Origin of the sequence: Burkholderia stagnalis (genome assembly GCF_902830275.1) — a bacterium.
GTDB lineage: Bacteria > Pseudomonadota > Gammaproteobacteria > Burkholderiales > Burkholderiaceae > Burkholderia > Burkholderia stagnalis.
In genome coordinates this window covers 1-112,577 of record NZ_CADESW010000023.1, presented here as the reverse complement: position 1 = coordinate 112,577, position 112,577 = coordinate 1, and the positions used below count along the sequence as shown (strand labels likewise).

106 protein-coding genes, 1 tRNA gene and 1 pseudogene (1 of these 108 running past the window's edge) are annotated in these 112,577 nt (G+C 67.5%); 66 read left to right on the top strand and 42 right to left on the bottom strand.

The features are described from left to right. Both HWY45_RS30250 and HWY45_RS30245 read right to left on the bottom strand, forming a co-directional pair. Positions 1-607 carry the beginning of a YifB family Mg chelatase-like AAA ATPase gene (locus tag HWY45_RS30250; RefSeq protein ID WP_059885271.1) on the bottom strand. Its footprint begins 950 nt before the window's first position, so only the first 607 of its 1,557 coding nucleotides appear in the window; it begins with the start codon at positions 605-607; the stop codon falls past the left edge of the window. A gap of 227 nt (positions 608-834) precedes the next feature. Beyond that, positions 835-1,086, bottom strand: a complete 252-nt coding sequence (locus HWY45_RS30245) for an accessory factor UbiK family protein (RefSeq protein ID WP_006398174.1) — start codon at positions 1,084-1,086, stop codon at positions 835-837. 353 nt (positions 1,087-1,439) lie between these two features. Between HWY45_RS30245 and HWY45_RS30240 the strand changes: the two genes are divergently transcribed. The 7 genes from HWY45_RS30240 to ptsP (HWY45_RS30210) all read left to right on the top strand — a co-directional run bounded on the left by HWY45_RS30240 (position 1,440) and on the right by ptsP (HWY45_RS30210) (position 8,864). Continuing rightward, positions 1,440-1,778: a P-II family nitrogen regulator gene (locus HWY45_RS30240; RefSeq protein WP_006398175.1), complete on the top strand. Its 339-nt coding sequence runs from the start codon at positions 1,440-1,442 to the stop codon at positions 1,776-1,778. A 32-nt stretch (positions 1,779-1,810) separates the two neighbouring features. Then, the gene (locus HWY45_RS30235; protein WP_059885272.1) at positions 1,811-3,322 is read left to right on the top strand and encodes an ammonium transporter; all 1,512 of its coding nucleotides are present in this window, start codon (positions 1,811-1,813) and stop codon (positions 3,320-3,322) included. Between the two features lie 242 nt (positions 3,323-3,564). Beyond that, positions 3,565-4,854: a glutamate--cysteine ligase gene (gene gshA / locus HWY45_RS30230; RefSeq protein WP_059885274.1), complete on the top strand. Its 1,290-nt coding sequence runs from the start codon at positions 3,565-3,567 to the stop codon at positions 4,852-4,854. Positions 4,855-4,890: 36 nt separating this feature from the next. Then, the gene (gene gshB / locus HWY45_RS30225) at positions 4,891-5,856 is read left to right on the top strand and encodes a glutathione synthase (protein WP_059885276.1); all 966 of its coding nucleotides are present in this window, start codon (positions 4,891-4,893) and stop codon (positions 5,854-5,856) included. A gap of 225 nt (positions 5,857-6,081) precedes the next feature. Then, entirely contained in the window at positions 6,082-6,552 is a 471-nt protein-coding gene (locus tag HWY45_RS30220; protein WP_059566495.1) for a PTS sugar transporter subunit IIA, read from the top strand. A 70-nt stretch (positions 6,553-6,622) separates the two neighbouring features. Continuing rightward, on the top strand, positions 6,623-6,892 hold the full coding sequence (locus HWY45_RS30215; protein ID WP_059566496.1) for an HPr family phosphocarrier protein: 270 nt from the start codon (positions 6,623-6,625) through the stop codon (positions 6,890-6,892). Between the two features lie 202 nt (positions 6,893-7,094). Further along, positions 7,095-8,864, top strand: coding sequence for a phosphoenolpyruvate--protein phosphotransferase (ptsP, locus tag HWY45_RS30210; protein ID WP_059803462.1), 1,770 nt, complete (start codon positions 7,095-7,097; stop codon positions 8,862-8,864). A 50-nt stretch (positions 8,865-8,914) separates the two neighbouring features. Here the strand turns inward: ptsP (HWY45_RS30210) and HWY45_RS30205 are convergent, their stop codons facing one another. The 3 genes from HWY45_RS30205 to gpmA all read right to left on the bottom strand — a co-directional run bounded on the left by HWY45_RS30205 (position 8,915) and on the right by gpmA (position 12,262). Next, positions 8,915-9,667 (bottom strand): HesA/MoeB/ThiF family protein, encoded by a 753-nt coding sequence (locus HWY45_RS30205; RefSeq protein WP_059566497.1) that lies wholly within the window; start codon positions 9,665-9,667, stop codon positions 8,915-8,917. Positions 9,668-9,780: 113 nt separating this feature from the next. Beyond that, positions 9,781-11,316: a S41 family peptidase gene (locus HWY45_RS30200; RefSeq protein WP_059885278.1), complete on the bottom strand. Its 1,536-nt coding sequence runs from the start codon at positions 11,314-11,316 to the stop codon at positions 9,781-9,783. Between the two features lie 199 nt (positions 11,317-11,515). Beyond that, positions 11,516-12,262 (bottom strand): 2,3-diphosphoglycerate-dependent phosphoglycerate mutase, encoded by a 747-nt coding sequence (gene gpmA / locus HWY45_RS30195; RefSeq protein WP_059566499.1) that lies wholly within the window; start codon positions 12,260-12,262, stop codon positions 11,516-11,518. 136 nt (positions 12,263-12,398) lie between these two features. On the opposite strand from gpmA, the gene HWY45_RS30190 reads away from it, so the two are divergent. From HWY45_RS30190 to HWY45_RS30170, 5 genes are all read left to right on the top strand, one after another. After that, complete coding sequence (locus HWY45_RS30190) at positions 12,399-12,821, top strand: rhodanese-like domain-containing protein (RefSeq protein WP_059566500.1); 423 nt, start codon at positions 12,399-12,401, stop codon at positions 12,819-12,821. After that, positions 12,818-13,078: a glutaredoxin 3 gene (grxC, locus tag HWY45_RS30185; RefSeq protein ID WP_010090591.1), complete on the top strand. Its 261-nt coding sequence runs from the start codon at positions 12,818-12,820 to the stop codon at positions 13,076-13,078. Before HWY45_RS30190 ends, grxC begins: the two co-directional genes overlap by 4 nt. A gap of 100 nt (positions 13,079-13,178) precedes the next feature. Beyond that, positions 13,179-13,661: a protein-export chaperone SecB gene (gene secB / locus HWY45_RS30180; RefSeq protein WP_017334323.1), complete on the top strand. Its 483-nt coding sequence runs from the start codon at positions 13,179-13,181 to the stop codon at positions 13,659-13,661. 26 nt (positions 13,662-13,687) lie between these two features. Continuing rightward, entirely contained in the window at positions 13,688-14,686 is a 999-nt protein-coding gene (locus HWY45_RS30175) for an NAD(P)H-dependent glycerol-3-phosphate dehydrogenase (protein WP_059566501.1), read from the top strand. Positions 14,687-14,754: 68 nt separating this feature from the next. Continuing rightward, positions 14,755-15,279 (top strand): O-acetyl-ADP-ribose deacetylase, encoded by a 525-nt coding sequence (locus HWY45_RS30170; RefSeq protein WP_059803207.1) that lies wholly within the window; start codon positions 14,755-14,757, stop codon positions 15,277-15,279. A 17-nt stretch (positions 15,280-15,296) separates the two neighbouring features. On the opposite strand, the gene trmL is transcribed toward HWY45_RS30170, so the two are convergent. Together trmL and HWY45_RS30160 are read right to left on the bottom strand one after the other, a co-directional pair. Beyond that, positions 15,297-15,767, bottom strand: coding sequence for a tRNA (uridine(34)/cytosine(34)/5-carboxymethylaminomethyluridine(34)-2'-O)-methyltransferase TrmL (trmL, locus tag HWY45_RS30165; RefSeq protein ID WP_059566503.1), 471 nt, complete (start codon positions 15,765-15,767; stop codon positions 15,297-15,299). 55 nt (positions 15,768-15,822) lie between these two features. Next, a complete protein-coding gene (locus tag HWY45_RS30160; RefSeq protein ID WP_059885280.1) occupies positions 15,823-16,602 on the bottom strand; it encodes a ComF family protein in 780 nt (259 codons plus the stop codon). An 81-nt stretch (positions 16,603-16,683) separates the two neighbouring features. On the opposite strand from HWY45_RS30160, the gene HWY45_RS30155 reads away from it, so the two are divergent. The 8 genes from HWY45_RS30155 to HWY45_RS30120 all read left to right on the top strand — a co-directional run bounded on the left by HWY45_RS30155 (position 16,684) and on the right by HWY45_RS30120 (position 23,702). Further along, positions 16,684-17,649: a methyltransferase domain-containing protein gene (locus HWY45_RS30155; RefSeq protein ID WP_059566505.1), complete on the top strand. Its 966-nt coding sequence runs from the start codon at positions 16,684-16,686 to the stop codon at positions 17,647-17,649. A gap of 195 nt (positions 17,650-17,844) precedes the next feature. Then, on the top strand, positions 17,845-18,369 hold the full coding sequence (locus HWY45_RS30150) for a DUF2244 domain-containing protein (protein WP_059885282.1): 525 nt from the start codon (positions 17,845-17,847) through the stop codon (positions 18,367-18,369). Between the two features lie 49 nt (positions 18,370-18,418). After that, complete coding sequence (coxB, locus tag HWY45_RS30145; protein ID WP_059885284.1) at positions 18,419-19,999, top strand: cytochrome c oxidase subunit II; 1,581 nt, start codon at positions 18,419-18,421, stop codon at positions 19,997-19,999. A 43-nt stretch (positions 20,000-20,042) separates the two neighbouring features. Beyond that, entirely contained in the window at positions 20,043-21,650 is a 1,608-nt protein-coding gene (gene ctaD, locus HWY45_RS30140; protein ID WP_017334315.1) for a cytochrome c oxidase subunit I, read from the top strand. A gap of 72 nt (positions 21,651-21,722) precedes the next feature. After that, positions 21,723-21,863, top strand: a complete 141-nt coding sequence (locus HWY45_RS30135) for a cytochrome oxidase small assembly protein (RefSeq protein ID WP_017334314.1) — start codon at positions 21,723-21,725, stop codon at positions 21,861-21,863. Between the two features lie 23 nt (positions 21,864-21,886). Next, complete coding sequence (locus HWY45_RS30130; RefSeq protein ID WP_059566508.1) at positions 21,887-22,489, top strand: cytochrome c oxidase assembly protein; 603 nt, start codon at positions 21,887-21,889, stop codon at positions 22,487-22,489. Between the two features lie 16 nt (positions 22,490-22,505). Then, positions 22,506-22,706: a DUF2970 domain-containing protein gene (locus HWY45_RS30125; RefSeq protein ID WP_010090605.1), complete on the top strand. Its 201-nt coding sequence runs from the start codon at positions 22,506-22,508 to the stop codon at positions 22,704-22,706. A 138-nt stretch (positions 22,707-22,844) separates the two neighbouring features. After that, complete coding sequence (locus HWY45_RS30120; RefSeq protein WP_059566510.1) at positions 22,845-23,702, top strand: cytochrome c oxidase subunit 3; 858 nt, start codon at positions 22,845-22,847, stop codon at positions 23,700-23,702. 180 nt (positions 23,703-23,882) lie between these two features. Here HWY45_RS30120 and HWY45_RS30115 read toward each other — a convergent pair whose 3' ends face one another. Next, positions 23,883-24,092, bottom strand: a complete 210-nt coding sequence (locus HWY45_RS30115) for a twin transmembrane helix small protein (RefSeq protein ID WP_017334311.1) — start codon at positions 24,090-24,092, stop codon at positions 23,883-23,885. Positions 24,093-24,176: 84 nt separating this feature from the next. Here HWY45_RS30115 and HWY45_RS30110 point away from each other — a divergent pair, with 84 nt between their 5' ends. The 5 genes from HWY45_RS30110 to HWY45_RS30090 are packed head-to-tail and all read left to right on the top strand — an operon-like array spanning position 24,177 to position 28,256. Further along, complete coding sequence (locus tag HWY45_RS30110; protein ID WP_059885286.1) at positions 24,177-24,887, top strand: SURF1 family protein; 711 nt, start codon at positions 24,177-24,179, stop codon at positions 24,885-24,887. A gap of 60 nt (positions 24,888-24,947) precedes the next feature. After that, on the top strand, positions 24,948-25,574 hold the full coding sequence (locus tag HWY45_RS30105; protein WP_059803198.1) for an SCO family protein: 627 nt from the start codon (positions 24,948-24,950) through the stop codon (positions 25,572-25,574). Between the two features lie 22 nt (positions 25,575-25,596). Then, positions 25,597-26,709 (top strand): COX15/CtaA family protein, encoded by a 1,113-nt coding sequence (locus HWY45_RS30100; RefSeq protein ID WP_059885288.1) that lies wholly within the window; start codon positions 25,597-25,599, stop codon positions 26,707-26,709. Positions 26,710-26,717: 8 nt separating this feature from the next. Beyond that, positions 26,718-27,620, top strand: coding sequence for a heme o synthase (gene cyoE / locus HWY45_RS30095; protein WP_059566514.1), 903 nt, complete (start codon positions 26,718-26,720; stop codon positions 27,618-27,620). An 18-nt stretch (positions 27,621-27,638) separates the two neighbouring features. Next, positions 27,639-28,256: an SCO family protein gene (locus HWY45_RS30090; RefSeq protein ID WP_059803193.1), complete on the top strand. Its 618-nt coding sequence runs from the start codon at positions 27,639-27,641 to the stop codon at positions 28,254-28,256. Between the two features lie 73 nt (positions 28,257-28,329). Here HWY45_RS30090 and HWY45_RS30085 read toward each other — a convergent pair whose 3' ends face one another. Beyond that, on the bottom strand, positions 28,330-28,620 hold the full coding sequence (locus tag HWY45_RS30085; protein WP_059885290.1) for a YciI family protein: 291 nt from the start codon (positions 28,618-28,620) through the stop codon (positions 28,330-28,332). 206 nt (positions 28,621-28,826) lie between these two features. Here HWY45_RS30085 and HWY45_RS30080 point away from each other — a divergent pair, with 206 nt between their 5' ends. Next, the gene (locus HWY45_RS30080; RefSeq protein ID WP_059885292.1) at positions 28,827-30,434 is read left to right on the top strand and encodes a methyl-accepting chemotaxis protein; all 1,608 of its coding nucleotides are present in this window, start codon (positions 28,827-28,829) and stop codon (positions 30,432-30,434) included. Positions 30,435-30,731: 297 nt separating this feature from the next. Beyond that, positions 30,732-31,547 carry a MetQ/NlpA family ABC transporter substrate-binding protein gene (locus tag HWY45_RS30075; protein WP_059566518.1) on the top strand — a complete coding sequence of 272 codons (816 nt, stop codon included), beginning with the start codon at positions 30,732-30,734 and terminating at the stop codon, positions 31,545-31,547. Between the two features lie 81 nt (positions 31,548-31,628). On the opposite strand, the gene HWY45_RS30070 is transcribed toward HWY45_RS30075, so the two are convergent. After that, complete coding sequence (locus HWY45_RS30070; RefSeq protein ID WP_059803189.1) at positions 31,629-31,937, bottom strand: VF_A0006 family four-cysteine protein; 309 nt, start codon at positions 31,935-31,937, stop codon at positions 31,629-31,631. 331 nt (positions 31,938-32,268) lie between these two features. Between HWY45_RS30070 and HWY45_RS30065 the strand changes: the two genes are divergently transcribed. The 11 genes from HWY45_RS30065 (at position 32,269) to nagE (ending at position 48,275) form a co-directional block, all read left to right on the top strand. After that, a complete protein-coding gene (locus HWY45_RS30065; protein WP_059885294.1) occupies positions 32,269-33,234 on the top strand; it encodes an ABC transporter substrate-binding protein in 966 nt (321 codons plus the stop codon). A gap of 138 nt (positions 33,235-33,372) precedes the next feature. Continuing rightward, positions 33,373-34,269, top strand: a complete 897-nt coding sequence (locus HWY45_RS30060) for an ABC transporter permease (protein WP_059885297.1) — start codon at positions 33,373-33,375, stop codon at positions 34,267-34,269. 1 nt (position 34,270) lies between these two features. After that, positions 34,271-35,065 (top strand): ABC transporter ATP-binding protein, encoded by a 795-nt coding sequence (locus tag HWY45_RS30055; protein WP_059566522.1) that lies wholly within the window; start codon positions 34,271-34,273, stop codon positions 35,063-35,065. Positions 35,066-35,209: 144 nt separating this feature from the next. After that, complete coding sequence (gene imuA, locus HWY45_RS30050) at positions 35,210-35,917, top strand: translesion DNA synthesis-associated protein ImuA (RefSeq protein WP_059885299.1); 708 nt, start codon at positions 35,210-35,212, stop codon at positions 35,915-35,917. Continuing rightward, the gene (locus HWY45_RS30045) at positions 35,850-37,340 is read left to right on the top strand and encodes a Y-family DNA polymerase (protein WP_059885301.1); all 1,491 of its coding nucleotides are present in this window, start codon (positions 35,850-35,852) and stop codon (positions 37,338-37,340) included. Before imuA ends, HWY45_RS30045 begins: the two co-directional genes overlap by 68 nt. Before the next feature lie 6 nt (positions 37,341-37,346). Further along, positions 37,347-40,565 (top strand): error-prone DNA polymerase, encoded by a 3,219-nt coding sequence (locus tag HWY45_RS30040; RefSeq protein ID WP_059885303.1) that lies wholly within the window; start codon positions 37,347-37,349, stop codon positions 40,563-40,565. A gap of 308 nt (positions 40,566-40,873) precedes the next feature. Then, entirely contained in the window at positions 40,874-41,608 is a 735-nt protein-coding gene (locus HWY45_RS30035; protein WP_059885304.1) for a GntR family transcriptional regulator, read from the top strand. Between the two features lie 98 nt (positions 41,609-41,706). Then, entirely contained in the window at positions 41,707-42,810 is a 1,104-nt protein-coding gene (gene nagA / locus HWY45_RS30030; protein WP_059566527.1) for an N-acetylglucosamine-6-phosphate deacetylase, read from the top strand. Beyond that, positions 42,803-43,819: an SIS domain-containing protein gene (locus HWY45_RS30025; protein ID WP_059803172.1), complete on the top strand. Its 1,017-nt coding sequence runs from the start codon at positions 42,803-42,805 to the stop codon at positions 43,817-43,819. Before nagA ends, HWY45_RS30025 begins: the two co-directional genes overlap by 8 nt. A gap of 16 nt (positions 43,820-43,835) precedes the next feature. After that, entirely contained in the window at positions 43,836-46,418 is a 2,583-nt protein-coding gene (ptsP, locus tag HWY45_RS30020; RefSeq protein ID WP_059885306.1) for a phosphoenolpyruvate--protein phosphotransferase, read from the top strand. A gap of 93 nt (positions 46,419-46,511) precedes the next feature. Then, a complete protein-coding gene (gene nagE, locus HWY45_RS30015) occupies positions 46,512-48,275 on the top strand; it encodes an N-acetylglucosamine-specific PTS transporter subunit IIBC (RefSeq protein ID WP_059803168.1) in 1,764 nt (587 codons plus the stop codon). A 174-nt stretch (positions 48,276-48,449) separates the two neighbouring features. On the opposite strand, the gene HWY45_RS30010 is transcribed toward nagE, so the two are convergent. The 6 genes from HWY45_RS30010 to rpoH all read right to left on the bottom strand — a co-directional run bounded on the left by HWY45_RS30010 (position 48,450) and on the right by rpoH (position 55,885). Then, positions 48,450-50,945, bottom strand: a complete 2,496-nt coding sequence (locus tag HWY45_RS30010) for a family 20 glycosylhydrolase (protein WP_059566531.1) — start codon at positions 50,943-50,945, stop codon at positions 48,450-48,452. A gap of 511 nt (positions 50,946-51,456) precedes the next feature. Beyond that, positions 51,457-51,582: a cytochrome bd-I oxidase subunit CydX gene (gene cydX / locus HWY45_RS30005; protein ID WP_059885308.1), complete on the bottom strand. Its 126-nt coding sequence runs from the start codon at positions 51,580-51,582 to the stop codon at positions 51,457-51,459. Between the two features lie 54 nt (positions 51,583-51,636). Beyond that, positions 51,637-52,773 carry a cytochrome d ubiquinol oxidase subunit II gene (cydB, locus tag HWY45_RS30000; RefSeq protein ID WP_059885310.1) on the bottom strand — a complete coding sequence of 379 codons (1,137 nt, stop codon included), beginning with the start codon at positions 52,771-52,773 and terminating at the stop codon, positions 51,637-51,639. A 37-nt stretch (positions 52,774-52,810) separates the two neighbouring features. Further along, positions 52,811-54,391 carry a cytochrome ubiquinol oxidase subunit I gene (locus HWY45_RS29995; RefSeq protein ID WP_059803161.1) on the bottom strand — a complete coding sequence of 527 codons (1,581 nt, stop codon included), beginning with the start codon at positions 54,389-54,391 and terminating at the stop codon, positions 52,811-52,813. Next, positions 54,381-54,647: a cytochrome oxidase putative small subunit CydP gene (cydP, locus tag HWY45_RS29990; RefSeq protein ID WP_230942011.1), complete on the bottom strand. Its 267-nt coding sequence runs from the start codon at positions 54,645-54,647 to the stop codon at positions 54,381-54,383. Before cydP ends, HWY45_RS29995 begins: the two co-directional genes overlap by 11 nt. 302 nt (positions 54,648-54,949) lie before the next feature. Further along, positions 54,950-55,885, bottom strand: a complete 936-nt coding sequence (rpoH, locus tag HWY45_RS29985) for an RNA polymerase sigma factor RpoH (protein ID WP_059566535.1) — start codon at positions 55,883-55,885, stop codon at positions 54,950-54,952. A gap of 362 nt (positions 55,886-56,247) precedes the next feature. On the opposite strand from rpoH, the gene HWY45_RS29980 reads away from it, so the two are divergent. Further along, complete coding sequence (locus tag HWY45_RS29980) at positions 56,248-56,820, top strand: acyloxyacyl hydrolase (protein WP_059566536.1); 573 nt, start codon at positions 56,248-56,250, stop codon at positions 56,818-56,820. Between the two features lie 45 nt (positions 56,821-56,865). After that, complete coding sequence (locus HWY45_RS29975; protein ID WP_059566537.1) at positions 56,866-57,249, top strand: nuclear transport factor 2 family protein; 384 nt, start codon at positions 56,866-56,868, stop codon at positions 57,247-57,249. 141 nt (positions 57,250-57,390) lie between these two features. Here the strand turns inward: HWY45_RS29975 and leuA are convergent, their stop codons facing one another. Next, complete coding sequence (leuA, locus tag HWY45_RS29970; protein WP_059885312.1) at positions 57,391-59,037, bottom strand: 2-isopropylmalate synthase; 1,647 nt, start codon at positions 59,035-59,037, stop codon at positions 57,391-57,393. A gap of 410 nt (positions 59,038-59,447) precedes the next feature. Further along, positions 59,448-60,431, bottom strand: coding sequence for a DNA-binding protein YbiB (gene ybiB / locus HWY45_RS29965; protein ID WP_059885314.1), 984 nt, complete (start codon positions 60,429-60,431; stop codon positions 59,448-59,450). A gap of 217 nt (positions 60,432-60,648) precedes the next feature. Between ybiB and maiA the strand changes: the two genes are divergently transcribed. Then, the gene (maiA, locus tag HWY45_RS29960) at positions 60,649-61,293 is read left to right on the top strand and encodes a maleylacetoacetate isomerase (protein WP_059885316.1); all 645 of its coding nucleotides are present in this window, start codon (positions 60,649-60,651) and stop codon (positions 61,291-61,293) included. A 76-nt stretch (positions 61,294-61,369) separates the two neighbouring features. Here maiA and ftsY read toward each other — a convergent pair whose 3' ends face one another. Continuing rightward, on the bottom strand, positions 61,370-62,539 hold the full coding sequence (gene ftsY, locus HWY45_RS29955; RefSeq protein WP_059566541.1) for a signal recognition particle-docking protein FtsY: 1,170 nt from the start codon (positions 62,537-62,539) through the stop codon (positions 61,370-61,372). A 206-nt stretch (positions 62,540-62,745) separates the two neighbouring features. Here ftsY and rsmD point away from each other — a divergent pair, with 206 nt between their 5' ends. From rsmD to HWY45_RS29940, 3 genes are all read left to right on the top strand, one after another. Continuing rightward, positions 62,746-63,360, top strand: coding sequence for a 16S rRNA (guanine(966)-N(2))-methyltransferase RsmD (gene rsmD, locus HWY45_RS29950; RefSeq protein WP_059803152.1), 615 nt, complete (start codon positions 62,746-62,748; stop codon positions 63,358-63,360). 111 nt (positions 63,361-63,471) lie between these two features. Beyond that, positions 63,472-63,972, top strand: a complete 501-nt coding sequence (gene coaD, locus HWY45_RS29945; RefSeq protein WP_059566543.1) for a pantetheine-phosphate adenylyltransferase — start codon at positions 63,472-63,474, stop codon at positions 63,970-63,972. A 59-nt stretch (positions 63,973-64,031) separates the two neighbouring features. Continuing rightward, on the top strand, positions 64,032-64,298 hold the full coding sequence (locus HWY45_RS29940; RefSeq protein WP_026045197.1) for a YfhL family 4Fe-4S dicluster ferredoxin: 267 nt from the start codon (positions 64,032-64,034) through the stop codon (positions 64,296-64,298). Between the two features lie 49 nt (positions 64,299-64,347). On the opposite strand, the gene hisC is transcribed toward HWY45_RS29940, so the two are convergent. The 8 genes from hisC to HWY45_RS29900 form a co-directional block, all read right to left on the bottom strand. Beyond that, positions 64,348-65,415 (bottom strand): histidinol-phosphate transaminase, encoded by a 1,068-nt coding sequence (gene hisC / locus HWY45_RS29935; protein ID WP_059885318.1) that lies wholly within the window; start codon positions 65,413-65,415, stop codon positions 64,348-64,350. A 105-nt stretch (positions 65,416-65,520) separates the two neighbouring features. Then, positions 65,521-66,123 carry an aminoacyl-tRNA hydrolase gene (gene pth / locus HWY45_RS29930; protein ID WP_042586348.1) on the bottom strand — a complete coding sequence of 201 codons (603 nt, stop codon included), beginning with the start codon at positions 66,121-66,123 and terminating at the stop codon, positions 65,521-65,523. A gap of 107 nt (positions 66,124-66,230) precedes the next feature. Then, positions 66,231-66,836: a 50S ribosomal protein L25/general stress protein Ctc gene (locus HWY45_RS29925; protein ID WP_059566594.1), complete on the bottom strand. Its 606-nt coding sequence runs from the start codon at positions 66,834-66,836 to the stop codon at positions 66,231-66,233. Positions 66,837-66,993: 157 nt separating this feature from the next. Beyond that, a complete protein-coding gene (locus HWY45_RS29920; protein ID WP_059566595.1) occupies positions 66,994-67,950 on the bottom strand; it encodes a ribose-phosphate pyrophosphokinase in 957 nt (318 codons plus the stop codon). A gap of 45 nt (positions 67,951-67,995) precedes the next feature. Continuing rightward, positions 67,996-68,072, bottom strand: a tRNA-Gln gene (locus HWY45_RS29915). Between the two features lie 52 nt (positions 68,073-68,124). Continuing rightward, positions 68,125-69,006 (bottom strand): 4-(cytidine 5'-diphospho)-2-C-methyl-D-erythritol kinase, encoded by an 882-nt coding sequence (gene ispE, locus HWY45_RS29910; RefSeq protein WP_059885320.1) that lies wholly within the window; start codon positions 69,004-69,006, stop codon positions 68,125-68,127. Positions 69,007-69,037: 31 nt separating this feature from the next. Next, complete coding sequence (gene lolB, locus HWY45_RS29905) at positions 69,038-69,667, bottom strand: lipoprotein insertase outer membrane protein LolB (RefSeq protein WP_059566546.1); 630 nt, start codon at positions 69,665-69,667, stop codon at positions 69,038-69,040. Continuing rightward, positions 69,667-71,490 (bottom strand): tetratricopeptide repeat protein, encoded by a 1,824-nt coding sequence (locus tag HWY45_RS29900; RefSeq protein WP_059566547.1) that lies wholly within the window; start codon positions 71,488-71,490, stop codon positions 69,667-69,669. Before HWY45_RS29900 ends, lolB begins: the two co-directional genes overlap by 1 nt. Positions 71,491-71,578: 88 nt before the next feature. On the opposite strand from HWY45_RS29900, the gene mutM reads away from it, so the two are divergent. Both mutM and mutY read left to right on the top strand, forming a co-directional pair. Beyond that, positions 71,579-72,409 (top strand): bifunctional DNA-formamidopyrimidine glycosylase/DNA-(apurinic or apyrimidinic site) lyase, encoded by an 831-nt coding sequence (gene mutM / locus HWY45_RS29895; RefSeq protein ID WP_059885322.1) that lies wholly within the window; start codon positions 71,579-71,581, stop codon positions 72,407-72,409. A 25-nt stretch (positions 72,410-72,434) separates the two neighbouring features. Beyond that, positions 72,435-73,538 (top strand): A/G-specific adenine glycosylase, encoded by a 1,104-nt coding sequence (gene mutY, locus HWY45_RS29890; protein WP_059885324.1) that lies wholly within the window; start codon positions 72,435-72,437, stop codon positions 73,536-73,538. Positions 73,539-73,559: 21 nt separating this feature from the next. Here the strand turns inward: mutY and HWY45_RS29885 are convergent, their stop codons facing one another. The 11 genes from HWY45_RS29885 to kdsD all read right to left on the bottom strand — a co-directional run bounded on the left by HWY45_RS29885 (position 73,560) and on the right by kdsD (position 82,815). Continuing rightward, positions 73,560-74,198 carry an LON peptidase substrate-binding domain-containing protein gene (locus tag HWY45_RS29885; protein ID WP_059803140.1) on the bottom strand — a complete coding sequence of 213 codons (639 nt, stop codon included), beginning with the start codon at positions 74,196-74,198 and terminating at the stop codon, positions 73,560-73,562. A gap of 26 nt (positions 74,199-74,224) precedes the next feature. Beyond that, entirely contained in the window at positions 74,225-75,136 is a 912-nt protein-coding gene (gene rapZ, locus HWY45_RS29880) for an RNase adapter RapZ (RefSeq protein WP_059566551.1), read from the bottom strand. 75 nt (positions 75,137-75,211) lie between these two features. Then, positions 75,212-76,180: an HPr(Ser) kinase/phosphatase gene (gene hprK, locus HWY45_RS29875; RefSeq protein WP_010090664.1), complete on the bottom strand. Its 969-nt coding sequence runs from the start codon at positions 76,178-76,180 to the stop codon at positions 75,212-75,214. Between the two features lie 136 nt (positions 76,181-76,316). Continuing rightward, positions 76,317-76,829 (bottom strand): PTS sugar transporter subunit IIA, encoded by a 513-nt coding sequence (locus HWY45_RS29870; protein WP_059566552.1) that lies wholly within the window; start codon positions 76,827-76,829, stop codon positions 76,317-76,319. A gap of 218 nt (positions 76,830-77,047) precedes the next feature. Then, positions 77,048-77,416, bottom strand: a complete 369-nt coding sequence (gene hpf, locus HWY45_RS29865) for a ribosome hibernation-promoting factor, HPF/YfiA family (RefSeq protein ID WP_017334258.1) — start codon at positions 77,414-77,416, stop codon at positions 77,048-77,050. Between the two features lie 156 nt (positions 77,417-77,572). After that, positions 77,573-79,075, bottom strand: coding sequence for an RNA polymerase factor sigma-54 (locus HWY45_RS29860; protein ID WP_059885326.1), 1,503 nt, complete (start codon positions 79,073-79,075; stop codon positions 77,573-77,575). A 143-nt stretch (positions 79,076-79,218) separates the two neighbouring features. Beyond that, the gene (lptB, locus tag HWY45_RS29855; RefSeq protein WP_059566554.1) at positions 79,219-79,995 is read right to left on the bottom strand and encodes an LPS export ABC transporter ATP-binding protein; all 777 of its coding nucleotides are present in this window, start codon (positions 79,993-79,995) and stop codon (positions 79,219-79,221) included. Next, complete coding sequence (gene lptA, locus HWY45_RS29850) at positions 79,992-80,657, bottom strand: lipopolysaccharide transport periplasmic protein LptA (protein WP_059566555.1); 666 nt, start codon at positions 80,655-80,657, stop codon at positions 79,992-79,994. The genes lptB and lptA overlap by 4 nt, the downstream gene beginning before the upstream one ends. Positions 80,658-80,677: 20 nt before the next feature. Continuing rightward, positions 80,678-81,292: an LPS export ABC transporter periplasmic protein LptC gene (lptC, locus tag HWY45_RS29845; protein WP_059566556.1), complete on the bottom strand. Its 615-nt coding sequence runs from the start codon at positions 81,290-81,292 to the stop codon at positions 80,678-80,680. 3 nt (positions 81,293-81,295) lie between these two features. Then, entirely contained in the window at positions 81,296-81,832 is a 537-nt protein-coding gene (locus tag HWY45_RS29840) for a KdsC family phosphatase (protein ID WP_059566557.1), read from the bottom strand. Beyond that, on the bottom strand, positions 81,832-82,815 hold the full coding sequence (gene kdsD, locus HWY45_RS29835; RefSeq protein WP_059566558.1) for an arabinose 5-phosphate isomerase KdsD: 984 nt from the start codon (positions 82,813-82,815) through the stop codon (positions 81,832-81,834). The genes HWY45_RS29840 and kdsD overlap by 1 nt, the downstream gene beginning before the upstream one ends. A 126-nt stretch (positions 82,816-82,941) precedes the next feature. On the opposite strand from kdsD, the gene HWY45_RS29830 reads away from it, so the two are divergent. The 5 genes from HWY45_RS29830 to purU all read left to right on the top strand — a co-directional run bounded on the left by HWY45_RS29830 (position 82,942) and on the right by purU (position 88,040). Then, positions 82,942-84,948 carry a monovalent cation:proton antiporter family protein gene (locus HWY45_RS29830; protein WP_059803460.1) on the top strand — a complete coding sequence of 669 codons (2,007 nt, stop codon included), beginning with the start codon at positions 82,942-82,944 and terminating at the stop codon, positions 84,946-84,948. A 76-nt stretch (positions 84,949-85,024) separates the two neighbouring features. Continuing rightward, entirely contained in the window at positions 85,025-85,591 is a 567-nt protein-coding gene (locus HWY45_RS29825; RefSeq protein WP_059803130.1) for an adenine phosphoribosyltransferase, read from the top strand. 26 nt (positions 85,592-85,617) lie between these two features. After that, on the top strand, positions 85,618-86,232 hold the full coding sequence (locus HWY45_RS29820) for a LysE family translocator (RefSeq protein WP_017334249.1): 615 nt from the start codon (positions 85,618-85,620) through the stop codon (positions 86,230-86,232). An 11-nt stretch (positions 86,233-86,243) separates the two neighbouring features. Then, a complete protein-coding gene (locus HWY45_RS29815; protein WP_059566560.1) occupies positions 86,244-87,092 on the top strand; it encodes an NUDIX hydrolase in 849 nt (282 codons plus the stop codon). A 63-nt stretch (positions 87,093-87,155) separates the two neighbouring features. Beyond that, positions 87,156-88,040 (top strand): formyltetrahydrofolate deformylase, encoded by an 885-nt coding sequence (purU, locus tag HWY45_RS29810; protein ID WP_059566561.1) that lies wholly within the window; start codon positions 87,156-87,158, stop codon positions 88,038-88,040. A gap of 82 nt (positions 88,041-88,122) precedes the next feature. Here purU and HWY45_RS29805 read toward each other — a convergent pair whose 3' ends face one another. Continuing rightward, the gene (locus tag HWY45_RS29805) at positions 88,123-89,208 is read right to left on the bottom strand and encodes an AI-2E family transporter (protein WP_059566562.1); all 1,086 of its coding nucleotides are present in this window, start codon (positions 89,206-89,208) and stop codon (positions 88,123-88,125) included. Between the two features lie 259 nt (positions 89,209-89,467). Beyond that, entirely contained in the window at positions 89,468-92,353 is a 2,886-nt protein-coding gene (gene uvrA, locus HWY45_RS29800; protein ID WP_059566563.1) for an excinuclease ABC subunit UvrA, read from the bottom strand. Positions 92,354-92,614: 261 nt separating this feature from the next. Here uvrA and HWY45_RS29795 point away from each other — a divergent pair, with 261 nt between their 5' ends. From HWY45_RS29795 to HWY45_RS29760, 8 genes are all read left to right on the top strand, one after another. Next, on the top strand, positions 92,615-93,802 hold the full coding sequence (locus HWY45_RS29795) for an MFS transporter (RefSeq protein ID WP_059885328.1): 1,188 nt from the start codon (positions 92,615-92,617) through the stop codon (positions 93,800-93,802). Between the two features lie 101 nt (positions 93,803-93,903). Next, positions 93,904-94,461 carry a single-stranded DNA-binding protein gene (locus HWY45_RS29790; protein ID WP_059885330.1) on the top strand — a complete coding sequence of 186 codons (558 nt, stop codon included), beginning with the start codon at positions 93,904-93,906 and terminating at the stop codon, positions 94,459-94,461. Between the two features lie 322 nt (positions 94,462-94,783). Further along, on the top strand, positions 94,784-95,347 hold the full coding sequence (locus HWY45_RS29785; protein ID WP_059885333.1) for a glycosyltransferase: 564 nt from the start codon (positions 94,784-94,786) through the stop codon (positions 95,345-95,347). A 764-nt stretch (positions 95,348-96,111) separates the two neighbouring features. Then, positions 96,112-96,771 carry a response regulator gene (locus HWY45_RS29780; protein ID WP_059885335.1) on the top strand — a complete coding sequence of 220 codons (660 nt, stop codon included), beginning with the start codon at positions 96,112-96,114 and terminating at the stop codon, positions 96,769-96,771. Further along, on the top strand, positions 96,768-98,180 hold the full coding sequence (locus HWY45_RS29775) for a sensor histidine kinase (RefSeq protein WP_059885337.1): 1,413 nt from the start codon (positions 96,768-96,770) through the stop codon (positions 98,178-98,180). Before HWY45_RS29780 ends, HWY45_RS29775 begins: the two co-directional genes overlap by 4 nt. A gap of 73 nt (positions 98,181-98,253) precedes the next feature. Continuing rightward, positions 98,254-99,195, top strand: a complete 942-nt coding sequence (locus HWY45_RS29770) for a hypothetical protein (protein WP_124517994.1) — start codon at positions 98,254-98,256, stop codon at positions 99,193-99,195. 85 nt (positions 99,196-99,280) lie between these two features. Beyond that, the gene (locus HWY45_RS29765; protein WP_059885341.1) at positions 99,281-99,724 is read left to right on the top strand and encodes a hypothetical protein; all 444 of its coding nucleotides are present in this window, start codon (positions 99,281-99,283) and stop codon (positions 99,722-99,724) included. Between the two features lie 111 nt (positions 99,725-99,835). After that, the gene (locus HWY45_RS29760) at positions 99,836-100,624 is read left to right on the top strand and encodes a CPBP family intramembrane glutamic endopeptidase (protein WP_059885342.1); all 789 of its coding nucleotides are present in this window, start codon (positions 99,836-99,838) and stop codon (positions 100,622-100,624) included. Positions 100,625-100,682: 58 nt separating this feature from the next. Here the strand turns inward: HWY45_RS29760 and HWY45_RS29755 are convergent. Beyond that, positions 100,683-101,564, bottom strand: a pseudogene (locus HWY45_RS29755) (IS256 family transposase); the annotation flags it as partial. A 252-nt stretch (positions 101,565-101,816) separates the two neighbouring features. Next, entirely contained in the window at positions 101,817-105,005 is a 3,189-nt protein-coding gene (locus HWY45_RS29750) for an ATP-binding protein (protein WP_196481766.1), read from the bottom strand. A 303-nt stretch (positions 105,006-105,308) separates the two neighbouring features. Between HWY45_RS29750 and HWY45_RS29745 the strand changes: the two genes are divergently transcribed. From HWY45_RS29745 to HWY45_RS29715, 7 genes are all read left to right on the top strand, one after another. Continuing rightward, positions 105,309-107,291, top strand: a complete 1,983-nt coding sequence (locus HWY45_RS29745; protein WP_059960107.1) for an MAC/perforin domain-containing protein — start codon at positions 105,309-105,311, stop codon at positions 107,289-107,291. Positions 107,292-107,384: 93 nt separating this feature from the next. Continuing rightward, positions 107,385-108,245, top strand: coding sequence for a hypothetical protein (locus HWY45_RS29740; RefSeq protein ID WP_059885350.1), 861 nt, complete (start codon positions 107,385-107,387; stop codon positions 108,243-108,245). Positions 108,246-108,490: 245 nt separating this feature from the next. Continuing rightward, the gene (locus HWY45_RS29735; RefSeq protein ID WP_150999104.1) at positions 108,491-109,558 is read left to right on the top strand and encodes a hypothetical protein; all 1,068 of its coding nucleotides are present in this window, start codon (positions 108,491-108,493) and stop codon (positions 109,556-109,558) included. Positions 109,559-109,760: 202 nt separating this feature from the next. Further along, on the top strand, positions 109,761-110,207 hold the full coding sequence (locus HWY45_RS29730) for a hypothetical protein (protein WP_059885354.1): 447 nt from the start codon (positions 109,761-109,763) through the stop codon (positions 110,205-110,207). 164 nt (positions 110,208-110,371) lie between these two features. Continuing rightward, on the top strand, positions 110,372-111,136 hold the full coding sequence (locus tag HWY45_RS29725) for a ParA family protein (RefSeq protein WP_059566571.1): 765 nt from the start codon (positions 110,372-110,374) through the stop codon (positions 111,134-111,136). 517 nt (positions 111,137-111,653) lie between these two features. Beyond that, positions 111,654-112,229, top strand: a complete 576-nt coding sequence (gene phaP / locus HWY45_RS29720) for a TIGR01841 family phasin (RefSeq protein ID WP_059885356.1) — start codon at positions 111,654-111,656, stop codon at positions 112,227-112,229. Between the two features lie 223 nt (positions 112,230-112,452). Continuing rightward, the coding region (locus tag HWY45_RS29715) for a thiolase family protein (protein WP_457766427.1) at positions 112,453-112,577 on the top strand (125 nt) is incomplete at its 3' end.

Sequence of the window (112,577 nt, the reverse complement as noted above, 5' to 3'; positions counted from 1 at the left end):
CCGTCGCGGGCCGGCCATCGAGCGGCGGCGCGGCGACGGGCGCGAGCCGGCCGTCGGGCGCACCGGCCAGGTGCGCGCACAGCGCGGGCAGGTCGGCCGCACCGTACACGGTCACGCCCGGCACGAGCGCCGCCTCGGCGGCGCTGTCGAGCGGCAGGTACAGCTCCGGCTCACGGGGAGGCGCCGCCCGATCGGCGGGGGCCGCGCACCCGTCGCGCGCGACGCCGCAGGCCATCGCGAACGCGCCGCGCATCGGCCGCAGCGCGCCGGTGAGCGACAACTCGCCGGCGAATTCGCGGCCCAGCAGCGCGTCGGCCGGAATCTGGCCGTTCGCGGCGAGGATGCCGAGCGCGATCGGCAGGTCGAAGCGGCCCGATTCCTTCGGCAGGTCGGCGGGCGCGAGATTGACGGTGATGCGGCGCACGGGGAATTCGAAGCCGCAGTTCTGCAGCGCGGCGCGCACGCGCTCGCGGCTTTCACGGACTTCGAGATCGGGCAGGCCGACGATCGAGAACGACGGCAGGCCGTTGGCGAGATGGACTTCGACGGTGACGTCCGGCGCGCGGCCGGCCGCCGGTGCGCGGCTGCGCACCACGGCAAGCGACATGGCGAGGCTCCTGTAGGGCGGACGGGCATGCCTTGCGGCCGCCTGTCGCGGAAAAGGGAGAGATCGGTGCGCGCTTGCCGGCGTGGCGCGGATGAAAGAACGACGGGAACTACGTGGGCTGGCGCAGGCATCGCCGGGCCGCGGGAAGCGGCCCGCCGGTCGCGCCTGTGCCCGGTCGGGCCTGCAGGTCAGGCTTGTACGTCAGGCCTGCAGGTCTGGCTTGCAGGTCAGGCTTGCGAAGCGGCGAGCTTCTGCTCGAGCTCCGCGACGCGCTTTTCCAGTTCCTCGAGACGCACGCGGGTGCGGGCGAGCACCTGCGCCTGCGTGTCGAATTCCTCGCGGGTGACGAGATCGAGCTTCGAGAAGCCTTGCGACAGCATGGCCTTCACGTTGCGCTCGACATCCTTGGCCGGCGAGTTTTTCAGCAGATCGCTGACGCGCGACTGCAGGTCGTTGAAAACGTCGCTGGGTTGCTTCATGTGATTCCCCTTCATTGCACAAAAAATGTGCATCTTCAGTTGCATACGTGCCCGTGATGCACGTATGACCGGAAATGGTGCGCGCGGCGCGCGATTTCCGGGCACGGCGCCCGCACGGGTGAAAGTCCCCGCATTCCGGGGCGTGCGTGCACTCTAGCAACGATCCTCGCCCGGCGCCAGAGAACACGGCCCACGTTGGCCGTTCGGCCGGGCTTTCGCGTCTTTTCGCGGCCGAAGCGGGCCCCGCCGCGCGGTTTCGTGCGTGTCCGCAGCGGACTTGGCATGCGAGTTGCTGGAGAGTAGTCCGCCACACATCCAACCAATTCGACGGGACAACCCAGCGAGAGGACTTCATGAAACTCATTACCGCAATCATCAAGCCGTTCAAGCTCGATGAGACGCGCGAGGCGCTCTCGGCGCTCGGCGTCTCGGGCATCACGGTGACGGAGGTGAAAGGGTTCGGCCGCCAGAAGGGGCACACCGAGCTGTACCGGGGCGCCGAATACGTGGTCGATTTCCTGCCGAAGATGAAGATCGAGGCCGCCGTGTCCGACGATCTCGTCGACCAGGCGGTGGAGGCGATCGAACGGGCCGCGCGCACCGGCAAGATCGGCGACGGCAAGATCTTCGTCACGCCGATCGAGCAGGTGATCCGGATCCGCACCGGGGAGACAGGCGCAGACGCGCTGTAACACACAAGACGAGCGACAAGAGGAAACCCAAGATGCGCAAACTTCTGATGTCCCTGCTGATGGCCGGCTCGCTGATCGCGGCCGGTGTCGGCCCGGCGCTCGCGGATGACGCGGCGTCCGCCGCGGCTGCGTCCGCGCCTGCCGCAACGGCTGCCGACGCGTCGGCAGCCGCCGCCCCGGCCGCTTCGGCGCCGGCCGCGCCGGAGGCCGCGGCTTCCGCCGCAGCCGCCCCGGCATCGGGCGCCGCCGATGCATCGGCGGCCGCCGCCGCGTCGGCCCCGGCCGCGCCTGCCGCGCCCACCGCGCCGTTCTCCGTCGATTCGTCGAAGATCAGCGCCGGCGACACCGCGTGGATGCTCACGTCCACCGCGCTCGTGCTGTTCATGACGGTCCCGGGCCTCGCGCTGTTCTACGCGGGCATGGTCCGCAAGAAGAACGTGCTGGCCACCGTGATGCAGAGCTTCGCGATCACCGCGCTGATCACGGTGCTCTGGACGGTCGTCGGCTACAGCCTCGCGTTCACGCCGGGCAACGGCTTCATCGGCGGCCTGTCGCGCGTGTTCCTGCACGGGATGAACTACGTGAAGGGCGACAAGGCGACCACGCTGACCGTGAGCCACCTCGCGACGACGATTCCGGAATCGGTCTACTTCGTCTACCAGATGACGTTCGCGATCATCACGCCGGCGCTGATCTGCGGCGCGTTCGCCGACCGGATGAAGTTCTCGGCGATGCTGGTGTTCATGACGCTCTGGTCGCTGATCGTCTACGTGCCGGTCGCGCACATGGTCTGGGAACCGACCGGCTGGCTGTCGGCCGACGGCGTGCTCGACTTCGCGGGCGGCACCGTGGTGCACATCAACGCGGGCATCGCGGGCCTGATGTCGTGCCTCGTGCTCGGCAAGCGGGTCGGCTACGGCCGCGAATCGATGGCGCCGCACAACCTGGTGCTGACGATGATCGGCGGCTCGATGCTGTGGGTGGGCTGGTTCGGCTTCAACGCCGGCTCGGCGGTCGCGGCCGATGGCCGTGCCGGCTTCGCGATGCTGACGACGCAGGTCGCGACGGCCTGCGCGGCGCTCGGCTGGATGTTCGCGGAATGGATCGCGAAGGGCAAGCCGTCGGTGCTCGGCATCGTGTCGGGCGCGGTTGCGGGTCTCGTGGCGATCACGCCGGCTGCCGGCTTCGTCGGCGTCGCCGGTGCGCTGGTGATCGGCATCGCGGCGGGCGTGATCTGCTTCTGGTCGGCGACGTGGCTCAAGTCGAAGCTCGGCTACGACGATTCGCTCGATGCGTTCGGCGTGCACGGCGTGGGCGGCGTCCTGGGTGCGCTGCTGACCGGCGTGTTCGCGGTGAAGGACATCGGCGGGATGGACGGCAGCCTGCTGCTGCAGGCGAAGGGCGTCGCGATCACGCTGATCTACAGCGGCGTGCTGAGTTTCGTGCTGCTGAAGCTGATCGACCTGACGATGGGCCTGCGCGTGTCGGAAGAGGAAGAGCGCGAAGGCCTCGACGTGATCCTGCACGGCGAGCACGTGGAGTAAATCCGGACGATTTGCGGAGGGCGGCCGCGATGCCGCCCCCGCCACGAATGAGCGCAGCGACTTCGGCCCGCCTTCCCGGCGGGCTTTTTTTCTCCTGCGGCGGCGGACGGCAGCGGATAACCCTGCCCGCTATCAGGTCAATAGCCAGAAACTTCCTCCCAATCCTTGTGAATGCGGGAACAATCCCCAAATGGGCAAAGCAATTGCTCTACAATCTTCATTCTCCCGCTCGCGAGTGATTCATGGTTCCCCACCTCGTTACGGCGCTCAACGGTCCGCTGCTCGAACTCGAGCAGAAGATCCTCGACGCCACGCCTGCGATCGAACGCTGGTTCAGGCTCGAATGGCAGGAGCACACGCCGCCGTTCTGCTGTTCGGTCGACCTGCGTAACGCCGGCTTCAAGCTGGCGCCCGTCGACGCCAATCTGTTCCCGGGCGGCTTCAACAACCTGCCGCCCGAAGTGCTGCCGCTTGCCGTGCAGGCGGCGATGGCCGCGATCGAGAAGATCTGCCCGGACGCGAAGAACCTGCTCGTGATTCCCGAGCTGCCGACCCGCAACGCGTACTACCTGGAAAACGTCGCGCGCCTCGCGACGATCATGCGCCAGGCCGGCCTGAACGTGCGCTTCGGCTCGCTCGACCCGAGCATCTCCGACATCACGCCGATCACGCTGGCCGACGGCCAGAAGATCGTGCTCGAGCCGCTCGAGCGCTCGCAGCGCCGCCTCGGCCTGAAGAATTTCGATCCGTGCTCGATCCTGCTGAACAACGACCTGTCGGCCGGCATCCCGGCCGTGCTGGAAAACCTGCACGAGCAGTACCTGCTGCCGCCGCTGCACGCGGGCTGGGCCGTGCGCCGCAAGTCGACGCATTTCTCGTGCTACGACGACGTCGCGAAGAAGTTCGCGAAGATGGTCGGCGTCGATCCGTGGATGGTGAATCCGTACTTCGCGCACGTCGAGGGCGTCGACTGGCAGGGGCATGAAGGCGAGCAGGCGCTCGCCGACGCGATCGACGGCGTGCTGAAGAAGATCGCGCGCAAGTACCGCGAATACGGAATCAGCGAGAAGCCGTACGTCGTCGTGAAGGCCGACGCCGGCACCGCGGGGCGCGGCGTGATGACCGTGCACGACGCGGCCGAGATCGGCCGGATGACGAAGGCGGAGCGCGCGCAGATGGCCGAGTCGAAGGCCGGGCTCGCGGTGCGCGACGTGATCGTGCAGGAAGGCGTGTACACGTTCGAGCGGATCGGCGACGAGGTCGCGGAACCGGTCGTCTACATGATCGACCGCTACGTGGTCGGCGGCTTCTACCGCACGCACGGCGGCCGCGAACGCGACCAGAACCTGAACGCGCCGGGCATGCATTACGTGCCGCTCGGCTTCGAGCACACCGCGCTGCCGGATGCGGGCGCCAAGCCGGGCGCCGCGCCGCCGAACCGGTTCTACATGTACGGCGTCGTCGCGCGGCTGTCGCTGATCGCGTCGTCGATCGAGCTGGAAAAGACCGATCCGGAAGCCATCCAGGTGTAATGGCCGCCGCGCCGGCACCGCAACGACAGGACCCGCATGGACATTCTCTTTATCGCCGACCCGCTCGAGCGCTTCAAGATCTACAAGGATTCGACCTACGCGATGATGGCGGAAGCCGCGCGGCGCGGGCACGCGGTGTACGCGTGCGAGCCGCGCCATCTCGCGTGGACGGGTTCCGCCGTCGAGGCCGACGTGCAGCGCGTGACGCTGGTCGGCGATCCGGACGACCTGCATCGCGGGCCGTGGTACGAGGCGGGCGCGGTCGAGTCACGCCGCGTCGCGTCGTTCGGCGCGGTGCTGATGCGCAAGGATCCGCCGTTCGACATGGAGTACGTGACGTCGACGTGGCTGCTCGAGCTGGCCGAGCGCGCGGGCGCGCGCGTGTTCAACCGGGCGCAGTCGATCCGCGATCACTCGGAGAAGCTCGCGATCGGCGAATTTGCGCAGTTCGTCGCGCCGACGCTCGTCACCCGTGACGCGCAGCGCCTGCGCGCGTTCCACGCCGAGCACGGCGACGTGATCCTGAAGCCGCTCGACGGGATGGGCGGGATGGGCGTGTTCCGCGTGAAGCCGGACGGCATGAACCTGGGCTCGATCATCGAGATGCTGAGCCACGACGGCGCACGCACGGTGATGGCGCAGAAGTTCATCCCCGAGATCAAGGCGGGCGACAAGCGCATCCTGCTGATCGGCGGCGAGCCGGTGCCGTATTCGCTCGCGCGGATCCCGCAGGGCAACGAGGTGCGCGGCAATCTCGCCGCGGGCGGGCTCGGCGTCGCGCAGCCGCTCACCGCGCGCGACCGTGAGATCGCCGAGACGGTCGCGCCGGTGCTCGCGGCGCGCGGCCTGCTGCTGGTCGGCCTCGACGCGATCGGCGACTGGCTGACCGAGGTGAACGTCACGAGCCCGACCTGCTTCCGCGAAATCATGGAGCAGACCGGCTTCGACGTCGCCGCGATGTTCATCGACGCGCTGGAGCGCGCGGCCGCGCAGGCCGCGTGATGCGCGCAACCCCGGCGGCGGCCGCGCAGGCCCCCCGCCGCCGGGAAGTGTCGACCGGCCTGCTACAATGCCCGCTCGCCCGGCGCCGCGTTTGGACGCGCCGATGGCCTGGCGGCCGGGCGGAACTTGTTGCAAGGTTGAAATGAAACGACCCCCACGCTCGCTGTGTTCGCTGCGCCCGGCTCGGGCGGCCAGCCATCCCGGGGCGGCCTTGCGGAGGCTGACATGGCAGGGATTCTGATCATTGCGCACGCGCCGCTCGCCACCGCGCTGCGGGACTGCATCGCGCACATCTACGGCGGCGTGCCCGCGCGCATCGGCTGCATCGACGTGCACGCGGAAAACGATCCGGCCCAGGTGATGGCGTTCGCGCACGCCGAGCTCGCGCGGCTCAAGGAAGAGAACGGCGCGCTCGTGCTGACCGACATGTACGGCGCGACGCCCGCGAACATCGCCGGCCAGCTCGCGAAGGTCGCGAACGTGCGGGTGCTGGCGGGCGTCAACCTGCCGATGCTGGTGCGCGCGGTCTGCTACCGCACGATGCCGCTCGACAAGCTCGTCGACAAGGCGCTGTCCGGCGGCGCGAAGGGCGTCCACGAAGTCGCGGCGGGCACGCCGCCGCCGCCGTCCGAAGTCGGCTGCGGCCAGTGCGCGCCGATTCCGCCGGAGCCGTGCCCGCGCACCGAGCCGCATTGAGCGCACTGCGTTCCCCGTTTTAGACCCTTCGCCGGCGGGCGCCGCCGGCGGCCTCGACCGACCGAGAACCATGCTTCAACAAGAAACCACCATCGTCAATAAATTGGGGCTGCATGCGCGCGCATCGGCCAAGCTCACGCAACTGGCCGGCAATTTCCAGTCGGAAGTCTGGATGACGCGCAACGGGCGCAAGATCAACGCGAAAAGCATCATGGGCGTGATGATGCTCGCGGCAGGCATCGGCAGCACGGTCACGATCGAGACCGAAGGGCCGGACGAGACGGAGGCGATGGACGCGCTCCTGAAGCTGATCGCCGACAAGTTCGGCGAAGGGCAGTGACCCGCGACACGGAATCGTTGCCGTTTCCAGCGAAAATGCCGCGGATCCCGCGGCATTTTTTTCGCCGGCCGGATTGATGCGATCTGCGCAATGCTGCACTGCATGCAGTCAGCCGCGCGGTGTGGAATTTATAATCGCTATCCGGGGTCATAAGCGCATCGCAGCGGTGTGCCGCGGCTTTTCATGTACACAGGAGGTGCGCGTGTCCTTCACGCTGCATGGCATTCCCGTCTCACGTGGTATCGCAATCGGACGTGCGTATCTGATCGCGCCCGCGGCGCTCGACGTCGCGCATTACCTGATCGACGCGCATCAGATCGATGCCGAGGTCGAGCGCTTCCGCACGGCGCTCGAGGCGGTGCATCGCGAGCTCGAGGCGCTGCGCGCGGATCTCACCGACGACACCCCGAGCGAAGTGGGCGCGTTCATCGACGTGCACGCGATGATCCTGAGCGACGCGATGCTCGTGCAGGAGACCATCGACCTGATCCGCACGCGCCGCTACAACGTCGAGTGGGCGCTGACCGAGCAGCTCGACCTGCTCACGCGCCATTTCGACGACATCGAGGACGAATACCTGCGCGAGCGCAAGGCCGACATCGAGCAGGTGGTCGAGCGCGTGCTGAAGGCGCTCGCCGGTGCGCCGTCCGCCGCGCAGGCGCTCAACGGCGCCGCGAAGGGCACCGACGAGATGATCGTCGTCGCGCACGACATCGCGCCGGCCGACATGATGCAGTTCAAGACCCAGTCGTTCCAGGCGTTCGTCACCGATCTCGGCGGGCGCACCTCGCATACGGCGATCGTCGCGCGCAGCCTCGGCATTCCGGCGGCGGTCGGCGTGCAGCACGCGAGCGCGTTGATCCGCCAGGACGACCTGATCATCGTCGACGGCGACCAGGGCATCGTGATCGTCGATCCGGCGCCGATCGTCCTCGAGGAATATTCGTACCGGCAGTCCGAGAAGGCGCTGGAGCAACGCAAGCTGCAGCGTCTGAAGTTCTCGCCGACGCAAACGTTGTGCGGCACCAAGATCGACCTGTACGCGAACATCGAGCTGCCCGACGACGCGAAGGCGGCGGTCGAAGCGGGCGCGGTCGGCGTCGGGCTGTTCCGCTCCGAATTCCTGTTCATGCATCAGAAGGAGATGCCGGAGGAGGAAGAGCAGTTCGCCGCGTACAAGCGCGCGGTCGAGTGGATGAAGGGCATGCCGGTGACGATCCGCACGATCGACGTCGGCGCGGACAAGCCGCTCGAGGCGCTCGACGAAGGCTACGAAACCGCGCCGAACCCCGCGCTCGGGCTGCGCGCGATCCGCTGGAGCCTGTCCGAGCCGCAGATGTTCCTCACGCAGCTGCGCGCGATCCTGCGCGCATCCGCGTTCGGGCCGGTGAAGATCCTGATCCCGATGCTCGCGCACGCGCAGGAGATCGACCAGACCCTCGACCTGATCCGCGAGGCGAAGCACCAGCTCGACGACGCGGGGCTCGCCTACGATCCGAACGTGCGGGTCGGCGCGATGATCGAGATTCCGGCCGCGGCGATCGCGCTGCCGCTGTTCCTGAGGCGCGTCGATTTCCTGTCGATCGGCACCAACGACCTGATCCAGTACACGCTCGCGATCGACCGCGCGGACAACGCGGTCGCGCACCTGTACGATCCGCTGCATCCGGCGGTGCTGCACTTGATCGCATACACGCTGCGCGAGGCGAAGCGCGCGGGCGTGCCCGTGTCGGTGTGCGGGGAAATGGCGGGCGATCCGGCGCTCACGCGCCTGCTGCTCGGCATGGGGCTCACCGAGTTCTCGATGCATCCGAGCCAGCTGCTCGTCGTGAAGCAGGAGATCCTGCGTGCGCACCTGAAGGCGCTCGAGAAGCCGACCGCCGACGTGCTCGCGGCGTTCGAGCCCGAGGACGTGCAGTCGGCGCTCAAGCGCCTGTCGGCCGCCGAGCCGCGCGCGGACGCCGCCGCGTAAGCAGGTTTTGAATCAGGCACACGCCCGTGCGGGCGTGTGCATCGCGCCCGTCAGTGCGGGCCGCCGCACACGGGGCAGTCCGCCTGGCGCGCGATCTTCATCGTCGTCCATTCCATCCGCAGCGCATCGAGCATCATCAGCCGGCCGTTCAGCGTCGTGCCGATGCCGCCGATCACGCGCAGCGCCTCGGCCGCCTGCATCGCGCCGATGATGCCGACGATCGGCGCGAACACGCCCATCGTCGCGCACGCGACTTCCTCGAACGGCTGGTCTTCCGGAAACACGCACGCATAGCAGGGCGCGGCCGGGTCGCGGAAGTCGAAAGTGCTGATCTGGCCGTCGAAGCGCAGCGCCGCGCCGGACACGAGCGGCACGCGATGCGCGACGCACGCGCGGTTGATCGCGTGGCGGGTCGCGAAGTTGTCGGTGCAATCGAGCACGACGCTCGCCCGCGGCACGTGCGCGTCGAGCCACGCGTCGTCGACGCGCTCGGCCACCGCGTGCACGGTCACCTCGGGGTTGAGCTGCGCGAGCGTGTCGCGCCCCGATTCCACCTTCCTGCGCCCGACCGAGGCCGTCGCGTGCAGGATCTGCCGCTGCAGGTTCGTGAGATCGACCGTGTCCGCGTCGACGAGCGTGATCGTGCCGACGCCGGACGCCGCGAGATACATCGCCGCGGGCGAGCCGAGGCCGCCCGCGCCGACCACGATCGCATGCGCGTCGAGGAAGCGCTGCTGCGCTTCGATGCCGATCTCGTCGACGAGGATGTGGCGGGAGTAGCGGAGAAGTTGATCGTCGTTCATGAGCTGGGAGCGGGCGTGATGCGGTGCGAAGCGGTATCCGCCTATTTTAGGCGCGCATGAAAAACGGGCCATCGCGGTCTTCCCGCGATGGCCCGTCGGATGCCGGCCGGCGCTTACTGCGTGGCCGACGCGGGCTTCGGTGCGGCTGCCTTCGATGCCGGCGCGGCCTTCGCGGCCGACTTGCCGGTCGCGCTCTTGGTGCTTTCGGCGAGCAGCGACTTCGACTCCTGAACCGGCTTGCCCTCGAGCTTCGCGAGCGCCTGCTTCATCATGAAGTCTTCCGCGCTGCCGAACTCGATCGGCTTGCGCTCGCGGTCCTTCTGGCGCTGTTCCGGCGTCTTCTTGTCGTTCTGCTCCTCGAGGACGCGCAACTGGTCCATCCGGCGCTGTTCGCGCTCTTCCTGCTCCTTCTTCTCGTTCGGATCCTGCGTGTTCGCGAGGTGGTTCGTGTAGTCGACCTCGCGCGTCACGAGCACGTCGTCCGGATCGCCGTCCGCGTATTGATCGACCGGCACGTCCGGCGTGATGCCCTTGTTCTGGATCGAACGGCCGCTCGGCGTGTAGTAGTACGCGGTGGTCAGGCGCAGCGCGGTGTCGGCCGTCATCGGGCGGACCGTCTGCACCGAGCCCTTGCCGAACGTCGTCTTGCCCATGATCGTCGCGCGCTTCGCATCCTGCAGCGCGCCGGCGACGATTTCCGACGCGGACGCCGAATACGCATTCGTCAGCACGATGATCGGCACGGTCTTGAAGACCGGCGGCAGGCCCTTCAGCGGATCGCCGTCGAACGACGGCAGGCGATAGTTGTCGTAGGTGTCGCGGTAGACCTGCTTCGAATCCGGGATCTGGCCGTTGGTCGACACGACGACGGAATCCGGCGGCAGGAACGCGCCCGCGACGCCGACCGCGCTCTGCAGCAGGCCGCCGCCGTTGTTGCGCAGATCGAGAATCAGGCCCTTCACGTTCGGCTGCTGGCGCGCGATGTCCTGCAGCTTCGCGGCCAGGTCGGGCGTCGTGCGCTCCTGGAAGCTCGTGATGCGGATGTACGCGTAGCCCGGATCGAGCATCTTCAGCTTCACGCTCTGCACGCGGATCACCGCGCGCGTGACCGTGATCGGGAACGTGCGGTCGTCGCTCTTGCGGAAGATCGTCAGCGTGACCTTGGTGCCCGGCTCGCCGCGCATCTGCTTGACGGCCTTGTCGAGCGTCATGCCGCGCACCGGCTTGTCGTTGATGCGGGTGATCAGGTCGCCCGGACGGATGCCGGCGCGGAACGCAGGGGTGTCCTCGATCGGCGAGATCACCTTGACGAGGCCGTCTTCCTGCGAGATCTCGATGCCGAGACCGGCGAAGCGGCCCTTCGTCTGCTCCTGCAGCTCCTCGTAGTCGGTCTTGTCGAGGAACGACGAGTGCGGGTCGAGGCTCGACACCATGCCCTTGATCGCCGCCGTCAGCAGCTTCTTGTCGTCGACCGGCTCGACGTACTCGCGCTTGATCTGGCCGAACACTTCCGCGAACAGGCGGAGCTGGTCGAGGGGAAGCGGCGCCGTGACGGTCTGCTCGGCCGACGCCGAGACTTGCAGCGTGGCGAACACGCCCGTGGCAAGGCCCGCGGCAATCAGGCCGATGTTCTTCAATTTCATTCGCATAGTGAGTCTGGTGCGGTCGGGAAGCGCGTGGCGGTAGCGGGGATGGAGCGGACAAGTATAACTGTTCGTCCGACTTGCCAGTGGAACGGGCCGAAACGGGATGAAACCTTCCGCGAAACCGTTTCGACCGCGCGCGGGCAGGGAGGTTCGCGCGGGCCGGCCGCGCGCGGCGTGAAGCCGGCGCGGCCAGGGGGCGGGATCAGCCCGCCTTGCCCTGCTTCGCGACGGCGGCCTGCGCCTTCGCGATCGCGTCCTGGTCGCCCAGGTAGTAGCTCTGGATCGGCTTCAGGTTCTCGTCGAGTTCATAGACGAGCGGCACGCCGTTCGGGATGTTCAGGCCGACGATGTCGCTGTCCGAGATGCCGTCGAGGTACTTGATCAGCGCGCGCAGCGAGTTGCCGTGCGCGGCGATCAGCACCTGCTTGCCTGCCTTGATCGCCGGGGCGATCGACTCGTTCCACAGCGGCAGCACGCGCGCGACCGTGTCCTTCAGGCACTCGGTGAGCGGCAGCTGCTCGCGCGGCACCTTCGCGTAGCGCGGGTCGGCGTACGGCGCGCGCTCGTCGGTCGGCTCGAGCGCGGGCGGCGGCGTGTCGTAGCTGCGGCGCCAGACGAGCACCTGCTCGTCGCCGAACTTCGCGGCCGTTTCCGCCTTGTTCAGGCCCGACAGCGCGCCGTAGTGGCGTTCGTTGAGGCGCCACGAGTGCACGACCGGCAGGTACATCAGGTCCATGCGGTCCTGCACGTGCCACAGCGTGCGGATCGCGCGCTTGAGCACGGACGTATACGCGATGTCGAACGTGTAGCCGGCTTCCTTGAGCAGTTCGCCGGCCTGGTAGGCCTCGTTGCAGCCTTGTTCGGTCAGGTCGACGTCGACCCAGCCGGTGAAGCGGTTTTCCTTGTTCCACGTCGATTCGCCGTGGCGGATGAGAACGAGCTTGTACATAGATGCTTGCGGTCGGTAGTGAAGGAAGCGGTGCGCGCCGCGCGGCGCCCGAGGGCGGGCTCGCCATCGCGCAAGTCGGTTATTTTATAATGGCCGGATTGTCCTTTTCCGATTTCTCTTTTTCCGGCGGAATTCCGTGACGTTCTTTACCGATTACACGAACCTGGCCCTCATCGCCATCCTGCTGGTGTCCGGCGGCCTTCTCGCCTGGCCCGCGCTGCGCCGCGGCCGCGGCGGCCTGTCGGCCGCGGAGGCGACCCAGCTCATCAATCGCCGCAACGCGGTCGTGATCGACCTGCGGCCGGCCACCGAATTCGCTGCCGGCCACCTGCCGTCGGCGCGCCAGGTCGAGGCCGGCGAGATCGGCGCGAAGATCGCGCAGCTCGCGAAGAACAAGAGCACCCCGGTGCTGCTCGTGTGCCAGAACGGCCAGCAGTCGCAGAAGGCGGCGCGCGCGGTCGAGGCGGCGGGCTATGCCGAGGTGCACGTGCTCGAGGGCGGCGTCGCCGCGTGGCAGCAGGCCGGGATGCCGGTCGTCAAACAAGGAGTGGCGAAGTGAACAAAGTGGTCATGTACAGCACCCAGGTGTGCCCGTATTGCATCCAGGCCGAGCGGCTCCTGAAGCTGCGCGGCGTCGAGCAGATCGAGAAGGTGCTGATCGACAAGGATCCCGCGCGCCGCGAGGAAATGATGTCGCGCACGGGCCGCCGCACGGTGCCGCAGATCTACATCGGCGACACGCACGTCGGCGGCTACGACGATCTGTCGACGCTCGACCGTGCCGGCGGCCTCGTGCCGCTTCTGCAAGCTGCCTGATTAGGGCAGAATGGCCGCCGGTCGCGCGGCCAAGCGCGCAGGATCAACCGGGGCGGCCGGCATAGGCCGGCTGCCTCGTCACCACATTTAGGGAAACAACATGTCCGACGTCGAAAACCAACCGTTCTTCAACATCCAGCGCGTCTACCTGAAGGATATGTCGCTCGAGCAGCCGAATTCGCCGGCGATCTTCCTCGAGCAGGACATGCCGTCGGTTGAAGTCGAAGTCGACGTGAAGGCCGAGCGGCTCGCGGAAAGCGTGTTCGAAGTCGTCGTGTCGGGCACCGTGACCGCGAAGGTGAAGGACAAGGTCGCGTTCCTGATCGAGGCGAAGCAGGCCGGCATTTTCGACATTCGCAACATTCCCGACGAACAGCTCGACCCGCTCGTCGGCATCGCGTGCCCGACGATCCTGTTCCCGTACCTGCGCTCGAACATCGCCGACGCGATCACCCGTGCAGGCTTCCCGCCGATCCACCTCGCCGAGATCAACTTCCAGGCGCTGTACGAGCAGCGTCTCGCGCAGCTCCAGCAGCAACAGGCTGGTGCGGCCGGCGCGCCGAACGGCTCGACGCTGAACTGAGGGACGAGCAAGGACCGGTGCTGGGTATGAAAGTAGCCGTTCTCGGCGCCGGTGCCTGGGGCACCGCGCTCGCGGGCCATCTGGCCGCGCGGCACGACACGCTTCTGTGGGCGCGCGACGCCGCGCTCATCGCCGGGCTGCAGGCCCGGCACGAAAATTCCCGCTATCTCGACGGCATCGCGCTGCCCGACGCGCTGCGCTACGACGCGGATGTCGCCGCGGCGCTCGCGCACGGCGCCGCGGACGACGCGCTGTGCGTGATCGGCGCGCCCGTAGCCGGGCTGCGCGCGCTGTGCCGCGCGATGCGCGATGCAGGCTGCGTGCCCGCGCATGTGGTGTGGGTCTGCAAGGGCTTCGAGGCGGACACGCACCTGCTGCCGCACCAGGTGATCGCCGCCGAGCTGCCGGAGCAGCGCAGCAACGGCGTGCTGTCGGGCCCGAGCTTCGCGCGCGAGGTCGGCCAGGGGCTGCCGGTTGCGCTGACCGTCGCGAGCGCGTCGGCCGCCTGCCGCGAGCGCACGCTCGCCGCGTTCCATCACGGCGCGATGCGTATCTATACAGGCGACGACGTGGTCGGCGTCGAGGTCGGCGGCGCGGTGAAGAACGTGCTGGCGATCGCGACCGGCATCGCCGACGGCCTCGGCCTCGGCCTGAACGCGCGCGCCGCGCTGATCACGCGCGGCCTCGCGGAAATGTCGCGGCTCGGCGTCGCGCTCGGCGGCCGCGCGGAAACCTTCACCGGCCTCACGGGCCTCGGCGATTTGATCCTCACCGCGACCGGCGACCTGTCGCGCAACCGCACGGTCGGCCTGCAACTGGCGGCCGGCCGCTCGCTGAGCGATATCCTCGGCGCGCTCGGGCACGTCGCCGAAGGCGTGCGCTGCGCGCAGGCGGTGCTCGCGATCGCGCGCGCGCAGTCGCTCGAGATGCCGATCACCGAAGCCGTGTGCGGCGTGCTGTTCGACGGCGTCGCGCCGCGCGACGCGGTGAGCGGCCTGCTGCGGCGGGACGCGCGCGCGGAGTAGCGCGGCGGTCGCGTTGCCGCGCAAAGCGGATTACGCTTGAACCATCTCCGGCGTCCGAGGAGGTCGTCATGCTGCAGATCGGTTCCACCACGCTCGACGCGCAGGTCGTCGACATCACGACGCTCGCGGTCGACGCGATCGTCAACGCGGCGAACGGCTCGCTGCTCGGCGGGGGCGGCGTCGACGGCGCGATTCATCGCGTGGCCGGCCCGGGCCTCGTCGCCGAATGCCGCACGCTCGGCGGCTGCCAGACCGGCGACGCGAAACTCACGCGCGGCCACGGGCTGCCGGCGAAATACGTGATTCACGCGGTCGGCCCGGTATGGCACGGCGGCACGCAGAACGAAGCCGAGATGCTCGCGTCGTGCTACCGGCGCGCGATCGAGCTGGCCGAGGAGGTCGCGTGCACGTCGCTCGCGTTTCCCGCGATCAGCTGCGGGATCTACCGTTATCCGGCCGCGCAGGCGGTCGAGATCGCGGTCGATACGGTCGTCGAGATGCTGCCGCAGGCGCCGAATCTCGCACGCGTCGTGTTCGCGTGCTTTTCATCCGATATTTACGATCTGTATCGCGCGCGGCTCGCGCGCCGATAGCGCATTCGTGCCGGCCGTCAGGCGCCGCCTTCGAAGCCGGCCTGCCGCCACGCCTCGAACACGACCACCGCGACCGTGTTCGACAGGTTCAGGCTGCGGTTGCCGGGCCGCATCGGCAGGCGCACGCGCTGTTCGTTCGGAAAGCGCTCGAGGAGCGGCGCGGGCAGGCCGCGCGTCTCGGAGCCGAACACGAACCAGTCGCCCGGCTGGAACGCGTGGTCGTGAAAGCGGCCCGAGCCGCGCGTCGTGAACGCGAACATTCGCGCGAGATCGGGCGCTTCGGCCGCGACGAACGCGTCCCAGTCCGGATGCACGCGCATTTCCGCGTATTCGTGATAGTCGAGGCCCGCGCGGCGCATCTTCGCGTCGTCGAGCGGAAAGCCGAGCGGCTCGATCAGGTGCAGCCGCGCGCCGGTATTGGCGCACAGGCGGATCACGTTGCCGGTGTTCGGCGGAATTTCGGGGGCGACGAGGACGACGTTGAACATGATTCTTCGGTGATTGAACTTCGGGGCCGCGTGCGGGCGGCCGGTTTCTCTCTAATTAATCCCGCGCGGTGCGCAGCGCAACCAGATTCGTCACGCGCGCGGCGCCCGCCGCCTTGAGCGCGAGCGCCGCGGCGGACAGCGTCGCGCCCGACGTCATCACGTCGTCGACGAGCGCGACATGGCGGCCCGTCACGTTGCCGGCCGCCGCGAAGGCCGACGCGACGTTGTCGCGCCGCGCGCGCCGGTCGAGCCGGGATTGCGGCGCGGTATCGGCGACGCGCGCGAGCAGCGCCGCATCGGCGCTCACGCCGAGCCGGCGGGCGAGCGGCCGCGCGATCGCCCACGCCTGGTTGTAGCCGCGCGAGGCGAGGCGGCCGCGCGCGAGCGGCACCGGCGCGATCACGTCGAAGCCGCTACTCGTGCCGCCTGCGTCATGCGCATCGGCGATCAGCCGCGCGAGGCGGCCCGCGAATTCGGCGCCGAGCGCGAGCCGCGCGTGGAATTTCAGCTGCCGCGCGAGGCCGTCGAGCGGCGCCCGGTAGTCGGCGAGCGCGAGTGTCGCATCGAACGGCGGCGGCGTCGCGCGGCATGCGTCGCACCGGTAGCCGGCCGCGCGGCGCGCCCACCCGGCGGCGAGCGGCACCGCGCAGACGGTGCAGCGCAGGCGCGCTTCATTCCAGTACGCGGCGTCGCAATCGGCGCAGATCACCGGATGTGACATATTGCCGCACAAGGCGCAGCGGTTCGGCAACGCGATCGCCGCGAGCCGCGCGACCAGTGCGCGGGCCTGCGACATAACGACGCGCATCGACGGGGAAAACGGCTGGCGATTCATCGAAAAAGCTCCCGGACCCCGTCTCAATGAAGGCTTCGGGGCGAGCGAGTATACTTCGGGCTCTTCGAGAGTTTGCCCGACATGTCCCCAGCTTCGACCTCATCCAGCCGTCCGGTCTATGACGCCAGGCGCCTGCGGCGGATCTTCGACCGCCGCGCAGCCGCGTTCGACGCGGTCGCGTTCCTGCCGCGCGAGATCGCCCACCGGATGTGCGAGCGTCTCGAATACATCAAGGTGAGCCCGGCGGCGGTGCTCGACGCGGGCTGCGGCGCGGGCGACGACCTGCCGGCGCTGCGCGCGCGCTTTCCCGAGGCGCCGGTGTTCGGCGTCGACCTGTCCGGCGCGATGCTCGCGCGGGCGGGGCAGCGCGAGGTCGAGCAGGCGAGCTGGCGCCGCTGGCTGCCCGCGTCGCTCGGCAAGGCGCTCGGCCAGCGCGGCCCGCGCGTCGCGCAGGCCGACTTCTCCGCGCTGCCGTTCGCGGCAGGCGCGTTCGACCTGATCTGGTCGAACCTCGCGCTGCACTGGCATTCGCGCCCCGACGCGGTGCTGCCCGAGTGGCAGCGGGTGCTGCGCGTGAACGGCCTGCTGATGTTCAGCACGCTCGGCCCCGACACGCTGCGCGAGCTGCGCGCGGCCTGCGCGGATGCCGAGGCGGCGCTCGGCCTCGCGCCCGCCGCCGCCCGCGTGATCGATTTCGTCGACATGCACGACCTCGGCGACATGCTCGTCGAGAGCGGCTTCGAGATCCCCGTGATGGATCAGGAAGTGCTGACCGTCACCTACAAATCCCCCGATTCCCTGCTGGCCGACGTGCGCCGCTGGGGCACCTATCCGTTCGAGCGCGTGGCGCCGCGGGGCGTGTCGCGGCGCTTCCGGCAGGCGCTCGGCGACGCGCTCGACGCGCGCCGGCGCGAGGACGGCACGATCCCGCTCACCTTCGAGGTGATCTACGGGCATGCGTGGAAGGCCGTGCCGCGCACGACCGCGGAAGGGCATGGCATCGTGCGTCTCGAGGACATCGGGAAGGGGCGTCCGAAGAATCGCTGAAGCGGTAAAGAGGGGTTTTGTTATGTCTGAAATTAGCGGCGCAAAGCGGGGTCGAAAAGGCCCCTGAAATGGCCGGAAAGCTTGTCGCGCTTGGCTCGCGGGGCGATAGTCGTTTGCTTGTGGATGCCATTGAACCCGCCTATAATGCGTCAGCTTGTCGCCCCGGGGTCCCCGCAATACGGGGTGGCGAGTCCGATGCAGGCATGCATCGCATGCCATTCGCGTGAGGCGGCGATGGAAGCAGCGAATGTTTCGGCGGAAGCGGCGAATGCGGAGCCGGTCCTCGAGGACTGGCTCATAAAGCGCAACTGTTCGGTGTCGCCGCGCCAGTTCGTGCTGTTTTACGCGTCGCTCGCGGGCTTCTCGCTGGCGATCGCGGCAATGCTGATGTGGCAGGGGGCATGGCTCGTCATGCCGTTCACCGGAATCGAGCTGCTGGCGGTGGGGTTCGCGTTTGCGGTCTATGCGCGCCATGCGGTCGATTACGAGCGCATCAGGCTGTTTCCGCACCGGCTCGTGATCGAGCGGATGGATGCGGAGCGGTTCACGCAGATCGAATTCAACCCGCGCTGGGTGCGGGTCGAGACGGGCGCGACGCCACGCGATCCGATTCGGCTGGTATCGCGCGGGCAGACCGTTGTGATCGGGCAGCATCTCGCGCAGCACAAGCGCGCGCAGTTCGCCGACGAACTGCGCGTGTCGCTCCGGCGCTGCGGCTGAGCGGAGCGGCCGGCGCGGCGCAGGCGGCTTGCGACGGGGGAGGGTTTGAATGGAAATTTTGGGTAAGGATGCTATGAAAACAATCAAGCGAGCCCTCGCGGGCGTGCTGGCATGCAGCGGACTGCTCTTTGCCGGTGCCGCTCTGGCGGTCGGTGATAGCCCGGGCGGCCCCCGTGTCAACGAGATCAACTTTCAGCCGCCTGTCACGAAGATCGCCGAGGAGCTCTACGATCTCCACACGATGATGCTGATCCTCTGTACGGTGATCTTCATCGGCGTGTTCGGCGTGATGTTCTATTCGATCTTCGCGCACCGCAAATCCAAAGGCTTCAAGGCCGCCAATTTCCATGAGAGCACGACCGTCGAAATCATCTGGACGATCGTGCCGTTCATCATCGTCGTGCTGATGGCGCTGCCGGCGACGAAGGCCGTCGTCGCGATGAAGGACACGACGAACGCCGATCTCACGGTCAAGGTCACCGGCTACCAGTGGAAGTGGGGCTACGACTACGTGAAGGGCCCGGGCGAGGGCATCAGCTTCCTGTCGACGCTGACCACCCCGCGCGACGAAGTGATGGGCAAGAAGGCCATCACCGACACCTATCTGCAGGAAGTCGACAACCCGCTCGTCGTGCCGGTCAACAAGAAAGTCCGGATCATCACGACCGCGAACGACGTCGTCCACTCGTGGTACGTGCCCGCGTTCGGCGTGAAGCAGGATGCGATCCCGGGCTTCGTGCGCGACACGTGGTTCAAGGCCGAGAAGGTCGGCACCTTCCGCGGGTTCTGTACCGAGCTGTGCGGCAAGGAGCACGCGTACATGCCGGTCGTCGTCGAAGTGCTGTCGGACGAGGACTACGCGAAGTGGGTCACCGCGCAGAAGGCCAAGACGGCCGGCGCCACGGTCGATCCGCACCGCATCTACACGGTGGCCGAACTCGTCACGCACGGCGAGGAAGTCTACAAGGCGAACTGCGCGGCCTGCCACCAGGTGAACGGCAAGGGCCTCGGCGCGTTCCCGGCGATGGACGGCAGCCCGATCGTGAACGGCCCGATCTCGGCGCACCTCGATCGCGTGCTGCACGGCAAGGGCGCGATGCCGTCGTGGGCGTCGCTGTCGGACCTCGACATCGCATCGGTCGTCACCTACGAGCGCAACTCGTGGGGCAACCACAAGAACGACCTGCTGCAACCGAAGCAGGTGGCGGACGCGCGTAACGGCAAGATGCCGGAAGACACCGCGGGCGCCGCACCGGCCGAGGCGGCTTCGGCACCGGCGCCGGCGCAGGCCGCGTCGGGCGCAGCCCAGGCATCGGCCGCGCTGTCGACGATCTACTTCGAAACGGGCAAGAGCACGCTGCCGGCCGACGCACAGTCGGCGATCGCGGCAGCGGCCGACTATGCGAAGGCGCATCCGGACGCGAAGCTTGCGCTGTCGGGCTTCACCGACAAGTCGGGCTCCGCCGACGCAAACGCCGATCTCGCCAAGCACCGTGCACAAGCCGTGCGCGACGCGCTGAAGGCGGCGGGCGTGGCGGAAGACCACATCATTCTGAAAAAGCCGGAAACGATCACGGGCGGGGCTGACGCGAAGGAAGCCCGGCGTGTCGAGATCGGCCCGGCGGCCTGACGTGTCGCTGTGTTTGTCGACGTATTCGCATTAGGAGATTCTCATGTCTAGCATCGGGCACGACGTAGCCGCGGGCCACGCGCACGACGATCACGCGCACGAAACCCCGCAAGGCTGGCGGCGCTGGCTGTTCGCCACCAACCACAAGGACATCGGTACGCTGTACCTGCTGTTCTCGTTCATCATGTTCCTGTCGGGCGGCGTGATGGCGCTCGCGATCCGCGCCGAGCTGTTCACGCCCGGCCTGCAGATCATGCGTCCGGAGTTCTTCAACGAACTCACGACGATGCACGGCCTGATCATGGTGTTCGGCGCGATCATGCCGGCGTTCGTCGGCTTCGCGAACTGGATGATTCCGCTGCAGATCGGCGCGTCCGACATGGCGTTCGCGCGGATGAACAACTTCAGCTTCTGGCTGCTGCCGGTCGCGGCCGTGCTGCTGGTCGGCTCGTTCTTCGCGCCGGGCGGCGCGACGGCCGCCGGCTGGACGCTGTATGCGCCGCTGTCGACGCAGATGGGCCCGGGCATGGACTTCGCGATCTTCGCGGTGCACATCATGGGCGCGTCGTCGATCATGGGCGGCATCAACATCGTCGTGACGATCCTGAACATGCGCGCGCCGGGCATGACGCTGATGAAGATGCCGATGTTCGCGTGGACGTGGCTGATCACCGCGTACCTGCTGATCGCCGTGATGCCGGTTCTGGCAGGCGCGATCACGATGGTGCTGTTCGACCGCCACTTCGGCACGTCGTTCTTCAACGCGGCAGGCGGCGGCGACCCGGTGATGTACCAGCACATCTTCTGGTTCTTCGGCCACCCCGAGGTGTACATCATGATTCTGCCGGCGTTCGGGATCGTGTCGCAGGTGATCCCGGCGTTCGCGCGCAAGACGCTGTTCGGCTACAGCTCGATGGTGTATGCGACGGCTTCGATCGCGATCCTGTCGTTCATGGTCTGGGCGCATCACATGTTCGCGACGGGCATGCCGGTCACCGGCCAGCTGTTCTTCATGTACGCGACGATGCTGATCGCGGTGCCGACGGGCGTGAAGGTGTTCAACTGGCTCGCGACGATGTGGCGCGGCTCGATGACGTTCGAAACCCCGATGCTGTTCGCGATCGGCTTCCTGTTCGTGTTCACGTTCGGCGGCCTGACGGGCCTGATGCTCGCGATGGCGCCGCTCGACATCCAGTACCACGGCACCTACTTCGTGGTGGCGCACTTCCACTACGTGCTGGTGGCCGGCTCGCTGTTCGCGCTGTTCTCGGGCTGGTACTACTGGGCGCCGAAGTGGACGGGCTGGATGTACAACGAGACGCGCGGCAAGATCCACTTCTGGGCGTCGATGATCTTCTTCAACCTGACGTTCTTCCCGATGCACTTCGTCGGTCTCGCGGGCATGCCGCGCCGCTATGCGGACTACCCGGCGCAGTTCACGGACTTCAACCAGGTCGCGACGATCGGCGCGTTCGGTTTCGGTCTCGCGCAGGTGTACTTCCTGTTCGCGGTCGTGCTGCCGGCATACCGTGGCGGCGGCGAGCTGGAGAAGGCGGCCGACAAGCCGTGGGATGGCGCGACGGGCCTCGAGTGGACGGTGCCGAGCCCGGCGCCCTTCCATACGTTCGAGCAACCGCCGCACGTCGAGTAAGTTTCACCGGATGTTCCGCCTTCGCCTGCCCTCGCAGGCAGGCGAGGCGGAGCGTTCTACAGCACGATTCAGATGAACCGGAATCCACAACAAAGACGCACGCCCGAGCAGATCCGCGCGGGCAACAAGCGGCTCGGCCTGACCCTGCTCGTGATCGCCGCCGTCTTTTTTGTGGGTGTCGTGATCAAGCAGTGGTGGCTGTCCACTCACTGACGCCGTAGCGAGGAAGTCGTCGTATGTCGAAGCAGGAGTCCGGAGCCGTCGATCGCGCGTTCAACCGCTCGATGCTGGTGAAGCTCATCGTCGTGGCCGGACTGATGTTCGGCTTCGGTTTCGCGCTCGTGCCGATGTACCGTGCGATCTGCCAGATCACCGGCATCAACAACCTGCTGCAGCGCGACGTGAGCGAGCGCGAGGCGAAGAACACGCAGATCGACACGAGCCGCACCGTGTCGGTCGAGTTCGATGCGAACGCGCGCGGCCCGCTGGGTTTCAAGCCGGAGCACAACAGCCTCGACGTGCACCCGGGCGAGCTGACGACGATCGTGTACGACGTGACGAACGGCCAGAGCCGTCCGGTCGTCGCACAGGCGATCCCGAGCTACGCGCCGAAGCAGGCGACCGAGTTTTTCAAGAAGATCGAGTGCTTTTGCTTCACGCAACAGACGCTGGCCGCGAACGAGTCGCGCAAGATGCCGGTGGTGTTCGTGATCGATCCGAAGCTGCCGAAGGACGTGAAGACGATCACGCTGTCGTACACGTTCTTCGAGCTGAATACGCCGGCGCAGGCAGCGGCCGGCACGGCGACGCAGTCCGGCCCGACGAAGCCGGGCGCATGATGACGGAGGCGGGGCGATGACGGAGGTCAAGCGGAGCGGCTCGTTCGGCCAGGCGCTGAAGGCGGTGTTGTGGTCGTTCTTCGGCGTGCGCAAGCGGCGCGACCTGGAGGCGGACGCGACGCAGCTGAATCCGCTGCACGTGCTGATCGTGGCGCTGATCGCGGCCGGCGTATTCATCGGCGTGCTGATCCTGATCGTGCGCGCCGTCGTGGGCTGAGGCCTGCGGCAAGCAAGGAATGTGATGCGGAACGCCCAGGCGTTTCGTGAAGGAAAGAGCGGTGGCCGTCGCGCCGCAAGAGAAATAAAGCCGGAGCCGTTTCCGGTACACAAATTGGACTGAAGTGGAGAATCAAGCATGAGCGGTCAAAACCAGACCCCGTACTATTTCGTGCCGCATCCGTCGCAGCATCCGATCAGCGCGGCCTGCGGCCTGCTGGTCATGCTCGGATCGTTCGCACTGTGGCTCAACGGTCACGACTGGGCGCCGTATACCGCGCTGCTCGGCCTGCTGTGGTTCCTCTTCACGCTGTATCACTGGTTCGGCGATTCGATCGCCGAGTCGGAAGGCGGCATGTACGGCAAGAACGTCGACGTGTCGTACCGCTGGAGCATGAGCTGGTTCATCTTCTCCGAAGTGATGTTCTTCGGCGCATTCTTCGGCGCGCTGTTCTATGCGCGTGAAATCGCGCTGCACCAGCTCGGCAGCCTCGACTACAAGCTGATCTGGCCGGATTTCTCCGCCGTGTGGCCGAACGAAGGCCCGGCCCTGCTCGCCGGCCACTTCAAGACGATGGGCCCGTGGCCGATCCCGACGCTGAACACCGCGCTGCTGCTGTCGTCGGGCGCGACGCTGACGGTGTCGCACCACGCGCTGCGCGACAATCACCGCAACAAGGCGATCGCCTGGCTGGCCGCGACGCTCGTGCTCGGCGTCTGCTTCCTGTTCACGCAGGGCTTCGAATACTTCCACGCATACAACGAACTGAACCTGACGCTCGGCTCGGGCATCTACGGTTCGACGTTCTTCCTGCTGACGGGCTTCCACGGCTTCCACGTGTTCCTCGGCGGCACGATGCTCGCGGTGGTGCTGGTGCGGATGATCCGCGGCCACTTCAAGCCGGAACACCACTTCGCATTCGAAGGCGCCGCGTGGTACTGGCACTTCGTCGACGTCGTCTGGCTCGGCCTGTACGTCGTCGTCTACTGGCTGTAAATGAAACACGGCCCGCGCAGCGATGCGCGGGCCGTTTGATTTGATGGATGCCGGGCGGCGCGAACGCATCGTCCGGGAACCCAGGCGCCGCCGCGACTCAGTCAGGCGGCGCTTTTGCTTGGTGGCGCGGCCGTGCGGCGAAATGTCACATCGGTCGCATCGGTCACATCGGCGAAAGCGTCAGCGCCCGATCGGAATGCCGGTCGAGTGGATCCAGCCCATCCAGTTCGCGAACAGGATGAACACGAACAGCGAGATAGACAGCCCGACGCGGGTGGCAAGCGACCAGGCCATGCGCTTCGTGTTGCCGCGGTCGTGCATCATGAAATACAGCGCCGAAGCCAGGCTGGCGATGATCAGGACGAAGGCGATGGGAACGAGGATGTGCATGACGCTTACCGGACGACGGCGATTCGAAAGGAAGGGGATAATTATCGCACTTCGCTTGCGCGAGCGTGCCTGGGGGGCGGCCCGATGAAGATCCGCTGGCTGCCCGCGCTGTTGATTCTCGCGGTCGTCGCGGTGACGATCCGCCTCGGCTTCTGGCAGCGTGACCGCGCGCACCAGAAGGAGGCGCTGGAGGCGAGCATCGTGCGCTACGAGCACGCGGCGCCCGTGACGGTCGGCACGCAGCCGATCCCGCTCGCGTCGATCGAGTTCCACCGGGTGCGTGCGACGGGGCGGTTCATGCCCGAGCTCGCGGTGTTTCTCGACAATCGGCCGTATAACGACCAGCCGGGTTTTTACGTCGTGATGCCGTTTAAACTCACGGGCGGCGGTTACGTGCTCGTCAACCGCGGCTGGCTGCCGCGCAACATCGCCGATCGCACGGCGATCGAGCCGTTCGCGACACCCGCGGGCAACGTCGAGATCGAGGGCATCGCGCGCGCCGACGCGACGCGCGCGTTCGAGCTCGGCGAAGGCGGCTCGGCGGCGCACCAGAAGATTCGCCAGAACCTGGACGTCGCCGCGTTCGCGAAGGAAACCGGCCTGCCGCTGCAGCCGTTCGTGATCCAGCAGACGAGCGACGGCGGCGACAAGCTGGTGCGCGACTGGCCGGCGCCGACGACCGGCGTCGAGCGCAATTACGGTTACATGTTTCAGTGGTGGGGCATGGCGGCGGCCGCGCTCGGTTTCGGCTTGTACGCGGCGCGGCGCGCGGCGAGGAAGTCGTCCGGCGCATGAGTGGCGCGATGTCCGTACGCGGCGGCGCCGCGGGTTTGTTTCGAGAGGTCTGATTTGTCCATGCAATCTTCCCGTCAGGGCCCGGCCGCTGAGCCGATCTCGCCGGCGGCCCGCAAGCGCGGCCGCTGGATGCTCGTGCTGCTCGGGCTCGTCTGCGCGGCGCCGATGATCGCGTCGTACTTCACCTATTACGTGATCAAGCCGAAGGGCGGTTCGACCAACTACGGCACGCTGGTCGAGCCGCAGCGGCCGATCCCGGCGGACCTGATGGTCACCGACGAAACCGGCAAGACGATGCCGCTCGCGTCGCTGCGCGGCGTGTGGCTGTTCGTGATGACCGACCGCAGCGCGTGCGACGACGCGTGCGCGAAGAAGCTGTACTTCATGCGCCAGGTGCGCGTGACGCAGGCCGGCGAACGCCACCGGCTCACGATGGTGTGGCTGCGCAGCGATGCGGGCCAGGTCCCGGAGAAGGTGCGCGCCGCGTATCCGGACACGCGCGAGCTGGTCGCCGATCCGGCGGCGGTGGCCGCGTGGCTGCCGGCCGACGCCGGCACGCAGGCGTCCGACCACCTCTACCTGGTCGATCCGAACGGCAACCTGATGATGCGTTTCCCGAAGGATCCGAACCCCAGCAAGATCAAGGCGGACGTCACGAAGCTGCTGAAGTGGTCGAGCATCGGCTAAGGCGAGACAACGAGGCAATCCGATGTCGTATCTACTGCAACTCGGCCTGATCGGCTTCTGTATCGCGCTGCTGCCGCTGTCGTACGTGTGGGTGAAGGCCGACGACGACAAGTTCCGCAAGCTGGTGTGGATCACCACGTTCCTGACCCTCGATCTCGTGATGTTCGGCGGTTTCACGCGGCTGACCGATTCGGGCCTCGGCTGCCCCGACTGGCCCGGCTGCTACGGCACGTCGTCGCCGTTCATCGCGCACGCGGCCATCACCGCCGCGCATCAGGCGATGCCGACGGGCCCCGTCAGCATGACGAAGGCGTGGATCGAGATGATCCACCGCTATTTCGCGATGGCGATCGGCGTGCTGATCATCGCGCAGACGGTGATCGCGTGGGCCGCACGGCTGCGCCGCCGGCCGCTGCATGTGTCGCCGTGGTGGCCGACCAGCCTGCTGCTGCTGATTCTCGTGCAGGGCGCGTTCGGCGCGTGGACGGTGACGATGAAGCTGCAGCCGGTGATCGTCACGATCCACCTGCTGCTCGGCCTGATGCTGCTCGGCACGCTCGGCTGGCTTGCGGCGCGGCAGACGCCGCTGCCGTCGTACGATCCCGAGGCCGGGCGCTATCGCGCGGCGGCGCTCGCGGCGCTCGTGCTGCTCGTCGTGCAGATCGCGCTCGGCGGCTGGGTGAGCACCAACTACGCGGTGCTCGCATGCACCGACTTCCCGACCTGCAACGGCCAGTGGATTCCGCCGATGGATTTCGAGCACGGCTTCCATCTGTGGCGCGCGCTCGGCCTGAACCGGGACGGCGAGGCGATCACGCAGGACGCGCTCGTCGCGATCCACTGGACGCACCGCACGTTTGCGTTCGTCGTCGTCGCCTACCTGGTCGCGTTCGCGCTGAAGATGCGCCGCTTCGAATCGCTGCGGCGGCCCGCGAACGGCGTGCTGCTGGTGGTCGTGCTGCAGTTCGTGACGGGTTTGACGAATATCGTATTGCAGTGGCCTTTGCCGGTCGCCGTGGCCCATAACGGGGGCGCTGCGGTCCTGCTGCTGCTCGTCGTCATGTTAAACTTTCGCATCCTTTCAAGCCGCCCCGGCCGTGTCGCGCTGCCTGCGCGCGATACCGCCGCGGCGTGACCGTTCCCATGCAAAGCACCCTTTCCCGATCGCCCGGTAGCCGGTTCTCCCAGTACATGGCGCTGACGAAGCCGCGTGTTACGCAGCTTGCGGTGTTCTGCGCGGTGATCGGCATGTTCCTCGCGACGCCGGGCATGGTGCCGTGGAGGGTGCTGGTCGGCGGCACCGTCGGCATCTGGCTGCTGGCGGGCGCGGCGTTCGCGATCAACTGTCTCGTCGAGCAGAAGATCGACGCGATGATGCGCCGCACCGCGTGGCGCCCGTCCGCGCGCGGCGAGATCACCACTGCGCAGATCCTGCTGTTCTCGGGCGTGCTCGGCAGCGCCGGCGCGTGGACGCTCTACACGTTCACGAACCCGCTGACGATGTGGCTGACGATCGCGACGTTCGTCGGCTATGCGGTGATCTACACGCTGCTGCTCAAGCCGATGACGCCGCAGAACATCGTGATCGGCGGCGCGTCCGGCGCGATGCCGCCCGCGCTCGGCTGGGCCGCGGTGACGGGCGCGGTGCCCGGCGACGCGTGGATCCTCGTGCTGATCATCTTCGTATGGACGCCGCCGCATTTCTGGGTGCTTGCGCTGTATCGCCGCAAGGACTACGAGAACGCGGGCCTGCCGATGCTGCCCGTCACGCACGGCGAGCAGTTCACGCGGCTGCACATCCTGCTCTACACGGTGATCCTGTTCGCGGTCACGCTGATGCCGTTCATCTCCGGCATGAGCGGGGCCGTCTACCTGACGAGCGCGGTGCTGCTCGGCGCGGTGTTCCTCGCGTACGCGTGGAAGATCTACCGCGACTATTCCGACGACCTGGCCCGCAAGGCCTTCCGCTACTCGATCGTCTACCTGTCGCTGCTGTTCGCGGCGCTGCTCGTCGATCACTATGCGCGCCCGCTGCTCGGCGCCTAACCCTACGGTTTGAACGCGATGCTTCATTCTTGGTTCGGGCGCCGCGCGCGCCGAGGCTGGCTGCTTGCCTGCGCGTTCGCGGGCGCTCTGCTGCTCGCGGCGTGCGACAACGCGCCGAAATTCCAGAATCTCGACATCACCGGCAATACCCAGTTCGGCAGCGATTTCGCGCTGCCCGACACGGCGGGCAAGGTGCGCACGCTCGGCGACTTCAAGGGCAAGGCCGTCGTGATGTTCTTCGGCTACACGCACTGCCCGGACGTTTGCCCGACGACGATGGCCGAACTGTCCGAGGCGCTCAAGCAGCTCGGGCCCGACGCCGCGAAGCGCGTGCAGGTGCTGTTCGTCACCGTCGATCCGGAGCGCGACACGCCCGCGCTGCTCGGCCAGTACGTGCCGGCGTTCGATCCGTCGTTCATCGGCCTGCGCCCGGCCGACGACGCGCAGCTGAAGAAGGTGACGAAGGATTTCCGCGTGTATTACGCGAAGGTGCAGGGCAAGGCGCCCGGCAGCTATACGATGGACCACACCGCCGCGAGCTACGTGTTCGACCCGAACGGCAAGCTGCGCCTGTTCGTGCGCGACGGCCAGGGCCCCGGCCCGTGGGTGCACGACCTGAAACTGCTGCTCGACTGAGCAGCGCATGCCGGGACGGCGCCTGCCGTCCCGCGTCTTCTTCCTTCTCTTCCCCTCACGCGCGCGCGGCGCGTTACGGCAGCGCCGGCAGGTTGACGCCCGGCGCCGCGCGGGTCATCCGGAATTCGGTCACGCGGTAGGTCGCGAGCCCTTCGGTCACGAACGGGTCGGTCTGCAGGATCGACTCGAGTGCGTCGCGATCGATGCGCGCCGCGAGGATCATGCCGCCGTCGCGCGGCACCTTCGGCCCCGCCGCGATGAAGATCCCCTGATCCAGCAGCGGCTGCAGATACGCGCGATGGCGCTCGAGCGCGTCGTCGATGCGATCGAGCGGCGCGGTGTAGTGAATGTCGATGACGTACATGGTGGGCCTCGGAAAATCGCCGGGACGCGATGCGCCGGCAAGGCGATCTTGTAGCACAGCCCGCGCCGCCTGTCGCGCCGCCGCCGCCGTGCCGTATTCAAGTTGCAAGCCTGGCTGCCGTCATTACGTCTGCAATCGTTTGCGCGCGACAGGCCGTTCGCGCGCGCGTTGCGTTACCCATCGACATCGACAACAAGGGACGCACGATGAGCCGAATGAGTTTGAACCGCAAGCTGTGGCTCGCGCTTGCGCTGGTATGGATTGGCCTGCTGGGCGTCGGCGCATGGAGCGCGATCGAGACGCGCGCGACGATGCTCACGGAGCGCAAGGAAGGGATGGCGAACCTCGTCGAGGCGGCGGCCGGCATCGCGAAGTCGTACCACGCGCTCGCGCAGGCCGGCACGCTGCCCGAGGCCGACGCGAAGCGCGATGCGCTCGCGAGCCTCGCCGCGATGCGCTACGGCGAATCCGGCTACGTGTTCGTGATGGACTCGAAGCCGGTCGTGCTGATGCATCCGACGCTGCCGAAGCTGGTCGGCACGCAGGTCGGCGATTATCTCGACCCGGACGGCAAGCCGCTGTTCGTCACGATCCTGAATGCCGCGAAGGCGAATGGCCACGGCTTCGCCGAATATCGCGGGCGGCTGCCGCACAGCGAGACCGCGGTGCCGAAGATCAGCTACGTCACGCGCTTCGCGCCGTGGGACTGGAACATCTCGAGCGGCGTGTTCGTGAAGGACATCGACACGGTGTACTACGAGACGCTGTTCGGCCATCTCGCGGTGGTGCTCGTGATCGGCCTCGTGATCACCGCGGCGATGTCAGTGATCATCCGCAACGTGCGCGGCAGCCTCGGCGGCGAGCCGGACGAAGCCGCCGCGCTGGCCGCGCGCATCGCGCAGGGCGACCTCACGCAGCCGGTGCCGGTGCGCGCGGGCGACCGCACGAGCATGATGGCGGCGATGCACGCGATGCAGGCCCGCCTGCAGGCGACCATCGGCGGGATCCGCCAGTCGGCCGAATCGATCGCGTCGGCGAGCCGCCAGATCGCGTCGGGCAACGACGACCTGTCGCAGCGCACCGAGGAGCAGGCCGCGTCGCTCGAAGAGACGGCGGCGAGCATGGAGCAGCTCACCGCGACCGTGAAGCAGAACGCCGACAACGCGCGGCAGGCGAGCGGGCTCGCGAACAATGCGTCGGACATCGCGCGCGCCGGCCACGACGTCGTGAACCGCGTGATCGGCACGATGGGCGAGATCGACGACAGCTCGCGCCAGATCGCCGACATCATCGGCGTGATCGAGGGCATCGCGTTCCAGACCAACATCCTCGCGCTGAATGCCGCGGTGGAGGCGGCGCGCGCGGGCGAGCAGGGCCGCGGCTTCGCAGTGGTCGCGGGCGAGGTGCGCTCGCTCGCGCAGCGCAGCGCGACGGCCGCGAAGGAGATCCGCGCGCTGATCGGCGAATCGGTCGAGCGGGTGCGCAACGGCTCGACGCTGGTCGGCCAGGCGGGCACGACGATGGGCGAGATCCTGCAGGCGGTCGCGCGGGTGACGGACATCATGGGCGAGATCGCGGCGGCGTCCGAGGAGCAGGCGAGCGGCATCACGCAGGTTGGCCGCGCGGTCACGCAGATGGACCAGGTGACCCAGCAGAACGCGGCGCTCGTCGAGGAAGCCGCGGCGGCCGCCGCGTCGCTGCAGGAGCAGGCGGCGCGGCTGCGCGACGCGGTGGGGTCGTTCCGCGTCGGCGGCGGCGCGGCGTTTGCGCGCCCGTCGGCCGAGCCGGTGCTGGCCGCGGCCGAGGCGGCCTGATGGCCTGACGGCATGACGCGCGGCGAGCGAAGAGCGAAGAGCGAAGAGCGGAGAGCGGCGAGGGGCGAGGGGCGAGGGGCGAGGGGCGAGGGGCGAGGGGCGAGCAGCGAGCAGCGAGCCGCGAGCAGCGAGCCGCGAGCCGCGAGCCGCGAGCGGCATGCCCCGATCCGGCGCATACCCATATGAGCGGGATGTATTTCACTTCCCGCCGATCCTGTGACACCATTTGCCCCTTTCCTGCGAGTCGGTGGATACCCGCATCGCGCCCTTTTTAGATCGAAAGAAAGCGAGAAACAGATGAAGCGTCGCAGTCTCCTGAAAGTGTTTTCCGTGCTGGCTACCGGCGCAGCGCTGACGATGTCGGCGGGTGCGCACGCCGAGGACAAGGTGGTGAAGGTCGGCACGGTGGCCGGCCCGGACGCGGAAGTCTGGCAAGTCGTGCAGAAGGTCGCGAAGGAGAAGGAAGGCCTGAACGTGAAGGTGATCGAGTTCAACGACTACGTGCAGCCGAACGCGGCGCTCGACGCGGGCGACCTCGACGCGAACAGCTTCCAGCACCAGCCCTACCTCGACAGCCAGGTCAAGCAGCGCGGCTACAAGCTCGTCAGCGCGGGCCTGACCTACATCTCGCCGATCGGCGTGTACTCGAAGAAGATCAAGGCGCTGAAGGATCTGCAGCCGGGCGCGAAGGTCGCGGTGCCGAACGATCCGTCGAACGAGAACCGCGCGCTGCTGCTGCTGCAGGCGCAAGGCGTGATCAAGCTGAAGGCGGGCGCCGGCACGGGCGGCAACAACGCGACGGTGCTCGACATCGCCGACAACCCGAAGAAGCTGAAGATCTCCGAGCTCGACGCGGCGCAGCTGCCGCGCGTGCTGTCGGACGTCGACGCGGCCGTGATCAACACGAACTACGCACTCGCCGCGAACCTGCAGCCGACCAAGGATGCGATCGCGCTCGAATCGCTGACGAGCCCGTACGCGAACCTGATCGCGGTGCGCGCGAAGGACAAGGATCAGCCGTGGGTGAAGAAGCTGGTCAAGGCGTATCAGTCGACGGAAGTGCGGGAATTCATCAAGAAGCAGTTCAAGGGCTCGATGGTCGCGTCGTTCTGAACGCCGCACACCGGTCGGACCGCTGAGCGAAAAGGGCCTGCATCGTGCAGGCCCTTTTTCATTCGCGCGGTTGGTGTGCGCTTACATATCGCCGCGCCGCGAGCAGATCGACATGATCTGCTGGATCGCATAGTTGTCGCGCACGCCCGGCAGCGACTGCACGACGCACTCGTGAAAGCGCCGCTCGCGCGGCAGCAGCATCGCGTTGTCGCGGTACAGCGCGTCGCACGAGCGCTGGATCAGCTGCGCAGCCGCGCCGTTGCGGCTTTCGCGCAGCGCGTTGAGCATGCACGCGTCGTATTGCGCGCCGCCGTCGGTCAGCGCGAACGCCGCGCCCGGCAGCGCCAGCGCGGCGGCTGCGCATGCGATGGCTCGGATCCCCCGTTTCATCTGCCCTCCGATGGAGTGGATTGGGTCGGCGACAGCATAGCGTAAAGCCGCAAGCCAGGCTGACGCGTTGGCCGACACGGGCCGGCACCGCCGCCGGCCGGGCTTCGCACGCATTTTCGGACCCCGGCGAGGGCCGCGATCCGGCGTGCCGCGCGAAAGCATCAAGTCAGGCGGTGGTCTGCGGAAATGGTATCCTCGTGCGTTCGCCGCTGCACGCTTTCCCGGAGCGTGCGCGGGCCGATCGCCGGCGTGTCGTACGCGCGGCGGCGCCCGCCCGACGGCGGCGGGAATCCATCATCCAGAACCGACACAATACGGGGGAGACTCATCCATGAAGCGATTCAAGACTTTCGCGATCCGTTCGATCACGGCCGGCGTCGCCGCACTCGCGCTGGCCGGCGCCGCGCACGCGCAGACCGTCAAGGTGCTGTCGATCGTCGACCACCCGGCGCTCGACGCGATCCGCGACGGCGTGCGCGCCGAGCTGAAGGCCGAAGGCTACGGCGACGACAAGCTCAAGTGGGAATACCAGAGCGCGCAGGGCAACACGGGCACCGCCGCGCAGATCGCGCGCAAGTTCATCGGCGACAAGCCCGACGTGATCGTCGCGATCGCGACGCCGGCCGCGCAGGCGGTGGTCGCGTCGACGAAGAGCGTGCCGGTCGTCTATTCGGGCGTCACCGATCCGGTCGCCGCGCAGCTCGTGAAGGGCTGGGGCCCGACGGGCACCAACGTGACGGGCGTGTCCGACAAGCTGCCGCTCGACCGCCAGGTCGCGCTGATCAAGCGCGTCGTGCCGAATGCGAAGACGGTCGGCATGGTCTACAACCCGGGCGAGGCGAACTCGGTCGTCGTCGTGAAGGAGCTCAAGGCGATCCTCGCGAAGCAGGGGATGACGCTCAAGGAAGCGGCCGCGCCGCGCACCGTCGACATCGGCCCGGCCGCGAAGAGCCTGATCGGCAAGGTCGACGTGATCTACACGAACACCGACAACAACGTCGTGTCCGCGTACGAGGCGCTCGTGAAGGTCGCGAACGAGGCGAAGATCCCGCTCGTCGCGGGCGACACCGACAGCGTGAAGCGCGGCGGCATCGCGGCGCTCGGCATCAACTACGGCGACCTCGGCCGCCAGACCGGCAAGGTCGTCGCGCGGATCCTGAAGGGCGAGAAGCCGGGTGCGATCGCATCGGAGACGAGCAGCAACCTCGAACTGTTCGTGAACACGGGCGCGGCCGAGAAGCAGGGCGCGACGCTCGCGCCGGATCTCGTCAAGGACGCGAAGACGGTCATCAAGTAAGCCGCGGCCCGAGCGCCGCGCCGGCAGGCCCGATCCGGGCCTGGATGACATCGCCGCACGGGCGGCTCCCATCCGGGGCCGCCCGTTCGCTTCACCCGGCCGTACACGTCCGGCCGGGCAGCAACAGGATTCCCCACCATGTCTCTGTTCTCGTTTCTGGGCGCACTGGAGATCGGCCTGATCTTCAGCCTCGTCGCCCTCGGGGTGCTGATTTCGTTCCGCATCCTCAATTTCCCCGACCTGACCGTCGACGGCAGCTTCCCGCTCGGCGGCGCGGTGGCCGCGACGCTGATCTCGGCCGGCTTCGACCCGTTCGCCGCGACCGGGCTCGCGATCGTCGCGGGCGCGCTGGCCGGCTTCGTCACGGGCTGGCTCAACGTGCGCCTGAAGATCATGGATCTGCTCGCCAGCATCCTGATGATGATCGCGCTGTATTCGGTGAACCTGCGGATCATGGGCCGGCCGAACGTGCCGCTCATCACCGAGCCGACGCTGTTCACCGTGCTGCAGCCCGACTGGCTGCCCGACTACGTGCTGCGCCCGGCGCTGCTCGCGATCGTCGTCGTGGTCGCGAAGCTCGGCCTCGACTGGTTCTTCTCGTCGCAGCTCGGCCTCGCGATGCGCGCGACCGGCGCGAACCCGCGGATGGCGCGCGCGCAGGGCATCGCGACCGGCCGCGCGACGCTCGCCGGGATGGCGCTGTCGAACGCGCTCGTCGCGCTCGCGGGGGCGCTCTTCGCGCAGACGCAGGGCGGCTCGGACATCTCGATGGGGATCGGCACGATCGTGATCGGGCTGGCCGCGGTGATCATCGGCGAGACGCTGCTGCCCGCGCGCCGGCTGGTGCTGACGACGCTCGCGGTGGTGCTCGGCGCGATCGTCTACCGCTTCTTCATCGCGCTCGCGCTGAACAGCGAATTCATCGGCCTGAAGGCGCAGGATCTGAACCTCGTGACGGCCGCGCTCGTCACGATCGCGCTGGTGCTGCCGGCGACGCGCAAGAAGCTGTTCGCGCGCAAGAACGGAGGGGCATGACATGCTGTCCGCACAAGACCTGAAGCTCACCTTCAACCCCGGCACGCCGATCGAGACGCGCGCGCTGCGCGGCCTGTCGCTCGAGATTCCCGACGGCCAGTTCGTCGCGGTGATCGGCTCGAACGGCGCGGGCAAGTCGACCTTCCTCAACGCGATCAGCGGCGACCAGGCGGTCGACGCGGGCCGCATCGCGATCGACGGCGCGGACGTCACGCGCCAGCCGGCGTGGGATCGCGCGCACCTCGTCGCGCGCGTGTTCCAGGATCCGATGGCCGGCACCTGCGAAGCGCTGACGATCGAGGAGAACATGGCGCTCGCGATGGCGCGCGGCGCGCGGCGCGGCTTGCGGGCCGCGCTCGACCGGCCGTCGCGCGAGCTGTTCCGCGACAAGCTGCGGCTGCTGAACCTCGGCCTCGAGAACCGGCTGACCGACCGGATCGGCCTGCTGTCGGGTGGCCAGCGGCAGGCGGTGAGCCTGCTGATGGCGTCGCTGCGGCCGTCGCGGATCCTGCTGCTCGACGAGCACACGGCCGCGCTCGACCCGAAGACGGCCGCGTTCGTGCTGGAGCTGACCGCGCGCATCGTCGCGGAAAGCAGGCTGACGACGATGATGGTCACGCACAGCATGCGGCAGGCGCTCGACTACGGCGATCGCACGGTGATGCTGCACCAGGGGCAGGTCGTGCTCGACGTGTCGGGCGATGCGCGCCGCGGGCTCGACGTGCCGGACCTGCTGCAGATGTTCGAGAAGGTGCGGCACGAGCAGCTCGACGACGACGCGCTGCTGCTCGGCTAGCGCCTCGTCGCGGATCGGCCGGGGCCGCGCTCCGGCCGGCATTCGCCGCGTCTCTCCTCTGACGAAAGGCCGGTTTTCCGCCGGCACTGTGCGGCGCGCGAGCATTGCCATATACTGTATATCCATACAGTTGTGGGTGGCGTCATGCTCGCATCCTCCATTTCTCCCGAATCCCTGCATCCGACGCTCTGGCGCGGTTCGCAGCTGGCGCGCGGCGGCCCGCGCACGATCGAGACCGGTTTCGCGGCGCTGTCCGCCGAGCTGCCCGGCGGCGGCTGGCCGGTCGGCGGGCTCGTCGAGCTGCTGGCCGCGCAGCCGGGCTGCGGCGAGATGCGGCTGCTCGCGCCCGCGCTCGCGCGCACCGTCAGCGCCCGGCGGCCGCTCGCGCTCGTCGCGCCGCCGCAGTCGCCGCATGCGAGCGCGCTCGCCGGCCTCGGCGTGCCGGCCGACGCGCTGCTGTGGCTGCGCGCCGGCAGCCGCACGGACGCGCTGTGGGCCGCCGAGCAGGCGCTCAAGACAGGCTGCTGCGGTGCCTTGCTGCTCTGGCAGGACGCGCGGCCCGATGCGCTGCGGCGCCTGCATCTCGCGGCCGCCCGCACGGGCGACACGCTGTTCGTGATGCTGCGCCCGCTGCCGGCCGCGCGGCAGCCGTCGCCCGCGGTGCTGCGCGTCGCGCTGCATCCGGCGCCGGGCGGCGTGTCGGTCGACATCGTCAAGCGGCGCGGGCCCGCACGCGGCGAGCCGCTCGTGCTCGACCTGCCATCGCCTATTGTGGAGAGCCGCTATGCGCGTCTTGCTCGGCATCCATCTGCCGCGCCTGCCGCTCGACGTGTGCGCCCCGCCGCCGTCTGACGCAAAGGCCGGTGCGGCCGGCTGCGCGGTGCTCGAGCAGGGCGTCGTGCTGATCGCCGACGCGGCCGCGCACCGGCAGGGCGTGCGCGCGGGCATGAAGCGCGGCGGCGTGCTGACGCTCGCGCCCGATACGCAGCTCGTCGAACGCGATCCCGCGCGCGAGGCCGACGCGCTGCGCGCGGTCGCGCTCGCGCTGCTGCGCTTCTCGCCGTGCGTCGCGCTCGACGACGAAGCGACGCTCGTCGTCGACGTCGGCCCGAGCCTGCGCCTGTTCGGCGGGCTGCCGTCGCTGTGCCGCCAGGTGCGGGCGACGCTCGCGGCGCTCGGCTATGCGGCGCGCCTGTCCGCCGCGCCGACCGGGCGCGGCGCGTGGCTGCTCGCGCGCGCCGCGGCGGGCCGCGGGCGCACGCGCCGGCGCGTCGCGCGCCAGGCGTCGCTCGTTCGCGCGCTCGATGGGCTGCCGTGCGTGCTGCTGCCCGACGCGCGTCCGTACGCGGGCTGGTTCGACGGCCTCGGCTGCTGCACGCTCGCCGATCTGCGCGGGCTGCCGCGCGCGGGGCTGCAGCGCCGCTGCGGTCCCGCGCTGCTGGCCGCGCTCGATCGCGCGTACGGCGAGGCGGTCGAGCCGCTGGCGTGGATGGCGGTGCCGCCCGTGTTCGACGTGCGGCTCGAATTGCCGGAGCGCGTCGAATACGCGGAGGCCGTGCTGTTCGCCGCGCGGCGGCTCGTCGTGCAGCTGTGCGGCTGGCTGGCCGCGCGGCAGCTGTCGCTCGCCGCGATGACGGTCGGCCTCGAGCACGAGCGGGGCCGCCAGGCCGTGCCGCCGACGCTGCTCGAGCTCGCGTTCGCGTCGCCCGTGCGCGATGAGGGGCATTTCATGCGGCTGCTCGGCGAGCGGCTCGCGCGGGTCGAGCTGTCGGCCGCGGTGATCGCGGTGCGCGTGACGGCCACGCGCGTCGAGTCGGTCGCGCCGCCGGCCGAGGATCTGTTCCCCGAGCCGGGCGGCACGCGCGAGACGCGCGCGCGGCTCATCGAGCTGCTGGTCGCGCGGCTCGGCGCGGAGAACGTCTTGCGCGCGGCGCCCGTCGCCGATCATCGGCCCGAGGCCGCGAACCGCTGGCTGCCGCTCGATGCGCCGGCCGGCAAGCCGTCCGCCGGCCCGCCGGCCGCGCCGCCGCGCCCCGCGTGGCTGCTGGCCGAGCCGCAGCCGCTGCTGATGCGCAACGAAAGGCCGGTGTTCCGCACGCCGCTCAGGACGATGTCGTCGCCGGAGCGGATCGAGGCGGGCTGGTTCGACGGCCAACTGGCGGCGCGCGATTACTTCGTTGCGCAGGACGAGGCGGGCGCGTGCTACTGGGTGTTCAGGGAGCGCTCGGGGAGCCAGGCCGAGCCGCGCTGGTTCCTGCACGGCCTGTTCGGGTGAGCGGCGATGGTTGCGAAACTCAGTGGGTTGCCCGATTACGCGGAGTTGTTCTGCCGCTCGAACTTCTCGTTTCTGCATGGCGCGTCGCATGCGGAGGAGCTGGTCGAGCGCGCGTTCGACCTCGGCTATCGCGGCATCGCGATCACCGACGAATGCTCGCTCGCGGGCGCGCCGCGGATGCATGTCGCGGCGAAGGCGAAAGGGCTGCCGCTCGTCATCGGCGCGTATTTCGACGTGACGCCGGACGATGTGCCGCCCGGCCACGATCCGGGCCCCGGCGCGTTCGGGCTCGTGCTGCTTGCGCAGAACCGCGAAGGCTACGGCAACCTGTCCGAACTGATTTCGTGGAGGCGCATGAACGCGCCGAAGGGCACCTACCGGCTGACGTCGAGAATGCTGTCGGCGCCGCCTGCCGAGTTTGCGCATCTGCGCGGCATGCCCGACTGCTTTGCGATTCTCGTGCCCGCGTATCCGGTGCGCGCGGATGTGCTCGACGCGCAGGTCGCGTGGTTTCGCGCGACGTTCGGCGAGCACGCGCGGCTCGGGCTCGTGCAGTTGCAGCGCGCGCTGGATGGTGTGCAGCGCGAGGAGATTCGTGCGGCGGGCGAGCGGCGCGGCGTGCCTATCGTTGCGCTCGGCGATGTGACGATGCACCTGCGCTCATGCAAGCCGCTGCAGGACGTGATGACGGCGATTCGCGTCGGGATGCCGGTCTCGGAATGCGGGTATGCGCTCGCGCCGAACGCGGAACAGCATTTGCGTTCGCGCGGGCGGATCGCGAAGCTGTTTTCGCTGGACGAGATTGCGCAGACGTGCGCGATGCTCGATGCGTGCAGCTTCTCGCTCGGCGACCTGAGCTACGAGTATCCGCTCGAGCTCGTGCCGGACGGACACACGCCGGCCAGCTATCTGGCGCAGGAAACCTGGGCAGGCGCGCGCCGGCGTTATCCGAACGGCGTGCCGGCGAAGGTGGAGGGGTTGATCAAGCACGAACTCGAATTGATCCATGACCTGAAATACGAGCCGTTCTTCCTGACGGTGTACGACGTCGTCACCTATGCCCGCAGCCGGAACATCCTGTGCCAGGGGCGCGGCTCGGCCGCGAATTCGGTCGTCTGCTATTGCCTCGGCGTGACCGAGGTGGATCCGGAGCGCAGCACCTTGCTGTTCGAGCGCTTCATCAGCCGCGAGCGCGGCGAGCCGCCCGATATCGACGTCGACTTCGAGCATCAGCGGCGCGAGGAAGTCATCCAGTACCTGTACGAGAAATACGGCCACAACCGTGCCGCGCTTGCCGCCGCCGTATCGACCTACCGCCCGCGCGGCGCGCTGCGCGAGACCGGCAAGGCGCTCGGCGTCGATCCGATGCTGATCGAGCGCGTCGCGAAGGGGCATCGCTGGTTCGACGGCAGCCGCGATCTGCTGCAGCAATTCGCGTCCGTCGGCCTCGACCCCGGCACGCCGCTGATCCAGGCCTGGGCCGAGCTTGCCGCGCGGCTGCTCAATTTCCCGCGCCACCTGTCGCAGCATTCGGGCGGCTTCGTGATCAGCCGCGGCAAGCTCACGCGGCTCGTGCCGGTCGAGAACGCGGCGATGGACGGGCGGCGCGTGATCCAGTGGGACAAGGACGATCTCGAAGCGCTCGGGCTGATGAAGGTCGACGTGCTCGCGCTCGGCATGCTGTCGGCGCTGCATCGCGCATTCGACATGGTCACCGCATGGCGCGGGCCGCCGAAGCGGGGCGGCCGGCCTGACGACGACAGGCCGTTCGGGATGGACGACATCGTGCAGGATGACGACGACACCTACGACATGATCTGCCGAGCCGACACGGTCGGCGTGTTCCAGATCGAATCGCGCGCCCAGATGTCGATGTTGCCGCGCCTGAGGCCGCGCGACTACTACGATCTCGTGATCGAGGTCGCGATCGTGCGGCCGGGGCCGATCCAGGGCGGCGCCGTGCATCCGTACCTGAAGCGGCGGCAGGGAATCGAGAAAGTCAGTTATCCGAAGGAGGATCTGAAGCCCGCGCTCGAACGCACGAAAGGCGTGCCGATCTTCCAGGAGCAGGTGATGCAGATCGCGATGATCGCGGCCGGCTTCACGCCCGGCGAGGCCGACGAATTGCGTCGCGCGATGGCGGCGTGGAAGCGCAAGGGCAATCTCGAGCAATATCACCGCAAGATCGTCGACGGGATGCGGGAGCGCGACTATCCGCCCGAATTCGCCGAGCAGATTTTCGAGCAGATCAAGGGCTTCGGCGATTACGGTTTTCCGGAGAGCCACGCGGCCAGCTTCGCGCATCTCGTGTACGCGAGCAGCTGGCTCAAATGCCACGAGCCCGCGATCTTCCTCGCCGCGTTGCTGAACAGCCAGCCGATGGGCTTCTACGCGCCCGCGCAGCTCGTGCAGGACGCGAAGCGCCACGGCGTGACGGTCCTGCCGGTCGACGCGACGGTGAGCGGCTGGGAGGCGTCGCTCGAAGCGCTGCCCGGCGAGGCGCCGCCGCACGGCCGGCCCGCGGTGCGGCTCGGCCTGTCGCTCGTGCGCGGCCTCGGCGAGGCGGCCGCGCGGCGGATCGAGGCCGCGCGCACGGCCGGCCCGTTCGAGAACGTCGATGCGCTCGCGCGCCGCGCGCAGCTCGAGCGCCGCGACCTCGAGGCGCTGGCCGCCGCGAACGCGCTCGCGACGCTGGCCGGCCATCGCCGCGATGCGCTGTGGCAGGCCGTCGCCGCGGCGCCCGAGCGCGACCTGCTCGCGGCCGCGCCGATCGACGAGCCCGAGCGGCCCGCGCTCGGCGCGCCGTCGGAGGCCGACGACATCCTGTCCGACTACCACACGACCGGCCTCACGCTGAACCGTCACCCCGTCGCGCTGCTGCGGCCCGCGCTGCGCGCGCAGCGGCTGTCGTCCGCGGCCGAGCTGCGCGACCGCCGCAACGGCCGGCTCGCGCGCGCGTGCGGGCTCGTGATCGCGCGGCAGATGCCGGGCACCGCGAAAGGGGTGATGTTCATGACGCTCGAGGACGAAACGGGCTGCGTGAACGTGATCGTGCGGCCCGAGCTGCTCGCGCGGCAGCGCCGCGAGACGCTCGATTCGCGGCTGCTCGCGGCGTCGGGCGTGTGGCAGGTCGAGAGCGACGTGCGGCACCTCGTCGCGCAGCATTTCGAGGACCTGACGCCGCTGCTCGGCGGCCTGCGCACGTCGAGCCGCGAATTCCACTGACACACACGCAAACGCACGTGCACGGTGCATACCAGTTCATGTAATTGGTTCTATTCCGGTCTCATTTTCGTCGTAATCCGTTAGCCCGGCCGCATCGTGGAATTGGCCCTTTGCAACCCACCTCGGGTAAATCCCTATCCCGTACTTCGTTGTAAACAAAGGCTTTGGCGCAGCTAAAACGCTTGCGGGGCAAGGCTTCCGGAGATTTTAACGACGCTAATACCAGTTCGTTGACTGGTATTATTGTGGTTATATAATGCGTTCACTTTCCGACGGCCCGCGTCCGTCGCCCGACCCCCTGGAGGCTCATGGAAACCGGCTGGTCCGAACTGGCGCCCGATCCTTGCCGCGACGCCCCGCTTTATCTGCAGCTCGCCCGCAACCTGGCGAACGCGATCCACGGCGGCGCGTGGCAGGCCGGCGAAGCGCTGCCGTCGGAGCGGCTGCTGTCGGCGTCGGTCGGCGTGTCGCGGATCACCGCCCGGCGCGCGCTGGCGCTGCTGGTCGAGCAGGGCCTGATCACGCGGGCGCGCGGCGCGGGCAGCTTCATCACGCCGCGCGTCGCCGATCCGCTGTCGCATCTGGTCGGCTTCACCGCGAAGATGCGCCAGCGCGGCTTCCGGCCGGATTCGGTGTGGCTGTCGCGCGCGCTGCGCGCCGCGAGCCGCGACGAGATCATCCATCTCGGCCTCGCGCCCGGCGCGACCGTCGCGCGGCTCGAGCGGCTGCGCCGCGCGGACGGCATCGTGATGGCGGTCGAGCACTCGACGCTGCCGGCCGCGGTGGTGCCCGATCCGCAGGCGCTCGGCGCGTCGCTGTACGACTATCTGGAAGCGCGCGGCACGGTCGTGGTGCGCGCATTGCAACACTTTCGCGCGGTGAACGCGACGCGCGAAATCGCGAAATGGATGGCGGTGGCGCCGGGCGCGGCGCTCCTCGTGATCACGCGCATCGGCTACGGGGCTGACGAGCGCGCGATCGAAGTCACCGAATCCTACTGCCGCGACGATTACTACGATTTCGTCGCCGAGCTGAAACGCTGACGCGCGACACTGCGCCGGCGCGCGGCACGCGACGCACGCAACGGATTACGGAACTCGCGACGCGGTTCGCCGCGTCACCCGATCATCAAGAGAACGTCATGCTGACTGGCAACATACTGACCCCCGACGGCTGGCTCCACGGCTCGCTCGACTGCGAGAACGGCCGCATCACCACGCTCGACGGCACATCCGCGGACCCCGCGAAGAACGATGCGCCGTACATCCTGCCCGGCTTCATCGACCTGCACGTGCACGGCGGCGGCGGCGCCGACGTGATGGAAGGCGGCGACGCGATCGAGACGATCGCCCGCACGCACGCGCAATACGGCACGACGAGCCTGCTCGCGACGACGATGACCGCGCCGCGCGACGAGCTGATGAAAGTCGTCGGCAACCTCGGCAGCGTCGCGCGCACCCGCACGCCGGGCGGCGCGCGCGTGCTCGGCGTGCACCTCGAGGGGCCGTACATCAACCCCGGCAAGCTCGGCGCGCAGCCGGACGCGGCCGTGTCGGCGGTGCTCGACGAGGTGCTGAAGTACCTGTCGATCGCGCCGATCCGCGTCGTCACGCTCGCGCCGGAAATCGCCGGCCACATCGAGATCATCGGCGAGATGGCCGCGCGCGGCGTGCGCGTGCAGCTCGGCCACTCGCTCGCGACCTACGACGATGCCGTCGCCGCGCTCAAGCACGGCGCGTGCGGCTTCACGCACCTGTTCAACGCGATGTCGCCGCTGCATCACCGCAACCCGGGCCTCGTCGGCGCGGCGCTCGCGCATGCCGAATACGCGGAAATCATCCCCGACCTGCTGCACGTGCATCCGGGCGCGATCCGCGCGGCGCTGCGCGCGATCCCGCGCCTGTACGTCGTGACCGACAGCACGTCGGCCACCGGCATGCCCGACGGCGAATACCGGCTCGGCAGCCAGCACGTGACCAAGTGCCTCGGCGGCGTGCGCCTCGCCGACGGCACGCTCGCCGGCAGCACGCTGACGATGGACCAGGCGCTGCGCAACCTCGTGTCGCTCGGCCTGCCGATCGCCGACGTGTCGAACCGCATGTCGCGCTATGCGGCCGATTACCTCGGCATCGCCGATCGCGGCCGCATCGCGCGCGGCGCATGGGCCGACCTCGTCGTGTTCGATCGCGACCTGAACCTCACCGCGACCTACGTCGAAGGAGAATCGATTGTCGAATATGCTTAACGAAGCGCGCGAATCCGCGCAGGTCGTCGCCGCGCAGCTGGCCGACACCACGCGCGTCGAGGCGCTCGCCGCCCAGTTGCTCGCGCATCCGCCGGCCGTCGCGCTGACGGTCGCGCGCGGCAGCTCGGATCACGCCGCCAGTTACTTCGCAAGCCTGACGATGAGCCGCCTCGGCGTGCCGGTCGCGTCGCTGCCGATGTCGGTCGCGACGCTGCAGCAGGCGCCGCTGAAGGTGCAGGACCAGCTCGCGCTCGCGTTCTCCCAGTCGGGCCAGAGCCCCGATCTCGTCAACACGATGGCCGCGCTGCGCGAAGCGGGCGCGCGCACCGTCGCGGCGGTCAACGTGCTGCCGTCGCCGCTCGCCGACGCCTGCGAGCACCAGTTGCCGCTGCTGGCCGGCCCCGAGCTGTCGGTGGCCGCCACCAAGAGCTACATCGCGATGCTGTCGCTGTCCGCGCAGATCGTCGCGTTCTGGCAGCGCGACGCCGCGCTCGTCGCCGCATTGCGCGGCCTGCCCGACGTGCTCGCGCAGGCGGGTTCGCTCGACTGGTCGCCGGCCGTCGCCGCGCTCGCCGGCGTCGAACGGATGATCGTGATCGGCCGCGGCCTCGGCCTCGCGATCGCGCAGGAAGCCGCGCTGAAGCTGAAGGAAACCTCCGGCATCCAGGCCGAGGCGTTCTCGAGCGCCGAAGTGCGTCACGGCCCGATGGAGCTGATCGACCGCGACTACCCGCTGCTCGTGTTCGCGCCGCCGGGGCCGGAGCAGGCGGGCCTGCTGCAGCTGGCGGCCGACATGCGCGCGCGCGGCGCCGCGGTGCTGCTCGCCGCGCCCGCCGGCACGCCCGGCCTGTCGGGTGCGACGCTGCCGCTTGCGCAGTCCGCCCACGCGGCGCTCGACCCGATCGCCGCCATTCTGTCGTTCTACGTGATGGCGGCGGATCTCGCCGTCGCGCGCGGCCGCAACCCCGATACGCCGCGCCACCTGAACAAAGTCACCGAAACGCATTGATGAGCCGAGAACGCCGATGAGACGCGCCGAGGAGTCCCAGTTGAAGAGCCCCACCCACGATCAGATCGTTCTGCTTGCCCCATTGACGGGGCCGATCGTTCCGCTGGCCGACGTGCCCGATCCGGTGTTCTCCGGCGGGATGTTCGGCGACGGCATCGGCATCGACCCGCTCGCCGGCAAGCTCGTCGCGCCGTGCGCCGGCATCGTGTCGCACCTCGCGCGCACCGGCCACGCGGTGACGATCACCACGCCGCAGGGCGCGGAAGTGCTGCTGCACATCGGCATCGACACCGTCGAACTGAACGGGCAGGGCTTCACCGCGCACGTCGAAGCCGGCGCGCACGTCGCGGCCGGCGACCTGCTGATCGAGTTCGACCAGGACGCGGTCGCGCGCAGCGCGCACAGCCTCGTGTCGGTGATCGCGATCGCGAACTCCGATGCATTCGAGATCGTCGCGCGTGCGCACGGCGTCGCGACGGCGGGCGAGACACCGCTTCTCACGCTGCGCGGCAAGGGCGAGGCGGCCGTGCAGGCCGCCGAGGCGGGCGCCGCGGCGATGAACGAGGCACGCCGCGCGATCCAGCTGACCCAGCCGGGCGGCCTGCATGCGCGGCCGGCCGCACGGGCGCGCGAGGCGGCGCGCGGGCTCGACGCGCATGTCGAAGTGCACTTCGACGGCCGCAAGGCGCCGATCGAAAGCGTGGTCGGGCTGCTGGGCCTCGGCGCCGGCGAACTGGCGACGATCGAGCTGGTCGGCCGCGGCGCGCACGCGCAGCAGGCGGTCGATGCGGTCGCGCACGAGCTGCTGCGCGAAGCGCACGGCGAAGTCGAGGAAAAGCCGGCGCGCACGCTGTCGCCCGCGCCGCAGCCGGTCGCGCGCAGCGCCGGCGCACCGCTCGCCCCGAACACGCTCGCGGGTGTGTGCGCGGCGCCGGGCATCGCCGTCGGCGCGCTGGTGCGCTGGGACGACGCCGACATCACGCCGCCCGAACAGGCGAGCGGCACGCCCGCCTCGGAAAGCCGCGCGCTCGACAAGGCGCTCGCCGCCGTCGACGCGGAGCTGGACGACACGGTGCGCAGCGCGTCGCAGCGCGGCGCGGTCGGCGAGGCGGGGATTTTCGCGGTGCATCGCGTGCTGCTCGAGGATCCGACGCTGATCGACGCGGCACGCGACCTGATCAGCCTCGGCAAGAGCGCGGGCCACGCGTGGCGCGCGACGATCCGCGCGCAGATCGACACGCTGTCGAAGCTCGACGACGCACTGCTCGCGGAACGCGCGGCCGATCTGCGCGACATCGAGAAGCGCGTGCTGCGCGCGCTCGGTCATACGAGCGGCACGGCGCGCGCGCTGCCCGACGAGGCGGTGCTGTCCGCCGAGGAATTCACGCCGTCGGATCTCGCGTCGCTCGATCGCGCACGCGTGACGGCGTTGGTGATGGCGCGCGGCGGCGCGACGTCGCACGCGGCGATCATCGCGCGCCAGCTCGGCATTCCGGCGCTCGTCGCGGTCGGCGACGCGCTGTACGCGATTCCGGACGGCACCCAGGTGGTCGTCGACGCGAGCGGCGGGCGGCTCGAGCACGCACCGACCGCGCGCGACGTCGAACGCGCGCGCCACGAATGCGAGCGCCTGGCCGGCGTGCGCGAGGCGAACCGCCGCACCGCGGGCGAAGCCGCGGCGACGGCCGACGGCCGCGCGATCGAGGTGGCCGCGAACATCGCGACGCTCGACGACGCGAACACCGCGGTCGACAACGGCGCCGATGCGGTCGGCCTGCTGCGCACCGAGCTGATGTTCATCCACCGCCAGGTGGCGCCGACCACGCTCGAGCACCAGCAGAGCTACCAGTCGATCGTCGACGCGCTGCAGGGCCGCACCGCGATCATCCGCACGCTCGACGTCGGCGCGGACAAGGAGGTCGACTACCTGACGCTGCCGCCCGAGCCGAACCCGGCGCTCGGCCTGCGCGGGATCCGGCTCGCGCAGGTGCGCCCGGACCTGCTCGACGACCAGCTGCAGGGCCTGCTCGCGGTGAAGCCGTTCGGCGCGGTGCGGATCCTGCTGCCGATGGTTACCGACGCGGGCGAGCTCGTGCGGCTGAAAAAGCGCATCGACGAGTTCGCGCGCGCGATGGGCCGCACCGAGCCGGTCGAGGTGGGCGTGATGATCGAGGTGCCGTCGGCGGCGCTGCTCGCCGACCAGCTCGCGCAGCACGCGGATTTCCTGTCGATCGGCACCAACGACCTGACCCAGTACACGCTCGCGATGGACCGCTGCCAGGCCGATCTGGCCGCGCAGTCGGACGGCCTGCACCCCGCGGTGCTGCGCCTGATCGACATCGCGGTGCGCGGTGCGCAGCAGCACGGCAAATGGGTCGGCGTGTGCGGCGCGCTCGGCGGCGATCCGCTCGCGGTGCCGATCCTCGTCGGCCTCGGCGTGACCGAGCTGTCGGTCGATCCGGTGTCGGTGCCGGGCATCAAGGCGCGCGTGCGCCGTCTCGATTACGCGTTGTGCCGCCAGCGCGCGCAGGATCTGCTCGCGCTCGATTCGGCACAGGCGGTCAGAGCAGCAAGCCGCGAGATCTGGCCGCTCGACTGAGCGTCGACGGGGACTCGCGTGCCGTTTCAGCAGCAACGCACATCCACTACGAGAGCAATTACGTCAACGAAGAGACAAGGATTGGAGGACTGAATGGACGGGAATCCGTTTCTGAAGATACAAAGCCTGGGCCGCGCGCTGATGCTGCCTATCGCGGTGCTGCCGGTCGCCGGCATCCTGCTGCGGCTCGGCCAGCCGGACGTGTTCAACATCAAGATGATCGCCGACGCGGGCGGCGCGATCTTCGAGAACCTGCCGCTGCTGTTCGCGATCGGCGTGGCGGTCGGCTTCGCGAAGGACAACAACGGCGTCGCGGCGCTCGCGGGCGCGATCGGCTACCTGATCGAAACCGCGATCATGAAGGACATCGACCCGAAGCTGAACATGGGCGTGCTGTCCGGGATCATCGCGGGCGTCGTCGCGGGGCTGCTGTACAACCGCTACAAGGACATCAAGCTGCCCGACTACCTCGCGTTCTTCGGCGGCAAGCGCTTCGTGCCGATCATCACCGGCCTCGCATGCGTGGTGCTCGGCATCGTGTTCGGCTACGTGTGGCAGCCGGTCCAGCACGCGATCGACGCGGCCGGCCAGTGGCTCACGACCGCCGGCGCGATCGGCGCGTTCGTGTTCGGTTTCCTGAACCGCCTGCTGCTCGTCACGGGCCTGCACCACATCATCAACTCGCTCGCATGGTTCGTGTTCGGCAACTTCACGCCGGCCGCCGGCGGCGAGATCGTGCACGGCGACCTGCACCGCTTCTTCGCGGGCGACCCGAGCGCGGGCGTGTTCATGGCCGGCTTCTTCCCGATCATGATGTTCGGCCTGCCGGCCGCGTGTCTCGCGATGCTGCACGAGGCGCCGAAGGAGCGCCGCGCGGTGGTCGGCGGTCTGCTGTTCTCGATGGCGCTCACGTCGTTCCTGACGGGCGTCACCGAGCCGATCGAATTCAGCTTCATGTTCCTCGCGCCGGTGCTGTACGTGATCCACGCGGTGCTCACGGGCCTGTCGCTCGCGATCTGCCAGCTGCTCGGCGTGAAGCTCGGCTTCACGTTCTCGGCGGGCGGGATCGACTACGTGCTGAACTACGGGCTGTCGACGAAGGGCTGGGTCGCGATCCCGCTCGGCATCGCATACGGCGCCGCGTACTACGGGCTGTTCCGCTTCTTCATCCGCAAGTTCAACATGGCGACGCCGGGCCGCGAGCCGGCAACGGCCGACGCGGCGGCAACCGAGCCGGCCGCGGCGGGCGGTTTCGTCGCACCGGCAGCGGCGGCTGCCGCGCCGCGCGCGCAGCGCTATATTGCCGCGCTGGGCGGGGCGGGCAACCTGTCGGTCGTCGACGCATGCACGACGCGCCTGCGCCTGACCGTCGCCGACCCCGAGAAGGTGTCGGAAGCGGACCTGAAGGCGATCGGCGCGCGCGGCGTGCTCAAGCGCGGCGGCAACAGCGTGCAGGTGATCATCGGGCCGGAGGCCGACATCATCGCCGACGAAATGCGGGCCGCGATCGGCAGCGGCGCGGCCGCGGCGGCAGCGGGCGGCGCAGCGGCATCGCCGGCCGTCGCGCATGCCGGCGGCGCGGCTGGCCCGCTGGATCCCGATCCGGCGCGCTGGCTCGCGGTGTTCGGCGGCGCGACCAACATCGCGGCGCTCGATGCGGTAGCGACCACGCGCCTGCGCGTCGTCGTGCTCGACCCGTCGTCGGTCGATCGCGCGCGCCTCGGGGCGCTCGACGTCGCGTGGGTCGCGCTCGACACGTTCCATATCGTCTGCGGTCCGGCGGCGTCGCGCTATGCGGAGCAGCTCGCGGCGCGCCTGCCGTCGGCAGGCGGCGGCGCGGCGGCCCAGCCGGCCTGATGCGGCAGGCGCCGGCGCGAATCCGCGTGACGGGTTCGCACCGGCGGGTGGTGAAGGACAAACGGCTTGCGAACCTCGCAAGCCGTTTTCGTTTGGCGAGCGTGGGGAAGGGGAATGGCGGCGCGGAGCCGCCGATGCGGCCGGGGCGCACGCGATGCGCGCCCCGGCCACCGCTCACGGGTTCGTCAGCGTGAACGTCGGCTTGCGATAGCCGATGCCCGCGCGCTCGAGCTTCGGCAATTCGCGCTGCGCGAGCAGCGTCGCGAAGCCCGCCCAGTCGCGCTGGAGCGCGGCGATGTCGACGTGATGCGTGTCGCCGAGCTTGTAGCGCACGCCCGCCGCGTACGGCAGCTCCCAGTCGGCCTTGTGCCACGCGCGCTCGGCGAGCGCGAGCAGCCGCGGATACGCCATGTATTCGAGCAGCCGGTCGTTGCGCATCACCTCGCCCCACGCCTGCCCCTGGATCCCTTCGAGACGCGGTGCGGCACCCGTGCCCGTCACCTCGAACGGATTGCCGTCGCGGTCGCCGATCACCTCGGCGTTCTGCGGCAGGTTGTCCGGCGCGAGCGAGAACACCTTGTACTCGTCGGTTGCCTGCGAGCCCCAGTAGTAGCCGCGCTCGCGCGGGTTGCGCGTGTACGGGAAGTCGAAGTACAGGTAGTCGGGCAGCGCCAGCACCGTCCGGTATCCCTTCGCGCTCAGGTCGCGCGCGCTGTCCGACGCGCCCCAGAAGATCGTGTCCCACAGCGACACCATCACGTTGCGCGTGCTGAAGTCCTGCGGACCGTTCGCGTGCTTGATGCCGTCCTGCCATGCGGCCATCGTGCCGATCCCGTTCGCGTCGACCACCGCGCTCACCTGCTTCGCGAAGCGCGTCGGCAGCTCGTCGATCGAGCGGACCTCGCCGCGCTGCAGCAGCGCCGTGCACGCGGGCGAGCGCGCCCACGGCTTGTCCTGCGCGGCCAGATCGATGCGGCCCTTGCCCGGATCGGCGCCGTTCAGCGGCTGGAAGCCCGCGCCGAGCAGGATGTTCTTCGCCTCGTCGCCGCCGTAGTGCCAGGTGCGCAGCGGCACGCGCGCGTCCGCATGCATCGACGCGATCTCGCGGATCACCTTCGTCGCGAAGTTGAGCGCGCCGGGCACGCACGGGTTCAGGTCGCTGCGCCGGTCGTAGAACTGCACCGTCAGCAGGTTCGACGTGTCCTGCGGATCGAGCAGCCGGTACGCGTTCGCTTCCTGGTCGCGGCCGGCCGCGTGCAGGCGGCGATAGCGCGCCTCCATCGACACCACGGCCGCGCGCGAGTGCGCGGGCATGTCGATCTCGGGAATCACCTCGACGAAGCGGTCGGCCGCGTAGCGCAGCAGCGCCATGTAGTCGTCGCGCGTCAGGTAGCCGCCGCCCGAACGGTCGTCGGGCCCCGAGCCGAGCTGCGGCAGCAGGCAGCGCGTCTCGGACGGATCGTGGCAGCGCCGCGCGCCGACGTCGGTCAGCTCGGGCAGGCCCGGAATCTCGATGCGCCAGCCTTCGTCGTCGGACAGGTGCAGGTGCAGCCGGTTGAGCTTGTACGCGCTCATCTGGTCGATCAGGCGGCGCAGCGTCGCCGGGTGCTTGAAGTTGCGCGCGAGATCGACGTGCATGCCGCGGTGGACGAAGCGCGGCGCGTCCTCGACGAGCATCGCCGGGATCGGGCCGCCGCCGGCCGGCGCCAGCGAGAAGAGCGTCTGCACGCCGTAGTAGAGGCCCGCGCGGTCGTAGCCTTCGATGAATGCGCCGCGCGGCCCGATCGCGAGCCGGTAGCCGCCCGGTGTCGCGATGTCGGCCGGCAGCCGGCGCGGCGCGACCACGCCCCACACCGGCACGCGCGCGCCGTCGAGGCCGAGCGTGCCCGCCCGCTCGCGCAGCGCCGCGACCTGGGCGGCCGGCAGCTCCGGCAGCGCGAGGTCGATGCCGCGCAGCTCGAGCGCGCCGTCGAGCGCGCGCTGCCGCTTTACGCTCGGCAGCGCGCGGCTGGCGTCCGGCCGCGCGGCGACCGGCGGCGCATTGCCGGGCGAATTGCTCTGCGCGTCGGCGGGCAGCGATTCGACGTAGCGCAGCTCGTCGTCGGTGTCGTTGTAGCGGAGCACCGCGGGCGCCGCACCGTCGACGACCACGTACGGGCGCGGAATCACGTCGCTGTAGCGGCGCAGCCAGTATTCGGCGACGAACGGCAGCTCGAGGCGCTCGCCCGGCGCGAGCCTGAGCGTGCCCGGCTGCAGCGTCAGCTCGTACAGGTCGCCCGTCAGGCGGCGCAGCGCGAAGCCCGGGCGATCGATCCGCAGCAGGCGGCGGATGCTGTGCAGGTAGAGCTTCCAGCCGCCGTCGGCGATCGGCTGGTGGCCGCGGTTCTGCAGGATCAGGCGGCCCGTCGCGCAACTGGCCCAGTCGGCGCCGAGATCCGCGCACGGCACGCCGGCCGACGCCGCGTGATTGTTGTCGACGGCGACCCGCAGCGCGAGGCCGTTCGACAGCAGCGCCGCGAGCGCGGCGGGCGTCTGCGCGGGCCGGGCGGCGTTCGCGGATGCCGCGGCCACGGCGCCGGGCGCCGCGGGCGACTGCGCGCGCGCCACGCCCGGCGGCAGCGTGGCCGCCAGCAGCAGGCCGGCGCACAGGGAAGGCAGGATTCGATTCATGGGAATTCCTTGGAAAAATTTCGGCGAGGCTCGGCAGTGCGTCGCCGGGGGATGACGTCGCTGCGATCGGGTCTTTCAAGGAAGCTGCTGGGGAAGGCTGGCCGCGCGCGGGCGGGGGGAAGCGGGAAGTGCGGATGCCGTGCGCGGGGCCGGCGCTACGGATCGGGTTCGGGACAGGCGTGCCGGTCGGCCCGGCGGCCATGTGCGCACGGCTTCATGAACCGCGCGCGGCGAGCGGCGCGCCGTCAGCCCATGGACGTCGATAGCTCGGCGAGGCGCCGGAGCGGGCCAAGCGGGGATCTTTCATGTCTCCTCCACCCAAGTGGGCGCGGCCTGTGCGCGGCCGCGAGAAAGATCATATGAAACCTTTGAATGGTATTCAAGTGGTATTAATTTGGTTCCGGATTGGCATTGGATTTTGAGATAACGCGGTGCCGGGGCGGTGCGCCCAGGCGAAAAAAAACCTCGCCGAGGCGAGGTTGTGTCCGGTGCGACGGCGTGGCGTGCGGCGCTACGTCCGTTCGCCGCGCGCGCCGTTCGACGCGACGCCCTTGGGCTGCGCTTCGAGCCACATCGCGTTGACGATGCCGAACGCGAGCGCGACGCCGATACCGAGAATCCAGCTGAAGTACCACATGATCCGACTCCTTGCGAAACGGGAGGCGAGGGCGCATGCGCGCCCCGGCCGGGTTCAATACATCGAGTGCGTGTTTTCCTCGAGCGCCTGCCGCGTGACCTTGCCGCGCATCACGCGGTACACCCAGCTCGTGTAGAGCAGGATGAGCGGCAGGAACACGATCACGGCGAACAGCATCACCTGCAGCGTCATGTGGCTCGACGTCGAATCCCACACCGTCAGGCTGCTCTTCGGGTCGAGCGACGACGGCATGATGAACGGGAACATCGAGAAGCCCGCGGTCAGGATCACGCCGACGACCATCAGGCCCGTGCAGAAGAACGCGGTCTTCTCGCGCTGCGAGCCGGCGAGCAGCAGCGCGAGCACGCCGCCCGCGATGCCGACGATAGGCGCCGCGACCATCCACGGATACTCGCCGTAGTTCGCGAGCCACAGGCCCGAGCCGGCGGCGACGTCCTTCAGCAGCGGGTTCGCGACCGTGCCGGTGGGCGCGGCGCGCGTGATGTGATAGCCGCCGATATAGGACGCGATCAGCACGCCGGCGAGCACGAACAGCACGACCGCGAGGAACGCCGACACGCGCAGCGCGACCGACGCGCGGCGTGCGATCACGCCGTCCGTCTTCATCTTGATGAACGCGGCGCCGTGCGCGACGAGCATCGTCAGGCTGACCAGGCCGCACAGCAGCGCGAACGGGTTCAGCAGCGCCCAGAAGCTGCCGTGATAGCTGACGCGCAGGTCCGTGTCGAACTGGAACGGCACGCCCTGCAGCAGGTTGCCGAACGCGACGCCGAACACGAGCGCCGGCACGAAGCCGCCGACGAACAGGCCCCAGTCCCAGCCCGCGCGCCAGCGCGGGTCGGGCCGCTTGCTGCGGTAGTCGAAGCCGACCGGCCGGAAGAACAGCGCGAACAGCACCAGCAGCATCGCGAAGTAGAAGCCGGAGAACGACGCCGCGTAGACGAGCGGCCACGCGGCGAACATCGCGCCGCCGGCGGTGATCAGCCACACCTGGTTGCCTTCCCAGGTCGCGCCCACCGTGTTGACGATGATGCGGCGCTCCTCGTCGGTCTTGCCGAGGAACGGCAGCAGCGCGGTCGCGCCCATGTCGAAGCCGTCGGTGACGGCGAAGCCGATCAGCAGCACGCCGACGAGCAGCCACCAGATCAGCTTGAGAGTTGCATAGTCCATAGCGATTCCTTGTGCGGTTTCGTTTGCGCGTGCGACGTCATGCCGACGCGCGCTCGGTGGCGGCGGCCAGCTCGTGGTGGTAGCGGCCGGTATGCAGCGACGACGGGCCGAGGCGCGCGTACTTGAACATCAGCGTGATCTCGATGACGAACAGCACCGTGTAGAACAGGATGAAGCCGGCGAGGCTCAGGTACAGGTCCGTCGACGTCAGGCTGGACGCGGACAGATGCGTCGGCAGGATGCCCGCGATCGTCCATGGCTGGCGGCCGAGCTCGGCGACGACCCAGCCGAATTCCGCGGCGAGCCACGGCAGCGGGATCGCCCACACCGCATAGCGCAGGAACCAGCGGCGGTTGTCCTGCAGCAGCTGCCGGCGCGCGCAGAACCAGAACGCGGCGATGAAGGTCGCGAGGAACAGGAAGCCGAGGAACACCATGATCCGGAACGAGAAGAACACGGGCGCGACCGGCGGGATCGTCTTCTTCGCGGCGGCCTTGATCTGCTCCGGCGTCGCATCGACCACGTTCGGCGTGAACTGCTTGAGCATCAACCCGTAGCCGAGATACTGCTTGTGCTGGTCGAACAGTGCGCGGGTTGCGTCGCTCGTGTCGCCTTCCTTGATCTTCTGCAATGCGCCGTACGCGACCATCCCGCTCTGGATGTGTTCCTCGCTGTGCTTCGCGAGTTCGCGCAGGCCGATCACCGGCTCGTCGATCGAGCGCGTCGCGATCAGGCCGAGCGCGTACGGGATCTTGATCGCGTAGTCGGTGCGCTCCTCCTTCTGGTTCGGAATGCCGATCAGCGTGAATGCCGCGGGCGCCGGCTGGGTTTCCCATTCGGATTCGATCGCCGCGAGCTTCATCTTCTGCACTTCGCCGGTCGTGTAGCCCGATTCGTCGCCGAGCACGATCACGCAGAGCGTCGACGCGAGACCGAAGCCGGCCGCGACCGCGAACGAGCGCAGCGCGAAGTCGGTGTCGCGCTTCTTCAGCAGGTACCACGACGACACGCCGAGCACGAACATCGCGGCCGTCACGTAGCCGGCCGACACGGTGTGCACGAACTTCACCTGGGCGACCGGATTGAACAGCACGTCGAACAGGTTCGTCAACTCCATGCGCATCGTCTGGTAGTTGAACTCGGCGCCGACCGGGTTGTTCATCCAGCCGTTCGCGACGAGGATCCACAACGCGGACAGGTTCGAGCCGAGCGCGACGAGGAACGTGACCATCAGGTGCTTGACCTTCGACAGGCGGTTCCAGCCGAAGAAGAACAGGCCGACGAACGTCGATTCGAGGAAGAACGCCATCAGGCCTTCGACGGCGAGCGGCACCCCGAAGATGTCGCCCACATAGTGCGAGTAGTACGACCAGTTCGTGCCGAACTGGAATTCGAGCGTGATGCCGGTGGTCACGCCCATTGCAAAGTTAATGCCGAACAGCTTGCCCCAGAACTGGGTCATGTCCTTGTAGACCTGCTTGCCGGTCATCACGTACACCGCTTCCATGATCACGAGCAGCCAGGACAGACCGAGGGTCAGCGGCACGAACAGGAAGTGGTAGAGCGCCGTGATGCCGAACTGCAGACGTGACAGATCGACGACTTCGCTACTTATCATGGTGGTCTCCCTCGGTAGAGGCGGGCGCCGGCACCGAGAGCAGCTTCTCGGCGACGGCGGCAGGCGGCAGCGACATGTGCTTGGCCTGCGGATGATTGAAGAATGCGTATTTGAGTGCGATCAGCAGGACCAGCTTGATGACCAGCACGATGGTGATGTCGCGCGCGAGCGTGGGGCCCCGTGCCCACGCGACGATGCGGCCGCGCCAGCCGGTGGCGCTGGTGGCTGGCTCTTTATTGATCGAGATCAAGGCCATTATCCTGAAACGATTTGAAGCAGGTTTGGGGCGACTCTACGTCGGATTGGTGACGGCTATTAAGCAGTATCTAATCCTGTTGCGCCTGACGTATCAATTTTAAGAGGGCGCCCGCGGCGTGCCGAGTGCCACGCTGCGGCGGACCGTCGCGAAGGGTTCGTCGAAACTTGAGCTGGATCAAGCATCGGCGGAACAGGCGTCGTTTTGGTGAATACCCGATTGAATTGGTCAATTTATGGACGAAAAAAACCGCTGCCGGAGGGGCAGCGGTTTTTGACGAAGCGATTTTGAATCGGCGGGATTTACGCGTATTCGGCGAGCGCCGTGCGCATTTTCTTCATCGCGCTTGCTTCGATCTGGCGGATGCGTTCCGCCGACACGCCGAATTCGGCGGCGAGGTCGTGCAGCGTCGAGCCGCCCGAGCCGTCGTCGTCGACGTGCAGCCAGCGCGCCTCGATGATGCGGCGGCTGCGCGCGTCCAGCGCGTCGAGCGCCTGCGCGATGCCGTCCGTCTGCAGCATGTCGCGCTGACGCGCGGCGAGCACGGCGGTCGGCTCGTTGTGCGAATCGGCGAGATACGCGATCGGCGCGAAGCTTTCCTCGCCGTCCTCGACCTGCCCTTCGAGCGCGATGTCGCCGCCCGACAGACGGGTTTCCATCTCGGTCACGTCTTCGCGCTTGACGTTGAGCTCCTGCGCGAGGCCGTCGATCTCCTCGGGCGTCATCGCCTGCATGCTCTTCTTGTGGCTGCGCAGGTTGAAGAACAGCTTGCGCTGCGCCTTCGTCGTCGCGACCTTCACCATGCGCCAGTTGCGCAGGATGTACTCGTGGATCTCGGCCTTGATCCAGTGGATCGCGTAGGACACGAGACGCACGTTCTGCGCCGGATCGAAGCGCTTCACGGCCTTCATCAGGCCGATGTTGCCTTCCTGGATCAGGTCGCCGTGCGGCAGGCCGTAGCCGAGATAGTTGCGCGCGATCGACACGACGAGCCGCAGGTGCGACAGCACGAGGCGGCGGGCCGAGTCGAGGTTGTTCTGCTCGCGGAATTCGGTTGCGTACTGGCGTTCTTCCTCGGCCGTCAGCAACGGGATACGATTGACTGCCTGGATATAGGCGTCGATGTTGCCCAGCTGGCCAGGCAACATCGAATAGGTTGCGAGCGCCAGCGAGCCTGCCGATTCGGCCTTAGCAGACGCCGGGCTCAGGGTGTTCGGAAGGGTCAGTGCGTTGCTCACTTAAGAAAACTCCTTTGGAATCAGGGATGAACCCCGGTCTCGGATGATTCCGCGGTCAATCTTAGCACTCCAGCCAATTGAGTGCTAATTCCTTAGAGGGGGTGCGGGCTTTGGAGTTCCCGCTTTTCCTATCAAAGTTGCGAGATCGATAGCTTTAGGTGCGACCACTCGAATCCGGGCAAGTTCCGTAACCCGTTGTTTTTTAGGAGATTAAGCAGACGATTCCGATTTTTGTAGTTTTGGAAGCAAACCATTTCGCTTTGTGATGCCGATCGAAAAAGTCCTTTACCATACCATTCTGTTCGCTCGAGTCCGGCCCTCCGGTGGCAGACTCCATTCAACCTACAAAGTTGGGGTGTCAGATGAACAATAAGAACGACAACGGTCGGCGGGCTTGCCGGCTTGCGTTGCACACGGTCCTGGCAGCGTCATTGCTGGGCGGTTCCGGCGCAGCGTTTGCGGATCGGTGGGGGATCCAGGCAGGGGGCGGATTCTCGGATCGCCACAGCATCGACAAGGGCGACCTCGGCGTGGTCTGGGATCCGGGCTGGACGTGGTGGGAGATCGGCGGCTGGCACTTTGCGTTCGTGGCGGAAGGCCACGTCGGCTACTGGCATACGAACGGCAATATTCACACGAGCATCTGGGAAGTCGGCGCGACGCCGGTGATCCGCTTCATCAAGAGCGCCGGCGCGGTCCGCCCGTACGTGGAAGCCGGCGCGGGGGTGCGCTTCCTGTCGCATCCGACCATAGCGACGGATTTCTCGGTGTCGACCGCATTCCAGTTCGCCTCCATGGGCGGCGTCGGCCTGCAGTTCGGGCAACGGCAACAGTATCAGGTCGGCTACCGTTTTCAACATGTGTCTAACGCGGGTATCAAAGAGCCGAATCCTGGTATAAATTTCCACCAGCTCTACTTGCAGTACAACTTCTGATCCGTACGCCCGCGCACGGCGGGCGCGTTGCCGAGGAGTATGGCGATGGCGAAGGTGGTCGATGCGATCCGCGCGCTCGAGCGCGATCGGTTCCGGGCGATGGTGGACGGCGACGGCGAGGCGCTCGACGCGCTGCTGTCGGACAAGGTGTTCTACGTGCACACCAACGGCAAACGGGAAACCAAGCAGCAGTTCATCGATGCGATCGCCGCCGGCCGCCGCCGCTATCGTCAGATCGAAATCCAGTCGCAGGACGTGCTGCCCGTCGGCGACGAGACCTGTCTCGTCACCGGTCGGGCGCTGATCGAGATGGAAACGAACAACGGCGGGCTCGTGTTTCCGATTGCGTACACCGCCGTGCAGGCGCAGGAGCAGGGGCGCTGGCGTCTGCTCGCGTGGCAGGCGACGCGGTGCGCGACCGAGACATGAACGCGCGTGGCGCTCCTTTTCGTGTCTCGTCCGAAGCGGCCTTCTGGGCCGCTTCTTCATTTCCCGTGCAGCACGGATCGCCTGCTGCGCGGGTGGTCCTGCACCCTTTGCCTGCCCCTCTTCAAACCTTGACGCGCACCGTCACGCCGCCGCGCGGCGGTCGGCGCAATGCCATGCCGAGCGGTTGATCGCGCTGACCACCGCGTCGAGCGCGGCGGCCGCCGCATCCGCGTGCACGCCGACGCCATGCCGCAGCGGCGCATCGCCGACCCGGCAGCCGACCGATACCGCGATGCGCCCGTCCGACGTGCGTGCGTGTTCGCACGAGCCGACCTCGATCGCGACGCGCGCCGCGGCCGCGAAGGCGGCTGCCGCATGCCGTGCCGCGTGTTCCGGCGCCGCATCGGCCGCGCTCGCGCCGCCGATCTCGCGGTTCTGCCAGCGCGCGCCGCTGCCGCTGCGCGCGGCGGGGCCGTCGGTCTCGAAGAATTCGCGGGAGAACAGCGCGCAGATCGCGTCGCCCGTCACTTCCTCGCCGGACGCGTCGGCGAGCGTCTGCACCGCGTGGCTGAACTCGATCTGCACGCGGCGCGGCGGCGTGAAACCCATGCCGCGCTCGAGCAGGTACGTCGCGCCGCCCTTGCCGGACTGGCTGTTCACGCGGATCACCGCGTCGTAGCTGCGGCCGAGATCGGCGGGATCGATCGGCAGGTACGGCACTTCCCAGATCGCGTCGGGGCGCTGCTGCGCGAAGCCCTTGCGGATCGCGTCCTGGTGCGAGCCCGAGAACGCGGTGAACACGAGGTCGCCCGCGTACGGATGGCGCGGATGCACGGGAATCTGGTTGCAGCGCTCGACGACGCGGCGCACCGCATCGATGTCGGAGAAGTCGAGGCCCGGGTCGATACCCTGCGTGTAGAGATTGAGCGCGAGCGTGACGAGGTCGACGTTGCCGGTGCGCTCGCCGTTGCCGAACAGGCAGCCTTCGATGCGGTCGGCGCCCGCGAGCAGCGCGAGCTCGGCGGCGGCGACCGCGGTGCCGCGGTCGTTGTGCGGATGCACGGACAGCACGATGCTGTCGCGATAGCCGAGGTTGCGGTCCATCCATTCGATCTGGTCGGCGAACACGTTCGGCGTGGCCGCTTCGACGGTCGCCGGCAGGTTGACGATCATCTTGTGCTCGCGGGTCGGCCGCCAGGTCTGCGCGACCGCGTCGCACACCTCGCGCGCGAACGACAGCTCGGTCATGCTGAAGGTTTCCGGCGAGTACTGGAAGGTCCAGTGCGTGTCCGGGCGCGCGGCCGCGTGTTCCTTGATGCGCCGCGTGCCGTCGACCGCGAGCGCCTTCACGTCGTCCTTCGACATCCCGAACACGATGCGGCGGAACGACGGGCAGATCGCGTTGTACAGGTGCACGATCGCGCGCGGCACGCCTTCGAGCGCGTCGAACGTGCGGGCGATCAGGTCGTCGCGCGACTGCACGAGCACTTCGATCGTCACGTCGTCGGGAATGCGCTTCTCGTCGATCAGCTTGCGGACGAAATCGAAGTCGGTTTGCGACCCCGACGGAAAACCGACTTCGATCTCCTTGAAGCCGATCGCGACGAGCATCTCGAAGAACTCGAGCTTCTGCTCGATGCTCATCGGCTCGATCAGCGACTGGTTGCCGTCGCGCAGGTCGGTGCTCATCCAGATCGGCGCACGCTCGATCGTGCGGGTCGGCCAGCGGCGGCCGTTGATGCGGACGGGCTCGAACGGACGGTACTTGTCTTGCGGGTTGCGCTTCATCTTCTTGACCTCGGGTCTCAAGTCGCGAGCGAAGACGGGCGGCATGCGCGACGGTTGACGCTGCCTCGCACCGTGGCGCCTGAGTGCGCTGCGGATGCGGATGATCTTCGCGAATCGGCCGACGGATAGACGGACGAATGCTGACGACTTCGGTTGTAAAAACTGCGAGAGGGGTACTGCGAGGAACTGCTGGGAGGGACCGTGCGGACAGCACACGGCGCTACGACAGCCTTAGGCTAGTCGTAGCGATAGCGGCCGCGCTAGGCGGCCGGAGGTAATTCGGAGGGGGTTCGGAAAGGAACGCATGGCGACAACTCTATGCCAGGATGCGTGCGCGTGTCAAATGCGGGGTGTCGGACGGGCCGGCGGCGCGTGGCCACATGTCGATGGCACGCCGCGCCGGCGCGGGCTCACGCGTCGACGCGGACGATGCGCACGATCGTCTCGACCTGTCGCGCGACCGTCTCCGGCACCGGAATCTCGCCGCGCAGCACCGCGTCGGTCCATGCGGCCGTGGTCGCCGCATCGCGAGATTCCGGCAGCGCGACCGGCGGCGCGTCGGCCGACGCGCGCTCGGCCTCGATCAGCGTGTCGCATGCGCCGTCGTGCAGCCAGTCGACCTGCACTTGCCGGCGCGTGTCGGCAACGGCCTCGCCCTCGGTGCCGCGCGCGAGCAGCGCGCCGCCGCGCGCGGCGGCCGGATGGTCGCGGAACAGCTGCGCGAGGCTGTCGCGGTACGGCGGATGCGTGTAGTTGACGAGCCGCAGGCCCGCGGCCGCGAACGGCTGCAGGATCTTCACCAGCGTATGCGTCGAGTTGCGCACGCCGAGCACGCCGCGCATCGCCAGCAGGCGCGCGAGCCGCGGCGCGAGCGCGTCGATCGGCGCGAACGCGACGCGGTGTTCGGCGAGCATGTCCTCGATCGCGTCGTGCGACGCCGACGGCGCGATCGACAGCGCCGCGAAGATCTCGGCGCTCGTCACGCGGCCCGGGTCGCGCGTCACGCCATGCACGAGCACCGGCACGCCTTCGCGCGCGAGCAGGAGCGCGAGCAGCGGCACGAGGTTCGCCTGCTTGCGCGCGCCGTTGTAGCTCGGGATCGACACCGGGCGAAACGCGCTGTCGCGCACGTGCACGGGCTCGAACGACGCGTGCGCGGCGGCCAGCATCGCGGCCAGCTCGTCGGCGCTCTCGCCCTTCAGGCGATACGCGATCAGGATCGCGCCGAGTTCGAGGTCCGACACGCGCGCGTCGAGCATCGCGCGATACAGCTCGAACGTGTCCTCGGCGGACAGCGCGCGCGCGCCGTGCGGGCCGCGCCCGATTTCCTTGATGAAGCGGGCGCAGTGGAACGGTTCGGTCGCGTGGGCGGCGGGATCGTGGGAAGGGGTCATCGAAGCGTGTCGGGGCGGCCGGCGTCGGGGCCGCGCGGAAGTGATGTGAGGAACCCCTTGAGTATCGCATTTGAGCGGTTCTGGCAAGCGCGCGGATGCGTCGCGGCGCGCTACACTCATGGGCCCGGCCATGCGCGCACGGGCCCCGGCGGCCGGCCCGGCGCGCGACGCCCGCCACGCATTCGCCGGCCGATCACGAGACAACGAGAGACATCCGATGAAGCTTTACAGCTATTTCCGCAGTTCCGCGTCGTACCGCGTGCGGATCGCCCTGAACCTGAAGCAGCTGCCGTTCGACTACGTGCCGGTGCACCTGCTGCGCGACGGCGGCCAGCAACTGAAGGACGACTATCGTGCGCTGAATCCGGATGCGCTCGTACCGACGCTGATCGACGGCGACGTCGAGCTGCAGCAGTCGCTCGCGATCATCGAGTATCTCGAGGAAACGCATCCCGAGCCGGCGCTGCTGCCGAAGCAGCCGGCCGACCGCGCCTACGTGCGGGCGATCGCGCTGCAGATCGCGTGCGAGATCCACCCGCTGAACAACCTGCGCGTGCTGAAATACCTGAAGCACATGCTGCAAGTGCCGGAAGAGGCGAAGAACGACTGGTACCGGCACTGGATCGAGACGGGCTTCGGCACGCTCGAGGCGCGCCTCGCGAACGATCCGCGCACCGGCCGGCTGTGCTTGGGCGATACGCCGACGCTCGCCGACATCTGCCTCGTGCCGCAGGTGTTCAACGCGAACCGCTTCTCGATCGACACGTCGGGTTTTCCGACGATCCAGCGCATCTACGACCACGCGACGACGCTCGACGCGTTCAAGGCGGCCGCGCCGGGCGCGCAGCCCGACGCGGAGTGATGCGCGCCGCGCGCGCATGAAAAAGGGCGCCGTCATCTGAGCGGCGCCCTCGGTGCGGGACGATGTCGCGCGGCGTTCAGCCGAGCAGCGCGTCCGCGAATTCCTCCGCGCTGAACGGCTGCAGGTCCTCGACCTTCTCGCCGACGCCGATGAAGTAGACCGGCACCGGGCGCTGCCGCGCGATCGCGGCCAGGATGCCGCCCTTCGCGGTGCCGTCGAGCTTCGTGACGATGAGGCCGGTCAGGCCGAGCGCGTCGTCGAACGCCTTCACCTGCGTGAGCGCGTTCTGGCCCGTGTTCGCGTCGATCACGAGCAGCACCTCGTGCGGCGCGCCGTCGTGCGCCTTCGAGATCACGCGCTTCACCTTCTTCAGCTCTTCCATCAGGTGCAGCTGCGTCGGCAGGCGGCCGGCCGTGTCGGCCATCATCACGTCGATGCCGCGCGCCCGCGCGGCGCTGACCGCGTCGAAGATCACCGCGGCCGGATCGCCGCTTTCCTGCTGCACGACCGTCACGTTGTTGCGCTCGCCCCAGATCGTCAGCTGCTCGCGCGCGGCCGCGCGGAACGTGTCGCCGGCGGCCAGCAGCACCGACTGGTCGAAGCTCTGCAGGTGCTTGGCCAGCTTGCCGATGCTGGTCGTCTTGCCGGCGCCGTTGACGCCCGCGATCATCATCACGAGCGGCTGCGCGCGGCCGAGCATCAGCGATTTCTCGAGCGGCTGCAGCAGCTCGACGAGCAGGTCGCGCAGCGCGACCTTGACCTGCTGCGGGTCGGTGAGCCGGCCGGCGCGCACCTTCTCGCGCAGCGCGCCGAGCAGGTATTCGGTCGCGTCGACGCCGGCGTCGGACATCAGCAGCGCGGTTTCGAGCTCCTCGTAGAGGTCCTCGTCGATTTTCGTGTTGACGAACACGCCGGTGATGTTCGAGCCGGTCTTCGCGAGCCCGGACTTCAGGCGCGCGAGCCACGATTTCTTCGCGCCGGCGTCCTGCACGGGCGGCGGGACGATCTCGACCGTCTCGACGACTTCGTCGCGGCCGTTCTGGGCCGACGTGACCGTCATCACGACGGCCGGCGCGGCCGGTTGCGCGGGGGCGGGCGGCTGCGCAACCGGCTGCGGCGTGCTCGCGGCAGGCACATCGGCCGGCGCGGACGCGGGCTGCGCATCCGGCAGCGGCTCGGCGGCCGACGGCGATTCCGCGGGAGTCGGCTCCTGCGTTTTCTTGAATCGTTTGAAGAAACTGAACATGATCTGGCGTCGGGAAGAGGGCAGGCCGTCGCCGCTGGCGGCGTGGACTGCGTGCGGGCCGCCGCGCGCGCGACAGCCGAAACCGGGCATTTTATCAGGCGCAGCGCGGCGCTCGCGGCAGCACGCGCCGCCGCTGTGGTAACGTGCGCCTGTCCGGCGGCGCGCCCCGTGCGCGCCCGATCCTCCGTCGTCGATATTCCTTCCGTATGTCCCGTTCATCCTCCGGCCGCCCAGCGGCCTCCACCAGCCGCGGCAAGCCGCACGCCGTCCGCATCATCGGCGGCGACTGGAAACGCACGCCGCTCGCGGTGCTCGACCTCGACGGCCTGCGTCCGACGCCCGACCGCGTGCGCGAGACGCTGTTCAACTGGCTCGGCCAGGATCTCGACGGGCAGCGCTGCCTCGACCTGTTCGCCGGCACCGGCGCGCTCGGCTTCGAAGCCGCGTCGCGCGGCGCGGCGAACGTCGTGATGGTCGAGCGCCATCCGCGCGCCGCGCAGCAGCTGCGCGCGATCAAGGACAAGCTCGGCGCGCGCGCCGTCGAAGTCGCCGAGGCCGATGCGCTGCGGCTGGCGGCCGGCCTCACGCCGGGCGCGTTCGACGTTGTGTTCCTCGATCCCCCGTTCGGCGACGCGGCCGTGCTGGCGCGCGCGATCGCGCTCACCGCGCCGCTCGTCGCGCCGGGCGGCGCGCTCTACGTCGAAACGGGCGACGTGCTCGACCCGGCCGCGCACGACGCACTCGCCGGCTGGCAGGTCGTGAAGCATGGCAAGGCCGGTGCGGTCCACTATCATTTGCTGCGACGCGAAAATGATGAATAATGCGCGTTCCCAACGAGGCGCCGCGCCGGCATGGCGACGCGCGTCCAGCTCGGCAGTGGCGTGCGTGTCGCACGGCTGCGCCCCCATTTGCTTGATGACAGGAGGAGCGACATGGTAGTCGCCGTGTATCCGGGTACGTTCGATCCGCTGACGCGTGGCCACGAAGACCTCGTGCGGCGTGCGTCGAGCATTTTTGATACGCTGGTGGTCGGCGTTGCCGACAGCCGCGCGAAGAAGCCGTTCTTCTCGCTCGAAGAACGTCTGGAGATTGCGAACGAGGTGCTCGGCCATTATCCGAACGTGAAGGTGATGGGCTTCACCGGCCTCTTGAAGGATTTCGTCCGCACCAACAACGCGCGGGTGATCGTGCGTGGCCTGCGCGCGGTGTCCGATTTCGAATACGAGTTCCAGATGGCGGGGATGAACCGCTACCTGCTGCCGGACGTCGAGACGATGTTCATGACGCCGTCCGATCAGTACCAGTTCATTTCCGGGACGATCGTGCGCGAAATCGCCCAGTTGGGCGGAGATGTGAGCAAATTCGTATTCCCGTCGGTCGAGAAGTGGCTGACGGAAAAAGTGGCCGCGATGGGCCCGGGCCCGGTCGCGTAATGCAGTGCCGGCCGGTTTCCCCGGGAAGCCGGCCACGGGCCCGATGAAGTGAGATCAGTATGGCTTTGATGATTACCGACGAGTGCATCAATTGCGATGTGTGCGAGCCTGAGTGCCCGAACGGCGCAATTTCGATGGGCCCGGAAATCTATGTGATCGACCCCGGCAAGTGCACCGAATGCGTCGGCCATTTCGACGAACCGCAGTGCCAGCAGGTGTGCCCGGTCGAATGCATTCCGCGCGATCCGCAGCACGCGGAAACGCACGCGCAGTTGATGGAGAAGTACCACGTGTTGGTCGCCGCAAAGGGCGACGACGCGTCGTGACGTCATAAAGGGCCGGGCGGCTCGAGCCGCCCGGGCCGTTCCCGCCTGTTCAGCCCAGCAGGTCGCGCAGCGCCGCGACGAACGCGTCGCACTCGGCATCGGTGCCGACGGTGATGCGCAGATGCTGGTCGATCCGCGGCAGCTTGAAGTGCCGCACGAAAATCTCCCGTTCCTTCAGCCGCGCCGACAGCGTGGCGGCGTCATGCGCCGGATGGCGCGCGAACACGAAATTCGCGGCCGACGGCACGACATCGAACCCCAGTTCTTCCAGCGCCCGCGTGAGCCGCGCGCGGCTGTCGATCACGCGCCGGCAGGTCGCGTCGAAGTAGGCGTCGTCTTCGTAGGCCGCGCGCGCGGCGACCTGCGCGAGACGGTCGAGCGGATACGAGTTGAAGCTGTCCTTCACGCGGTTCAGCGCGTCGATCAGATCGACATGGCCGAATGCGAAGCCAACCCGCATCCCGGCGAGCGAGCGGGCCTTCGACGTCGTGTGCACGACGAGCAGGTTCGGGTAGCGGTCGATCAGCGAAATGGCCGACTGCGCGCCGAAATCCACGTAGGCCTCGTCGATCACGACCGCCGACGACGGGTTCGCGGCGGCGATCCGCTCGACATCCGCGAGCGGCAGCGCGCGGCCGGTCGGCGCGTTCGGGTTCGGAAACAGCACGCAGCCCGCATCGCCGAGATAGTCGTCGACGCGGATCGAGAAATCGTCGGCGAGCGGCAGCGCCTGGTATGCGACGCCGTACAGCCGCGCATAGGTCGGGTAGAAGCTGTACGTGGTGTCGGGGAAGCGCAGCGGCCGGTCGTGCTTGAGCAGCGCCTGGAACGTGTGGGCAAGCACTTCGTCGGAGCCGTTGCCGACGAACACCTGGTCGGGCGACAGCCCGTGATGGGCGGCGACCGTCTCGCGCAGCTGGCGCGCGAGCGGATCCGGATAGCGGCGCAGCGAATCGCCGGCCTCGCCGAGTTCGTGCGCGATCGCCGCGACGACGCGCGGCGACGGCGGATAGGGATTCTCGTTGGTGTTCAGCTTGAGCGGGTGCGCGAGCGCGGGCTGTTCGCCCGCCACGTAAGGCACGAGTTGCTGAACGACGTCGCTCCAGTAACGGCTCACCGCGTGGCTCCTGACAGGTAAAACATCGAGATTACCTCATGCGGGCCACGTGGTGCGGCTTCCCGGTCACGCGCGGCGCAGTGCGGCCGCGCATCCGGAAGCGGGTCAGCCGTTGCGATGCAGCAGCATCGTCGCGCGGTCGAGCTCGCCCTTGACGACCATCGGCATCACGGCGAGTGCGCGTTCGATCGATGCGTCGATCACGTCCTGCTCCTCGCGGCGCGGCGGCTTCAGCACGAAGTTCGCGACATCCGGTTTCGCGCCGGCGCGCGCGCTTTCGGGGATCAGGTCGCGCGGATGGCCGATGCCGATCCGCAGCCGCCAGTATTGCTGCGACGACAGGTGCGCGGAAATGTCCTTCAGGCCGTTGTGGCCGCCGCTGCCACCGCCGCGCTTCAGCTTGACGGTGCCGGGCGGCAGGTCGAGCTCGTCGTGCGCGACGAGGATCTGATCGGGCAGGATCTTGAAGAATTGCGCGAGCGCGACGACCGACTGGCCGGAGCGGTTCATGTACGTCTGCGGCTCGAGCAGGTGGACTTCCTCGCCGTGCAGGCGGGCTTTCGCGTAGAAGCCGTGGAAGCGGCGCTCGTCGCGCAGCGTGGCGCCTGCTTCGCGGGCCAGCTGGTCGATCAGCCAGAAGCCGGCGTTGTGGCGCGTCGCGGTGTATTCCGCCCCGGGATTGCCGAGGCCGACGATCAGTTTGATCATGACGTTTCGATGGCGGCGGCGGGCCGCCTGGGCGCAAAAAAGAAAAACCCGCCGGGCAAGCCGCGGCGGGTTGCGTCGACCGTTTCGGAAAACGGATCGAGGGGCGCTTAGGCAGCCGGCGTTTCGCCTTCTGCCGCGTCCGCCACGGCGCCAGCCGGCAGGGCTGCCGACGCGACGACCGGGTTTTCAGCTTCGACGTGTGACGTCAGCGCAACGCCCTTCGGCAGCACGACGTCCTTCGCGTGGAGCGACTGGCCTGCTTCGATCTTCGCCAGATCGATTTCGACGAATTCCGGCAGGTCGGCCGGCAGGCACTCGACTTCGATTTCCGTCACGACGTGCGCGATGATGGCGCTCGACAGCTTCACGGCCGGGCTCGTTTCCGCGTTCACGAAGTGAACCGGCACCTTGGTGTGCAGCTTCTTCTTCGCGTCGACGCGCTGGAAGTCCACGTGCAGCACGAGTTGCTTGAACGGGTGGTACTGAACGTCACGCAGCAGGACTTGCTGCGATGCGCCGGCCACTTCGAGGTCGAGGATCGACGAGTGGAAGGCTTCCTTCTTCAGCGCGTGCCACAGGGCGTTGTGATCGAGCTCGATCATTTGCGGAGCTGCTTCACCACCGTAGACGATACCCGTGGTCTTACCGGCGTTACGCAGGCGGCGGCTCGCACCCGTACCTTGCAGTTGGCGCTCGAAAGCGACGACTTTCATGTGTTTCTCCATTTGCTGCCCGCGACCAGGCAGTAAAACGGGGCCGTCGAGCGGCCCCCGATTGAACGGCCGGGGTTTCGTGAGTCCCGGCCGATTGTGCAAAAAGCGAAGCGTTGCCGCTTCGCTTTCCGCGCATGCTTTGCTTGACGGTATCCGGTCAGGATTCCGCGAACAGCGACATCACCGAATCGCCGCGGCGGATCCGCGAGAACGTCTCGGCCAGCAGGCTCGCGCTCGTCAGCGAGCGGATCTTCGAGCAGCCGAGCGATTCGGCGGACAGCGGGATCGTGTCGGTGACGACGAGTTCGTCGAGCGCCGACGCGGCGATGCGCTCGGCGGCGCCACCCGACAGCACCGGGTGCGTCGCATAGGCGAACACCTGCTTCGCGCCGCGATCCTTCAGCACTTGCGCTGCCTTGCAGAGCGTGCCGGCGGTGTCGACCATGTCGTCCATGATCACGCAGGTGCGGCCTTCGACTTCACCGATGATGTTCATCACTTCGGCGACGTTCGCCTTCGGGCGACGCTTGTCGATGATCGCGAGATCGCAGTTGAGCTGCTTGGCCAGTGCACGGGCGCGGACCACGCCGCCGACGTCCGGCGACACGACCAGCAGATCCGAGTAGTTCTGCTTGCGCAGGTCGCCCAGCAGGATCGGCGTTGCGTAGATGTTGTCGACCGGAATGTCGAAGAAGCCCTGAATCTGGTCGGCGTGCAGATCCATCGTGATGATCCGCTCGACGCCGGCGATTTCCAGCATGTTCGCGACGATCTTCGCCGAGATTGCGACGCGCGCCGAACGCGGGCGGCGATCCTGGCGGGCGTAACCGAAGTAGGGGATGGCTGCGGTGATCCGGCCGGCGGATGCGCGCTTCAGCGCATCGACCATGATCATCAGTTCCATCAGGTTGTCGTTGGTCGGCGCGCACGTGGATTGCAGGACGAAGACGTCCTTGCCGCGCACGTTTTCCTGGATCTCGACCTGGATCTCGCCGTCGGAGAAACGGCTGACCATTGCCTTGCCGAGGGGGATTCCAAGAATATTGACGACTTCCTGAGCAAGCGCGGGATTCGCGTTGCCAGTAAAAACCATCAGGCCGTCATGGCTGCTCATCATGCACCTGCTTCGGGCTTGGGCGGGAAAATGCGGGAAAATTTTTGGCAGGGGAGGAAGGACTCGAACCCTCGCATGCCGGAATCAAAATCCGGTGCCTTGACCAACTTGGCGACTCCCCTACACTTAACTGACAACTCTGTCGGACGGTAGGACGTCCGGCAAAGTAAAACTTCATGACGCGAAAGCGAAGAGCGGATGCTCGTTCAGGCTCTCGGCAACTGCGCCGTTCCAACCGGCGGGCAGTTTGGCTTTCGCCGCTTCTGCTTCCTGTTTGCTGCGAAACGCTGCAAACACGCTTGCTCCAGAGCCGGTCATCCTCGCGGGGGTCACATCATACAACCATTTGACCGCCTGCGCAACTTCCGCGTACTTACTTGTCACAACTTGCTGCATGTCATTCCGGCCGAAGCTGTCTGGCCATCCTGCGTCGCTGCTTTGCTGTGCAAGAAAGTCCGTAATTGTGACTGGCTTCGAATCTCTTGTCAACAACTTATCTGAAAAAATTTCAGCAGTCGGGACATGAACACGCGGCGTCACAACCAGGAACCAGCGAGTCGGCAATTCTACCTCAGCTAATTCTTCTCCGATACCCTCTGCGAACGCATTTTTTCCAAAAACAAAAAAAGGCACGTCGGCGCCGAGTTTTACGGCGAGTGTCTGCAATTCCGCGCGCGGCAGGTTCAACCCCCACAGACGGTTCAGCGCGAGCAGCGTCGTCGCCGCGTCGGAGCTGCCGCCGCCAAGGCCCGCGCCCATCGGCAGCTGCTTGTCGATCTCGATGTCGACGCCTGCGTCCGTGCCCGAGTGGGCTTTCAGGAGGCGGGCCGCACGCACGACGAGATCGCTTTCCTCGGGCACGCCCGGGACGTCGGTCGCGCGTGCGACCTTGCCGTCGTCGCGCAGCGTGAAGTGCAGCGTGTCGCCCCAGTTCAACAGCTGGAACACGCTTTGCAGGTCGTGATAGCCGTCCGGGCGGCGGCCGGTGATGTGCAGGAACAGGTTGAGTTTCGCGGGCGCAAGGCAGTTGCGCAGCGAGCGGGTCGAATCGGTCATGCTGGTGTCGTATCGGGTTGGAGGCGCGCGCTTACTGGTCGAGCACGAGCTTGATGTCGAGCGGCGGCGTCGCGCGCACGAGGTTCACGCGCTTGACGCCGGTGGCCGGCGCGTCCGCGTAGGCGACGTAATCGATCGTCCAGCCGTCCTGCCGAATCTGCTTGATGCGCGTGCCGTCGCCGGGGTCGCGCACCATCTGCGCCGGCGTCGCGGGCGCGGGCGTCGGCTGCAGCCAGTAGCGCAGGCCGGCGAGCGGCAGCGCGAAGCCGAGCGTGTTCTGCATCAGTTCGCCGACGTCCGGCGCAAACTGCGGCTGGCGGTTCGGCAGCTCGAGCGAGGCCGCCCGCGGCGACGACTTCACGATCGCCAGCGTCTGGCCGAGCGGGCTGCGCAGCTCGAGCGACACGTCGTCGCCTTGCTCTTGCCAGTCGAAGTTGCCATACACGTTCTGCGGCCGGCCGAGGCGGTCGCTGTACTGCACCGCGAAGCGGCCGTGATATGCGTGCGCCGCACTCGTCTGCAGCACGCCGCCCGACGGAGCGCCTGCCGACGGCGGGGTGCTCGCGCAGCCGGCGAGCGCGAGCGCCGCGGCGGCCGCGAGGGCCGTGGTGAGGCCGCGCATCGCGCGGAAAGACAGGGAAAACGTCGGGGACATGCGCATCAGAGGCCGTTGATCTGGAGGCGCTTGAGCGTCTGCACGAGCGTCTCGTTGTCCGGCTCGAGCTTCTGCGCGGCGCGCCACGCGGTGCGTGCCTCGTCCTGCGCGCCGCTCTTCCACAGCACCTCGCCGAGATGCGCGCCGATTTCGGCGTTCGGCTGCAGGTCGTACGCGCGCCGCAGGACCTTCGTCGCGCCGGCCGAGTCGCCCATCCGGAATTTCACCCAGCCGAGGCTATCCATGATGTACGCGTCGTTCGGTGCGAGCGCGACCGCCTTCTCGATCAGCTTGCTGGCTTCCGGCAGGCGCTGGTTGCGGTCGGCGAGCGAATAGCCGAGCGCGTTGTATGCCTGCGGGTTGTCGGGCTGCGTGCGGATCAGTTCGCGCAGCTGCTTTTCCATCGTCGTGTAGTGGCCGGTCTTCTCGGCCGCCATCGCGTAGTCGTAGCGCAGGTCCGGATCGTCGGGGAAGTCGTCGACCGCCCGCGACAGGCGCGCCTCCGCTTCGCCGAAGCGTTTCGCGGTGAACAGGATCGACGCGTCGGTGCGCGCGATCACGGCCGCATCGCGCGGGTCGGAAACCGGCAGGTTGTCGAGCACCTTGCGCGCTTCGTCGGTCTTGCCCTGTTTCTGCAGCAGCTGCGCGCGCGTGACCTGCGCGGGCAGGTAGTGCTGGCTCGTCTGGTCGACCTTGTCGAGCCATTGCGACGCAACCGCGTCGTTGCCCTGGTCGATCGCGATCTGCGCGAGGTAGATGTAGCCCTGGCCGACGTCGGCATTCGGCTGCTTCTCGCCGAGCTGCACGTACTGCTTCAGGTAGCCCGTCGCGTCGTCGAGTTTCTTCTGCTGAATCTTGATCAGCGCAAGCGCCATCAGCGGCGTCGGATCCTTCGCGTCGAGCTTGCGCATCGTCTCGAACTGCTTCTGCGCGTCGTCGAGGCGGTCGTCGGCGAGATAGAGCTGCGACAGCGCGAGCCGCGCGTCGCGCGACTTCGGATGCTGCTGAACGTATTTCTCGAACGACACGATGCCGGCCGCGCGCTCAGCGGGCCCCATCTGCGACAGCATCAGCGCCGCGGGCAGGTAATCCGGGCGGATCTGCAGCGCCTGCTTGAGCGACTGCGCGGCGCCGTCCTTGTCGTCGACGGCGAGCTGCTGGCGAGCGACCGCGAGCTGCGCCTCGGGGCGGCCCATGTCGTTCTTCAGCATGTCCTTCAGCACCGCGAGGCCGCCGACGCGATCGGGGCCGCGCGCGAGCAGCGCCTGCAGCGCGAGGATCGCGGGGCCCCGCGTTTCGCCGGTCGCGCGGGCAAGCTCGCGCGCGAGCATCGGCTGCGCGTCGGCCGGCTTGCCGGCCAGCACCAGCAGCGCGGCATCGACCTGCGACGCGCGGTTCGAATCGGGCGCATACTGCCGCCACAAATTCGCGGCCGACAGCGCGTCGGCCGGGCTCTGTGCGGCGAGCGCGATTTCGGTCGCGCGCTGCGCCATGCGCGGATCGCGCGTGTCGCGCGCGAGCGCGAGATAGGTCTGGTAGGCCGGCGCGGGCTGGTTGCGTTGCAGCGCGACCTCGGCGGCGAGCACCTGGTAGACGATCTGGCTCGTCAACGCGAGGTTCGGGAGATCCTTTTTCTCGTCCGGCAGCACATGATCGAACGCACCCTGCTGCGCGGCGTCGTCCGGCGCAGGATCCTGCGCATGGGCCGGCAGCGCGGTGAGGGTCCATGCGGCGATCAGCGCGGCGCCAAGCGCACGGCGGACCGGGAGCGCGCGCCAGCCGCGTGCGGCGGCAGGGCGCTTCTGAAGCAGCTTCGAGGGCAGGGTCATGGAAATCCGTTCGATGTTTCAGCCGATTGTAACGCGCTCGCTACAATACACGCACGATCGTGTCTGTCCGCATTGAGACCCGCAGAACATGCCAGAGTTGCCAGAAGTCGAAGTCACCCGCCGGGGTATCGAACCCTTTGTCGCCGGCCGCCGCGTCGAGCGTGTCGACGTGCGCACCGCGATGCTGCGCTGGCCGGTGCCGGCCGGGCTCGCCGAGCAATTGCGCGCGCGCGAGGTGCTCGGTGTCGAGCGGCGCGGCAAGTACCTGCTGTTCGAAGTCGACGCCGGCTGGTTCATCGTGCATCTCGGCATGACCGGCACGCTGCGCGTGCTGCCGACGGCAGGCACGCCGCCCGCCGCGGCGAAGCATGACCACATCGACTGGATCTTCGACGAATTCGTGCTGCGCTTTCGCGATCCGCGCCGCTTCGGCGCCGTGCTGTGGCATCCGCGCGAGGCCGGCGACGTGCATGCGCACCCGCTGCTCGCGAGCCTCGGCGTCGAGCCGTTCTCGCCGGCGTTCACCGGCGCGCTGCTCCATGCGCGCACGCGCGGGCGCACGGTGGCAGTGAAGCAGGCGCTGCTGGCCGGCGACATCGTCGTCGGCGTCGGCAACATCTATGCATCGGAGAGCCTGTTCCGCGCCGGCATCCGGCCGACCACCGCCGCCGGCAAGGTATCGCTGCCGCGCTACGAGCGGCTTGCGGATGCGGTGCGCGCGACGCTCGCCGACGCGATCGAGCGCGGCGGCAGCACGCTGCGCGATTTCGTCGGCAGCAACGGCGAGAGCGGTTACTTCCAGCTCGACTGCCTCGTCTATGATCGCGCGGGCCAGCCTTGCCGCGTATGCGGCACGCCGATCCGGCAGATCGTGCAGGGCCAGCGCTCGACCTACTATTGCCCGACGTGCCAGCGTTGAAACCTTTCGCCACCCACTTGCCATCTTGAAGCCGCCTCGTACCGCCCCCGCTCCCTTTCCCGTCACACCGCTGCACCGCACGTTCGCCACGCGCCTGATCGCGTGGCAGCGCACGCACGGGCGCCACGACCTGCCGTGGCAGAACACGCGCGACCCGTACCGCATCTGGCTGTCGGAAATCATGCTGCAGCAAACCCAGGTATCGACCGTCGTGCCTTATTACCTGCGCTTTCTCGAACGCTTTCCGGACGTCGCCGCGCTCGCGGCCGCGCCGATCGACGACGTGATGGCGCTATGGGCGGGCCTCGGCTACTACTCGCGCGCGCGCAACCTGCACCGCTGCGCGCAGGTCGTGGCGGCCGAGCACGGCGGCGCGTTTCCGTCGACGCCGGACGGGCTCGCCGAACTGCCCGGCATCGGCCGCTCGACCGCCGCGGCGATCGCGTCGTTCGCGTTCGGCGCGCACGCGACGATCCTCGACGGCAACGTGAAGCGCGTGCTTGCGCGGGTGTTCGGCGTCGAAGGTTTTCCGGGCGAGAAGCGCGTCGAAAACGACATGTGGGCGCTGGCCGAATCGTTGCTGCCCGATGCAGCGAACGCGGCCGACGTGAGCGCATACACGCAGGGGCTGATGGATCTCGGCGCGACGTTGTGCGTGCGCGGCAAGCCGGATTGCGCACGTTGCCCGTTCGCGGGGGATTGCGTCGCGCAGTCCACCGGCCGGCAGCGCGAATTGCCGGCCGCTCGGCCGAAGAAGAAGGTGCCGACGCGCAAGACCTGGATGCTGGTGCTGCGCGACGGCGATGCGGTGCTGCTCGAGCGGCGCCCGCCGGCGGGCATCTGGGGCGGGCTGTGGAGCCTGCCGGAAGCCGACGGCGATGCCGCGCTCGCCGATCGCGCGCGCGGTTTCGGCGGCGGCGGCCCGGTGCCGCTCGCGCCGCTGACGCACACGTTCACGCATTTCAAGCTCGAGATCGAGCCGCGCTTGAGCGAGATGGGGAACGGCGGCGGCGAATGCGTCGCGCAGGATGCGCAGACGGCATGGGTGCCGCTGAGCGGACTCGACGCGTACGGCGTGCCCGCGCCGGTGCGCAAGCTGCTCGATGCGCTGAGCGGGTCGCTGCTGTAACGCGCGCGGCCGGTGCGGCGCTCAGAGCCAGCCGTGCCGGTTCAGCACGTGATGCACGGCGTCGATGCGCGCGCCGACGTCGGGAAACTCCATCAGCTTCTGCCGCGCACGCAGGTCGAGCGGCAGCAGTTCGGCGAGACGGTTCGACACCCAGCTCGGATCGTCGAGCCGGAACGGCTCGCAGAACGGCAGCTTGTCGGGCTCGTTCTTCTGCTTCAGCGCTTCGATGATGCGCTCCAGTACCTCGGCGCACGCGCCGAACTGCGCGAGCGCCTGCTCGCCCTCGAGCGGGATGTCGTCGGGCAGCGGCTCCGCGATGCCGACGAGCAGCCCGTTCGCCTCGACGCGATACGACAGCAGCTCGAAGCGCTGCGTGCCGATAGCCTGCAGGAACAGCATCCCGAATTCGCCGGTGTCGCATTCGACGATGCGCGCCATGCAGCCGATCGTTTCCGGCACCGACACCGCGCCTTCCTGCGCGACCTCCGGCCCGCTTTTCAGCAGGCAGACGCCGAATGGCGCGTTGTCGCGCAGACACGCGCGCGACATGTCGAGATAGCGCGCCTCGAACACCTTGAGCGGCAGCACGCCCCCCGGAAACAGCACCGTATGCAGCGGAAACAGCGGCAGGTCGAGCAGGGTGGTAGAGAGAGAGGACATGGCGCGCTGACGGGGAAGCGGCGTCGCTACGGTCTTTCGACCTCGGTCACGAGCCGCGACGACGCGCCGACATCCACCGGCGCGTCACGATGCCGCACGATCACGTTCGCCTGGTTCGCGAGGCGCGAGGCGAGCGTTTCCGCGATGAAGACCGAGCGATGCTGGCCGCCGGTGCAACCGATGGCGACGGTCAGGTAGCTGCGATTGTCCTCGCGGAAGTGCGGCAGCCATTTCGTTAGAAACGCATGGATGTCGTCGATCATCTGGTGGACGATCGGCAGTGCGTCGAGAAACGCGATGACCGGCTGGTCGAGCCCGGTGAGCGGGCGCAGCTCATGGTCGTAATACGGGTTCGGCAGCGCGCGCACGTCGAACATCAGGTCCGCGTCGAGCGGCACGCCGCGCTTGAAGCCGAACGATTCGAACATCAGCATCAGCGCGTCGTTCTTCTGCTCGATGAAGCGCTTGACCCAGGTGCGCAGCACGTTCGCGCGCAGGTTGCTGGTGTCGATCTGGTGGCCGAATTCGGCAAGCGGCGCGACCAGTTCGCGCTCGCGCTCGATCGCTTCCTCGAGCGACGACAGCAGGCCGACGTCGGCATCGTGCGACGGCGAGCCGGACAGCGGATGGCGGCGGCGCGTTTCGGAGAAGCGCTGGATCAGCGCCTGGGTGCTTGCATTGAGGAACAGCACGCGCACGTCGTGATCGCGCGACAGCGCGCGGATCAGGCCGGGCATTTCGTCGAGCGATGCGCTCGAGCGCGCGTCGATCGCGACCGCGAGCCGATGCTGCCGGCCTTCGTCGGCCAGATAGCGGGCCAGCTCGGGCAGCACGTGCGGCGGCAGGTTGTCGACGCAGTAGTAGCCCGCGTCCTCCAGGGCGTTCAACGCAACGGACTTGCCGGAGCCGGAAATGCCGGTGATGAGAACTATGCGCATGGGGGGCAGAGATTCCTGACGTTTCATCATAGCACCGGCACGACGCGCCCGCGCCGCGCGATCGGCCGGTGAGGGTTACACGAGCTTGCCGGGGAACTGGCTGTCCGGATCCTGCATCGCGAGCCGCTGACGGTCCATGAAGTCGCGCAGCGTGTCGATGCCGCGCAGCTGCAGGATCGTGTTGCGCACCGCCGCCTCGACGAGCACCGCGAGGTTGCGGCCGGCCGCGACCTGGATCGTGACCTTGCTGATCGGCAAACCCAGCACGTCGACGGTCTGGCTTTCGAGCGGCAGGCGCTGGAATTCGCCGTCGGGGCGCCGTACCAGCTGCACGATCAGCTTCAGCTTCATTTTCCGCCGCACCGCGGTTTCGCCGAAGATCGTCTTGATGTCGAGCAGGCCGAGGCCGCGCACTTCGAGCAGGTTCTGCAGCAGCGGCGGGCAGCGTCCTTCGACGAAATCGGGGCCAAGACGCACGAAGTCGACCGCGTCGTCGGCGACGAGGCCGTGGCCGCGGCTGATCAGCTCGAGGCCGAGTTCGCTCTTGCCGAGGCCCGAGTCGCCCGTGAGCAGCACGCCCATCCCGAGGATGTCGAGGAACACGCCGTGCAGCGTCGCGCGCGGCGCGAGGATGCGCGACATGTAAAGGCGCAGGCTGTCGATCACCGCGGCGGCCGACATCGGCGTCGTGAACAGCGGGGTGGACGAGCGCGTGCAGCGCAGCACCAGCTCGGGCGGGGCCGCGGCGCCGCCGGCGACGACGAGGAACGGCGGCTCGAGGGCGATCAGCTCGGCCATGTGGCGCGAGCGATCCTCGTCGGTCTGGCGCTGGTAGTAGTCGATCTCGGCCTCGCCGAGCACCTGGATCCGGTTCGGGTGAATGAGGTTCAGGTGGCCGACGAGGTCGGCGCTCGACGTCGCGTTGGCGACGGTATCCGCGGAGAAACCGCGCTCCCAGCCTTCATGCCCCGTCAGCCAGCTGAGCTTAAGCGTGGCGGCGTTGTCGTCGAAGATGCTCTGGGCGTTGATGCTGGACGTATCCATGACTCCGTCACTCCAATGGGCCGGTCAATGAGCCGATGCGCGCGGCGACGGGCGTCGCCATGCCGGGCCGGCGCCGGGCGGCCCGGGGCGGCGGCCTGGGCCGCCTGGTTCGGGAAAATGTACCGCCCGGATCAACTCAAGGTTGCCACTGAGTGAGCAGGCTATGCAACTCGGAGCGATCCGTTTCGTTGTGCAGACGCTCGCGCGCGTCGCGGTCGGACAGCAGCTGCGCGATTTCCGACAGGATCTCGAGATGCTGCTGGGTGGCTTGCTCGGGGACGAGCAGGAAGATCAGGAGCGAAACCGGCTGGCCGTCGGGCGCTTCGAACGGAATCGGCTCGGCAAGCCGCACGAACGCGGCGAGCGGATGCTTGAGGCCCTTGATGCGCCCGTGCGGAATCGCGACGCCTTCGCCGAGCCCGGTCGACCCGAGGCGCTCGCGCGCGAACAGGTTGTCCGTGACGGTGCTGCGGGCGATGCCGTTCTGGTTTTCGAACATGAGCCCGGCTTGTTCGAAGACGCGCTTCTTGCTGGTGACGGAGAGGTCGATGACGACGTTCTCTAGGGGCAGGATTTTGGCTAGGCGATTCATGTTGGCAGGCGATTGGGCGGCCTGGGGTCTCCTCGCGGCGGCAGACTGATTTTCCATGTTTGGCGATATCAAGGCGTTAGGCGATGGAGACCTGCAAGGCACGGCGACCGTACCCAACGCCCCCCGGCAATAACCGGAGCATTATAGAACACAGCCGCGCGCATGGCGCGCACGTGGCGGCTCGTGTACGGCGCCGTCCGGGCGGCCGGCGCGCGGGCGCCGGACACAAAAAAAACCGCCCGGCGAACCGGGCGGCGTGCGGTGCGGTAAAGCGCTTATTGCGGCGGCAGTTCGATCTGCTCGAACTGCTCGACAGCCGGCTGGAGCTTGATCGGATCGTGCGCATGCGTTTGCAGGCGCTCCATGTGCTTGACGACCTGACGGTCCAGCTTGTCGATCAGCAGGTCGATTGCCGCATACAGGTTGCCGTTTGCGCTTTCGACGAAGATGTCCTTGCCCTTCAGATGCAGATTGATTTCCGCGCGTTGCTGCTTGTCCTTTTCCTTGTGGTTGTCGACCGAGAGGATCACAGTGCCATCGATCACCTGATCGCTATGCCGTAGCACCCGGTCCAGCTTGGTGATCACGTATTCGCGAATTGCAGGCGTGACTTCGAGATGATGTCCACTGATCTTCAGGTTCATAGTGCTTCTCCAAGCGAATGACCACCTGTCCGCTTCGATGCGGCATCCGGTCGACTTGCCCGTGCCGCGCGATGCGGCTGATTGCGGACAGGTCGCCCGGCTTGTCCGCCGATGCGCGGCGGCCGGAACACGCCTGCCGCCGGGCAGGCAGCAGGCTTAAAGAGACTTGCGCAGATTCACTGCCGGGATCTTGAGGGCTTCGCGGTACTTCGCAACCGTGCGGCGCGCGACCACGAATCCTTGTTCTGCCAGCAGCTCGGCGATGCGGCTGTCCGAAAGTGGCGTTTTTGGGTCTTCTGCTCCTATCAGTTGCTTGATGAGGGCACGGATGGCCGTCGACGAGGCGGCGCCACCGGTGTCGGTCGAAACGTGCGATCCGAAGAAGTACTTAAATTCAAGCGTCCCGAACGGGGTCAGCATGTACTTGCCGGTTGTCACACGGCTGACAGTCGACTCGTGTAGGCCCAGCGTATCAGCTATTTCCCGCAAAACCAAGGGGCGCATGGCGATTTCACCGTGCGCAAAGAAATTCTTCTGACGTTCGACAATAGCCTGCGCGACACGCAGGATCGTATCGAACCGCTGCTGGATATTCTTGATCAGCCAGCGCGCTTCCTGAAGCTGCTGCTTGAGCGATCCGGCCGACGGATCGCCGCGGCTGTTGCGCAGGATGTTCGCGTACAGGTTGTTGATCCGCAGGCGCGGCACGACCTCCGGATTCAGTTCCGCCTGCCAGCCCTGGCCCACCTTCTTCACGATGATGTCGGGCACGACGTAGTCGGCTTCGGCCTTGCCGTACGCGGCGCCGGGGAACGGCTCCAGCGAGCGGATCAGCGCGTGCGCGTCGCGCAGCGCGTCGTCGGATGCCTTCAGGTGCTTGCGCAGGCGCGTGAAGTCGCGTGCAGCGAGCAGCTCGAGGTATTGCGACACGATTTCGAGCGACAGCGTGCGCGTCGGGGACGGATCGAGCCGCAGCAGCTGCAGCTTCAGGCATTCGGATGCCGTGCGCGCGCCGACCCCGGCGGGGTCGAAGCTGTGCAGCAGCGCGAGCGCGGCGTTCAGTTCGTCGCAGTCGACCTCGAGTTCGGCCGGCAGGTCGGCGAGCACTTCGTCGAGCGTCGCGGTCAGGTAGCCGTCGTCGTCGAGCGACTCGATCAGGAACATCACGAGCGCGCGGTCGCGCGGCCCCGCCTGCGTGACGCGCAGCTGCGCGGACAGGTGGTCGCGCAACGACGTCGACGCTTCCTGCACCTGCAGGGGCGGGAGATCGTCGTCGTCCGACGCGCCGCTCGCGCGGCCGAATTCATCGAGATTCCATTGCGGGCCGTCGCCGCTGTCGCCCGCGGCATAGCCGTCGTATTCATCGGCGGCGGCGGGCTCGTCGCGCTCCGCGCGCTCGCCGGCCTGGCTGGTGCCGTTCGATGCCGGCTCGGTGTTCTGGGCGGGCGGCGTCTGCGCGATCAGCGAACCGTCCGCTGCGACACGCAGCGGGCTCGCGATCCATTCGTCGTCGTTCTCGAGCAGCGGATTCTGGGCGACCGCCATCGCCACTTCCTGCTGGAGCTCGAGCGTGGACAGCTGCAGGAGCCGGATCGACTGCTGCAGTTGCGGTGTCAGCGCCAGGTGTTGCGACAGGCGGAGTTGGAGGCTGGCTTTCATGGCAGAGAGGGAGTCATACCCGGAGTGTGCCACGACCCAGCCGCATTGGGCATCCGCGATTACGCGCGCGGCGCCGGCCCGGCGGCGAAACGGGGCGCGGCCCCGCGCGGCATGGCCGGGCAGGGCGCGTCCGTGACGGCGGGTTACATGCGGAAGTGTTCGCCGAGATACACGCGGCGCACGCTTTCGTTCTCGATGATCTCGCTCGGCGCGCCGGCCGCGAGCACCGAGCCGTCGCTGATGATGTACGCGTGGTCGCAGATGCCGAGCGTTTCGCGGACGTTGTGGTCCGTGATCAGCACGCCGATGTTGCGCTGCTTCAGGAACTTGACGATCTTCTGGATCTCGAGCACCGCGATCGGGTCGACGCCCGCGAACGGTTCGTCGAGCAGGATAAAGCTCGGGTTGGTCGCCAGCGCGCGGGCAATTTCCACGCGACGGCGTTCGCCGCCCGACAGCGACAGCGCCGGATTCTCGCGCAGGTGGCTGATCTGCAGCTCGTCGAGCAGCGCTTCGGTGCGGCTCGCGATCGCGTCCTTCGACAGGCGCTTGCCGTCGTCGCCATGCTGCAGCTCGAGCACCGCGCGGATGTTCTCCTCGACGGTGAGCTTGCGGAACACCGATGCTTCCTGCGGCAGGTACGACAGCCCGAGCGACGCGCGCTTGTGGATCGGCAGCAGGCTGATCGAGCTGCCGTTCAGCGAGATTTCGCCGGCGTCGAGCGGCACGAGCCCGACGATCATGTAGAACGACGTGGTCTTGCCGGCGCCGTTCGGGCCGAGCAGGCCGACGACTTCGCCGCTCTTCACGTCGAGCGACACGTCCTTCACGACGGTGCGCGAGCCGTAGCGCTTCTTCAGGTTGCGGACGACGAGCGAGCTGCTGGTGCCGGCCGGCTGGCGGTTCGGTAGCGCGTTCATTGGCCCGGCGCCCCCTGGAGCGTGTTCGACGGCGCGAGCTTGGCCGGCGCGCCGTTCAGTGCGCCGGGACCGCCGTTCTTCGGCGACAGCATCGCGCGCACGCGGCCGTTCGGGTTGCCCGGCGCCGCGACGTCCTTGCCGCCGCGCGCGGTGTAGAAGTCGCGCTGGCCGTCGTAGGTGACCACGCTGCCGTGCACGGTGTCGGCGATCGTCGACGTGCCCTGCAGGCGGCGCACGGTCGCGGCGGTCGTGAGGGTCGTCAGATCCTGCTTGCCGTCGTAGTCGATGCGCTCGGCATCGCCGTCGATGTATTCGTCGAGGCCTTCGCGCTTCTGCCGGAACGACGCATGCTTCTTGCCGCTGCCGTACGACGTGGCGTACTGGTAGCCTTCCGGATCCTGCTTCACCTCGACGCGATCGCCCTTGATGACGATCGTGCCCTTCGTGATCACGACGTTGCCGGTCGCGACGGTGACCTGCTTCAGGTCGTCGTAGGTCAGGTTGTCCGCTTCGACGTTGATCGGCTTGCCCTGGTCGGCCTTTTCGGCATGGGCGAGCGGCGCCAGCCCGGCGAGCGGGAGTGCGATGAGCGTCGCGGCGAGCGCGGCGCGGGCAGCGCGCCGGGCGCCGCCGTAAATCTGACACGGGAACGATTCGTTCATGCAGTCACGCGTGGGATGAGTTACTTGGGTTGACCTTTCGAGCCGCCGGACGCGTCCGACGCGGCGATCGTGCCACGCACGTTGCCGTAGAGCTCGATGACCCGGGTGACGTTGTTGTACTTCATGCCGTCGGTCGAGTTGACGAGCGACAGGCCGCGCTGAAGTTTAACCGGCTTTTCGGTCTGGATCACATCATCATTGACGAGGATCCGGAAATGCTGGGAATCCGCCTGCATCTGCGGATCGCCGCCGCCGGCGGCGCGCAGGATGCGCGCGTTGTCGTACAGGTCGACGATCGACACGTCGCCGTTGACGGTGCCGCGCTTCGCGGTGGTCGTCACGACCGGCTTGCCGGGCTGGAACGCGCGCATCGCCGGGTCGGTCAGGTCGCTCGATTCGGTGTCTTCGTAGTGGATCAGCTTGTCCGCCGTCAGCCGGTACTGGGTCGTGCCGGACTGGTCGAGTTCCGTCACCGAGAAGTTGTCGGCAAAGTAGTCGGGCGTGTGGCGCTTCGGCTGCGCGGCGCCGTCGCCGGGCTGCGGCAGCGTCGCCTGCAGCAGCCACCACGTGATGGCCGCGAGCGCGGCAACCGCGGCAAGCGGCAGCAACTGGGTCCAGCGGAAATGCGGGTTCATCCGTCAGGCTCCGCAGGCTTGCGCGAGCAGCGCGTCGTAGCGGCGCTGCGCGCGCAGGATCGCGTCGCAGGCCTCGCGCACCGCGCCGTGGCCGCCGCGGGCCTCGGCCACCCAGTGCGCGCGCGCGATCACCTCGGGGTGCGCGTTCGCCGGCGCGGTGGCGAAGCCGCAGCGCAGCATCACCGGCAGGTCGGGCCAGTCGTCGCCCATGTAGCCGCATGCGTCGGGCGCGAGGCCGAGCGACGCGGTCAGTTCCGCGAACACGGTCAGTTTGTTTTCGACGCCCTGGAACAGGTGCGCGATCTTCATTTCCTTCGCGCGCGCGGCGACGATCTCCGACCGGCGGCCGGTGATGATCGCGGTCGCGATGCCGGCTTCGCCGAGCAGCTTCACGCCGTGGCCGTCGAGCGAATTGAACGACTTCATTGCATCGCCGGCGGCCGTAAACAGCAGGCCGCCGTCGGTCAGCACGCCGTCGACGTCGAAAATCATCAGCTTCACGCGGCTCGCGCGTTCGGCCGCGGACAGCGGAGCGGTCATCAGATCACCTTCTTCGAGAACAGGTCGTGCATGTTCAGCGCGCCGATCAGCGCGCCGTCGGCATCGACCACCAGCATCTGGTTGATCCGGTGGCGCTCCATCAGTTCCACCGCCTCGACCGCCAGATGGTCCGGCCCGATCGTGCGCGGCTGGCGCGTCATCACGTCGGCGATCGGCAGCTTGCGGAAATCGCCGTCGCGTTCGAGCACGCGGCGCAGGTCGCCGTCCGTGAAGATGCCGGCGACCTTGCCGTCGGCGCCGACCACGGCCGTCATGCCCATCCGCTTCGCGGTGATCTGGAACAGCGCGTCCGACAGCGTCGCGTCGAGCCCGACGAGCGGGACTTCGTCGCCGGTGCGCATCACGTCGCGCACGTAGGTGAGCAGGCGCCGGCCGAGCGCGCCGCCCGGGTGCGAGCGGGCGAAATCCTCGGAGCCGAAGCCGCGCGCGTCGAGCACCGCGACGGCGAGCGCGTCGCCGAGCGCGAGCGCGGCGGTCGTGCTCGCGGTGGGCGCGAGGTTCAGCGGGCACGCTTCCTTCGACACCGCGGCGTTCAGGTTCACGTCGGCGAGCGTGCCGAGGCTGGATTCCGCGCGGCCCGTGATGGCGATCAGCTTCGCGCCGATCCGCTTCACGAGCGGCAGGATCGCGACGAGTTCTTCCGACTCGCCGGAGTAGGAGATGCCGATGAACACGTCGTCCGCCGTCACCATCCCGAGGTCGCCGTGGCTGGCCTCGGCCGGGTGCACGAAGAACGCCGGCGTGCCGGTGCTGGCCAGCGTGGCCGCGATCTTGCGGGCGATATGCCCCGATTTGCCGATTCCGGACACCACCACGCGACCGCGGCAGCCGAGCAGCAGCGCGACGGCCTGGGCGAAGCCGCCGTCGAGCTGGTCGCGCAGCGCGCGCACGGCGTCCGCCTCGATGTCGAGCACGTCGCGGGCGAGCGCGAGCGCCCGGTCATCATTGATTTTCGCTATCATGCGCGGAGTATAGCAAAGGCGTTTGTTCGCCGCGCCGGCCCTTCGGACTCGTCCGAAGGCGCCTGTCTCCCGCCACCATGCCGCGCCCGCTTTGCCGTGGCCCCGACGAACGAGGACGCTTTGCCCGTGATGTCCCCCCTCGAAATGACGCTCCTGCTGCTGCTTGCTTCAGTGGTGGGCGTCGTCGTGTTCCGTTCGCTGAACCTGCCGCCGATGCTCGGCTACCTGACCGTCGGCATCGTGGTCGGCCCGCACGCGTTCGGCGTGGCGGCCGACCTCGAGCGGGCCGAGCATCTCGCGGAATTCGGCGTGGTGTTCCTGATGTTCTCGATCGGCCTCGAGTTTTCGCTCGCGAAGCTGCGGGCGATGCAGCGGCTCGTGTTCGGCCTCGGGCTGTTGCAGGTGGTCGCGACGCTCGCGCTCGCAGTGCTGCTCGGCATGCTGTTCGAGCACTGGGTGCACATCACGTGGCAGGGCAGCGTCGCGCTCGGCGGCGCGCTCGCGATGTCGTCGACGGCGATCGTGTCGAAGATGCTCGCCGAGCGCCTCGAGATCGAGACCGAGCACGGCCGCAACATCTTCGGCGTGCTGCTGTTCCAGGATCTCGCGGTCGTGCCGCTGCTGATCGTGATTGCCGCGTTCGGCGCCGAATCGTCGAAGGATCTCGCGCTGACGCTCGGCTTCGCGGCCGTCAAGATCGTGATCGCGCTGTCGCTGCTGCTGATCGTCGGGCAGCGCTTCATGACGCGCTGGCTCAACGTGGTCGCGCGGCGCCGCTCGCAGGAGCTGTTCGTGCTGAACCTGCTGCTCGTCACGCTCGGCGCCGCGTTCTTCACCGACAAGTTCGGCCTGTCGCTCGCGCTCGGCGCGTTCATCGCGGGGATGCTGATTTCCGAGACGCCGTTCCGCCATCAGGTCGAAGAGGACATCAAGCCGTTCCGCGACGTGCTGCTCGGCCTGTTCTTCGTGACGACCGGGATGCTGCTCGATCCGCGCGTGATCTGGGAGCATCCGTTCCTCGTGATCGGCTTCTTCATCGGGCAGATCCTGTTCAAGGGGACGATGATCGCGGGGCTCGCGCGGCTGTTCGGCGCGACGCCGGGCGTCGCGATGCGCACCGGCATCGGCCTCGCGCAGGCCGGCGAATTCGGCTTCGTGCTGCTGAACCTGATCCTTGACCGGCACCTCGTCGATTCGACGCTGCTGCAGGCGATCCTCGCGTCGATGCTGCTGTCGATGCTCGCCGCGCCGTTCCTGATCCAGAACGCCGACCGGATCGTGATGCGGCTGTCGTCGACCGAATGGATGCAGCAGTCGCTGCAGATGACGCGGATCGCGACGCAAAGCCTCAAGCAGCGCGGCCACGTGATCATCTGCGGCTACGGCCGCGCGGGCCAGAACCTCGCGCGGATGCTCGAGCAGGAAGGCATTCCGTACGTCGCGCTCGACCTCGACCCCGACCGCGTGAGCGCGGCCGCGGCGGCCGGCGAATCGGTCGTGTTCGGCGACGCGGCGCGCCGCGAGTCGCTGCTCGCGGCCGGTATCCACCGCGCGGCGGCGGTGGCGATCACCTATGCGAACACGCCGTCCGCGCTGCGCGTGCTGCACCACGTGCACGAACTCGAGCCGACGCTGCCGGCGATCGTGCGCACCGTGGACGACGCCGATCTCGAGAAGCTGCTCGCCGCCGGCGCGACCGAGGTGATCCCGGAAATCGTCGAGGGCAGCCTGATGCTCGCGTCGCATACGCTGGTGCTGGTGGGCGTGCCGATGCGCAAGGTCGTGCGGCGCGTCGAGGAGATGCGCGACGAACGCTACAGCCTGCTGCGCGGCTACTTCCGCGGCGCCGACGACGCGGACGACGACGACCACGAGCAGGTGCGGCTACAATCGGTGCCGGTCGATGCGCGCGCGGACGCGGTCGGGCGCTCGCTGGAGGAGATCGGGCTGTTCGCGCTCGGGCTCGAGGTCACGGCGATCCGCCGGCACGGCATCCGCGGCGTCGAGCCGGACCCGCAGACCAAGCTGCGCGCGAGCGACATCGTCGTGCTGCGCGGGCTGCCCGAAGCGCTGGCGCTCGCGGAGGAGCGCCTGTCGCGCCACCGGCGCGACCCGCCGGCCGCCGCCGCGTGAGCAGCGATTCATAACCTGACCCGTATTTTCAAAACGGTGCCCGAAATATCGCGCACCGTTTTTTTCGGAGAATTCCATGCCGCATTCGTCGTCGGGCGCGCCGCTCGATCCCGCCGCCTTCATCCACAGCCAGATCCGCACGGTGCCGGACTGGCCGCAGCCGGGCGTGCAGTTCCGCGACATCACGACGCTGCTGCAGAGCCCGAAGGCGCTGCGCGTGCTGGTCGACCTGTTCGTCGAGCGCTATGTGGACGCGAAGCTCGACTACGTCGCGGGCCTCGACGCGCGCGGCTTCATCATCGCGCCGATCGTCGCGTACGAGCTGAGCGTCGGCTTCGTGCCGATCCGCAAGGTCGGCAAGCTGCCGTACAAGACGCAGCGCGAGTCGTACGAGCTCGAATACGGCAGCGCGACCGTCGAGATCCATGAGGATGCGTGCCGGCCCGGCGACCGCGTGATCGTGATGGACGACCTGATCGCGACCGGCGGCACGATGATGGCGGGGCGCAACCTGCTGCAGCGGCTCGGCGCGGTCGTCGTCGAGGGCGCGGCGATCATCGACCTGCCGGATCTCGGCGGCTCGGCGCTGCTGCGCGATGCAGGACTGCCCGTGTACACGGTTACCGAGTTCTCCGGCCACTGAGCGCCGGCCCACCCAGCGAGGCCACGATGCCGAATTTCATGCTGTTTCTCGCCACGTCGATCGCGATCACGTTCGCGCCCGGCCCGGACAACCTGCAGGTGCTCGCGCGCGGCATCTCGCAAGGCCGCGCGGCCGGCCTCGTCGCCGCGCTCGGCTTTGCCGCCGGCGTGACGTTCCACACGACGCTCGCGGCGCTCGGCGTCGCGGCGGTGCTGCGCTCGTCGCCGGTCGCCTTCCAGATCCTGAAGCTCGCGGGCGCCGCGTACCTGATCTGGATCGGCATCAAGGCGCTGCGCAGCCAGGGCCTCGCCACCGCGCACGAGCGCGCGCCGCAGCCGCTGTGGTCGATCTTCCGCCAGAGCGTGATCGGCAACCTGATGAACCCGAAGGTCACGCTGTTCTTCGTCGTGTTCCTGCCGCAGTTCGTCGATCCGCACGGCGCGCAGCCCGTGACGCTGCAGATGTTCGAACTCGGCGCGCTGTTCATGCTGCAGACGGCCGTGGTCTTCTCGCTGTTCGGCGTGTGCGCCGGCGCGATCGGCACGTGGCTGAAGCGCCGGCCGAAGGCGGGCGTGTGGCTCGACCGGATCGCCGGCGCGACGTTCATCGCGATCGGCATCCGCGTCGCGCTGAAGGACTGACGGAGCGGCCGATGACGTTTCCCTGCATTGCCGCCGCGCGCCGCTTCGACCCGGCCGCGCACCTGCGTTTCGTGATCGACGGCGTGGCCGTGGGCTGGGTGCGCCGTGCCGACGTCGCGCGGCTTGCCCGCTGGCCCGACGTGTTCGAGCTGTCGGACGACCGCGTCGTGCTGTCCGAGCGCTACGACACGGTCGACGCGCGCAGCATGGCGCTCGCGAGCGCGATCGGCGCGCTCGCGGCCGAAGGCGCGATTCCCGGCTGGCGCGACGAGATCTACGCGATCCGCAACCGCTTCGACGATCCGCCGCTCGCGTACATCGAGCGGGCCGCGTCGCGCTTCTTCGGCACGCAGACTTATGCGGTGCACCTGAACGGCATCGTAGAATATGCGGCTCCATCGGACGCGCCGCGGATGTGGCTCGGCCGCCGCAGCGCGACCAAGGCGACCGACCCCGGCATGCTCGACAACGTCGTCGCGGGCGGCATCGGCTGGGGCCTCGGCGTTCACGAGACGCTGGCCAAGGAGTGCTGGGAGGAAGCGGGCATTCCGCCGGAGCTGGCGGCGCGCGCGATCGCGGGCCGCGCGGTGCAGGTGCTCTGCTCGCTGCCGGAAGGGACGCAGTCCGAACTGATCTTCGTCTACGACCTGCCGCTGCCGCGCGACTTCGCGCCGCACAACCAGGACGGCGAGGTCGCCGAACACCTGCTGGCCGGCGTGCCCGAGGTGATCGGCTGGCTGCGGGGCGGCCAGGCGACGATGGACGCGAGCCTCGCGATGCTCGACACGCTGCTGCGCCACCGCTGGCTCGCCGCCGGCGACGCGGCGGGCATCGACGCGCTGTTCGCGCCGGTGGCCTGAGCGGCTGTCCGGCGGCCCGGCGCGGGCCATTTCACGAATACGGAAACGAAGGGAGTAACGGTCATGTCGGCCGATCACAGCTTTATCCTGAAACTGTCGTGCCCCGACCGGCACGGCATCGTCCACGCGGTCTCGGGCTTCCTGTTCGAGCGCGGCAGCAACATCCTCGATTCGGCGCAGTTCGGCGACAGCCGCACCAGCGAATTCTTCATGCGCGTGCATTTCGACCAGGACGGCAACGGCGCGGACGCCGCGACGACGCTCGACGCGCTGCGCACGCAGTTCGCGCCGCTCGCCGAGCAGTTCGCGATGCGCTGGGAGCTGCATGACGCGGCGGTAAAGCCGCGCGTCGTGATCATGGTGTCGAAGATCGGCCATTGCCTGAACGACCTGCTGTTCCGCTACCGCACGGGCCAGCTGCCGATCGAGATTCCGGCGATCGTGTCGAATCACAAGGAGTTCTACCAGCTCGCCGCGAGCTACGACATTCCGTTCCATCACTTCCCGCTCGTCGGCGGCTCGTCCGACGCCGCGAAGGCCGCGCAGGAAGCGCGCGTGCTGGAGGTGATCGACGAGCACCAGGCCGACCTCGTCGTGCTGGCGCGCTACATGCAGATCCTGTCGCCGAACCTGTGCAAGCAGCTCGCCGGGCGCGCGATCAACATCCACCATTCGTTCCTGCCGAGCTTCAAGGGCGCGAAGCCGTACTACCAGGCGTTCGACCGCGGCGTGAAGCTGATCGGCGCGACTGCGCACTACGTGACGACCGACCTCGACGAAGGCCCGATCATCGAGCAGGAAGTGGAGCGCGTCGACCACAGCATGACGCCGGACCAGCTGACCGCGATCGGCCGCGACGTCGAGTGCGTGACGCTCGCGCGCGCGGTGAAGTGGCACGTCGAGCACCGCATCGTGCTGAACGGGACGAAAACCGTCGTGTTCCGCTGAGCCGACGCTCGCAGCCCGAAAACGACAACGCCGCGCCCGGCAACGGGCGCGGCGTTTTTTCGTCGCGTGCGGCGGCGCGCGCTCAGATCAGCCGCAGCGCATGCAGCTCGCGTTTCAGGTACGCATAGAAGATCGGCGCGGCGATCACGCCCGGCAGCCCGAACGCGGCCTCCATCACGAGCATCGCGAGCAGCAGCTCCCACGCGCGCGATTCGATCTGGCTGCCGATGATCTTCGCGTTCAGGAAGTATTCGAGCTTGTGGATCACGATCAGGAAGACGAGCGACCCGATCGCGGTGCCCATGCTCACCGACAGCGACACGGCGACGATCAGCGTGTTCGAGATCAGGTTGCCGATCACCGGCAGCAGGCCGACGATGAACGTGATGAGCACGAGCGTCTTCGACAGCGGCAGCCGCTCGTGGAAGACCGGCAGCACGACGAGCAGGTAGATGCCCGTGAAGAACGCGTTGATCGCCGAGATCTTGATCTGCGCGAACACGATCCGGCGGAACGCGTCGGAGAAGCGCGACACGCGCGTGACGAGCGCGGTCGACAGCGGCATGCGCGGCTTGTTGTGCTCGACGCCGATCGCGATCATCGCGCCGATGATCATCCCGAACAGCACATGGCCGAAGCCGCGCGCGACGTTCTTGCCGCTCTGCTGGAGCTGGTCCATGTGGGTGTTCATCAGGACGGCGGCCTTTGCCTTCATCTGCTCGACGTCGACCGGCAGCAGGTTCGCGATCCAGGCCGGCGTGCGGGCGCGGGTCTGCTCGACGATCTGCATCAACTGGCCGAGCAGGCTCTGCAGGTTCGGCACCGTGTGCTCGAAGTGCTCCATGATGCCGATCGTCAGGCCCGTGAGCGCGCCGACGATCGTGACGGACAGCAGCACGACCGCGACCCAGCGCGCGCGCTGGCTCGTCGTGTGGCGCTCGATCACGGGCGCGATCATGTGGACGAGCTGGTAGACGAGCAGGCCGGCCAGGAGCCCGCCGAGCAGCTTCAGCTCGAGGATGAGCACCATCGCGACGATCGCCAGCAGGTAGCTGCCGATCTCGATTGCCGACAGCCTCGGCAGGCTGAAGTCGCTCGTCAGCCGGACGCTGCGCAGGTGCGGCTCCTTGTTCTGCCCGTCGCGTGGTGTCTCTTGTTGCTTTTCCATCGTTTCTTCCTGTGTCGCTTGCTCCAGCCCCATGCGGCGCGGCCGGACGGGCGGCGTTCGCCTCGTGCGCACCCGGTCGGTGCGGGCGAGCGAACCTTACGACCGTAAAGTATAGCTGCCATTTTGGGCGCAAAACCGGCGGTTGGCGGCTGGCGAAAGCACGGACGGGAAAACGATGACGCGCGGCGGGCAGTTGCGGCCCGGCGCGGGAGAAGGGAGGGGCGCGCGGCCGTCCGGCCGCGCGCGATGCGGGGCGGGGTCAGCCCGCCGCGACTTTCCGGGTGGTGCGCTTGAGCAGCGGCGCGAGGTATTTGCCGGTGAAGCTCGCCTTGGTCTTCGCGACCTGCTCGGGCGTGCCCTGCGCGATGATCTGGCCGCCGCCCGCGCCGCCTTCCGGGCCGAGGTCGATCACCCAGTCGGCCGTCTTGATCACGTCGAGGTTGTGCTCGATGATCACGACCGTGTTGCCCTGGTCGCGCAGCCGGTGGATCACCTCGAGCAGCAGCGCGATGTCGTGGAAGTGCAGGCCGGTGGTCGGCTCGTCGAGGATGTACAGCGTGCGGCCCGTGTCGCGCTTCGAGAGCTCGAGCGACAGCTTCACGCGCTGCGCCTCGCCGCCCGACAGCGTGGTGGCCGACTGGCCGAGGCGGATGTAGCCGAGGCCGACGTCGAGCAGCGTCTTCAGCTTGCGCGCGACGACCGGCACCGCGTTGAAGAACTCGTACGCGTGCTCGACCGTCATGTCGAGCACTTCGCTGATGTTCTTGCCCTTGTACTGGACTTCGAGCGTCTCGCGGTTGTAGCGCTTGCCGTGGCAGACGTCGCACGGCACGTAGACGTCCGGCAGGAAGTGCATCTCGACCTTCAGCACGCCGTCGCCCTGGCACGATTCGCAGCGGCCGCCCTTCACGTTGAACGAGAAGCGGCCCGGATCGTAGCCGCGCTCCTTCGAGGTCGGCACGCCGGAGAACAGCTCGCGGATCGGCGTGAACAGGCCCGTATAGGTGGCCGGGTTCGAGCGCGGCGTGCGGCCGATCGGCGACTGGTCGACGTTGATCACCTTGTCGAAGTGCTCGAGGCCCTCGATCGCCTCGTGCGGCGCCGGCTCGGCCGACGAGCCGTACAGGTGGCGCGCGACCGCGTGGTACAGCGTGTCGTTGATCAGCGTCGACTTGCCGGAGCCCGACACGCCGGTGATGCAGGTCAGCAGGCCGACCGGCAGCTCGAGATCGACGTGCTTCAGGTTGTTGCCGTGCGCGTCGACGATGCGCAGCATGCGCTCCGGATCGGGCCCGATCCGCTCGTCCGGATACTCGATCGTGCGCTTGCCGACGAGGTACTGGCCGGTCAGCGACTGCGCGTTCGCCTGCACCTGCTTCGGCGTGCCCTCGGCGACCACCACGCCGCCGTGCTCGCCCGCGCCGGGGCCCATGTCGACCACGTAGTCGGCGGTGCGGATCATGTCCTCGTCGTGCTCGACGACGATCACCGAGTTGCCGAGGTCGCGCAGGTGCTTGAGCGTCGCGATCAGGCGGTCGTTGTCGCGCTGGTGCAGGCCGATCGACGGCTCGTCGAGCACGTACATCACGCCGGTCAGGCCCGAGCCGATCTGCGACGCGAGCCGGATGCGCTGCGCCTCGCCGCCCGACAGCGTTTCCGCGCTGCGCTCGAGCGACAGGTAGTCGAGGCCGACGTTGTTCAGGAAGGTCAGGCGCGCGACGATTTCCTTGATCACCTTTTCGGCGATTTCGCCCTTTGCGCCTTCGAGCGTCAGGCCGTCGAAATAGCCGAGCGCGTCGCGCAGCGGCCAGCCGCTGATTTCATAGATGGCGCGCGCGTAGTCGCCCGCGCCGACCCGCACGTGGCGCGCCTCGCGGCGCAGGCGGGTGCCGTCGCACGACGGGCACGGCTGGTTGTTCTGGTATTTCGACAGCTCCTCGCGCACCGCGACCGAATCGGTCTCGCGATAGCGGCGCTCGAGGTTCGGGATGATCCCCTCGAACACGTGCTCGCGGATCGTCGTGCGGCCGCGCTCGTTGATGTACGAGAACGGGATCGTCTGCTTGCCGGAGCCGTACAGCAGCACCTTCCTGATCTTCTCGGGCAGATCCTCGAACGCGGCGTCGATGTCGAAATCGTAGAACGCCGCGAGGCTCTGCAGCATCTGGAAGTAGAACTGGTTGCGCCGGTCCCAGCCCTTCACCGCGCCCGCGGCGAGCGACAGCGACGGGTGCGCGACGACCCGCTTCGGGTCGAAGAACGTGATCTGGCCGAGGCCGTCGCATTCCGGGCACGCGCCCATCGGGTTGTTGAACGAGAACAGGCGCGGCTCGAGCTCCTGCAGCGAGTACGAGCAGACCGGGCACGCGAACTTCGAGCTGAACAGGTGCTCCTTGTCGGTATCCATCTCGAGCGCGATCGCGCGGCCGTCGGCGAGGCGCAGCGCCGTCTCGAACGACTCGGCGAGGCGCTGCTTCATGTCCGGGCGCACCTTGAGACGATCGACGACGACGTCGATCGTGTGCTTGTCGTTCTTCTTGAGCTTCGGCAGCGAATCGACCTCGTAGATCTTCGCGACGCCTTCGTTCGCGGCGCCGCCGCCCGAGCGCACGCGAAAGCGCACGAAGCCCTGCGCCTGCATGTCCTCGAACAGCTCGGCGTGCTCGCCCTTGCGATCCGCGACGACCGGCGCGAGGATCATCAGCTTGGTTTCCTCCGGCAGCGCGAGCGCGGCATCGACCATCTGCGACACGCTCTGCGCTTCCAGCGGGATGTCGTGGTCCGGGCAGTACGGCGTGCCGACCCGTGCGTACAAAAGTCGCAGGTAGTCGTGGATCTCGGTGACCGTGCCGACGGTCGAACGCGGGTTGTGGGACGTCGCCTTCTGCTCGATCGAGATCGCGGGCGACAGGCCCTCGATCAGGTCGACGTCCGGTTTCTCCATCAGTTGCAGGAACTGGCGGGCGTACGCGGACAGGCTTTCCACGTAGCGGCGCTGGCCTTCGGCATAAAGGGTGTCGAACGCGAGCGACGATTTGCCCGACCCGGACAGCCCGGTAATCACGATCAGCTTGTGGCGCGGCAGGTCGAGATTGACGTTCTTCAGGTTGTGGGTGCGCGCCCCACGGATACGGATTTGTTCCATGAACCTGGCAAAAAGGAGGGGAACCAAACCTGCTACTATAACGGCTTTTCGAGACCGTCGTTCGGGGCTCCCGACCTTTGCAGCAGCTGTCAGCAAGGCGGCCGCGCACGCCGGGATGGCCGCCGCGCCACACGGCCTTGCGTGCGCCGCAACGGCTTGCCGACGGCTCGCGCCGCGCCCGGCCGATCGCCCGGGCCACGGCGCTGATCTTCCGCCGTCCGCCGCCGGGCGGCCATTCCGATCATTCGAAATTCATTCCCGATGTCCAATCCGTCCGCCACGTCTTCCCGCATGAGCGCGCCCGAGTTGCGCGCGACCACGTCGCTCGCGGCGATCTTCGCGCTGCGCATGCTCGGCCTGTTCATGATCATGCCGGTATTCTCGGTCTACGCGAAAACCATTCCGGGCGGCGACAACGTGCTGCTCGTCGGCATCGCGCTCGGGGCCTACGGCGTCACGCAGTCGCTGCTCTACATCTTCTACGGCTGGGCGTCCGACAAGTTCGGCCGCAAGCCGGTGATCGCCACCGGCCTGGTGATCTTCGCGATCGGCAGCTTCGTCGCCGCGTTCGCGCACGACATCACGTGGATCATCGTCGGCCGCGTGATCCAGGGGATGGGCGCCGTGTCGTCCGCGGTGCTCGCGTTCATCGCCGACCTGACCTCCGAGCAGAACCGCACCAAGGCGATGGCGATGGTCGGCGGGTCGATCGGCGTGTCGTTCGCGGTCGCGATCGTCGGCGCGCCGATCGTGTTCCACTGGGTCGGGATGAACGGGCTGTTCGCGCTGGTCGGCGTGCTGTCGCTGCTCGCGATCGGCGTCGTGCTGTGGGTCGTGCCCAATGCGCCGAAGCCCGTGCACGTGCCGGCGCCGTTCGCCGAGGTGCTGCACAACGTCGAGCTGCTGCGCCTGAATTTCGGCGTGCTCGTGCTGCATGCGACGCAGACCGCGCTGTTCCTCGTCGTGCCGCGCCTGCTCGTCGACGGCGGGCTGCCGGTCGCGTCGCACTGGAAGGTCTACCTGCCGGTAATGGGGCTCGCGTTCGTGATGATGGTGCCGGCGATCATCGTCGCGGAAAAACGGGGCAAGATGAAGCCGGTGCTGCTCGGCGGCATCCTGGCTATCCTGATCGGCCAATTGCTGCTGGGCAGCGCGCCGCATACCATCCTGATGGTGGCGGCGATCCTGTTCATCTATTTTCTCGGCTTCAACATCCTGGAAGCTTCGCAGCCTTCGCTGGTGTCGAAGCTCGCGCCGGGCTCGCGCAAGGGCGCGGCCACGGGCGTGTACAACACGACGCAATCGATCGGGCTCGCGCTCGGCGGCGTCGTGGGCGGCTGGCTGCTGAAGCACGGGGGGGCGAACACGGTGTTTTTTGCCTGCTCTGGCCTCGTCGCCGCGTGGCTTATAATCGCGGCCAGCATGAAAGCGCCGCCGCGCAAGGCCTGACCCTTATCCGGGCTCGCATCGGCGGGGCTTGCCGGGCTGCCCGGCGGGCCGGCTCGACGTGATCCGCGAGCGGCCCGGCATCGAATCTATTGGAGAAACACATGGCATCCGTCAACAAGGTCATCCTCGTCGGCAATCTCGGCGCCGATCCTGAAGTCCGTTACCTGCCGAGCGGCGACGCGGTTGCGAACATCCGTCTCGCGACGACCGACCGCTACAAGGACAAGGCGAGCGGCGAATTCAAGGAAATGACCGAGTGGCATCGCGTCGCGTTCTTCGGCCGCCTCGCGGAAATCGTCAGCGAATACCTGAAGAAGGGTTCGTCGGTGTACATCGAGGGCCGCATCCGCACCCGCAAGTGGCAAGGCCAGGACGGCCAGGACCGTTACTCGACCGAAATCGTCGCCGACCAGATGCAGATGCTCGGCGGCCGCGGCGGTTCGGGCGGCGGCGGTGGCGGTGACGAAGGCGGCTACGGTGGTGGCTACGGCGGCGGTGGCGGTGGCGGCCGTGGCGAGCAGATGGAACGTGGCGGCGGCGGTGGCGGTGGTGGTCGTGCCGGCGGCGCGGCGCGTGGCGGTGGTGGCGGTGCGCCGAGCCGTCCGAGTGCGCCGGCTGGCGGCGGGTTCGATGAGATGGATGACGATATTCCGTTCTAAGTTCTTGTAACCAAAAACTATAAACATCAACCCCGCCTTTGTGCGGGGTTTTGCTTTGTATATTGGGGATTCAGAGCGTTCCCTGACCCGTCACATTCGTCGGAGGGGTACTGCGGCTGCCGGCGATTTTTCGCTCATAACGCAAATCGTCAACTTTAGGTGTTCGCCATATAGAGGGATGAGCTTCCCCGGGTGTTGCCACGAAAAGGTCGTAAACATTGCGTACCTTGAGTCGGCACCGTCAGGGAGAGCGGCACATGCATGTGCGATTTCACGTGGTCACAGTCATGCATCCGGGGGGAGCGCTTTCCAATCCTGCTAGATGCCGAGCGGCAGCCAGTACCGGGGTAACGCTTATCTCATTAAGCGCCTGCGTCCGAGGTTGTCCGTCAACTGTCTCGTCAGGACTTTGCGCGCTCTGGATTGTCTGTGGGCTTGGGCGTCGGAAGCTGAGTTTCCGCTTGAGACGCGTCCTGTCTCCGGCGAAGGTCTGACTCAGGACGAGATCGTCAGTCAGCTTTATCCGTGGTTGCGGCGCAGCTTCCAGACGGCTGGAAAGGTTCGCAAGTTGGTTGTCTCAACAACCACTGTGGCGTTCCGGCTGTGCGCGCAGCGCACGGGCGAGCATGTGGCGATGTTCCGCGACGGCGTGGAGGCCGTGTTCTGGGACAGTGTCGACGAGTGCGCGCATCATTGCCGCGCGCTGCTGGCCGACGTGCTGCGGCGCGAGGCGGTTCGGTGTGCGGGGATGGCGCGGATCCGCGCGATCGGCGCGGGCAACGAGAGCGTCTGTGGGCGGTTCGTGGCTGCCGCGCTCGCGGTCCAGCCGGCGCACGGCCGCACTGCGCCGGTGCAGTGCCTCGATGAGGAGCCAGCGTCGTCATGACCGAATTCCGCAATACCGCCGCGACCGGTTCAAGCCACCACAGGCACTCGACCCTCGTTGGTTCGTGACAGGCACCCGCGGGCGACGCGTAGTTTCCGCGTAGCGGAAACCAAACCGTGCGTGCACGGGGGCCATCGCACTCACGGCGAATCCGCAAAGCGGGCTGGGCGTGGTGGCAGGCATTGCGAAGCGGTAGCTGTGGGAAGTACCGGAGGCTATCCAGCGTATTGCGCTGCGGAATTGACGATCCCCAGTTTGAGAGGAAGTGGCGTTGTGAGCGGCGAACGGCAGGGGGTTAGTGCCGCTTCCTCACAATCCAGCAAGCGGACCTGAGTTAGATCTGATTCCTCTGCTCCCGGCAGGTCTGCCTTCTTTTGCTTACTTTTCTCTGCAGAACGCAAGGAAAAGTGAGTCGCAGCCCCCGAACGGGGATGTGAAACGGTTTTTGGGTTCAAAGGCTGACGCCGCAAAAACCGCAAAAAACAAAGCAGCCGGCGATCAAGGCTACCTCCTGTTCACGACAGAAAGAGCTCTTTCGGTAGGGAAGTGGCCCCGAGCCCGCTCGCCGGCCCCGATCGGCGACAATGCGGGCGATTCCGCTGGGTCCCCCGCATTTGCCCTATGCGGCCTGCCCTGATTCACCGCGAGTTTTTCCTCGACCGCGTGAGCGGGGCATCCAAAGCCAAATCAAAGCGAGTTCGGGAACAATCCAGTCTGTGTCACAGCGGGCCGGCGCGCGCCCCGCGCTTAATGCAAATCACCCCATGCAACTACTCCTGATTGAAGACGACCTTGATTTTGGCAATGCCCTGCAGCTGGCGCTCGCCCAAGCCGATCTACCGACTGTATGGGTGCGCAGGCTGGTAGATGGCAATGCCAATTTGGAAAACCGGGAGTTCGACTGCATCCTGCTCGACCTGAACCTGCCCGATGGCGAAGGCTTCTCCCTGCTGGATCGGATCCGCCGCCGCGGCATTGCCACGCCGGTGCTGGTGATCTCAGCGCGCGAGGCTCTGGACGATCGCTTGCGCGCGCTCAATGGCGGCGCCGACGACTATGTGATCAAGCCGTTCATGATGCCCGAGTTGATCGCGCGCGTGCATGTCCTCGTGCGGCGCTCGGCGGGCCATGCCGCGCCGCGCTGGCAGCTGGGCGAGCTGGAGATCGACACGGTGTCGCAGTCGGTCATGCGCAACGGTGAGTTGATCGGCCTGACCGGGCGTGAATACGCCATTCTGCGCGAGCTGGCGGCTGCCAGTGGCCGTGTGGTTCGGCGCGAGCAATTATGCCTGCGGGTCTGGCCGGACGAGGCAGTGCCCAGTGCCGGCGCGCTGGAGTTCCAGATCCACGCCTTGCGTCGCAAGCTGGGCACCGGCGCAATACGGACCATCCGTGGCGTTGGCTACATGCTGAGCGCGCAATGAAGGCGATCCGGCACTGGTTGGCACGGCTGCCGCTGCTGCGGCTCCTGTGCCAGCCCTCCTTGTTCCGTCGCTTGCTGCTCTGGCAGGCGGCCAGCGTGCTGGTGCTATACAGCCTGGTCACAGTGGGGCTGCTGTGGCGCAGCCAGGCACCGCAAGGCGGCACCCTGGCGCGTGAGTTGTCGATGATCGCGGGCGCCGGCGCCCGATTTGCCAGTCTCGACACCCGGCCGGAGCAGGTCCAGGCCGTGGTCCGGCATCTCCAGGAAGTGGTGGCCGCGCAGGGAATCACGGTCAAATCCCATGAATTCGCGATCCAGATCTGGCGTCGCGACGGCACCTTACTGGCTCGCGACGTGCTCGCCGACACACTGCCCCTGACGCGTCCCAGCAGCGCTCCCGTCGAGACCCGCACGCGGCAAGGCAACTGGTACTGGCTCGGAGCCTGGAGCCCCGACCGGCAGATCTGGGCCGTGGTCGGCCTTTCGCAGGCATTCTATGAGCGTAACAACGCCGAGCTAGCGCATGTGTTCTTGAGCGCGCTGCTGATATTGCATGCGATGCTGCTGTGCGGGCTGTGGCTCGCCACGCGCATGGGACTCAAGCCGTTGGCCAGCTTGTCCGAGCGCATCCGGCAGCGCCCGGCCGATGACCCGTCGCCATTGGCGAGGCAGCGCGACGACCCGCTGGAGCTGGCACCCATCATCGCCGCCCTGGACGCACAGGCTGCACGGGTCGCGCGCCTGCGCAGCGCCGAACGGCGCTTCTTTGCCGACGCCGCCCACGAACTGCGCACGCCGCTGGCGGTGATCAGCGCCCAGGTCCATGTGCTGGCGCAAGAACGCGACCCGGCCCGCCTGGCCCAGTTGCAAGCGGCCCTGCAACGCGGCGTGCAGCGCTCGGCCCAAGTCCTCACCTCAGTACTGACGCTGGCACGGCTGGACGCCCTGGAGCGCGTGCCGCGCAAACTCGCGGTCGACGTGCCCGCGCTGCTGCAGGCGCGCATTGCCGAATATGCGCCTCTGGCAATCGCGAAGGAGCTGGACCTGGGCCTTAAGCCGACCCCCGCTTGCCGGATCGAGGCGGACGAGGACCTGCTGATCAGCGCACTGGACAATCTGATCGCCAACGCTGTCCACTACGTCCCCGCGGGGGGCACAGTCAGCCTGGGCTGCCGCCAACTCGAGGCGTGCACGGAAATTTTCGTGGAAGACAATGGCCGCGGCATAGACCCTGACGAGCGGGAGCGCATTTTCAACCGCTTCGAACGCGGGCGCAGCGCGGCACACACCAGCGGCAGCGGCCTCGGCTTGCCGATCGCGCGCGACGTTGCTCGGCTGCACGGCGGAGATCTGCTTCTGACGTGCCCAGCAACAGGCGGTTGCTGCTTCGTGATGCGCTTGCCGGGGTGAGCGGATTAGATGACCGGATAGCACCAGGACAGCGCCTGGATGCCAACGAGGACATGAAACCTGAGGATATGCGGTGAGACAAAGCAAGCCAAGTAGACCTTTGCCGGCAAGCAAGTGGGCGGCCCTAACGGTAGCCCTGGCGCTAGCCTCGCTTGCGGCGCCCCATGCCTGCGGCGCGCCCGGCGTGCCGGGTGGCAAGCGGCAGCCGGCCCAGACGGCACTTCGCCCCCCTGCGGCCACCGAGCAGACTTATCTGCCTGATGAGAGGTCCTTCCGGGCCATCGTCAAAGGCATGAATACCTTTGCGCAAAACCACGAACTCTCGCCGCAAGGCGTGCTGCGTTTCCGGCTCCATGCGCGCCAGCCCAACATCGCGATGGCGGACATCGCACTGAGCCTGACAAGCAACACTACGCAAGCGCCGCTGCGGGTCGCCCCCGACCTGACGTTCTCGGTACCGCGCGAACAGGCGGCGCTGGATGGCGACGCAATCCTGGTAACCAACAAGCCTGCAGGCAGCCTGGCCTGGCGCCCCGAGGTCCGTACACCCGGCCTGCCGGGCGGCAGCCGGCGCCTTGGAGACCTGCGGCTGGAGTGCCTGGTCGACATCGACAGCGATCCCAGCCGGCCAAGCGAATTGCGCCGGGCCTGCTTAGGCTCGGGAGCCGAAGCCACTTGCCTGGAAGAGCCCGGCCAGTGCCTGGCCCACGCACCCGCCGCGCTTGGCGGCTTCCTGCTAAGTAGCGTGGTTCCCCTGAACGAGGTGAAAACCGCCTATGAGCATGAAGGCTTTCGCTATCTATTCATTGCTGACAGGCCGATCTTCAGCGTCACTCTGCACCACGGCGGCAAACAACTGGTGTTGCCCACCACTTGGCTGTACGGCGGCCTGGCGATGCACAACCCGTTTCACGATGCACCTTACCTTAAAGATCGCTTCTATGAATTGCCCCTGGAACGCAGCAAGTGGCCCGACGACACACTGGTCACATTCGAATACATGGACGATGCCTGAGCCTGACCTGGGCACATATCCGCGCCGGGTGCCGTGGCGCCAGCCGCTACCCAACACTTCGCCAGGCAAGGCATGTGCGATCGTCATGGCCGCGCTGCTGTTGAGCGCATGCGCATCCGCAGGAAACAAGAACGTCGCCGAGATGAGCCGATCCAGCCTGGAGAACCGGATGTCGGGAAGGTCGATGAAAAAGGTAGATATCAGGGACTGGCTTGGCAATACGCAGAACGAAATCCGGTTCGCGAACGGCTCCGAGGTCTGGGTCTACAGCTACCGTAAATCCACGCCCAGCCTGCTGAACTTCTACAGGTACGCTAGCGTCCTGTTGGGCGGCCAGAAAAACGACAGCAAGGAACTCGTGATCCTGTTCGACAAGGAAGGTGCCGTCAGGAAGTGGCGTCTCAGTGAAACGCAGGACCAAGAGCCCACCGGCCTGCTGAACCGGAAAATGTTCCCCAGGAGCGAGACGGTGCGGACCCAGGGCGACCCCGGAGGGCAGATCGGAGCAGGGAGCAGCGAGCCTTTCTGATTTGCAAGATGTTTGCTGCTGTTTGGCCCAGCAGGCATTTGCCCAGTTCCGAGTTTAGTTGGTAGGAGCCCGAGGCTTCCCACCGGGCTTGTCCACGTGTTTGCGGATCATATGTTCAAGACTCTCGACAAGAAGATCTTCGCTACCCTGCTGTTGGCAGGATTGCTGGGCGTGGCAGCTGGCATGCCCTATATGGCCGATATGCTGGCTGTGGCCGGTGCCGGCCCGATTGCTACGGCCGATGTACCGTTGCCGTTGGTGGTGGCACTGGTGCTGGTGCAGAACGGGCTCTTGCTTGCGGTCGTTATTTTCTTGGGGATGCGCTTGTCCGGCAAGGTGGGGCTGCGAATGCCGCTCCTCCAGGCGTGGGCGGAAGGCGGGCGGACACGGTCGCCGGTTGGCTTGCGGGCGGGCCTGCTGGCGGGGGCAATCCTGGGAGTCGTGTTAGTAGCAGTAGATGCGCTGTGTTTTCTCCAGCATGTTCCCGCGCAAATGCAGTCGCTGTTCAGGGTGCCGCTGTGGAAGCGCTTACTGGCAGGCGTTCTGTATGGCGGGCTGACCGAGGAACTTCTGATGCGTTTGTTTGTGCTGTCGTTCCTGGTCTGGCTAGTGGGGAGATGGTGGAAACAGGCTGATGGCATGCCCGCTCCCGGGGCGTTCTGGGCAGCAATTGGCCTTGTGGCGCTGCTTTTCGGACTGGCGCACCTACCGGCAACGGCCGCCGTGGTTCCTCTGACGCCAATGTTGGTGTTGCGAGCACTGGTGCTGAATGGTATCGGAGGCGTCGTGTTTGGCTTCCTGTACTGGCGGCGCGGCCTGGAGGCGGCCATGCTGGGCCATATGGCGGCGCATGGAGTACTCCAGATTCCCGGCTTTTTGCTGCTGAATCGCATGCTCTGAGTAGCACATGCCACGCTTACCGAAAACCCGCAAAAAATCTTGCGGGAAGCGCCTCAATCGGGCCGGCGTCGAAGACATCCAGCGCCACGGCGGCGGCCTCGGCCGTCGGCGCCCGGTAGACCTCCTTGAGCGCGGCGGCGGCCGCCTTGCGATCTTTCCAGCTCACGAAGTCCAGCGAGTTCCGGATCGGGTGCACGATGCAGGTCTGAACCGTCGTTTCCGGGAACACGGAATTGATCGCTTCCGGGAAGCCCTTCAGCCCGTCGACCACGGCAATCAGAATGTCCTGCACGCCTTGCAGTTTCAGATCGTTGACGACCCGCAGCCAGAACTCGGCACCCTCGGTCTGCTCGATCCAGAGGCCGAGCACGTCGCGTGTGCCGTCGCGGCGCACGCCCAGCGCCAGGTAGATCGCCTTGTTGCGAACCATGCCTTCATCACGGATCTTGACGCGCAAGGCGTCGAAGAACACCACCGGATACATCGGCTCGAGCGGCCGCTGCTGCCATTCACGCACTTCGTCGATCACCGCGTCGGTCACCGTGCTGATGAAGTCCGGCGATACCTCGATGCCGTCCATCTCCAGCAGGAAGCCCTGTATCTACCCCACGCTCATGCCGCGCGCGTACATCGCGATGATCTTGTCGTCGAACCCGGTAAAGCGCCGCTCGCCCCTGGCGATCAATACCGGATCAAAGGTGCCTTCTCGGTCGCGCGGAATCTCGACGTCGAGCAGGTCGTCGTCGGTCGCAACGCGCTTGCGGCTCGTGCCGTTGCGGTGGTTTGTGGTGCCAGCCGGCTTGGCTTCGCCCTTCTCGCAGCCCAGGTGGTGGGTCAACTCACCGCCCAGTGAGCGCTCGAAGATCGCTTTCTTGAGCGCGGCCAGTTGCTCGTTGATCGTCGCCCGGTCCAGCGTCCCGGGCGCCAGTTGCTTGATCAGTTCCGGGTCAAGGTTAAGGCCCTAGCCCGGTTCTATCGTCGCTTCTTCCTTGCGTTTGCGTGGCATAAAAGTGGCTCCTTGGCCGCCAGTTTATGCCTCACACACAAAAGATCGGATAGGCTCACCTCAACTGCTCGAACCGCCCGGTTTGGGCCCGCATGCCGTGTGGTGTGGGAGGGGCTCGGTCAGATATCTGACCGCCCCTATCCCGATTTCCTCGCAGCGAGTTCAACATCGCACCGCAGCCGGCAGTCAAAGCGGCACGGCCGCCCCCCATCTCGGCATCGTCGCGGCGAAGCCATGAGCGATTCCCGATTGCCGGTGCGCGGCCAGGCCGCGCAGCGTATTGGCTGAGCCGGTCTCGAGCCACCGCGCGGCCAGCCCGATCATGCGCACATGTTGATCGATCCACGCATAGGGTTCGCGCGCGGCCATCGCTTGCAGGTGTTGCGCATGTTGCAGCGCGCGCCCGGGCCGCCTTTCCAGCAAAGCGAGCTCGGCCGCCGCGAGATGAAAGCGCAGCGCGTTATGCGCGAGGCACTGCTGCGTCAGCAGCGCTGCGCCCTTGGCGAGCGCGCGCTCGCGCAGCGCGGGCTCCGGTGCGATCAGCGCGATGCTGCCTTGCACCCACGGCCCGATATAGCGCTGCAGGTGCAACTGCTCGACCAGGGTCGCGGCCTGCGCGATCAATCGCCAGGCCAGCGGTTCGTCGCCGCGACGCAGCGCCAGTCGGGCCGCCGTCTCCAGCAGCATCGGCTCGAAGCGGCTCGTGCCGATTTGCCGCGCGAGTGCGAGCGCACGCTCCACCCCGTCCTGGGCTCGATCGTCCTGTCCGGCGTCGCTCGACACCCATGCGGAAGTGAGGCGCGCGAAGACTTCGGCGCGCCGGTTGCCGATCCGGGCGCTACGCGCAACGGCCTCTTCGCAGTCGTTCAATGCCTGCTCGTGCAGGCCCAGGTACGACGCTGCCGAACCGCGTGCCGCGAGGTTGCCGGCGGCGACATGCGGAACGTCGTGCCGTTCGCAACGTCGGATGCACCGATCGTAGATCGCATAGGCTCGCCACATCCGCCCCTGAGCGTAGTACGAGTCGCCGATCCCGCTCAGTGCCAGGGCCTCGCTCTGCGAGTGCCGGGCCCGTCTCGCGTGGCGTAATGCCTCGCGATGCAACTGCCGGCACAGCACGTAATCGCCCTGCGGAAAATGAATGTTGCCGCGCAGCTGCAGCAATTGCGCCAGTTCGGCATGCGCGCCGATCACGCGGGCGAGCGGCAACGTCTCGTCGATCAACCGCTCCTCGTCTGCGAGGCGATCGAGCGCGTTGAGCACCGGCGCCAGCCGGAGCACGCCCTCGATGCGCGCCGCCGGCGAAGTAGCGAGATCCAGCGCGGCCTGAAAGCAGTCGCGTGCATCGTTCATCTGCCCAAGGCCGGCGCATGCCTGTCCGCGCAGCGACGCAAGCTGATGACGTTCCGCGGCATGCGTCGCGAAACCCTCGCACAGCCTGCTCAACTCCAGGGCCGGTGCGTAGTGATAGGCGTCGAGCTTCTCGCGCATGGCCGCCAGCAGCGCACCGCACGCACCCGCATCGCCCGAGCGCGCCAGATGCTGCGCATGCAGGGCCAGGTCGGTGCCCGCGTACAACGCAGCCACCGCGCGATGCAGCCGCTGACGCGCAGCGGCGGGGATGCTCTCGTACACGCATTGCATGACGAGGTCGTGCACGAACGCATAGGCACCGGCATCGACCTCCTTGACCATCATTTGCCGCACCTCCTGCTCCGGCACATAGGCCGGGTCGCCGAGCGCGCGGCGCAGCGACGCGAGCTCGAAACGGTGGCCAAACACCGCGGCATGGCGCAGCGCATTGCGCGCCGGGGGCGACAGCCGGTCGACGCGCGTCTGGACCAGGTGGCGCAGGCTGTCGGGAAACGCGCTCTCGTGGTTGGCCAGCAACTGCGTCAGATAAAGCGGGTTACCTTGCGCGCGCTCGATACAGGCGGCGCGGTAGGCCGGATCGACGTCGGCAAACTGCGCGGCCAGCGATACGGCTTCGCGCGGCCGCAGCGGCGCAAGATCGAGCACGCTCAGCGCGGAGGCCAGATTCGGCCGCAGCATCGCGTCGAGCGGGTCGCCCTCCTGGCGCGAGGTCAGCAGCCAGACGATGGGGGCGTCCGCTGTCGCCGCGATCAGCTTGCCCAGCAGCGCGAGCGTCTGCGCGTCGCCCCAATGCAGATCCTCGATGCTGATCAGCAAAGGGCGTTGAATCGCTTGCCGCAGCATCAAGTGACCGAGCGCCGCGCGCAGCCCGTCGTGGCGTTCGCGATCGCTCATCTCCGCATAGCGCAAGCGTTGCGCCGCATCGACGGGCGCCACTGCCAGCAATGCCTGGAGGAAGACGCGCAATTCCGGCGGCAGCTTCAGGTTTTCGAACGCCGCCGCGGCCATCGGCGCGTAGCCGGTGTCTGCCGGCTCGGCGCTGGCCGGCAAGGATGCCAGGCTGCATGCCAGTTGCGTGAGCAGCACCGAGCCGTTGTCTACGCCGAAATCATGGAATGCGCCGTCGTGGCAAAGAAAGCCTTCCTGCCGCGCCATCTCGCGGAAGGCTTCGAGCAGCCGCGTCTTGCCGATGCCCGCCATGCCGCGGACGTAGATCACGTGGCCATCCTGGCATTCGAGCACGGCATCCAGCACGGCGCGGAACTGAAGCACCTCGACGGCTCGTCCCGCCATGCCGCGAAAGGTCGTTTCGCCCGACTCCCGAACCCGCAGGCAGGTCCGGTATCGCAGCGAAACCGGTGCGGCCTTGGAGAATTCGAACCACGGCGATAGCTGTTCCACCAGCGTGTGAGCGACATGAACCTTCGGCTCGTCCGATATCGGGCCGAGCAGTTCGTTCGGCGGCAGGGGCCCGATCGGCTCGCCCCAACGCTGCAGCTCGAGCACGAGCGGTTGACGAACATCGACCCATCGGGCGCGCAACAGCGCCATCGCGCAAAGCAGTGCGCGTCGGCTGTCGCTGCCGTGCGCGAGCGATATGCCGAAGCACGCGGTCATATGGGCGTCATGCTGCGCCTCTCCGCCGAACTGGCGGATCAGCGCGGAGAGTTGTCGCAGCGGTATCGAGGAGCGGGGCGCGAAGTGCAGCACCACGCCGTAGCGAATGACTTCCTCGCCCGGAAGGTCCGCGGATCGGGCGGCGGGCGGGGCCGGTTCCGTGCGCTTTTCGTTCGGGCCGGCTGCCGCGCCGACCTGGCCGATCAACGTGTCGATCTCGACGCCGAACATGCTCGCCAGATGACGCGCGGTACGGTACAGCACCGGCTTGCCGGTTTCGGCCCGCTTGATCGACGCCACCGATACGCACAGGCGCCGATCGAGGCACGCATAGGCGAGTGTTTCCTGGCTGAAGCCCTGCGTCTTGCGCAGGTTTTTGAGCACGCCGGGATCGAGCAGTACTCGGCCGTCCTGTACGGTAAAAGCAGCTTCTCGCATCGTCGAAAGAAAAATGAAAGAAGGCGCAATGGCTTACCAGACAGGCGCATGGCGCGTAATGCCCATTGTACTGCGGTCGCTTTATGCGTTTGGGCGACGAATACGGGCCGTGAATTGACCGCGTGAAGCTGATACCGAACTGATACTGCCGGGGATTCGGGCGGCTTCTAGACTGGCTTTGTTGTTCCAATTCCGCAACCCGGGGGCGTGCACGTTGCGGATCCTATTAAAGCCATGACGGGGAATATCATGAATGACCGTATCAAGGATGCAGCGTTGGCGAAGCCGGAAGCACGGGATGTCGTGGGCGGCATCAACATGCTCGGCTGCGGGCTGAATGCACTGAATTGGGCGAGCAGCGTGGTCGAGTTGAACCACGTGCTCGATGCCAAGGCCGACGAGCAGACGAAGACGATCGACGGCATCGGTTATACGATAGGCGCCCGTGTCGAATTCACGCGGGATACCACCAGCACGACGGAAATTCATACGTTTGAATCGAGCGCCGAATATCACCATAAAAGCAGCCTGAAAGCCAATGCAAAAGGGAGTTACGGCATGTTTTCCGGCGGGTTCGATACGACCTTCTCCCGCCAGGTATCCGTTCTCAACGAGCATTACGCGGCGGTATACAGCCAGTCCGAGCGGCTTTGGACGCTGCAGGTCAAGAACATCGAATCGAATTTGCACCGAGACTTCGTCAGCAGGGTGGAAGCGCTGCCCAAGCTCGCGGAGGATTTCGGCAATATCGACAAGTTCGTGCAGTTCTTCAAGGACTTCGGGACGGACGTGGTGACCGCGGTCACGGTTGGCGGCCACCTGACCTATTCCATCCTCGTCGATAAATCGTCGGTGACGAAGAAGGATGACCTGAGTGCATCGGTTTCGCTCGGGTACGGCGCGTTCGTCGCGAACGCGTCGACCTCGATCAGCGAGGAAGCGAAGCACCAGGCGAAATCGCAGCACGCGATCCTTAAGACGTCAGGCGGCGACGTGGGCATCCGCTTCGACTACACCCAGCCGTCCAATTGCCATGCGGAATTCCAGAACTGGCGCAAAAACCTGTCGAAGGCGCCACGGGTCGTGGACGTGGTGCTGAGGCCGATCAACGAATTCGTGCCGCAGCGCTGCGAAGAGCAGGCGAAGGCGCTGTTGCGGGCCCGGGAATGGTATCTCGAGAACGAGGCGACGATTCTGGCCGACTGGGAAGAGTCGTATATCTCCGTGCGCAACACGTCGACGCAGGCTGCCGGCCCGCGCTTGCGCGCCAGCCAGGGCGGTACCCCCGCACTGCATGTCGTGATCGTCGGAAAGGACCGGAAAGTGCGCGTCGACGAAAAGCTTGATGCGCCCCGGCGAGATGCCGGCTCCGACGCATTCGACGCTTTCTGGCAACGCGCGGCGAGCCTGCTGGCCGGCGTGACCGACCGTCATGAAATGGTGCTGCTCGCGACCGAACGCTGGCCTCGCGATTCGCGCTACTACCCGTCGAGCAAGATGCACGCGCAACTGCTTGCGCATGGCGCCAGCATGCAGACGCTGGAACGCTGGCGCAAGCTCGTCCAGGACATGCAGCCGTGCGGCATTGCCGGCATGACGTATGTGCTGGCCGGCAGGGGGCTGTTGCCGGAAGTCACGGATTTCGTGGTCGCCGGCTTCGGCACCCCGCATCAAAACAATATTCGCCCAACGGTTCGGGTTTCGGCGCGCTTCATCGCGGAGAGTGCGGAGAAGACGCACATGCTGATCACGAACCATCGCGAGGAGACCAACACCAAGCTGCATACCATCGCGAATGTCGACGGGGACAAGCTGGCGCTGGCGTCCGGCACGCAGGACAAGACCCGTATCGAAATGGTGAAGGCGGGGCGCCAAACGACCGACGGCGACACGTACCTCGGGCAGTACTGGTATCTCCTTCGGTGGTCGCGGCCTTATCCGGAGATCACGAATTCGCACATCCTGATCAATTTCGAAACGGGCGCCTGCCTGCAAGGGATGGCAGCCGATCACAGCGATTGCAGGCTGTTTCCGTTCGGCGACGACGATCGCCAGCAGCAGGACGACGTGATCTGGGATGTGCGCAGCAACCCGGCGACGCATTTCCTGCTGGTGCATCATTTCAACCAAAACCTCGACCTCACCCAGGTCGGCACTTCGGCGGCAATCAGGCACTGGCGAGAAAACTTCATGGTCTGGACGCTGCGGGAGCTCGACAACTTCCGGTGGTAAGACCGGCAACCGGCGATGAGCCGGTGCATATCATCAGCGAAGCGCGGCGCTGCCGCGCTTCGCGTCATTCCAGTTCATCTCCCGGGATCTTCCATGGCCGCGTCCTATCTCGACCCCGTGCTGTTCATCGCCGAAGGCGACGCCTACCCGCTCGACTGCGCGCGGTTTCCCTACCTCTACAACAATCAGGGCCGATGCGAGCAGTACGCGCAGCCGCGAGGCACGGAGATCGCGCTCGCGCCCGACGACCCGCTGCAGGACATGGGCACGCGATACACCGGCATCAGCTGGCGCGAAAAGCGCATTCCAACGCGTGATGGCGGCTACCTGATCAAGGCATTCGATTTCGGCGCCGAGCTGGTCGAGTACCGGCCGCTCCGGGCCACGCAGGCGACGGCGCAGGCGTTCGGCATGACCTTGCTGCGCGCCGGCGAGTGCATCCGTTTCGAATACGACGGGCTCGTATGCGGGCAGTACACGTATGGCCAATGGGCAGGCCACCAGTCGCCGTATCTCGAGCCCGGGCGGCGACGCGAGCTGCTGACGTACAACCCGACGGACCTCGAGTACCACGACTTTCCGCATGTGTTCTTTTCGCGTCATCGCAGCGTGCCGCTGGTGATCAGCGTTGCCCGCTGGCGGCCTTACGCACACGAGATCAGTCTGGCCGACTTGTGGCTTGCACCGGGCGATGCGCTGGTCCTGCCGCCGCAACGCTTTCCCGAGCCGCTTCCTGCGGGCGCGGCGAACCATGATGCGCGGCGGGCGGTCGTCAATTTGCATGGCAACCGCAATTCGGCGCTGGCGTGCCGGTTGCTGGGCGGCGAGCACGCGTTGCTCACCGAGACGATCCTCGGCAACGCGGATGTGATGCAGGGCGCGACGACACGGCCGCATTACCACGAGGAGCAAACGCCGACCCGACATACGCAGCCGGCGCGCGGCGGCGACTGACTTCACAGACCCATCGCACGGTACGTCCCTGCTGCGGTCCTGCCGAAATTTCCGGCAAAGCCGCCGCGCTGCATGCGCGTGACGGCGGCGAGAACCGGGACGACGAACGTCCCGGGCAATGACGCCAGTGAAATCCGGTCGATTGACGTCCATGCTCCCGGCGCAAAAAATGAATTCGAACGTTACGCCGGCGTATTTCCCTGAAGTGACGCATGTCGATCGCCATTTTGGCGCTGGAGTTCATCATGCCTTTGATTTTTCACGATCCCGTCGTTGTCAATACCGATAGCAGTCCTGCCGATCAATTCGTCGAGAGCGCAGGCGCCGGTTTCGATCTGGGATATACCGAACCGAGCTACATGGGAACCGTCGCGTTGCAGCGCAGGACCCGCTTCGGCGCCGCGCCGCCCGTGACGATTCCGTTGCACGACGTGGCGATCACGCCGATCGGCGGGGCCCATGGCGGCTACCGCGCGTCGGTCGGCGCGGTGCACAACCACGATTTCTCATGGCGGATCGAGCTGCCGCCGAAACCTGGCGACCAGTACATCGTCAACGGCAACGTCCGTCTCGGCTGGAAATCGAAAGCCTATCCGATCGACCGGGTGCTCACGCTGTGCCGCGAATTCAAGCGCCAGTTCCCCGCCCGTTTCAGCGACCCCCTGCCCGATGCGACGCAGTACAGCAGCGGCATCGTCTATCTGCTGCCCGCGCCATCGGTCAAGTCGTTCTTCGATCACATCGAGAATCATGAATATCAGCATGTGGCCGATCACCGCTGGCTGGCGGAGCAGATATTCGGCCCGATCGACCGTTGGGCCCAGGTCGCAAGGCAAAAGAACCTCGTATTCGAATCCGACAGCCGTACCGAATTGCTGGCCGCGGTCCAGTTTCCGGGAAACTGCGCGATCAGCGGGACGCGCATCTACGAGTATTGGCAGAAATGTATCTCCGCAAGCGGGGATCTGTATCACCATACGGCGGCAGGCGCCGCTCCGAACGTGACGCTGATGCGATATCACGGCAGCAACAACGATCCGCGGATCCTCGTCGTCGTATTCGAGATCTCGGCCGCGCAGCCGATCGGCGACACCGGCCTGTATTCGCCGCCGCACCAAGCATTCGCGCTGAGCGGAGCCGGGCGCGCGCTGGACGGGAACGAGCCGCCGCTGCAATACGGGACCGTCGTCGATCGCACGATCCGCACGCCCGACGTCGCGGGCGCGGCGGATCACGCGGTATTCGCGATCGGCGGCGGCCCGGTGGTCGATCTCGATACGAGTTCGCTGTATCGGGATGACGCGAAGAAGTGATCGACGAACGCCACGCGTGCGCCGGCCGGCAGGTTGCGAACCGGTGCGCGCGTGGGCGGCCCGCGGCGGCGTCGCGGGCTCCCGAGCGGGCCGACAGGCCGGGTTCGGGATGCGAGCGGCGGGATCCGCGCCCGTCCGCGTTTCGCGAACGCGTCGCGCCCCGCCATGCATCGGCAGTCCCATCGAGTCATGCGAGGCACCCATGCCCTACGTCATTCAGAACGTGCAAGGTCCTGCGCCGCTGGCGGTTGGCGAGCGTATCTGGGGAGACGCGACGGAAATCAACTTCGGCGCGATGACGAGCTGCATCGCGATCGTCGAGCAGACGCCGGGCCAGTCGATGTCGGTGCGCGGAATCCACCTGTCGATCGTCAGCGGCGACGGCACGCCGGTCTACGATCCGGCGTCGAACGTGGCCGGACAGGTCGACACGATCATGCAGCAGAGCGGCAACCTGCGCGCGTGCCTCGGGCGCATCGACGTCTGGCAGGCCGGCCAGTCGCACGCATTGCGGGACTTCTTCGCCGGGCTGATGCGGAGCCTCGACATGACGACCTGGGTGCAGTTGCCGGACGGCAACCTGCGGGTGCGGTTCAACAGCGGCGTGATCCAGTACCGGCAGGGCAGCGGCGCGTGGACCGACGTGTAGCCGGGCGGGACGCGCGGCGGCCCCGGCCGGCCGCGCGCATCGCGCACTTTTTCCGGTGCATTGACGTGCGGCAGTGAACGGCGCAAAAGTCGCGCGACGTCATGCGGCCGCCATTATTGTTCGACTATGCTTTATGTTTTGGCGCTTCGACCAAGGGGGGGACCATGCGGCGTGTCGTGTTCAACCAGAAAGGTGGCGTAGGCAAGTCGACGATCGTCTGCAACCTCGCCGCGATCAGCGCGAGCGAAGGGCTGCGCACGCTCGTCATCGACCTCGACGCGCAGGCGAACTCGACCCAGTACCTGCTCGGCGAGCGCGCCGCGGATACGGCCCCGACCGTCGCCGACTTCTTCGAGACCGCGCTGACGTTCAACTTCCGGCCGGTCGACGTTGCATCGTTCATCCATTCGACCCCGTTCGAGAACCTCGACGTGATGCCCGCGCATCCCGATCTCGACGCGCTGCACGGCAAGCTCGAATCGCGCTACAAGATCTACAAGCTGCGCGACGCGCTGAACGAGCTCGACGCGTACGACGCGGTGTACATCGACACGCCGCCCGCGCTGAACTTCTATACGCGCTCCGCGCTGATCGCGGTCGAGCGCTGCCTGATCCCGTTCGACTGCGACGACTTCTCGCGCCGCGCGCTGTATACGCTGCTCGAGAACGTGAAGGAGATCCAGCAGGACCACAACGCGGCGCTCGAAGTGGAAGGGATCGTGATCAACCAGTTCCAGCCGCGCGCGAGCCTGCCGCAGCGGCTCGTCGACGAGCTGGTCGGCGAAGGGCTGCCGGTGCTGGCGTCGCGGCTGTCGTCGTCGGTGAAGATCCGCGAATCGCATCAGCAGGCGACCCCCGTCATTCATCTCGAGCCGGGCCACAAGCTCGCGCAGGAATTCCGCGCGCTGCACCAGGAACTGGCCGGCTGACGCCGCGTTCGCGGCCGCGCATCGCGACCCGCCCCCAGAGCGCGATATGACCCCGCATTGCGGGGTCGATGCATTTCGTCTTTTCCCGAATTTTGAAAATGAATGTGAAAACGATTCCGAATAACAATTTGGAAAATCGATTTCATTTGTGTGATTTCACCCATAAACATGTTGTGCATGAGCGTGCACCAATTGCGAATAATCAATATAAGCGACACGTAAATGTTCCCTTTCAGTAGGCATGGCGTGCGGTAAGAAAGTCAAAAATCGTTTCAATGCAAGCGATTGTCACGTGTCCCCTAAAAAAATTACCGCCCGACCCGGTTGGCGGGGGATCTGGCGTGTTAGGGTTTATCCTAGGCATTAATGCCACTGGATTGACAATTTATCGTTCTAGAATGGGCGCTCTAAACTTCGCGCATTCAATGAGGGATGTGCGATAAATTAAGGATCGGGCGAATGGTCCGATTTTCTTTTTTCCTCCATTAACTCTCGCATTGTTACCAGGAGCGTGCAGATGTCCGTTTTCGCCCAAGAAAAACTCATTGCCGATTACCAGGCCGGCGTTGCTGCCTGGTTCGCTGCCGCGCACCCGGCGCTCCGCGGTTTCGAGGCGGTGGTCGACCTCAACCTGCAGGCGACCAAGGCCGCGCTCACGGAGTACGAAGACACCCTGAAGGACGCCTTCACCGGGCAGAACCCGGCGGAATTCTTCACGCGCCAGCTCGGCGCATCGCAGCAGGCGGTCACCAAGGTCGCATCGTATGGCCGCCACCTGTTCGACATCGCGACGACCACCCAGGCCGAATTCGCGAAGATCGCGCAGGTGCAGTACGAGCAGAACGACAAGCGCCTGAAGGATCTGCTCGGCGAGCTGACGAAGCATGCGCCGGCCGGTTCGGCGCCGGTCGTTGCCGCGCTGAATTCGGCGCTGTCTGCGGCGAGCGTCGCGGCAGAAACGGTGCGCGCGGCGACGGGCCAGGTGATCGAGGCCGCGCAGAGCGGCTTCGACGCGGTCGGCGCAGCGGCGCGCACCGGCAAGCCGGCAGCCGCCGCCCGCAAGGACGCAGCCCCGCGCGAAGCGGCGGCGTAACCCCGCGTCGCGCTTCGGCGCAACGCACCGACCGGCGCGATCCGCAGCCGGATGCCGCGTGTGCCGCGCGGGGTCCGGCGGCGATCTTCGCCGGCCGCCGTTCTCCACGGCGGACACGCGCGCAACCGCGTCCGGCACCGGACGCCGTTGCGGCGGCGAGCAAGGCCCGACCGGCGCGAGCCGGCGGCGCAACAGCAATGTGACTCTGATGCAGGAATCGAACATGACGGACGTAGTGATCGTATCGGCCGCGCGGACCGCGGTCGGCAAATTCGGCGGCGCTCTCGCGAAGATCGCGGCGCCGGAGCTGGGCGCAACGGTGATCCGCGCGGTGCTGGAGCGCGGCGG

Excerpts from the sequence above, each read along its gene's own strand:
- HWY45_RS30245 (WP_006398174.1), bottom strand. The coding sequence starts at position 1,086 with ATGAAGCAACCCAGCGACGTTTTCAACGACCTGCAGTCGCGCGTCAGC.
- HWY45_RS30240 (WP_006398175.1), top strand. The coding sequence starts at position 1,440 with ATGAAACTCATTACCGCAATCATCAAGCCGTTCAAGCTCGATGAGACG.
- HWY45_RS30235 (WP_059885272.1), top strand. The coding sequence starts at position 1,811 with ATGCGCAAACTTCTGATGTCCCTGCTGATGGCCGGCTCGCTGATCGCG.
- gshA (WP_059885274.1), top strand. The coding sequence starts at position 3,565 with ATGGTTCCCCACCTCGTTACGGCGCTCAACGGTCCGCTGCTCGAACTC.
- gshB (WP_059885276.1), top strand. The coding sequence starts at position 4,891 with ATGGACATTCTCTTTATCGCCGACCCGCTCGAGCGCTTCAAGATCTAC.
- HWY45_RS30220 (WP_059566495.1), top strand. The coding sequence starts at position 6,082 with ATGGCAGGGATTCTGATCATTGCGCACGCGCCGCTCGCCACCGCGCTG.
- HWY45_RS30215 (WP_059566496.1), top strand. The coding sequence starts at position 6,623 with ATGCTTCAACAAGAAACCACCATCGTCAATAAATTGGGGCTGCATGCG.
- HWY45_RS30205 (WP_059566497.1), bottom strand. The coding sequence starts at position 9,667 with ATGAACGACGATCAACTTCTCCGCTACTCCCGCCACATCCTCGTCGAC.
- HWY45_RS30200 (WP_059885278.1), bottom strand. The coding sequence starts at position 11,316 with ATGCGAATGAAATTGAAGAACATCGGCCTGATTGCCGCGGGCCTTGCC.
- gpmA (WP_059566499.1), bottom strand. The coding sequence starts at position 12,262 with ATGTACAAGCTCGTTCTCATCCGCCACGGCGAATCGACGTGGAACAAG.
- secB (WP_017334323.1), top strand. The coding sequence starts at position 13,179 with ATGTCCGACGTCGAAAACCAACCGTTCTTCAACATCCAGCGCGTCTAC.
- HWY45_RS30175 (WP_059566501.1), top strand. The coding sequence starts at position 13,688 with ATGAAAGTAGCCGTTCTCGGCGCCGGTGCCTGGGGCACCGCGCTCGCG.
- HWY45_RS30170 (WP_059803207.1), top strand. The coding sequence starts at position 14,755 with ATGCTGCAGATCGGTTCCACCACGCTCGACGCGCAGGTCGTCGACATC.
- trmL (WP_059566503.1), bottom strand. The coding sequence starts at position 15,767 with ATGTTCAACGTCGTCCTCGTCGCCCCCGAAATTCCGCCGAACACCGGC.
- HWY45_RS30160 (WP_059885280.1), bottom strand. The coding sequence starts at position 16,602 with ATGAATCGCCAGCCGTTTTCCCCGTCGATGCGCGTCGTTATGTCGCAG.
- HWY45_RS30155 (WP_059566505.1), top strand. The coding sequence starts at position 16,684 with ATGTCCCCAGCTTCGACCTCATCCAGCCGTCCGGTCTATGACGCCAGG.
- HWY45_RS30150 (WP_059885282.1), top strand. The coding sequence starts at position 17,845 with ATGCAGGCATGCATCGCATGCCATTCGCGTGAGGCGGCGATGGAAGCA.
- coxB (WP_059885284.1), top strand. The coding sequence starts at position 18,419 with ATGGAAATTTTGGGTAAGGATGCTATGAAAACAATCAAGCGAGCCCTC.
- ctaD (WP_017334315.1), top strand. The coding sequence starts at position 20,043 with ATGTCTAGCATCGGGCACGACGTAGCCGCGGGCCACGCGCACGACGAT.
- HWY45_RS30135 (WP_017334314.1), top strand. The coding sequence starts at position 21,723 with ATGAACCGGAATCCACAACAAAGACGCACGCCCGAGCAGATCCGCGCG.
- HWY45_RS30130 (WP_059566508.1), top strand. The coding sequence starts at position 21,887 with ATGTCGAAGCAGGAGTCCGGAGCCGTCGATCGCGCGTTCAACCGCTCG.
- HWY45_RS30125 (WP_010090605.1), top strand. The coding sequence starts at position 22,506 with ATGACGGAGGTCAAGCGGAGCGGCTCGTTCGGCCAGGCGCTGAAGGCG.
- HWY45_RS30120 (WP_059566510.1), top strand. The coding sequence starts at position 22,845 with ATGAGCGGTCAAAACCAGACCCCGTACTATTTCGTGCCGCATCCGTCG.
- HWY45_RS30115 (WP_017334311.1), bottom strand. The coding sequence starts at position 24,092 with ATGCACATCCTCGTTCCCATCGCCTTCGTCCTGATCATCGCCAGCCTG.
- HWY45_RS30110 (WP_059885286.1), top strand. The coding sequence starts at position 24,177 with ATGAAGATCCGCTGGCTGCCCGCGCTGTTGATTCTCGCGGTCGTCGCG.
- HWY45_RS30105 (WP_059803198.1), top strand. The coding sequence starts at position 24,948 with ATGCAATCTTCCCGTCAGGGCCCGGCCGCTGAGCCGATCTCGCCGGCG.
- HWY45_RS30100 (WP_059885288.1), top strand. The coding sequence starts at position 25,597 with ATGTCGTATCTACTGCAACTCGGCCTGATCGGCTTCTGTATCGCGCTG.
- cyoE (WP_059566514.1), top strand. The coding sequence starts at position 26,718 with ATGCAAAGCACCCTTTCCCGATCGCCCGGTAGCCGGTTCTCCCAGTAC.
- HWY45_RS30090 (WP_059803193.1), top strand. The coding sequence starts at position 27,639 with ATGCTTCATTCTTGGTTCGGGCGCCGCGCGCGCCGAGGCTGGCTGCTT.
- HWY45_RS30085 (WP_059885290.1), bottom strand. The coding sequence starts at position 28,620 with ATGTACGTCATCGACATTCACTACACCGCGCCGCTCGATCGCATCGAC.
- HWY45_RS30080 (WP_059885292.1), top strand. The coding sequence starts at position 28,827 with ATGAGCCGAATGAGTTTGAACCGCAAGCTGTGGCTCGCGCTTGCGCTG.
- HWY45_RS30075 (WP_059566518.1), top strand. The coding sequence starts at position 30,732 with ATGAAGCGTCGCAGTCTCCTGAAAGTGTTTTCCGTGCTGGCTACCGGC.
- HWY45_RS30070 (WP_059803189.1), bottom strand. The coding sequence starts at position 31,937 with ATGAAACGGGGGATCCGAGCCATCGCATGCGCAGCCGCCGCGCTGGCG.
- HWY45_RS30065 (WP_059885294.1), top strand. The coding sequence starts at position 32,269 with ATGAAGCGATTCAAGACTTTCGCGATCCGTTCGATCACGGCCGGCGTC.
- HWY45_RS30060 (WP_059885297.1), top strand. The coding sequence starts at position 33,373 with ATGTCTCTGTTCTCGTTTCTGGGCGCACTGGAGATCGGCCTGATCTTC.
- HWY45_RS30055 (WP_059566522.1), top strand. The coding sequence starts at position 34,271 with ATGCTGTCCGCACAAGACCTGAAGCTCACCTTCAACCCCGGCACGCCG.
- imuA (WP_059885299.1), top strand. The coding sequence starts at position 35,210 with ATGCTCGCATCCTCCATTTCTCCCGAATCCCTGCATCCGACGCTCTGG.
- HWY45_RS30045 (WP_059885301.1), top strand. The coding sequence starts at position 35,850 with ATGCGCGTCTTGCTCGGCATCCATCTGCCGCGCCTGCCGCTCGACGTG.
- HWY45_RS30040 (WP_059885303.1), top strand. The coding sequence starts at position 37,347 with ATGGTTGCGAAACTCAGTGGGTTGCCCGATTACGCGGAGTTGTTCTGC.
- HWY45_RS30035 (WP_059885304.1), top strand. The coding sequence starts at position 40,874 with ATGGAAACCGGCTGGTCCGAACTGGCGCCCGATCCTTGCCGCGACGCC.
- nagA (WP_059566527.1), top strand. The coding sequence starts at position 41,707 with ATGCTGACTGGCAACATACTGACCCCCGACGGCTGGCTCCACGGCTCG.
- HWY45_RS30025 (WP_059803172.1), top strand. The coding sequence starts at position 42,803 with ATGCTTAACGAAGCGCGCGAATCCGCGCAGGTCGTCGCCGCGCAGCTG.
- ptsP (WP_059885306.1), top strand. The coding sequence starts at position 43,836 with ATGAGACGCGCCGAGGAGTCCCAGTTGAAGAGCCCCACCCACGATCAG.
- nagE (WP_059803168.1), top strand. The coding sequence starts at position 46,512 with ATGGACGGGAATCCGTTTCTGAAGATACAAAGCCTGGGCCGCGCGCTG.
- HWY45_RS30010 (WP_059566531.1), bottom strand. The coding sequence starts at position 50,945 with ATGAATCGAATCCTGCCTTCCCTGTGCGCCGGCCTGCTGCTGGCGGCC.
- cydX (WP_059885308.1), bottom strand. The coding sequence starts at position 51,582 with ATGTGGTACTTCAGCTGGATTCTCGGTATCGGCGTCGCGCTCGCGTTC.
- cydB (WP_059885310.1), bottom strand. The coding sequence starts at position 52,773 with ATGGACTATGCAACTCTCAAGCTGATCTGGTGGCTGCTCGTCGGCGTG.
- HWY45_RS29995 (WP_059803161.1), bottom strand. The coding sequence starts at position 54,391 with ATGATAAGTAGCGAAGTCGTCGATCTGTCACGTCTGCAGTTCGGCATC.
- cydP (WP_230942011.1), bottom strand. The coding sequence starts at position 54,647 with ATGGCCTTGATCTCGATCAATAAAGAGCCAGCCACCAGCGCCACCGGC.
- HWY45_RS29980 (WP_059566536.1), top strand. The coding sequence starts at position 56,248 with ATGAACAATAAGAACGACAACGGTCGGCGGGCTTGCCGGCTTGCGTTG.
- HWY45_RS29975 (WP_059566537.1), top strand. The coding sequence starts at position 56,866 with ATGGCGAAGGTGGTCGATGCGATCCGCGCGCTCGAGCGCGATCGGTTC.
- leuA (WP_059885312.1), bottom strand. The coding sequence starts at position 59,037 with ATGAAGCGCAACCCGCAAGACAAGTACCGTCCGTTCGAGCCCGTCCGC.
- ybiB (WP_059885314.1), bottom strand. The coding sequence starts at position 60,431 with ATGACCCCTTCCCACGATCCCGCCGCCCACGCGACCGAACCGTTCCAC.
- maiA (WP_059885316.1), top strand. The coding sequence starts at position 60,649 with ATGAAGCTTTACAGCTATTTCCGCAGTTCCGCGTCGTACCGCGTGCGG.
- ftsY (WP_059566541.1), bottom strand. The coding sequence starts at position 62,539 with ATGTTCAGTTTCTTCAAACGATTCAAGAAAACGCAGGAGCCGACTCCC.
- rsmD (WP_059803152.1), top strand. The coding sequence starts at position 62,746 with ATGTCCCGTTCATCCTCCGGCCGCCCAGCGGCCTCCACCAGCCGCGGC.
- coaD (WP_059566543.1), top strand. The coding sequence starts at position 63,472 with ATGGTAGTCGCCGTGTATCCGGGTACGTTCGATCCGCTGACGCGTGGC.
- HWY45_RS29940 (WP_026045197.1), top strand. The coding sequence starts at position 64,032 with ATGGCTTTGATGATTACCGACGAGTGCATCAATTGCGATGTGTGCGAG.
- pth (WP_042586348.1), bottom strand. The coding sequence starts at position 66,123 with ATGATCAAACTGATCGTCGGCCTCGGCAATCCCGGGGCGGAATACACC.
- HWY45_RS29925 (WP_059566594.1), bottom strand. The coding sequence starts at position 66,836 with ATGAAAGTCGTCGCTTTCGAGCGCCAACTGCAAGGTACGGGTGCGAGC.
- HWY45_RS29920 (WP_059566595.1), bottom strand. The coding sequence starts at position 67,950 with ATGAGCAGCCATGACGGCCTGATGGTTTTTACTGGCAACGCGAATCCC.
- ispE (WP_059885320.1), bottom strand. The coding sequence starts at position 69,006 with ATGACCGATTCGACCCGCTCGCTGCGCAACTGCCTTGCGCCCGCGAAA.
- lolB (WP_059566546.1), bottom strand. The coding sequence starts at position 69,667 with ATGCGCATGTCCCCGACGTTTTCCCTGTCTTTCCGCGCGATGCGCGGC.
- HWY45_RS29900 (WP_059566547.1), bottom strand. The coding sequence starts at position 71,490 with ATGACCCTGCCCTCGAAGCTGCTTCAGAAGCGCCCTGCCGCCGCACGC.
- mutM (WP_059885322.1), top strand. The coding sequence starts at position 71,579 with ATGCCAGAGTTGCCAGAAGTCGAAGTCACCCGCCGGGGTATCGAACCC.
- HWY45_RS29885 (WP_059803140.1), bottom strand. The coding sequence starts at position 74,198 with ATGTCCTCTCTCTCTACCACCCTGCTCGACCTGCCGCTGTTTCCGCTG.
- rapZ (WP_059566551.1), bottom strand. The coding sequence starts at position 75,136 with ATGCGCATAGTTCTCATCACCGGCATTTCCGGCTCCGGCAAGTCCGTT.
- hprK (WP_010090664.1), bottom strand. The coding sequence starts at position 76,180 with ATGGATACGTCCAGCATCAACGCCCAGAGCATCTTCGACGACAACGCC.
- HWY45_RS29870 (WP_059566552.1), bottom strand. The coding sequence starts at position 76,829 with ATGGAAAATCAGTCTGCCGCCGCGAGGAGACCCCAGGCCGCCCAATCG.
- hpf (WP_017334258.1), bottom strand. The coding sequence starts at position 77,416 with ATGAACCTGAAGATCAGTGGACATCATCTCGAAGTCACGCCTGCAATT.
- HWY45_RS29860 (WP_059885326.1), bottom strand. The coding sequence starts at position 79,075 with ATGAAAGCCAGCCTCCAACTCCGCCTGTCGCAACACCTGGCGCTGACA.
- lptB (WP_059566554.1), bottom strand. The coding sequence starts at position 79,995 with ATGAACGCGCTACCGAACCGCCAGCCGGCCGGCACCAGCAGCTCGCTC.
- lptA (WP_059566555.1), bottom strand. The coding sequence starts at position 80,657 with ATGAACGAATCGTTCCCGTGTCAGATTTACGGCGGCGCCCGGCGCGCT.
- lptC (WP_059566556.1), bottom strand. The coding sequence starts at position 81,292 with ATGAACCCGCATTTCCGCTGGACCCAGTTGCTGCCGCTTGCCGCGGTT.
- HWY45_RS29840 (WP_059566557.1), bottom strand. The coding sequence starts at position 81,832 with ATGACCGCTCCGCTGTCCGCGGCCGAACGCGCGAGCCGCGTGAAGCTG.
- kdsD (WP_059566558.1), bottom strand. The coding sequence starts at position 82,815 with ATGATAGCGAAAATCAATGATGACCGGGCGCTCGCGCTCGCCCGCGAC.
- HWY45_RS29825 (WP_059803130.1), top strand. The coding sequence starts at position 85,025 with ATGCCGCATTCGTCGTCGGGCGCGCCGCTCGATCCCGCCGCCTTCATC.
- HWY45_RS29820 (WP_017334249.1), top strand. The coding sequence starts at position 85,618 with ATGCCGAATTTCATGCTGTTTCTCGCCACGTCGATCGCGATCACGTTC.
- HWY45_RS29815 (WP_059566560.1), top strand. The coding sequence starts at position 86,244 with ATGACGTTTCCCTGCATTGCCGCCGCGCGCCGCTTCGACCCGGCCGCG.
- purU (WP_059566561.1), top strand. The coding sequence starts at position 87,156 with ATGTCGGCCGATCACAGCTTTATCCTGAAACTGTCGTGCCCCGACCGG.
- HWY45_RS29805 (WP_059566562.1), bottom strand. The coding sequence starts at position 89,208 with ATGGAAAAGCAACAAGAGACACCACGCGACGGGCAGAACAAGGAGCCG.
- uvrA (WP_059566563.1), bottom strand. The coding sequence starts at position 92,353 with ATGGAACAAATCCGTATCCGTGGGGCGCGCACCCACAACCTGAAGAAC.
- HWY45_RS29795 (WP_059885328.1), top strand. The coding sequence starts at position 92,615 with ATGTCCAATCCGTCCGCCACGTCTTCCCGCATGAGCGCGCCCGAGTTG.
- HWY45_RS29790 (WP_059885330.1), top strand. The coding sequence starts at position 93,904 with ATGGCATCCGTCAACAAGGTCATCCTCGTCGGCAATCTCGGCGCCGAT.
- HWY45_RS29785 (WP_059885333.1), top strand. The coding sequence starts at position 94,784 with ATGCCGAGCGGCAGCCAGTACCGGGGTAACGCTTATCTCATTAAGCGC.
- HWY45_RS29780 (WP_059885335.1), top strand. The coding sequence starts at position 96,112 with ATGCAACTACTCCTGATTGAAGACGACCTTGATTTTGGCAATGCCCTG.
- HWY45_RS29775 (WP_059885337.1), top strand. The coding sequence starts at position 96,768 with ATGAAGGCGATCCGGCACTGGTTGGCACGGCTGCCGCTGCTGCGGCTC.
- HWY45_RS29765 (WP_059885341.1), top strand. The coding sequence starts at position 99,281 with ATGGCCGCGCTGCTGTTGAGCGCATGCGCATCCGCAGGAAACAAGAAC.
- HWY45_RS29760 (WP_059885342.1), top strand. The coding sequence starts at position 99,836 with ATGTTCAAGACTCTCGACAAGAAGATCTTCGCTACCCTGCTGTTGGCA.
- HWY45_RS29745 (WP_059960107.1), top strand. The coding sequence starts at position 105,309 with ATGAATGACCGTATCAAGGATGCAGCGTTGGCGAAGCCGGAAGCACGG.
- HWY45_RS29740 (WP_059885350.1), top strand. The coding sequence starts at position 107,385 with ATGGCCGCGTCCTATCTCGACCCCGTGCTGTTCATCGCCGAAGGCGAC.
- HWY45_RS29735 (WP_150999104.1), top strand. The coding sequence starts at position 108,491 with ATGCCTTTGATTTTTCACGATCCCGTCGTTGTCAATACCGATAGCAGT.
- HWY45_RS29730 (WP_059885354.1), top strand. The coding sequence starts at position 109,761 with ATGCCCTACGTCATTCAGAACGTGCAAGGTCCTGCGCCGCTGGCGGTT.
- HWY45_RS29725 (WP_059566571.1), top strand. The coding sequence starts at position 110,372 with ATGCGGCGTGTCGTGTTCAACCAGAAAGGTGGCGTAGGCAAGTCGACG.
- phaP (WP_059885356.1), top strand. The coding sequence starts at position 111,654 with ATGTCCGTTTTCGCCCAAGAAAAACTCATTGCCGATTACCAGGCCGGC.